Annotated in this window: 111 protein-coding genes and 2 pseudogenes (1 of these 113 only partly in view); 52 read left to right on the forward strand and 61 right to left on the reverse strand. The window is 53.3% G+C overall.

The window, feature by feature from the left end; all coding sequences use genetic code 11:
* The 6 genes from ACT3RR_RS03430 to ACT3RR_RS03455 form a co-directional block, all read right to left on the reverse strand.
* Positions 1-707: the start of a cytochrome ubiquinol oxidase subunit I gene (locus ACT3RR_RS03430; RefSeq protein WP_485903225.1), read on the reverse strand. Its footprint begins 730 nt before the window's first position; the window shows 707 of its 1,437 coding nt (coding positions 1-707); the start codon lies at positions 705-707; its stop codon lies off the left edge, out of view.
* Positions 708-1,000: 293 nt separating this feature from the next.
* The gene (locus tag ACT3RR_RS03435; RefSeq protein ID WP_353501710.1) at positions 1,001-1,321 is read right to left on the reverse strand and encodes a helix-turn-helix domain-containing protein; all 321 of its coding nucleotides are present in this window, start codon (positions 1,319-1,321) and stop codon (positions 1,001-1,003) included.
* A gap of 415 nt (positions 1,322-1,736) precedes the next feature.
* A complete protein-coding gene (locus tag ACT3RR_RS03440; protein ID WP_496199741.1) occupies positions 1,737-2,681 on the reverse strand; it encodes a LysR substrate-binding domain-containing protein in 945 nt (314 codons plus the stop codon).
* A 786-nt stretch (positions 2,682-3,467) separates the two neighbouring features.
* On the reverse strand, positions 3,468-4,886 hold the full coding sequence (gene phoA, locus ACT3RR_RS03445) for an alkaline phosphatase (RefSeq protein WP_496199742.1): 1,419 nt from the start codon (positions 4,884-4,886) through the stop codon (positions 3,468-3,470).
* 169 nt (positions 4,887-5,055) lie between these two features.
* Positions 5,056-5,976, reverse strand: a complete 921-nt coding sequence (locus ACT3RR_RS03450) for a L,D-transpeptidase family protein (RefSeq protein ID WP_353501713.1) — start codon at positions 5,974-5,976, stop codon at positions 5,056-5,058.
* A gap of 268 nt (positions 5,977-6,244) precedes the next feature.
* Positions 6,245-7,807: a DHA2 family efflux MFS transporter permease subunit gene (locus ACT3RR_RS03455; protein ID WP_496199743.1), complete on the reverse strand. Its 1,563-nt coding sequence runs from the start codon at positions 7,805-7,807 to the stop codon at positions 6,245-6,247.
* Between the two features lie 80 nt (positions 7,808-7,887).
* On the opposite strand from ACT3RR_RS03455, the gene ACT3RR_RS03460 reads away from it, so the two are divergent.
* Together ACT3RR_RS03460 and ACT3RR_RS03465 are read left to right on the forward strand one after the other, a co-directional pair.
* On the forward strand, positions 7,888-9,003 hold the full coding sequence (locus tag ACT3RR_RS03460) for an HlyD family secretion protein (protein WP_496199744.1): 1,116 nt from the start codon (positions 7,888-7,890) through the stop codon (positions 9,001-9,003).
* A gap of 62 nt (positions 9,004-9,065) precedes the next feature.
* On the forward strand, positions 9,066-9,656 hold the full coding sequence (locus ACT3RR_RS03465) for a TetR/AcrR family transcriptional regulator (protein ID WP_496199745.1): 591 nt from the start codon (positions 9,066-9,068) through the stop codon (positions 9,654-9,656).
* A 101-nt stretch (positions 9,657-9,757) separates the two neighbouring features.
* Here the strand turns inward: ACT3RR_RS03465 and ACT3RR_RS03470 are convergent, their stop codons facing one another.
* Complete coding sequence (locus ACT3RR_RS03470) at positions 9,758-11,953, reverse strand: TonB-dependent siderophore receptor (protein ID WP_496199746.1); 2,196 nt, start codon at positions 11,951-11,953, stop codon at positions 9,758-9,760.
* A 295-nt stretch (positions 11,954-12,248) separates the two neighbouring features.
* On the opposite strand from ACT3RR_RS03470, the gene ACT3RR_RS03475 reads away from it, so the two are divergent.
* From ACT3RR_RS03475 to ACT3RR_RS03485, 3 genes are all read left to right on the forward strand, one after another.
* A complete protein-coding gene (locus ACT3RR_RS03475; protein ID WP_353501718.1) occupies positions 12,249-12,905 on the forward strand; it encodes an O-methyltransferase in 657 nt (218 codons plus the stop codon).
* Between the two features lie 110 nt (positions 12,906-13,015).
* The gene (locus ACT3RR_RS03480) at positions 13,016-13,303 is read left to right on the forward strand and encodes a Bor family protein (RefSeq protein ID WP_034789579.1); all 288 of its coding nucleotides are present in this window, start codon (positions 13,016-13,018) and stop codon (positions 13,301-13,303) included.
* Between the two features lie 260 nt (positions 13,304-13,563).
* Positions 13,564-13,851: a Bor family protein gene (locus tag ACT3RR_RS03485; RefSeq protein WP_185688001.1), complete on the forward strand. Its 288-nt coding sequence runs from the start codon at positions 13,564-13,566 to the stop codon at positions 13,849-13,851.
* A gap of 64 nt (positions 13,852-13,915) precedes the next feature.
* Here the strand turns inward: ACT3RR_RS03485 and ACT3RR_RS03490 are convergent, their stop codons facing one another.
* Together ACT3RR_RS03490 and ACT3RR_RS03495 are read right to left on the reverse strand one after the other, a co-directional pair.
* Positions 13,916-14,437 carry a chromate transporter gene (locus ACT3RR_RS03490; RefSeq protein WP_353501719.1) on the reverse strand — a complete coding sequence of 174 codons (522 nt, stop codon included), beginning with the start codon at positions 14,435-14,437 and terminating at the stop codon, positions 13,916-13,918.
* Positions 14,434-15,012, reverse strand: coding sequence for a chromate transporter (locus ACT3RR_RS03495; RefSeq protein ID WP_353501720.1), 579 nt, complete (start codon positions 15,010-15,012; stop codon positions 14,434-14,436). Before ACT3RR_RS03495 ends, ACT3RR_RS03490 begins: the two co-directional genes overlap by 4 nt.
* Before the next feature lie 112 nt (positions 15,013-15,124).
* On the opposite strand from ACT3RR_RS03495, the gene ACT3RR_RS03500 reads away from it, so the two are divergent.
* Entirely contained in the window at positions 15,125-16,042 is a 918-nt protein-coding gene (locus ACT3RR_RS03500; protein WP_496199747.1) for a LysR family transcriptional regulator, read from the forward strand.
* Here the strand turns inward: ACT3RR_RS03500 and ACT3RR_RS03505 are convergent.
* Positions 16,039-16,392, reverse strand: a complete 354-nt coding sequence (locus ACT3RR_RS03505; RefSeq protein ID WP_034789596.1) for an ArsR/SmtB family transcription factor — start codon at positions 16,390-16,392, stop codon at positions 16,039-16,041. The genes ACT3RR_RS03500 and ACT3RR_RS03505 overlap by 4 nt on opposite strands.
* Positions 16,393-16,613: 221 nt before the next feature.
* Between ACT3RR_RS03505 and fusA the strand changes: the two genes are divergently transcribed.
* The 3 genes from fusA to ACT3RR_RS03520 all read left to right on the forward strand — a co-directional run bounded on the left by fusA (position 16,614) and on the right by ACT3RR_RS03520 (position 19,433).
* Positions 16,614-18,716, forward strand: a complete 2,103-nt coding sequence (gene fusA / locus ACT3RR_RS03510) for an elongation factor G (RefSeq protein ID WP_496199748.1) — start codon at positions 16,614-16,616, stop codon at positions 18,714-18,716.
* Between the two features lie 97 nt (positions 18,717-18,813).
* Complete coding sequence (locus tag ACT3RR_RS03515; RefSeq protein ID WP_485903215.1) at positions 18,814-19,122, forward strand: type II toxin-antitoxin system CcdA family antitoxin; 309 nt, start codon at positions 18,814-18,816, stop codon at positions 19,120-19,122.
* Entirely contained in the window at positions 19,122-19,433 is a 312-nt protein-coding gene (locus tag ACT3RR_RS03520) for a CcdB family protein (protein ID WP_353501724.1), read from the forward strand. Before ACT3RR_RS03515 ends, ACT3RR_RS03520 begins: the two co-directional genes overlap by 1 nt.
* A 60-nt stretch (positions 19,434-19,493) precedes the next feature.
* Here the strand turns inward: ACT3RR_RS03520 and ACT3RR_RS03525 are convergent, their stop codons facing one another.
* The 3 genes from ACT3RR_RS03525 to ampC all read right to left on the reverse strand — a co-directional run bounded on the left by ACT3RR_RS03525 (position 19,494) and on the right by ampC (position 23,342).
* The gene (locus ACT3RR_RS03525; RefSeq protein WP_353501725.1) at positions 19,494-20,501 is read right to left on the reverse strand and encodes an alpha/beta hydrolase; all 1,008 of its coding nucleotides are present in this window, start codon (positions 20,499-20,501) and stop codon (positions 19,494-19,496) included.
* Positions 20,502-21,068: 567 nt separating this feature from the next.
* Positions 21,069-22,034 carry an N-acetylglucosamine-6-phosphate deacetylase gene (locus tag ACT3RR_RS03530; protein WP_496199749.1) on the reverse strand — a complete coding sequence of 322 codons (966 nt, stop codon included), beginning with the start codon at positions 22,032-22,034 and terminating at the stop codon, positions 21,069-21,071.
* A 168-nt stretch (positions 22,035-22,202) separates the two neighbouring features.
* Positions 22,203-23,342: a class C beta-lactamase gene (gene ampC / locus ACT3RR_RS03535; RefSeq protein WP_353501727.1), complete on the reverse strand. Its 1,140-nt coding sequence runs from the start codon at positions 23,340-23,342 to the stop codon at positions 22,203-22,205.
* Positions 23,343-23,480: 138 nt separating this feature from the next.
* Between ampC and ACT3RR_RS03540 the strand changes: the two genes are divergently transcribed.
* The 7 genes from ACT3RR_RS03540 to ACT3RR_RS03570 all read left to right on the forward strand — a co-directional run bounded on the left by ACT3RR_RS03540 (position 23,481) and on the right by ACT3RR_RS03570 (position 31,278).
* The gene (locus ACT3RR_RS03540; protein WP_353503944.1) at positions 23,481-24,350 is read left to right on the forward strand and encodes a LysR family transcriptional regulator; all 870 of its coding nucleotides are present in this window, start codon (positions 23,481-23,483) and stop codon (positions 24,348-24,350) included.
* Between the two features lie 86 nt (positions 24,351-24,436).
* Complete coding sequence (locus tag ACT3RR_RS03545) at positions 24,437-25,114, forward strand: Rossmann-fold NAD(P)-binding domain-containing protein (protein WP_485903211.1); 678 nt, start codon at positions 24,437-24,439, stop codon at positions 25,112-25,114.
* A 469-nt stretch (positions 25,115-25,583) separates the two neighbouring features.
* Positions 25,584-25,829 carry a hypothetical protein gene (locus tag ACT3RR_RS03550; RefSeq protein ID WP_353501729.1) on the forward strand — a complete coding sequence of 82 codons (246 nt, stop codon included), beginning with the start codon at positions 25,584-25,586 and terminating at the stop codon, positions 25,827-25,829.
* Positions 25,830-26,159: 330 nt separating this feature from the next.
* Positions 26,160-28,865 carry a magnesium-translocating P-type ATPase gene (gene mgtA / locus ACT3RR_RS03555; protein ID WP_485903209.1) on the forward strand — a complete coding sequence of 902 codons (2,706 nt, stop codon included), beginning with the start codon at positions 26,160-26,162 and terminating at the stop codon, positions 28,863-28,865.
* A 97-nt stretch (positions 28,866-28,962) separates the two neighbouring features.
* A complete protein-coding gene (locus ACT3RR_RS03560; RefSeq protein WP_185687983.1) occupies positions 28,963-29,217 on the forward strand; it encodes a hypothetical protein in 255 nt (84 codons plus the stop codon).
* A 17-nt stretch (positions 29,218-29,234) separates the two neighbouring features.
* The gene (locus ACT3RR_RS03565; RefSeq protein ID WP_496199825.1) at positions 29,235-30,887 is read left to right on the forward strand and encodes a Na/Pi cotransporter family protein; all 1,653 of its coding nucleotides are present in this window, start codon (positions 29,235-29,237) and stop codon (positions 30,885-30,887) included.
* Between the two features lie 43 nt (positions 30,888-30,930).
* On the forward strand, positions 30,931-31,278 hold the full coding sequence (locus tag ACT3RR_RS03570; RefSeq protein ID WP_353501731.1) for a DUF2493 domain-containing protein: 348 nt from the start codon (positions 30,931-30,933) through the stop codon (positions 31,276-31,278).
* On the opposite strand, the gene arsC is transcribed toward ACT3RR_RS03570, so the two are convergent.
* From arsC to ACT3RR_RS03585, 3 genes are all read right to left on the reverse strand, one after another.
* The gene (gene arsC, locus ACT3RR_RS03575; RefSeq protein ID WP_496199750.1) at positions 31,253-31,684 is read right to left on the reverse strand and encodes an arsenate reductase (glutaredoxin); all 432 of its coding nucleotides are present in this window, start codon (positions 31,682-31,684) and stop codon (positions 31,253-31,255) included. The genes ACT3RR_RS03570 and arsC overlap by 26 nt on opposite strands.
* A gap of 11 nt (positions 31,685-31,695) precedes the next feature.
* Positions 31,696-32,979 carry an arsenic transporter gene (locus ACT3RR_RS03580; RefSeq protein ID WP_496199751.1) on the reverse strand — a complete coding sequence of 428 codons (1,284 nt, stop codon included), beginning with the start codon at positions 32,977-32,979 and terminating at the stop codon, positions 31,696-31,698.
* A gap of 84 nt (positions 32,980-33,063) precedes the next feature.
* Complete coding sequence (locus ACT3RR_RS03585; RefSeq protein WP_496199752.1) at positions 33,064-33,402, reverse strand: metalloregulator ArsR/SmtB family transcription factor; 339 nt, start codon at positions 33,400-33,402, stop codon at positions 33,064-33,066.
* 190 nt (positions 33,403-33,592) lie between these two features.
* Between ACT3RR_RS03585 and ACT3RR_RS03590 the strand changes: the two genes are divergently transcribed.
* Positions 33,593-34,045 carry an MEKHLA domain-containing protein gene (locus ACT3RR_RS03590; protein WP_496199753.1) on the forward strand — a complete coding sequence of 151 codons (453 nt, stop codon included), beginning with the start codon at positions 33,593-33,595 and terminating at the stop codon, positions 34,043-34,045.
* Positions 34,046-34,651: 606 nt separating this feature from the next.
* Here ACT3RR_RS03590 and ACT3RR_RS03595 read toward each other — a convergent pair.
* The 5 genes from ACT3RR_RS03595 to ACT3RR_RS03615 all read right to left on the reverse strand — a co-directional run bounded on the left by ACT3RR_RS03595 (position 34,652) and on the right by ACT3RR_RS03615 (position 38,662).
* On the reverse strand, positions 34,652-35,359 hold the full coding sequence (locus ACT3RR_RS03595) for a DUF1120 domain-containing protein (RefSeq protein ID WP_496199754.1): 708 nt from the start codon (positions 35,357-35,359) through the stop codon (positions 34,652-34,654).
* A gap of 73 nt (positions 35,360-35,432) precedes the next feature.
* On the reverse strand, positions 35,433-36,089 hold the full coding sequence (locus tag ACT3RR_RS03600) for a DUF1120 domain-containing protein (RefSeq protein WP_353501738.1): 657 nt from the start codon (positions 36,087-36,089) through the stop codon (positions 35,433-35,435).
* A 318-nt stretch (positions 36,090-36,407) separates the two neighbouring features.
* Positions 36,408-37,091: a DUF1120 domain-containing protein gene (locus tag ACT3RR_RS03605; RefSeq protein WP_353501739.1), complete on the reverse strand. Its 684-nt coding sequence runs from the start codon at positions 37,089-37,091 to the stop codon at positions 36,408-36,410.
* Positions 37,092-37,164: 73 nt separating this feature from the next.
* Positions 37,165-37,821, reverse strand: a complete 657-nt coding sequence (locus ACT3RR_RS03610; protein WP_353501738.1) for a DUF1120 domain-containing protein — start codon at positions 37,819-37,821, stop codon at positions 37,165-37,167.
* A gap of 163 nt (positions 37,822-37,984) precedes the next feature.
* On the reverse strand, positions 37,985-38,662 hold the full coding sequence (locus ACT3RR_RS03615; protein WP_496199755.1) for a DUF1120 domain-containing protein: 678 nt from the start codon (positions 38,660-38,662) through the stop codon (positions 37,985-37,987).
* 849 nt (positions 38,663-39,511) lie between these two features.
* Between ACT3RR_RS03615 and fhuE the strand changes: the two genes are divergently transcribed.
* On the forward strand, positions 39,512-41,578 hold the full coding sequence (fhuE, locus tag ACT3RR_RS03620; RefSeq protein WP_496199826.1) for a ferric-rhodotorulic acid/ferric-coprogen receptor FhuE: 2,067 nt from the start codon (positions 39,512-39,514) through the stop codon (positions 41,576-41,578).
* Between the two features lie 317 nt (positions 41,579-41,895).
* Entirely contained in the window at positions 41,896-43,065 is a 1,170-nt protein-coding gene (locus ACT3RR_RS03625) for a cupin domain-containing protein (protein WP_396132543.1), read from the forward strand.
* A gap of 58 nt (positions 43,066-43,123) precedes the next feature.
* Here the strand turns inward: ACT3RR_RS03625 and ACT3RR_RS03630 are convergent, their stop codons facing one another.
* Entirely contained in the window at positions 43,124-44,044 is a 921-nt protein-coding gene (locus ACT3RR_RS03630) for a LysR family transcriptional regulator (protein WP_496199756.1), read from the reverse strand.
* 124 nt (positions 44,045-44,168) lie between these two features.
* Here ACT3RR_RS03630 and ACT3RR_RS03635 point away from each other — a divergent pair, with 124 nt between their 5' ends.
* Positions 44,169-45,098 (forward strand): alpha/beta hydrolase, encoded by a 930-nt coding sequence (locus ACT3RR_RS03635; RefSeq protein ID WP_496199757.1) that lies wholly within the window; start codon positions 44,169-44,171, stop codon positions 45,096-45,098.
* A gap of 36 nt (positions 45,099-45,134) precedes the next feature.
* Here the strand turns inward: ACT3RR_RS03635 and ACT3RR_RS03640 are convergent, their stop codons facing one another.
* Positions 45,135-45,839 carry a DUF2461 domain-containing protein gene (locus ACT3RR_RS03640; protein ID WP_496199827.1) on the reverse strand — a complete coding sequence of 235 codons (705 nt, stop codon included), beginning with the start codon at positions 45,837-45,839 and terminating at the stop codon, positions 45,135-45,137.
* A gap of 221 nt (positions 45,840-46,060) precedes the next feature.
* On the opposite strand from ACT3RR_RS03640, the gene ACT3RR_RS03645 reads away from it, so the two are divergent.
* Positions 46,061-46,978 carry a DMT family transporter gene (locus ACT3RR_RS03645; RefSeq protein WP_496199758.1) on the forward strand — a complete coding sequence of 306 codons (918 nt, stop codon included), beginning with the start codon at positions 46,061-46,063 and terminating at the stop codon, positions 46,976-46,978.
* A 58-nt stretch (positions 46,979-47,036) separates the two neighbouring features.
* On the opposite strand, the gene ACT3RR_RS03650 is transcribed toward ACT3RR_RS03645, so the two are convergent.
* On the reverse strand, positions 47,037-47,420 hold the full coding sequence (locus ACT3RR_RS03650; protein ID WP_353501744.1) for a tautomerase family protein: 384 nt from the start codon (positions 47,418-47,420) through the stop codon (positions 47,037-47,039).
* Between the two features lie 175 nt (positions 47,421-47,595).
* On the opposite strand from ACT3RR_RS03650, the gene ACT3RR_RS03655 reads away from it, so the two are divergent.
* On the forward strand, positions 47,596-48,177 hold the full coding sequence (locus tag ACT3RR_RS03655; protein WP_185687976.1) for a TetR/AcrR family transcriptional regulator: 582 nt from the start codon (positions 47,596-47,598) through the stop codon (positions 48,175-48,177).
* A 66-nt stretch (positions 48,178-48,243) separates the two neighbouring features.
* Here the strand turns inward: ACT3RR_RS03655 and ACT3RR_RS03660 are convergent, their stop codons facing one another.
* Positions 48,244-48,327, reverse strand: a complete 84-nt coding sequence (locus tag ACT3RR_RS03660; protein ID WP_496199828.1) for an ash family protein — start codon at positions 48,325-48,327, stop codon at positions 48,244-48,246.
* Between the two features lie 308 nt (positions 48,328-48,635).
* Here ACT3RR_RS03660 and ACT3RR_RS03665 point away from each other — a divergent pair, with 308 nt between their 5' ends.
* On the forward strand, positions 48,636-49,535 hold the full coding sequence (locus ACT3RR_RS03665; RefSeq protein WP_496199759.1) for a DHH family phosphoesterase: 900 nt from the start codon (positions 48,636-48,638) through the stop codon (positions 49,533-49,535).
* On the opposite strand, the gene ACT3RR_RS03670 is transcribed toward ACT3RR_RS03665, so the two are convergent.
* On the reverse strand, positions 49,532-50,398 hold the full coding sequence (locus ACT3RR_RS03670; RefSeq protein WP_496199760.1) for an aldo/keto reductase family oxidoreductase: 867 nt from the start codon (positions 50,396-50,398) through the stop codon (positions 49,532-49,534). The two genes, ACT3RR_RS03665 and ACT3RR_RS03670, sit on opposite strands and share 4 nt — an antisense overlap.
* A 75-nt stretch (positions 50,399-50,473) precedes the next feature.
* Between ACT3RR_RS03670 and ACT3RR_RS03675 the strand changes: the two genes are divergently transcribed.
* Positions 50,474-51,109, forward strand: coding sequence for a TetR/AcrR family transcriptional regulator (locus ACT3RR_RS03675; RefSeq protein ID WP_278877511.1), 636 nt, complete (start codon positions 50,474-50,476; stop codon positions 51,107-51,109).
* Here ACT3RR_RS03675 and ACT3RR_RS03680 read toward each other — a convergent pair.
* A complete protein-coding gene (locus ACT3RR_RS03680) occupies positions 51,101-52,045 on the reverse strand; it encodes a LysR family transcriptional regulator (RefSeq protein WP_496199761.1) in 945 nt (314 codons plus the stop codon). The two genes, ACT3RR_RS03675 and ACT3RR_RS03680, sit on opposite strands and share 9 nt — an antisense overlap.
* Positions 52,046-52,173: 128 nt before the next feature.
* On the opposite strand from ACT3RR_RS03680, the gene ACT3RR_RS03685 reads away from it, so the two are divergent.
* The 3 genes from ACT3RR_RS03685 to ACT3RR_RS03695 all read left to right on the forward strand — a co-directional run bounded on the left by ACT3RR_RS03685 (position 52,174) and on the right by ACT3RR_RS03695 (position 54,813).
* Positions 52,174-52,920, forward strand: a complete 747-nt coding sequence (locus tag ACT3RR_RS03685) for an SDR family oxidoreductase (RefSeq protein WP_496199762.1) — start codon at positions 52,174-52,176, stop codon at positions 52,918-52,920.
* 153 nt (positions 52,921-53,073) lie between these two features.
* Positions 53,074-54,069 (forward strand): aldo/keto reductase, encoded by a 996-nt coding sequence (locus ACT3RR_RS03690; RefSeq protein WP_353501750.1) that lies wholly within the window; start codon positions 53,074-53,076, stop codon positions 54,067-54,069.
* A 183-nt stretch (positions 54,070-54,252) separates the two neighbouring features.
* Positions 54,253-54,813 carry a hypothetical protein gene (locus ACT3RR_RS03695; protein ID WP_353501751.1) on the forward strand — a complete coding sequence of 187 codons (561 nt, stop codon included), beginning with the start codon at positions 54,253-54,255 and terminating at the stop codon, positions 54,811-54,813.
* Between the two features lie 380 nt (positions 54,814-55,193).
* Here the strand turns inward: ACT3RR_RS03695 and ACT3RR_RS03700 are convergent, their stop codons facing one another.
* Complete coding sequence (locus tag ACT3RR_RS03700) at positions 55,194-56,009, reverse strand: hypothetical protein (protein ID WP_496199763.1); 816 nt, start codon at positions 56,007-56,009, stop codon at positions 55,194-55,196.
* A 312-nt stretch (positions 56,010-56,321) separates the two neighbouring features.
* On the opposite strand from ACT3RR_RS03700, the gene ACT3RR_RS03705 reads away from it, so the two are divergent.
* Positions 56,322-57,019 (forward strand): IS1 family transposase gene (locus ACT3RR_RS03705; RefSeq protein WP_496199764.1). Its coding sequence is split into 2 segments (ribosomal slippage): positions 56,322-56,571 and positions 56,571-57,019, totalling 699 coding nucleotides; the frame shifts between segments, so codons are not numbered across the junction.
* Between the two features lie 10 nt (positions 57,020-57,029).
* On the opposite strand, the gene ACT3RR_RS03710 is transcribed toward ACT3RR_RS03705, so the two are convergent.
* Positions 57,030-57,902, reverse strand: coding sequence for a restriction endonuclease (locus ACT3RR_RS03710; RefSeq protein ID WP_496199765.1), 873 nt, complete (start codon positions 57,900-57,902; stop codon positions 57,030-57,032).
* Between the two features lie 253 nt (positions 57,903-58,155).
* Between ACT3RR_RS03710 and ACT3RR_RS03715 the strand changes: the two genes are divergently transcribed.
* The 3 genes and pseudogenes from ACT3RR_RS03715 to ACT3RR_RS03725 all read left to right on the forward strand — a co-directional run bounded on the left by ACT3RR_RS03715 (position 58,156) and on the right by ACT3RR_RS03725 (position 60,405).
* Positions 58,156-58,758 (forward strand): site-specific integrase, encoded by a 603-nt coding sequence (locus tag ACT3RR_RS03715; RefSeq protein ID WP_496199766.1) that lies wholly within the window; start codon positions 58,156-58,158, stop codon positions 58,756-58,758.
* A 175-nt stretch (positions 58,759-58,933) separates the two neighbouring features.
* Positions 58,934-59,398 (forward strand): hypothetical protein, encoded by a 465-nt coding sequence (locus ACT3RR_RS03720; protein ID WP_496199767.1) that lies wholly within the window; start codon positions 58,934-58,936, stop codon positions 59,396-59,398.
* Between the two features lie 701 nt (positions 59,399-60,099).
* Positions 60,100-60,405, forward strand: a pseudogene (locus tag ACT3RR_RS03725) (DUF1294 domain-containing protein).
* Here the strand turns inward: ACT3RR_RS03725 and ACT3RR_RS03730 are convergent.
* The 5 genes from ACT3RR_RS03730 to ACT3RR_RS03750 form a co-directional block, all read right to left on the reverse strand.
* The gene (locus ACT3RR_RS03730) at positions 60,309-61,253 is read right to left on the reverse strand and encodes a GIY-YIG nuclease family protein (protein ID WP_496199768.1); all 945 of its coding nucleotides are present in this window, start codon (positions 61,251-61,253) and stop codon (positions 60,309-60,311) included. The pseudogene ACT3RR_RS03725 and the gene ACT3RR_RS03730 overlap by 97 nt on opposite strands.
* A gap of 331 nt (positions 61,254-61,584) precedes the next feature.
* Complete coding sequence (locus ACT3RR_RS03735) at positions 61,585-62,004, reverse strand: DoxX family protein (protein WP_154147588.1); 420 nt, start codon at positions 62,002-62,004, stop codon at positions 61,585-61,587.
* A 133-nt stretch (positions 62,005-62,137) separates the two neighbouring features.
* Positions 62,138-62,974, reverse strand: a complete 837-nt coding sequence (locus ACT3RR_RS03740) for an SDR family NAD(P)-dependent oxidoreductase (protein WP_185687965.1) — start codon at positions 62,972-62,974, stop codon at positions 62,138-62,140.
* A gap of 40 nt (positions 62,975-63,014) precedes the next feature.
* Positions 63,015-64,004 (reverse strand): zinc-dependent alcohol dehydrogenase family protein, encoded by a 990-nt coding sequence (locus ACT3RR_RS03745; RefSeq protein WP_485903186.1) that lies wholly within the window; start codon positions 64,002-64,004, stop codon positions 63,015-63,017.
* A gap of 108 nt (positions 64,005-64,112) precedes the next feature.
* Positions 64,113-65,051: an NADP-dependent oxidoreductase gene (locus tag ACT3RR_RS03750; RefSeq protein WP_496199769.1), complete on the reverse strand. Its 939-nt coding sequence runs from the start codon at positions 65,049-65,051 to the stop codon at positions 64,113-64,115.
* Positions 65,052-65,148: 97 nt separating this feature from the next.
* Here ACT3RR_RS03750 and ACT3RR_RS03755 point away from each other — a divergent pair, with 97 nt between their 5' ends.
* Entirely contained in the window at positions 65,149-66,036 is an 888-nt protein-coding gene (locus ACT3RR_RS03755; RefSeq protein ID WP_496199770.1) for a LysR family transcriptional regulator, read from the forward strand.
* A gap of 38 nt (positions 66,037-66,074) precedes the next feature.
* On the opposite strand, the gene umuC is transcribed toward ACT3RR_RS03755, so the two are convergent.
* The 3 genes from umuC to ACT3RR_RS03770 form a co-directional block, all read right to left on the reverse strand.
* Complete coding sequence (gene umuC / locus ACT3RR_RS03760; RefSeq protein WP_353501756.1) at positions 66,075-67,337, reverse strand: translesion error-prone DNA polymerase V subunit UmuC; 1,263 nt, start codon at positions 67,335-67,337, stop codon at positions 66,075-66,077.
* Positions 67,337-67,759 carry a translesion error-prone DNA polymerase V autoproteolytic subunit gene (gene umuD, locus ACT3RR_RS03765; RefSeq protein ID WP_100936762.1) on the reverse strand — a complete coding sequence of 141 codons (423 nt, stop codon included), beginning with the start codon at positions 67,757-67,759 and terminating at the stop codon, positions 67,337-67,339. Before umuD ends, umuC begins: the two co-directional genes overlap by 1 nt.
* 364 nt (positions 67,760-68,123) lie before the next feature.
* On the reverse strand, positions 68,124-69,125 hold the full coding sequence (locus tag ACT3RR_RS03770; protein ID WP_353501758.1) for an AraC family transcriptional regulator: 1,002 nt from the start codon (positions 69,123-69,125) through the stop codon (positions 68,124-68,126).
* Between the two features lie 60 nt (positions 69,126-69,185).
* Here ACT3RR_RS03770 and ACT3RR_RS03775 point away from each other — a divergent pair, with 60 nt between their 5' ends.
* Positions 69,186-70,373: an MFS transporter gene (locus ACT3RR_RS03775; RefSeq protein ID WP_496199771.1), complete on the forward strand. Its 1,188-nt coding sequence runs from the start codon at positions 69,186-69,188 to the stop codon at positions 70,371-70,373.
* Positions 70,374-70,440: 67 nt separating this feature from the next.
* On the opposite strand, the gene ACT3RR_RS03780 is transcribed toward ACT3RR_RS03775, so the two are convergent.
* The 6 genes from ACT3RR_RS03780 to ACT3RR_RS03805 all read right to left on the reverse strand — a co-directional run bounded on the left by ACT3RR_RS03780 (position 70,441) and on the right by ACT3RR_RS03805 (position 78,242).
* A complete protein-coding gene (locus ACT3RR_RS03780) occupies positions 70,441-70,623 on the reverse strand; it encodes a hypothetical protein (protein WP_353501760.1) in 183 nt (60 codons plus the stop codon).
* A 79-nt stretch (positions 70,624-70,702) separates the two neighbouring features.
* Positions 70,703-72,880: a catalase/peroxidase HPI gene (gene katG / locus ACT3RR_RS03785; protein ID WP_437341996.1), complete on the reverse strand. Its 2,178-nt coding sequence runs from the start codon at positions 72,878-72,880 to the stop codon at positions 70,703-70,705.
* Between the two features lie 497 nt (positions 72,881-73,377).
* Positions 73,378-74,028: a DUF1120 domain-containing protein gene (locus tag ACT3RR_RS03790; protein WP_496199772.1), complete on the reverse strand. Its 651-nt coding sequence runs from the start codon at positions 74,026-74,028 to the stop codon at positions 73,378-73,380.
* 138 nt (positions 74,029-74,166) lie between these two features.
* Complete coding sequence (locus ACT3RR_RS03795; protein WP_496199773.1) at positions 74,167-74,790, reverse strand: hypothetical protein; 624 nt, start codon at positions 74,788-74,790, stop codon at positions 74,167-74,169.
* Positions 74,791-74,828: 38 nt separating this feature from the next.
* Positions 74,829-77,492: a fimbrial biogenesis usher protein gene (locus ACT3RR_RS03800; protein ID WP_353501764.1), complete on the reverse strand. Its 2,664-nt coding sequence runs from the start codon at positions 77,490-77,492 to the stop codon at positions 74,829-74,831.
* A 45-nt stretch (positions 77,493-77,537) separates the two neighbouring features.
* Complete coding sequence (locus ACT3RR_RS03805; RefSeq protein WP_353501765.1) at positions 77,538-78,242, reverse strand: fimbria/pilus chaperone family protein; 705 nt, start codon at positions 78,240-78,242, stop codon at positions 77,538-77,540.
* Between the two features lie 667 nt (positions 78,243-78,909).
* Here ACT3RR_RS03805 and ACT3RR_RS03810 point away from each other — a divergent pair.
* Positions 78,910-79,872, forward strand: a complete 963-nt coding sequence (locus ACT3RR_RS03810) for a LysR family transcriptional regulator (protein WP_353501766.1) — start codon at positions 78,910-78,912, stop codon at positions 79,870-79,872.
* A 57-nt stretch (positions 79,873-79,929) separates the two neighbouring features.
* On the forward strand, positions 79,930-80,199 hold the full coding sequence (locus ACT3RR_RS03815; protein ID WP_353501767.1) for a hypothetical protein: 270 nt from the start codon (positions 79,930-79,932) through the stop codon (positions 80,197-80,199).
* 102 nt (positions 80,200-80,301) lie between these two features.
* Here the strand turns inward: ACT3RR_RS03815 and rluF are convergent, their stop codons facing one another.
* The gene (rluF, locus tag ACT3RR_RS03820) at positions 80,302-81,171 is read right to left on the reverse strand and encodes a 23S rRNA pseudouridine(2604) synthase RluF (protein ID WP_353501768.1); all 870 of its coding nucleotides are present in this window, start codon (positions 81,169-81,171) and stop codon (positions 80,302-80,304) included.
* 243 nt (positions 81,172-81,414) lie between these two features.
* Here rluF and ACT3RR_RS03825 point away from each other — a divergent pair, with 243 nt between their 5' ends.
* Positions 81,415-81,993, forward strand: coding sequence for an NADPH-dependent FMN reductase (locus ACT3RR_RS03825; RefSeq protein ID WP_496199774.1), 579 nt, complete (start codon positions 81,415-81,417; stop codon positions 81,991-81,993).
* 3 nt (positions 81,994-81,996) lie between these two features.
* Positions 81,997-82,152, forward strand: coding sequence for a XapX domain-containing protein (locus tag ACT3RR_RS03830; RefSeq protein WP_154147579.1), 156 nt, complete (start codon positions 81,997-81,999; stop codon positions 82,150-82,152).
* Between the two features lie 10 nt (positions 82,153-82,162).
* Here the strand turns inward: ACT3RR_RS03830 and ACT3RR_RS03835 are convergent, their stop codons facing one another.
* The 5 genes from ACT3RR_RS03835 to budA all read right to left on the reverse strand — a co-directional run bounded on the left by ACT3RR_RS03835 (position 82,163) and on the right by budA (position 86,854).
* Positions 82,163-82,954 carry an AraC family transcriptional regulator gene (locus ACT3RR_RS03835; protein ID WP_353501771.1) on the reverse strand — a complete coding sequence of 264 codons (792 nt, stop codon included), beginning with the start codon at positions 82,952-82,954 and terminating at the stop codon, positions 82,163-82,165.
* 139 nt (positions 82,955-83,093) lie between these two features.
* On the reverse strand, positions 83,094-83,561 hold the full coding sequence (locus ACT3RR_RS03840) for a hypothetical protein (RefSeq protein WP_353501772.1): 468 nt from the start codon (positions 83,559-83,561) through the stop codon (positions 83,094-83,096).
* Between the two features lie 189 nt (positions 83,562-83,750).
* Complete coding sequence (locus ACT3RR_RS03845) at positions 83,751-84,149, reverse strand: RidA family protein (protein WP_353501773.1); 399 nt, start codon at positions 84,147-84,149, stop codon at positions 83,751-83,753.
* A 195-nt stretch (positions 84,150-84,344) separates the two neighbouring features.
* The gene (alsS, locus tag ACT3RR_RS03850; protein WP_496199775.1) at positions 84,345-86,021 is read right to left on the reverse strand and encodes an acetolactate synthase AlsS; all 1,677 of its coding nucleotides are present in this window, start codon (positions 86,019-86,021) and stop codon (positions 84,345-84,347) included.
* Between the two features lie 29 nt (positions 86,022-86,050).
* On the reverse strand, positions 86,051-86,854 hold the full coding sequence (gene budA / locus ACT3RR_RS03855; protein ID WP_496199776.1) for an acetolactate decarboxylase: 804 nt from the start codon (positions 86,852-86,854) through the stop codon (positions 86,051-86,053).
* A 104-nt stretch (positions 86,855-86,958) separates the two neighbouring features.
* On the opposite strand from budA, the gene ACT3RR_RS03860 reads away from it, so the two are divergent.
* On the forward strand, positions 86,959-87,840 hold the full coding sequence (locus tag ACT3RR_RS03860) for a LysR family transcriptional regulator (RefSeq protein WP_496199777.1): 882 nt from the start codon (positions 86,959-86,961) through the stop codon (positions 87,838-87,840).
* Between the two features lie 4 nt (positions 87,841-87,844).
* Here the strand turns inward: ACT3RR_RS03860 and ACT3RR_RS03865 are convergent, their stop codons facing one another.
* Positions 87,845-88,741, reverse strand: coding sequence for an oxidoreductase (locus tag ACT3RR_RS03865; RefSeq protein ID WP_496199778.1), 897 nt, complete (start codon positions 88,739-88,741; stop codon positions 87,845-87,847).
* A 211-nt stretch (positions 88,742-88,952) separates the two neighbouring features.
* Between ACT3RR_RS03865 and ACT3RR_RS03870 the strand changes: the two are divergent.
* Positions 88,953-89,638: pseudogene (locus ACT3RR_RS03870) on the forward strand (cysteine hydrolase family protein).
* 81 nt (positions 89,639-89,719) lie between these two features.
* On the opposite strand, the gene ACT3RR_RS03875 reads toward ACT3RR_RS03870, so the two are convergent.
* The 6 genes from ACT3RR_RS03875 to ACT3RR_RS03900 all read right to left on the reverse strand — a co-directional run bounded on the left by ACT3RR_RS03875 (position 89,720) and on the right by ACT3RR_RS03900 (position 92,829).
* On the reverse strand, positions 89,720-90,682 hold the full coding sequence (locus tag ACT3RR_RS03875) for a GlxA family transcriptional regulator (protein ID WP_496199779.1): 963 nt from the start codon (positions 90,680-90,682) through the stop codon (positions 89,720-89,722).
* Positions 90,683-90,822: 140 nt separating this feature from the next.
* Positions 90,823-91,437, reverse strand: a complete 615-nt coding sequence (locus ACT3RR_RS03880) for an ATP-dependent Clp protease proteolytic subunit (protein WP_496199780.1) — start codon at positions 91,435-91,437, stop codon at positions 90,823-90,825.
* Positions 91,438-91,461: 24 nt separating this feature from the next.
* Positions 91,462-91,791 carry an SRPBCC family protein gene (locus ACT3RR_RS03885; RefSeq protein ID WP_496199781.1) on the reverse strand — a complete coding sequence of 110 codons (330 nt, stop codon included), beginning with the start codon at positions 91,789-91,791 and terminating at the stop codon, positions 91,462-91,464.
* Positions 91,791-92,102 carry an ArsR/SmtB family transcription factor gene (locus ACT3RR_RS03890; RefSeq protein WP_496199782.1) on the reverse strand — a complete coding sequence of 104 codons (312 nt, stop codon included), beginning with the start codon at positions 92,100-92,102 and terminating at the stop codon, positions 91,791-91,793. The genes ACT3RR_RS03885 and ACT3RR_RS03890 overlap by 1 nt, the downstream gene beginning before the upstream one ends.
* A 37-nt stretch (positions 92,103-92,139) precedes the next feature.
* Positions 92,140-92,523: a tautomerase family protein gene (locus tag ACT3RR_RS03895; RefSeq protein WP_486029799.1), complete on the reverse strand. Its 384-nt coding sequence runs from the start codon at positions 92,521-92,523 to the stop codon at positions 92,140-92,142.
* A 3-nt stretch (positions 92,524-92,526) separates the two neighbouring features.
* Positions 92,527-92,829, reverse strand: a complete 303-nt coding sequence (locus ACT3RR_RS03900) for a carboxymuconolactone decarboxylase family protein (RefSeq protein WP_496199783.1) — start codon at positions 92,827-92,829, stop codon at positions 92,527-92,529.
* Between the two features lie 101 nt (positions 92,830-92,930).
* Between ACT3RR_RS03900 and ACT3RR_RS03905 the strand changes: the two genes are divergently transcribed.
* Positions 92,931-93,869 carry a LysR substrate-binding domain-containing protein gene (locus ACT3RR_RS03905; RefSeq protein ID WP_496199784.1) on the forward strand — a complete coding sequence of 313 codons (939 nt, stop codon included), beginning with the start codon at positions 92,931-92,933 and terminating at the stop codon, positions 93,867-93,869.
* Here ACT3RR_RS03905 and ACT3RR_RS03910 read toward each other — a convergent pair.
* Entirely contained in the window at positions 93,814-94,485 is a 672-nt protein-coding gene (locus ACT3RR_RS03910; protein ID WP_486029793.1) for a DUF1345 domain-containing protein, read from the reverse strand. The genes ACT3RR_RS03905 and ACT3RR_RS03910 overlap by 56 nt on opposite strands.
* A gap of 32 nt (positions 94,486-94,517) precedes the next feature.
* Complete coding sequence (locus ACT3RR_RS03915) at positions 94,518-94,790, reverse strand: hypothetical protein (RefSeq protein WP_496199785.1); 273 nt, start codon at positions 94,788-94,790, stop codon at positions 94,518-94,520.
* 32 nt (positions 94,791-94,822) lie between these two features.
* Between ACT3RR_RS03915 and ACT3RR_RS03920 the strand changes: the two genes are divergently transcribed.
* The 3 genes from ACT3RR_RS03920 to ACT3RR_RS03930 are packed head-to-tail and all read left to right on the forward strand — an operon-like array spanning position 94,823 to position 98,901.
* Positions 94,823-95,617, forward strand: coding sequence for an IclR family transcriptional regulator (locus tag ACT3RR_RS03920; RefSeq protein ID WP_496199786.1), 795 nt, complete (start codon positions 94,823-94,825; stop codon positions 95,615-95,617).
* On the forward strand, positions 95,610-97,022 hold the full coding sequence (locus tag ACT3RR_RS03925; protein ID WP_353501787.1) for a YfcC family protein: 1,413 nt from the start codon (positions 95,610-95,612) through the stop codon (positions 97,020-97,022). Before ACT3RR_RS03920 ends, ACT3RR_RS03925 begins: the two co-directional genes overlap by 8 nt.
* 19 nt (positions 97,023-97,041) lie before the next feature.
* Positions 97,042-98,901, forward strand: coding sequence for a CocE/NonD family hydrolase (locus tag ACT3RR_RS03930; protein WP_496199787.1), 1,860 nt, complete (start codon positions 97,042-97,044; stop codon positions 98,899-98,901).
* Between the two features lie 57 nt (positions 98,902-98,958).
* On the opposite strand, the gene ACT3RR_RS03935 is transcribed toward ACT3RR_RS03930, so the two are convergent.
* Positions 98,959-100,146: a NupC/NupG family nucleoside CNT transporter gene (locus ACT3RR_RS03935; RefSeq protein WP_496199788.1), complete on the reverse strand. Its 1,188-nt coding sequence runs from the start codon at positions 100,144-100,146 to the stop codon at positions 98,959-98,961.
* A gap of 276 nt (positions 100,147-100,422) precedes the next feature.
* Here ACT3RR_RS03935 and ACT3RR_RS03940 point away from each other — a divergent pair, with 276 nt between their 5' ends.
* Entirely contained in the window at positions 100,423-100,731 is a 309-nt protein-coding gene (locus ACT3RR_RS03940) for a putative quinol monooxygenase (protein ID WP_396132509.1), read from the forward strand.
* Entirely contained in the window at positions 100,728-101,729 is a 1,002-nt protein-coding gene (locus ACT3RR_RS03945; RefSeq protein ID WP_496199789.1) for a Gfo/Idh/MocA family protein, read from the forward strand. The genes ACT3RR_RS03940 and ACT3RR_RS03945 overlap by 4 nt, the downstream gene beginning before the upstream one ends.
* Positions 101,730-101,786: 57 nt before the next feature.
* Here the strand turns inward: ACT3RR_RS03945 and ACT3RR_RS03950 are convergent, their stop codons facing one another.
* On the reverse strand, positions 101,787-102,782 hold the full coding sequence (locus ACT3RR_RS03950) for a helix-turn-helix domain-containing protein (protein WP_353501792.1): 996 nt from the start codon (positions 102,780-102,782) through the stop codon (positions 101,787-101,789).
* A gap of 125 nt (positions 102,783-102,907) precedes the next feature.
* On the opposite strand from ACT3RR_RS03950, the gene ACT3RR_RS03955 reads away from it, so the two are divergent.
* The 7 genes from ACT3RR_RS03955 (at position 102,908) to ACT3RR_RS03985 (ending at position 112,049) form a co-directional block, all read left to right on the forward strand.
* Positions 102,908-104,410 carry an MFS transporter gene (locus ACT3RR_RS03955; RefSeq protein WP_496199790.1) on the forward strand — a complete coding sequence of 501 codons (1,503 nt, stop codon included), beginning with the start codon at positions 102,908-102,910 and terminating at the stop codon, positions 104,408-104,410.
* A 267-nt stretch (positions 104,411-104,677) separates the two neighbouring features.
* The gene (gene bglF, locus ACT3RR_RS03960; RefSeq protein ID WP_496199791.1) at positions 104,678-106,579 is read left to right on the forward strand and encodes a PTS beta-glucoside transporter subunit IIABC; all 1,902 of its coding nucleotides are present in this window, start codon (positions 104,678-104,680) and stop codon (positions 106,577-106,579) included.
* Between the two features lie 15 nt (positions 106,580-106,594).
* Positions 106,595-107,992, forward strand: a complete 1,398-nt coding sequence (locus ACT3RR_RS03965) for a glycoside hydrolase family 1 protein (RefSeq protein ID WP_496199792.1) — start codon at positions 106,595-106,597, stop codon at positions 107,990-107,992.
* 152 nt (positions 107,993-108,144) lie between these two features.
* Entirely contained in the window at positions 108,145-108,996 is an 852-nt protein-coding gene (bglG, locus tag ACT3RR_RS03970; RefSeq protein WP_496199793.1) for a transcriptional antiterminator BglG, read from the forward strand.
* A 394-nt stretch (positions 108,997-109,390) separates the two neighbouring features.
* Positions 109,391-110,872, forward strand: a complete 1,482-nt coding sequence (ansP, locus tag ACT3RR_RS03975) for an L-asparagine permease (protein ID WP_185687915.1) — start codon at positions 109,391-109,393, stop codon at positions 110,870-110,872.
* Between the two features lie 164 nt (positions 110,873-111,036).
* Positions 111,037-111,234 carry a hypothetical protein gene (locus ACT3RR_RS03980; RefSeq protein ID WP_353501797.1) on the forward strand — a complete coding sequence of 66 codons (198 nt, stop codon included), beginning with the start codon at positions 111,037-111,039 and terminating at the stop codon, positions 111,232-111,234.
* Positions 111,234-112,049, forward strand: coding sequence for a hypothetical protein (locus tag ACT3RR_RS03985; RefSeq protein ID WP_486029772.1), 816 nt, complete (start codon positions 111,234-111,236; stop codon positions 112,047-112,049). The genes ACT3RR_RS03980 and ACT3RR_RS03985 overlap by 1 nt, the downstream gene beginning before the upstream one ends.
* A gap of 31 nt (positions 112,050-112,080) precedes the next feature.
* On the opposite strand, the gene ACT3RR_RS03990 is transcribed toward ACT3RR_RS03985, so the two are convergent.
* Positions 112,081-112,770, reverse strand: coding sequence for a fumarylacetoacetate hydrolase family protein (locus ACT3RR_RS03990; RefSeq protein ID WP_353501799.1), 690 nt, complete (start codon positions 112,768-112,770; stop codon positions 112,081-112,083).
* Between the last annotated feature and the right edge of the window lie 99 nt (positions 112,771-112,869).

Raw genomic sequence — 112,869 nt, forward strand, 5'->3', positions numbered from 1 at the left:
AAAGCTTGAATCGGTGCAACGATCAGGGCCATCCACATCGCCATCGACAACATGGTGCGCATCGCCGGGGTATCGCGCCCGCGCAGCAGGTGCCAGGCCGCAGAGGCGCCGACAAAGAAGGCAGAGGAGAGAAAGGCGGCGGTGGTCATGTGCAGCAGCCGGTACGGGAAGGAGGGGTTGAAAATGACTTTCAGCCAATCCACCGGCACCACCTGATTATTGACGATTTCAAAGCCCTGTGGCGTCTGCATCCAACTGTTGGATGCCAAGATCCAGAAGGTAGACATCAGGGTGCCGAGCGCCACCATGCAGGTAGCAAAGAAGTGCAGGCCGGGGCCAACGCGGTTCCAGCCGAACAGCATCACGCCGAGGAAGCCAGCCTCGAGGAAGAAGGCGGTGAGTACTTCGTAGGTCAATAACGGGCCGGTGATGCTGCCCGCGAAGGAGGAGAAGAAGCTCCAGTTGGTGCCAAATTGGTACGCCATGACCAGCCCGGACACCACGCCCATGCCAAAATTCACGGCGAAAATTTTCGACCAGAAGTGATACAGGTCGCGATATTCCTCTTTCTTAGTTTTGAGCCACAGCCCTTCGAGCACGGCCAAGAAGCTGGCCAGACCGATGGTGATAGCGGGGAAAATGATATGAAACGATACGGTGAAAGCAAACTGGATACGGGCCAGTTCTAGCGCGTCTAGACCAAGCATAACAACCTCTTTTTTGCGTGGTAACCCTTTCAGCTTAGGCGTCATAAGCCATTTTGGCGCAACAACATTTGCAAATGAGGTTTCAGTGAAAGGGGCGGTACAACAGTAAAGCTTAGCGAGGAGGGGATTTAACCACAGGGCGGGTGAGATATAACAGTAACAGAAAATTGAAATAGAGCTATAACAGTTCAGATTTACGCGTTGGCGTTAAAATCAAAACTCACTGCGTGAAAAAGCGATGACGTCAAGTTAGAAGCCGAAGCTCCTGCCTTCATCGCTTGGGTTAGCTCAGGTTATTTGGCTTTTTTCCGATTTTTGACAATCAGCGTGCCATCGGGGTGGAAATAGCGCGTTGGCCAAATTTCAGCTGGCGTCATACCCAGCGCATTGGCGATCAGCATCTCTCCCCGAGGCCAGCGGCGGCAAAGCGCGTTTGACAGGGTTGAAGAGCAGAGGCCGGATTGGCGGGATAGGGCAGCCAGAGTAGTCCCTCGTTTGTGCAGCTCGGCAATGATATCTGCCGGATGCCAATTCTGAAAACGATGGGAACCCGCTGTTACCTGAGATGTATTGCGAGGTGGAGCGATATCTTGAGTTTTTTTATTGGTCGTCATTTCGCATGATCCGTTGCAAAGTGATGATTACTAACACCCTAAGAGGTGCAAATCCCTTGGGTGATAGCCCAGACGGAGTTTGCACTACCGGCCACAACGGATCACCGGCCAGCCCGAAGGCTGCCCCGCCTGAGCCACCATAGAGACATTATTTATTACGTGAACGAGTAATAAGCAATAGGTGTGCAAAGGCTGACGTATAAATATTATATATACGTCAACGTTGTGGTATTCAGGGTGCAAATCCCGGCTGCGGATTTTGCCGCAGCGCAAGAACTATACTCTAATCACTTAGTTGATACCAAGTGAGAAAGGGGCGTTTCATTTAGTTATCTAAGTAAAAATTCAAAACTCAATAGAATAGTCGTCTAAAAGAGGGGGAGGTCTGCCAAACGAGATTCTTCATACTTCAAGGCTACGCGCTAAAATGATGATTGATTTTTTCCACGATCATACCTAAAGCTTTATTTTGCAATGAGGTTTTATTGTGCACCATATAGATACTGATGGGCGATAAAGGAAATTCAGTGCTCAAGCTTTTTATATTAAACGCATGTTCGACTTTTATGAAAAGCCAGGTTGGCACAATAGCAATGGTGTCCGAGTTTTCAACGACGGATAGAATTGAAAAGAGTGAACTGCTGCGGAAAGAAAAGACTCTTTCGCCAATATTTTCATTGATACTTTGCTGAGCAAGTTTGATCGCCGGGCCGTCCGATTCAAAAATAGAAAATTGCTCTAATGCCGCCTGCTCTTTGTTGATTGAATGACGTAATCTTGGATGTTCTTTGCGGCAAATAAAGGTTAGTTGTTCATTTAAAATAGGGTAGGTGACAGAAGAAGAACTGTAATGAGGGTCGCAGTCAAAGACTAAGTCTGCTTTACGATATTGCAATGCTTCGCTTGAGAGCATGACCGAACTGCCATTATCGGCATGAACCACTTTGGTATTGGGCATGATTTCTTTGACCAATTCCATCAATACGGGAAGTACGCGCATTGAGATATAAGGCGGGCAGCTAACAATTAATCTATTTCGCGCCGTGGAGTTCATATAAACCGAGACATTTCTGGTTAATGTCTCAAAACTTTCCTGTGTGGCCGAAAACAGATTCACCGCCGTGACGGTTGCTGAAAGGTTACTCCCTTCACGGACAAAGAGGGGGTCTGAAAAGTAACCGCGCAACTTATTTAATGACTGGCTGACAGCAGAAGGGCTGATATTCAACAATACTGAGGCTTTAGTGACGCTTTTCTGCGAGTAGATCGCGTGAAAAGTGGTAAGAAGGTTGTAGTCAAAGCTTTTATCCCTCTTTAAGTCATCTTTCTTAAAATCATCTTTTTGTATGTCAGGGTTCACAATTACCTCCCCGTAAATGTAAATAAACTTTGTTATATATAAATGCTACAAATGATTTAAGTTACAATCAGTTGGTGCATGAATGATTTTTGTATTGCGCCAAAAATACTAAGAAAATAAAGCTCAATAAGATAGAGGGCAACACTTTAATTTTTAATTGTTACTTTGTTAATAGTTTCAAAGTCCTTTTGAAATAGTGGGATGGTTTTACTGTTAATATGCTAATTAATAAAAATAGTATCTAGAAAAAATGAAACTGCATAGATAAAATATATTATAGATTTAGTGAATGCTAGTATCATGACGGCATGGTTTTTAGTATGACTTCAATATTACTTTGCTTTTAGGTAGTGATGAATTTTAGCAGAAAAGGTAAGAATATTCTCGCATTGAAGAGTTGCACGATGCATTAATTATTTTAATAAATAAATTAACTTCGTCAGGAAGCGAATGTTAACGACTAAGGGACTATGATGAAAATGACTTCTTAATTTAAAATGAGGGTATTGGCAGCGGAGACGAAAGGGGCTGGAGGGGATCTTAAAAACGTCAATTGGGATTGTTATGCAGAGAAATGCAGGCAGATGACCGGAACGTAAAGTATCCCGTTAACGGCTGCTTATATGCAGATTGGGGACAAAATCACCCCGGGGGATGCTAACGCTATCGCTAATTTCACCATTACTTACGAGTGATTCAGGTTGAAAAAAAAGGCCGGAAAGTCTGCACTTTCCGGCCTTTTGCTTATTGATTAAATGACTGATTTACATCTTGCGGCATGATGACTTATTTAATCGCCATGGCCTCTTTCATGGTGAAGAACAGGTCAGTTTGATCCGTCAGTCCCACCACGTTGGCCGCAAACGGGCCGTAGGCCGCGACGCGCAGCTGAGTGCCGGTATGGCCTTGCGAATCCTCTTCCGAGTTGCCGTAGCTGATGGTCATTGGCGCACCGTCTTTGGTGGTCAGGGTCTGCGTCAGCCCCGGCGCTTTGGCATCTTTCTCCACAATCTGGCTGGAGTGCGCGTGGTCGGCGGTCACAATAACCAGCGTATTGCCGTCTTTACGAGCAAATTCCAGCGCTTTCTGCACGGCTTCGTCCAAATCAACGGTTTCGCCAAACTGGCCGCACGGGTTTGCCGCGTGGTCTTGTTTATCGATGGACGCCCCTTCAACTTGCAGGAAGAAGCCTTTCTCCTGCGTTTTCAGCAGATCGATGGCTTTCTCGGTCATTGCGGCAAGCGTTGGAATGTCGCTGGTGCGCTGTGGATTGGCTTCGCAGGTGACGGCCGGCTTGTCGATATTGCCGTGATAGCTGGCTTTCGGACCATTCCAGCGCACGGGCATATTGCCCGGCGAGAACAGGCCTAGCAGCGGTTTTTGCTGGTCGGCGAGGGTGATTTTTGTCAGTTCATCGGCGTTTTCCACCCACTGATAGCCCTGTGCGGTCGCCTGATCCTTCAGGGATTTCCCCGCGAAATCACCGCTTTTGGCTAACTGATTGAATGACTTCGCGCCGCCGCCCAGGGTGACGTCAGCTCGTGCTTTGATCAGCTGCTCGGTGATTGAACCTTTGCCGCCGTTTTCCAGCGCATTGGTCGGGCATTTCTCACTGGTTTCTTCCGGGCCGTAGCACTTACGGGAGGTGACGTGGGAGATTTGCGCGGCAGGGGTCGCATCTTGCAATTCTGCAGTGGAAACGTTACCCGTCGCTTTACCCGCGGCTTTCGCCAGTTCCAGAATGGTGACGTGGTCTTTGCCGTTGACATCCACACCCAGCGCGCCGTTATAGGTCTTCACGCCGCTAGACCATGCCGTGGCAGAGGCCGCGGAGTCCGTCACATAGTCGGGTTTGTGGCTCTTCTTATCCAAAGAGTAGTGAGTGTATTGGCCCGTTAACGGCAGGGCATCGATGCCTTTGAAGTAGCCGCCCGCGCCTTCGGCATAGTTACGCGCCGAGGTGATTTCTGAGTCGCCCATGCCATCGCCAATCAGCAGGATGACGTTTTTTACCGTCTTATTGGTCAATGACGCTTTCAGGGCTTCGGTCTGATCGCCGGTCAAACGGCGCGCGCCGCCTTGTTCGGTGATGTCGCCTTTGGCGGCGCGGGAGGTCAGGGCGTCATCAGCGATGGCGGTGCTGGCAGAGGTAAGCAGCAGGGCGGTAACCACAGAACGAGCAACAAAAGAGAGAGGCAGGTGCATAACAAAACTCCGTGTAATGAAGACTAGAAAACAAGAGATACAGTTTGTCTTACTTTGTTACATGGGAGCATAAGTCAGCGGCGTGACGCTTTTATGACATGAAGGATTTTTAGCGAGGAAAATAAAAAAGCCCCTCGAAAGGGGCTTCAGGCAGGTCTACATGAGAGACTTAGTTAACCTGAGTCGGCATACCGGAGCGCAGTTCGATAGCTCGTTGTACGATGTTCTGGTTAACGCTTGGGTCCATGGCTACGGCGCCCACTTTGCCCGTCAGAGAAACAGGCAGTGGCTCTTGCGAGTCAAACTCTTCCTGGTTAGCAGACAGCGGGTTGTGGATCTCAATGTAACGCTTACCGTTTGGTTCAACAGTGGCTTTCAACGGCTCATTGATGAACTGAACGCGAGTGTCCTGCGGCACATTGTCGAACAGCCATTTGATGTCAGCATCGCGCAGACGAACACAGCCGTGGCTCACGCGCAGGCCGATACCAAAGTTGGCATTAGTCCCGTGAATCGCATACAGGCGGCCAACGTACAGCGCGTACAGACCCATTGGGTTGTCCGGGCCAGCAGGGAATACCGCTGGCAGATATTCACCGCGAGACGCGTACTCTTCGTGCATTTTCGCCGTTGGTGTCCAGGTTGGACCGGCTTTCTTACGCTGGATGGTGGTTGTCCAGTTCAGGGGGGTATCTTTGCCTAATTCACCGATACCGATTGGCAATACCACCACGGTGTTGCTGCCCTTCGGATAGTAGTAAAGACGCATTTCAGCACTGTTTACTACGATACCTTCATGCGGGGTATCTGGCAGGATCAGCTGCTGTGGAATAGTCAACACGGTGCCCGGCGTTGGCAGGAACGGGTCCACGCCTGGGTTGGCTTCGAGCATGTTGCTCAGGCCCATTTGATACTGTGCGGCAAAACTCTCAAGAGGTAATTTGCTGTTTTCTGGAACGGTAACGGTGATGTTTTCCCCGACTAACCGCCCGCCATTGGCAGGAAGAGGGTACACCACGGCCGAAGCTGACTGGCTGTACGCAGCAACTGCCAAAACCATAGTAAGGATAGCGCGAATGCTCATTTTCATATTTGTCGTTGGTTCTTAATGCCACACAGGCAGTTGTTGTCGAAGTGTTCCCCCGGTGTTAACAGAAACTACCGGATGACTATTGTAGGTACACACTTGACCTGAACGAGAATCTTTATGTGTAACCAATCACATTTCTGGGCCGCCAATTATAAGGATTTATTTCAAACAGGCCAAAGCTTTTACAGGATGTCGGAAAAGTTCCCTAAACAATCGCATTTTTTGGAAGTAGGATCACAGACGTTTTACATTTCATGACACTAAACCGTTATTTCCGACAAAACGGCACCATCAATAAAGCCGCCAAAAACATCCACGCCATCAGCATAAAGACATCATTGAAAGCCAGCGTGAAGGCTTCATTGGCGACCTTGATGCCAAACAGGTTTTTCGCCATCAGCAAGGCATGAGCCGAATCCGGCGTCAGTTGCCCAATGCGCGTCGCCAGGCCGCCGATCACCGTCTGCGCCTCTTGCCCGTAACGGCCTAATACGTCGCCAAAGTGCGCGGTGTGTTCGCGAGTCCAGTCCTGCAACCAGGTGTTCACCGTGGCGATACCAATAGCGCCGCCAAGATTGCGCATCAGATTGAATAAGCCCGATGCGTAGCGCAGTTCCGGCCCTTGAAAGGCGGTAAGCGCCATGTTTACGCTCGGCACAATGCACAGCATGATAAACAGCCCACGGACGATTTGCGGCCATAAGAACTGATCCGCGCCCCACTCGGGCGTGACTTGCGAGGTCAGCCACATGCTGGTTGAAAAGCCAATCAGCCCGGCGGTGATCAGTATGCGGCGGTCTACTTTACCAATCAGTCTGGCGGCCATAATGGTGCTGAAAAACTGGCCGATCCCGACCACAAATACCGTCGTGCCGATCTGTAAGCTGTTGAAATCACGAATGCGTCCAAGAAAAACCGGCGTCAGGTAGGTCGAGGCGTATAACCCAAAACCAATCACCAGATTAAATACGCAGGCAAAGGTAAAGGTCGGGTCGCGGAAGGGCGTCAGGCGCACAATCGGGTTTTTCGAATAGAAAGAACGCTCCAAAAACAGCACAAACGCCACCAGTGAAAACCAGGCTGAGATCTGAATGTCCGGGTCGCTAAACCAGTTCTGGCGCGGCCCCTCTTCCAGCACGTACTCCAGACAGCCCAGCGCAATTGCCATTGAGAACAGATGCACCCAGTCGATGCGTTTGAGCATCGGGAAATCGGCTTGGTCGACATGAATGAACATCACCGCGCCAATGGCCACCAGCACCCCCGGCACAATATTGATGAAGAATATCCAGCGCCAGTCGAGCCATTCGGTGACTACGCCGCCGACGGTCGGGCCGAGCGTCGGGGCCAGCACGCTGACCATGCCCAAAATCGCCGGGATCAGCGCCTGCTGCTTGCCTTTGAACAGCGCAAAGCCGGTAGAGAACACCGTCGGCACCATCGCCCCCCCGGTAAAGCCTTGCAGCGCGCGGAAGAAGATCATCGACTCGATATTCCACGCCAGCCCGCAGCCAATGCTGCTGAGGGTAAACAGCGCCGCCGAGGCGCTAAAGAGCCAGCGAGTGGAGAGCGCCTGAGTCAAAAAGGCCGAGAAGGGGATCATCACCAATTCTGCAATCAGATAAGAGGTCTGCACCCAGCTGATTTCATCCGGGCCGGCGGAGAGTCCGGCCTGCACGTCATTGAGCGAGGCGGCGACGATCTGAATGTCGATCAGAGCCAAAAACATGCCGAAAGCCATGACGCTGAAGATTAAAAATTTGCGCGCAGTGGGCAGGTCGCTGGGGGCGATCGCCGGGGCGGCAGAAGAGGGAGCGGTCGCTTCTGACATATCAAACACCTTTTTGAACTTGTTTATATGATGCGCATCATATTAATATGATCACCATCATGCAATGAGTGAGAAGAAAAATGAGTGAAGCAACAGTTAACGGGGCGTCGGACATTCAGGGGAAAGAGAAATCGCGCCGTTCGCCGCGCATTTGGGTGGTGAGCGGTATTGCGCTGGCGGTGGCATTGGGCGGTGCTGCGTGGCTACTGGCCGCGCCGTCGTCAGAATCAACCGACGACGCTTACGTCAGTGCTGACGCCACCACCGTCGCGCCGAGGGTCAAAGGCTTTATCTCCAACGTGCTGGTGAAACATAACCAGTGGGTGAAGGCGGGGCAGCCGCTGGTGGTGATCGACAGTGAAGAGTTCAACGCGCGCGTCGCGGCGGCGGAGGGTGACGTGGCCGATGCCAGGGCGCAGGTTGAGGCCCAACAGGCCGCGCTGGTCAGCCAGCAGGCGCAGGAGCAGCTGGCGCAAACGCAAATTCAGGCCGCGCGCACCGCCATCCGTTCTTCCCTCGCCGAGCAGCAACACGCTCAAGACGAGCAGCGGCGTTATCAGTCGCTGGTCAACAGCGGCGCGACTTCACGCAATGACGCCGAACGCTTCAAAACCACCGCCGTGACCGCCGAGCAGAATGCCGCCCATGCCAGCGCGATGCTGGACGTGGCGCAGAATCAGGCGCAGGTGACTCATGCCCAGCGTGCTGAGATCCTGGCATCGCTGGCACTGGCGCAGGCCGCGTTGCAGAAGGCGCAGGCGGCATTAGATTTAGCCCAGCAGGATCAGCGCCATACCACCATCACGGCGGCGATTGACGGCGTGGTCGGCAACCGACAGGTGCAAATTGGTGACTACGTGACGCCGGGACAGCGCCTGATGACGCTGGTGCCGCTCAATGATCTGTACGTGGTGGCGAACTTTAAAGAGACGCAAACCGCGCATATTCAGCCGGGGCAGAAAGTATCCGTTAGCGTCGATGCGCTGCCCGATGTGAAATTACACGGCGTGGTGGACAGTCTGGCGCCGGGGTCGGGTTCCACCTTCGCGCTGTTGCCATTTGAGCCGGGCACGGGGAACTTCACCAAAATCGTTCAGCGCGTGCCGGTGCGCATTCATCTCGATAGTGATCAGCAGGGGCTGGCTGCGCTGCGACCGGGCTTGTCCGTTGATGCCAAGGTTAGTCTGCATGAGTGAATGTCACGGCGCGCTGCGGTAGACTAGCGGGGCGAGAGGTCTCACCAATCAGGGAGTTAATCATGCGTTACGAAAGTGAACATAAGGCGAAAATTCGCGAGCAGATCCTCAATGAGGCGGCTAAGGCAATTCGCATTAATGGTCCGGAAAAGGTCAGCGTAGCCGGAGTAATGAGCCAGGCTGGGTTAACCCATGGCGGATTTTATGCTCACTTCGCTTCGAAAGAGGCTCTGATTGAGGCCGCCATCGGCCAAATGTTTGACCAAAGCATGGCGCGCTGGGATAGAGACAACCAAGATCTGGCCCCGCGCGAACAGTTGGCGGGATATATCGACTTCTACCTATCGCCGTGGCATCGGGACAACCCGTCGCAGGGCTGCCCGGTGGCGGTACTGCTGACCGAAGCCCCGCGCATGACGCCGCCGTGCCGCACCGCCTTCTCCCAAGGTATCGGCAGGCTGCGTGGCATGGTAGTCGGTCAGTTGCGAGATATTGGCGTGGAGGAGTCTGAAGCGGCGGCAGTGGCGCTGAGCGCCGAACTGATGGGCACGCTGTCATTGGCGCGCTGTGAGCCGGACATTGCCAAGTCGGATGCCCTCTTAGCCGCTGCCAAAAAACGCATCATGGCCCGGCTGTCGCTTATTAATCACTGATCCGGCCTGATTCGTAGTAATAAAAAAGCCCTGAACATTCAGGGCTTTGTTTTTTTGTACTCAAGGGCAATGTGTGAAGGTTTTCCCTTTTAAGTCAGCAATTAGAAGTCGTAACCCACGGTAGCGACCACGGTGCGCTCCTGACCCCAATAGCAGTAGCTGGTGCCGTAACAGGCCGCGACATATTTCTTGTCGAACAGGTTGTTAGCATTCAACTGCACGTACGCGCCTTTCAGCTGCGGGTTGAACTGCGCCAGGTTCATACGAACGGAAGCATCAACCAGCGTGGCAGACGGCATGTGCACGGTGTTTTCGTTATCCGCCCACTGAGTGCCGATGTAACGCACGCCCGCGCCCAGATCAACACCGACCGGCGTATTGTACTGGCCCCAGATAGAAGCCATCTGTTTTGGCGTCACGTAAGGGGTGTTGCCGTCGTTAGTGGTTGAATCGTCAAAGCGCACTTTGTTGTAGGTGTAACCTGCCATCACGTTAAAGCGATCGGTAACTTGCTTCTTCGCTTCCAGCTCAAGGCCCTGTGAACGGATTTTACCCGCTGGCTCATAGTAGCTGCCGACCACCACGCGGTTGCCCACGTCGTCCTGCGTCAGATCATAAATCGCCGCGGTATACATGTCGGAAGTGCCGACCGGCTGGTACTTGATACCGGCTTCGTATTGCTCACTCTGCATCGGTTTCAGCAGGGTGTTGTTTGGACCCGGCAGAGCAGAAGGGGTCATCGCCTGACTGTAGCTGACGTATGGAGAGATGCCATTTTCAAACGCGTAAAGCAGGGAAGCGCGGCTGTTGAAGTGGCTGTCAGTACGCTCAGTGGTCACGTCGGTCAGGCCGATGGTGTCCACGGCGGCCGTTTTAGTTTTCAGACGGTCATAGCGGCCGGACAGGGTCAGGTGCCACTGGTTCCACGCCATATCATCCTGAATGTAAGTGCCATTCTGCTCATAACGGTTTTTGCCGGTTTTATCACTGTAGAACGCCAGATTTGGACCACCGGTGTAGCCGGTGTACGGGTTCAATTGGCTGGCCGTTGCGCCCAGAGATTTCAGGTCATTCATAAAGTAGGAGTAGTCGAAACCAACTACCACTTTATGTTCCAGCTCGCCGGTCGCGAAGTCCGCTTCCAACTGGTTATCCACGGCCACGCTGTCCAGGGAGGAGGTTTCGCCACTGTAATAGCGATTCATCAAGGTGCGATCGGCATTCCAGCCAGCCTGATAAACCTGATCCAACTCGGTGTTGGAGTGGGTGTAGCTGGTGTTTTGGCGGAAAGACCATACGTCGTTAAACGCGTGGCGGAATTCGTAGCTGTAAATCTGCTCCCAGCGTTTGAACTGGTTCAGCGAAGATTCGCCGTCGAAGAAGCCACGGCTCAGGCGATCGCCGTACAGGCTGCCGTCGGCTGGCACGGCGGCGTGATAGCCACCGGACGGATCTTTTTGCAGATAAGCGCGCAGTAACAGGGAGGTGTTTTCATCCGGTTGCCACATCAGCTGTGGAGAGATCGCATAACGCTCTTCACGCTGGTGGTCGTACTGAGTGTCGCTGCTGCGGGTCATACCAGTCAGGCGAAAAGCCCACTGATCATTAATGGCGTTGGTGTAATCGAACGCGCCGCCCTTGGTGTTTTGCGTGCCGCCGGACAGGCGGAAGTGGCCCTCTTCAGTAAATTGCGGGCGCTTGGAGGTTTCCATCACGATGCCGCCCGGAATGCTCTGACCGTAGAGAGCAGAAGATGGCCCTTTCAGCACGTCGATGCGCTCGAGGAACCAAGGGTCAACCTGAATGGAGTTGTAGCTGCCGCCGTCGCTCAGAATACGCAGGCCGTCGAGGAAGGTGTTGTTGACGTCACCGCCGTGGAAACCGCGCAGAGAAATGGTGTCGTAACGCGTTGCGCCACCGGCGAAGTTGGTGAACACGCCCGGCGTATAGTTCAGCGCGGCGTTAACGGTGGTGGCGTTCTGGTCGTCCATCTGCTGACGAGTCACTACTGACACAGCCTGACCGGTGGTGATGATCGGCTGATCGGTTTTGGTTGCTGTACGACTGGTTTTCGCGTTGTAACCCTGAGTCGGGGTATCGGCAGTTTGTGGCGGAGCTGCGGTCACGACAACGGTGTCTTCAGCGAACGAGGCAGCAGGTAGCGTCAGCGCCACGGCGCACAATAGCACCGAGCGTTTTAGAGGGAAGCCAACAACATATTCAAAGTCCCTATAGATATCGAGATGAAATATCGAGTTATAAAAAGTGTGTGTAAAAAAAGCCCATGACGGTGTCATCTGAGCTTAAAAGCCGGGCATTCGCGGGGAGTTATTCCCACAACAAAAACACCCGCTCAAAGTGGGTGTTTATTCATAACTTACGTGAATGCTAAACTTAATGATAATTGTTATCATTATTGTTTTTCAATTTCAAGGGAACTTTTAATAAAAATTTAAAATGAGGTTATTTTTTATCCTCATATTTATCATGGAATTGGCCGCATTTTGTTCGGTTACGGCTTAAGTCAATATTGCTTGTTAATAAAATGTTAAGTAAATTTTTGGCAATGATTCAACATGTGCGGAGAAGCTAATGAGTGAAAAATGGCAGCAAGTTGATAGCTATATCGTGGATAAATTGGTGGACAGTGACGATACGCTGAACGCGATTTTGCAAAATAATGCGCGAGCCGGGCTGCCCGCACACGACGTGGCACCTAATCAGGGGAAACTTCTGGCGCTGTTTGCCCAAATGGTCGGAGCAAAACGCATTCTGGAGATCGGCACATTGGGCGCATATAGCACGGTGTGGCTGGCCCGCGCTTTGCCGGAGGGCGGGGAGGTGGTGACGCTGGAGGCCGACCAACACCATGCACAGGTGGCGCGGCAAAATATAGAACTGGCGGGTTTGCAATCGCGCATCAAACTGCACCAAGGCCCGGCGCTGGACACTTTACCGAGGCTAATTGATTCAGGCCCGTTCGATATGATTTTCATCGACGCCGACAAACCGAATAATCCTCATTACCTGCAATGGGCGCTCAAGCTCTCACGGCCCGGTACATTGATCATCGGTGACAACGTGGTGCGCGACGGCGAAGTGGTTAATCCCGCCAGCGACGACGATCGCGTGCAGGGCGTTAGAAGCTTCTTCGACCTGATTGCCGAAGAGCCGCGCTTGAGTGCCACCGCGCTGCAAACCGTCGGCAGTAAAGGCTGGGATGGCTTCTTGCTGGCCCGTGTTTTGTAATAAATTAAGTAATTACTCACCTATCCCTAAACCTTTGCCCTAAATTTCCGATAAGAATTCAGTTCTTGGTCGTTCTATTTTAATTTTTAGGGTTAATAAGGGATTTTTTGATGAAAAAAGTATTACTTACCGCTGCTTTTGCCGTGCTGCTGTCTGGTTGTGCTCAACAGACTTTCAACCTGGGTCAGGGCGTGGCCACTAAGCCGAAAGAAGTGACCACGCATCACTTCTTCGTTAGCGGTATTGGTCAGCATAAAATGGTTGATGCGGCGAAAGTCTGTGGCGGCGCAGATAAAGTTTCTCGCGTAGAAGTTCAGGAAACTTTCCCTAACGTTCTGCTGAGCATCGTGACCTTTGGTATCTACACCCCACGTGAAGCGCGCGTTTATTGCGCATAATAGGAAATTTTTCCTCGCTAAACGGGCGCATCAGGCGCCCGTTTTCACATCTGAACTCAGGCGGAAAAAGGCTTAGAAGCAGTAAGTTTAAAAGCTACATAACTCATTCACGATCCCTACAGGCAAAAGCCGGAACTTCATATTTTCACCAGAGTCTTATTGGCAAGTTTCACATGGATGAAACTGAAGGTCAGTTAAGGGCTGGGAAGGGCAATTTTGCCCTCCTGCAACAATGTTGGAATTTTTAAGGGATTAATGAAATGAAAAAAGTTTTACTTACCGCGTTTTTTGCCGTGCTGCTAACCGGTTGTGCTCAGCAGACTTTTAATATGGATCAGGGCATCTCTTCTGAGCCTAAAAAAGAGGTCACGCACCACTTCTTCCTGAACGGTATCGGCCAGACTAAGACCATTGATGCGGCGAAAGTCTGCGGCGGTGCGGATAAAGTCGTGCGTGTTGAAGTTCAGGAAACCTTCCCTGATGTGGTCTTGCGCGTGCTGACGTTTGGCATTTACGCGCCGCGTGATGCTCGCGTCTTCTGCTCTTAATGAGTCGACGTTAGAAATAAAAACGGGCGCTCATCGGCGCCCGTTTCTTGTTTTAAACTGTGGCTTAACCTAGCGCCAGTCCCAGCACCGCGCCCACCGCCAGCACCCACAGCGGATGAAAACGCTTGCTCACCGCCAGCAGCGTGCAGATAGCAATTACCGCCGCCATGCTCAGATTAGGCGCGGTTGCTTTGGCAATCAACAAGCCGCTGGAGACCACCAAGCCGACGGTCACCGGCACCAGTCCGCGCTGAACGATTTTCCGCCATGGCCGGTCTTTGTAGCGCTTCCAGCCTCCCATTACGATAAGCGTAATGATGGAAGAGGGCCCGAACTTCGCCAGAGACGACACCAGCAGCCCCGCCCAGCCAGCCACCTGCCAGCCAACCAGCGGCACTATCATCATATTCGGGCCGGGGGCCGCCTGCGCCAAGGCGAACAGGGCGCTGAACTCCTGAGCACTCATCCAATGATGCACTTGCACCACTTCGCGCTGCATCTCCGGCAGAATGGTATTACCGCCGCCGAAAGCCAAAACGGAAAGCTGGGTAAAGAGTAAAGCGAGAGAAATCAGCACCGCGCTCATGCTTTGCTCCTTGCACAGATGAAAATACTAATGGGTGCCAGTACCAGCATTACCGGGAGCATCGGCATTCGCAATCCGGCTATCGCAATAACGCCAATCGCCACCAGCGCTAGCTGTAACCATTTGCCCCACAGCGGCGCCAGCATCTTGATGCCGGTGGAGAGCAACAGGCCACCCGCCGCGGCCGCCAGCCCGGCAAACAGATGCTCGATCACCACGTCGTTTTGATAACGGGCATACACCAATCCGAGCAGCACCACGCACATGGTTGGCGCCAGAATCAGCCCCATCAGGGCCGACAGCGCGCCGCGCAGCCCACGAAACTCCATCCCCAGCGCCACGGATAAATTAATAATATTGCCGCCTGGCAGAAATTGGCACAGCCCTAACAATTCGGTGAATTGCTCAGCGCTCAGCCAACGGCGCTTCTCGACCAGCATGTGTCTCGCCATTGGCAGCACGCCGCCAAATCCGGTCAGCCCGAGAATGAAAAAGCCCATAAACAGTTGTCGACAGTCGGGTGAGTGCAGGTCGCTTTCATGGTGAGAACGAGTCTCTATAGAGTGTTGAGTCATAATGGCAATTCCCTGAACAGCGTGCTTTACGCTCTGGTTTTTTTGCCATAATGCGCGGCGGCGTGCCATGATGTCTAATGCATTTAATGACCACAAAGGATACCTAAAAGGTATGTCAAAATTGGATCTGCGAAAACTCCGCGCGTTTGTTACCGTGGTTGAAGAAGGCAGTATTTCCCGCGCAGCCGAGCGTCTTTTTATTCAGCAGCCGCCGTTAAGTCGCTTATTGCAGGGGCTGGAGCAGGATTTTGGCGTTCCACTGCTGGTTCGCCAGCCGCGCGGCGTGGTGGCGACCGATGCCGGAAGCGTGCTGCTGCAAGAGGCGCGGGCGCTGCTTTCACGCGCCGACCAGCTGGAAGCGGCGATGCAGCGCGCGGCGCAGGGCAAGCAGGGAAGTATCACCGTCGGCTTTACCAGCTCTTCCGCGCTGCACTCTTTTGTGCCGGAAGTGCTGCGCCGCTATCGGGAAATTTACCCTACGGTGAGCACCCAGTTGGAGGAAGCGGGAAGCACCGAGCTATTGCAGGGCGTGCTGGCGCAGCGCATTGACCTCGCGTTCGTCAGGATGCCGGTTCACGGTATGCCCGAGTTGAAGGTGGAGCGCGTGTTGCAGGAGCCGATGCTGGTGGCGCTCCCGGCGGGGCATCGGCTGGCAACGCTGCCGCGCGACGAGCCGATTTCACTCAAGCTCTTGGCGAACGAGCCTTTTGTACTTTACCGACGCCCGGCGGGACAGGGGCTGTATGACGCCATTTTAGCAGCCTGTTTCCGTGCCGGGTTTAGCCCGCAAATAGTGCAGGAGGCACCGCGTCTGACCTCATGCCTGAGCCTGGTGGGCGCTGGGCTTGGCGTGTCTATCGTGCCGGAGTCAATCACCCGGCTGGGTGGTGAGGGGATGGTGTTTCTGCCGCTGGTGCCGCAGGCGCAGCTCAGCGCGCCACTCTATTTGGCTCGCCGCGAAGACAGCGACGCCTCGGCGATTATCAATACGTTCTGTGAGTTGCTGCGCACTCAGCTGATTGATAATTAAAGATGTTCTTCGGAGATATGGCGCACCGTGGCTTCCAGCGTGCTGGAGTCGGATTCAATGGCGCTCAGCAGGGAGTCGAGTAAACCGGGGAAGCGGGCGTCGAGATCTTCGCGACGCAAAGATAACAAGTTGGCGCGGCCGTCCGGGCGCTGCCAGATAACGCCGCTGTCGCGCAGCACGCGCCAGTGGTGGGTTAGGGTCGATTTCGACAAGCCCTGCAACAGGGTTCCGCAAGGGTGTTCGCCGCCTTTGGCTAGCGTGCGTACAACGGCTAAACGCAGCGGATTGCCCAGTGCTGTCAGTACATTCTCTAAGCGAATCTGCTCGCGCTCGGGGTGGTTCGCTATCATTGGAATGATCCTCTTTCTTTCACGCCGATATGCGTGGGACGCGCAATATAGCTCATACAGCTACACTCTTTAAAGCACACATCACAACGATTTCACTAATAGAATAAATTTATTGTACGAATATACTCGTACAGTTGTATTATACCTCTCGTTAAATGAAATGACGCAAAACTGCACTAGGCAGTGCGTCAACTTTGCCATCCATCACGTAAGGACGTTATATGGCTCGCCAAACCCCCATTGAGCGCTACCGCAATATTGGTATCTCAGCACACATCGACGCCGGTAAAACCACCACCACCGAGCGCATCCTGTTTTACACCGGCATGAATCATAAGCTGGGTGAAGTGCATGATGGCGGTGCGACGACGGACTGGATGGCGCAAGAACAAGAACGCGGGATCACCATCACTTCTGCGGCAGTGACCTGTTTCTGGCAGGGGATGGATCACTCGTTTGAATCGCACCGCATTAATATCATCGACACCCCAGGGCACGTCGATTTCACCATTGAAGTTGAGCGCTCAATGCGCGTGCTCGACGGCGCGGTGATGGTCTATGACTCGGTCGGCGGCGTGCAGCCACAGTCGGAAACCGTATGGCGTCAGGCCAACAAATATAAAGTGCCGCGCCTGGCGTTCGTGAACAAAATGGACCGCCCTGGCGCTAACTTCTTCCGCGTTCGCCAGATGATGGTTGACCGGCTGAAGGCCAATCCGGTGCCGATTGTCATCCCGATTGGCAGCGAAGAGAACTTCGTCGGCGTGGTCGATTTACGCAAAATGCGCGCCATCCTGTGGGATGACGAAACGCAGGGCATGACCTTCCGCTATGAGCCGATCCCCGCCGAGTTGCAGGCTTTGGCCGAAGAGTGGCGTGAAAAAATGGTTTCTGCGGCGGCCGAGGCCAATGATGCGTTGATGGATAAGTACCTTGAAGAAGGGGACCTGTCCGAAGACGAAATCACCCAAGGTCTGCGTATTCGCACTATTGCCGGTGAAATTCAGCCAATGCTGTGCGGCAGCGCCTTTAAGAACAAAGGCGTGCAGCGCATGCTCGACGCAGTGATCGAACTGATGCCTTCTCCGCTGGACATCCCGCCGGTCGCGGGTACTGACGAGAAGGATCAGGAAGTGTTCCGCCATTCTGACGACAACGAAAAGTTCTCGGCGCTGGCGTTCAAACTGATGACCGACCCCTATGTGGGGCAATTGACCTTCGTGCGCGTCTATTCCGGCGTGCTGAAGAAAGGCGATAGCGTCTACAACCCGGTGCGCGGCAAGAAAGAGCGAATCGGCCGTATTGTGCAGATGCATGCTAACGATCGTATTGAGATTGATGAGATCCGCGCGGGTGATATTGCGGCCTGCGTCGGCCTGAAAGATGTGACCACCGGGGAAACCCTGTGCGACCCATCTGACATTATCACTCTGATGCGCATGGAGTTCCCTGAGCCGGTGATTTCACAGGCCATCGAGCCGAAAACCAAGGCCGATCAGGAGAAAATGGGCATTGCGCTGTCACGGTTGGCGTCGGAGGACCCGTCGTTCCGTATTCGCACTGACGAAGAGTCCGGGCAGACGATCATTTCCGGCATGGGCGAGTTACATCTGGAGATCATCGTTGACCGTATGAAACGCGAGTTTGGCGTCGAAGCCAATATCGGTAAGCCGCAGGTGACTTATCGTGAAACCGTGCGTAAAACGGTGACTGACGTTGACGGCAAATTTGTGCGCCAGTCCGGCGGTAAAGGCCAGTACGGCCACGTGGTATTCACCCTCGAGCCGCAGGAAGCGGGCAAAGGTTTTGCCTTTGTTGATGCCACCAAAGGTGGGGTGGTGCCGCGTGAATTTATTCCGGCGGTGGAAAAAGGCGTAGTAGAAGCGCTGAACAACGGCATTTTGGCGGGATACCCGGTGGTTGATGTCAAAGTGACCCTGACCTTCGGTTCCTCCCACGAGGTGGATTCTTCGGAAATGGCCTTCAAGATGGCGGCTATCTTTGGTTTCAAAGAGGCGGCGCGTCAGGCCAGCCCGGTGATCCTCGAACCGATGATGCGCGTTGAAGTGGAAACGCCGGAAGACTACGCCGGTAGCGTGATGGGCGATTTGTCTTCTCGTCGCGGTACGGTGCAGGGTATGGAAGAGATTGCGGGCGGCGGCGGTAAAATTATTAAAGCCGAAGTGCCGCTCTCCGAGATGTTTGGTTACTCGACTACGCTGCGATCTATGTCGCAAGGCCGTGCAACTTACACCATGGAGTTCAACCATTACGCCGAGGCACCGCGCAACGTCGCAGAAAGTATCATCGCCGCGCGTGGCTAATCAGTAGGAATGGAGTAAAACGAAACGGCCTGAAAGGGCCGTTTTTTATTGGGCGCAGGAAATAGGACTCAGAACACCGCGAAATAAGGAGGTTAAGATGTATTGGCATGAGCGCCTGAAGTGTGTAAGTATTGTGCGCATTGTTGATGCGTACAAGGAGTGTGTAATGCCAGTTAATTCGTCCACGGCGAAGCGAAGAACCAACGTCACGTTAAACGCTGAGCTGCTGGAGCAAGCCAAAGCGTTGGGCATTAATTTATCCGCGACTTTTGATAAAGCGTTGAAAGAAGCCGTCAGGGAACAGCAGAGGAAACAGTTCATGGAAGACAATCAGCAAGCCATCGATTCATGCAATGCCTTCACCGAAGAGGCCGGGTTATTTTCACAAGGAAGGGGCGTGTTGTAATGGCGCAATTCGATATTTATGAAAACCTTGGCGCGGGAAAGAGCAAGTATCCCTTCTTTATGGATATCCAAAATCCGCTATTTGAACGGCTCAACGAGCGCGTGGTTATCCCTTTAACCTCAATTAACAACCTCAAGGCTATCAAGCAATTACATCCTTCCATCGAGGTTTCGGGCCAGTATTACCTCATCATGACCAATCTACTGACCAGTATTCGCTTGCAGGAGTTACGGCATCAGCCGGTGATGAATGCGAGCAGTGCGAGAGATGAGGTGGTGGCTGCCATGGATCTACTGGTGTTGGGGATTTAGCTGCCATAGCGCGAAGGGATTTCCCTCCCCGAGTCAGGGGAGGGGAAGATGCGGCACAGCTTATTTCAAGCTTTCACTCAGGAAGGTCGTCGCCTCGCTGATGGCCGCGCGGGTTGCTGGCGTTTGTGACAGCGCGTTAAGCAGCACGAAGTCGTGGATGGTTCCGGCGTAGCGGGTTGCGGTGACGCGTACTCCGGCCTGAGTCAGTTTGCGGGCGTAGGCTTCGCCTTCATCACGCAGCACGTCATTTTCGTCAGTGATCACCATTGCCTGCGGTAGGCCTTTCAGCTGTTCAATCGTGGCATTCAGCGGCGAATGGTAGATATCTTCGCGTTTAGCGACATTAGGTTCGTATTGGTCCCAGAACCACTTCATGCCATCGCGGGTTAACCACGGCCCTTGGGCGAATTCGTGGTAAGAGCCGTTATCGAAATTGGCTGAGGTCACCGGGTAGAACAGCAGCTGGGACTTAATCGCCGGCGTTTTGCGCTCTTTTGCCAGCAGCGTGACCACGGCCGCCATATTGCCACCGACGCTATCCCCGGCCACGGCCAGCCGCGAGGCATCGACGTTGAACTCATCGGCGTGGTCGGCAATATATTTCGTCACTGCGTAATCTTCTTCAATCGCGACCGGATAGTGGTTTTCCGGCGAGCGGCTGTAATCCACGAACACTAGCGTGGCTTTGCTGCCTACTGCCAATTCGCGAACCAGACGGTCATGGGTATTTTGGTCGCCCATTACCCAACCTGCGCCGTGGAAATAGACAATCACCGGCAGTTTCTGGCTAAAGCCCTGTGGGCGAATAACACGGATATTGGTTTTTCCTTTCGGGCCAATGGGTAGCACTTTGTCTTCGATGTCTATATTCAGCAGATGGTCGGGCTTGGCCTGCGCGCCTTCAAGCACTTTGCGGGCATTGGCCGGTGTCATTTTATAAATCGGGGTAGAACCGGCCAGGGAGTCGAGAAAAGCCTGAGTGGTTGGTTCAAGGACCGGCGCGGCGAAGGCGCTGGCAGATAACATGGATAACGCTAAGGTGCTGGCGGCAGTGATTTTACGTTTCATTATTTTTCTCTCTGATGTTGTGAACGCTATGTTGTGGTGATGGGAAGTTTTATATCTCGCAATTAAATAGTGCACAAGTTAATTGTTCTTGCTTAAGTAGCGCGATAGTTAAATTTTTATTGAAACCTGTGGTTTAACTCTTAAAAATCAATGGGATAACACTTTGTGCTTTTTTTGTAGCAACAATAGCTTTCAGCTGTGGGAGAAAAGTTAGGTGAGTGTGGTGATGAAGCGAGCTATTTAACTGAAAATTAATAAAAATTCGGGGTAATGCATACCAAAGGTAATGTCCTGTAAAGAGCAAAACCAACTTAGCGGAAGACGTGCTAAGCTCCTGCAACATTTTGAAATATCACGCTCAGGATAGACAGGGAATGGACGTGTTTTTGGCTTATATTATTGAAAACCCTTCGCGGGTTTTGGTGTCCATAGCGTCAATTGGCATGGTAATTTTCGCCGCGCTATTACGCGGTGCCCATGCCGTGTTTGCCAGCTTATTGGCGATATTCGGCTCATTTTTGGCGATGTTGTTATAGCGGGTCCGGCAAGGGGCGTGCGGGAAACAGCCTATCGCACTTCCACCAATTTCCCTTCAATGACCACCTGCTGGACCTTCAGCTGTTTGTCCAATATCACGTAGTCAGCCCAGGCTCCCGGCTCGATTCTCCCGCGGTCGTGCAGGCCGAGAAAATCTGCCGGGTAGCCAGACAGGCGAGTAGAAGCCTCTTCCAGCGGTAACCCTAAACTCACCAGATTACGCAGAGCCTGATCCATGGTCAGCGTACTGGCCGCCAGAGTGCCATCTTTCAGCCGTGCTGCACTGGCGCTGGCGGTTTTATAAATGCAGTGTGAACCCAACTTATACACACCTTCTGGCATTCCTACGGCGGAGCAGGAATCCGTGACGCCGTACAGTTTGGGAATATTACGCCGCGCCGCCAAAATTGCCCCTGAATGTACATGCTCCAGATCCGGGATAATTTCCGCAAACTCGCTGTGTGCCAGCGCCGCCGCCAGTGCGCCGGGCGATCGATGATCCAGCCCGCTCATGGCATTATATAAATGCGCGAAACCGCTGGCACCGGCCCGGATGGCGGCACTACTTTGGTGATAACTGGCAAGCGTATGGCCTTGCTGAACGCGAATGCCGTGCGCCACCAGTATCGGGATCATTGCCATATTCTCAGGGATTTCAGCAGCGAGGGTGATAACCCGGACCTTGGTGATTGACAGCAAACGCTCGATTTCCAACAGGCTTGCAGGCCTTGCTTCATCCGGTTGTGCGCCTAACTTGCCTGAATTGATAAACGGCCCTTCAAGATGAACACCCAGCACGCGAGCGGCGTTTTGCGGTCTGGGTGAACTTACATAATGCTCAATATCTTTTAATGCGGATTCCAGCGCCAGTGAGGTAGCGGTCATGGTGGTTGCAAGAAGACTAGTGGTGCCGAAGCGGGCATGGGTTTTAGCCACAACGTCCAGCGCATCACCACCTTGCATGATGTCTTTGCCGCCGCCGCCGTGAATGTGCATTCAGAAGATGTTGATAAAGATAAAAAAAGAGGCTAATGCATATTCAACGCCTTCAGATGCTATTCGGTTTTCCAAGCGAATGCCGGGGAAGCGCCACCCTTAATCGGCAAGGGGCCAACTAAAGAATATCTTATGAGCGCGGCACTTACCGCGCTCTCTCAGTCCAGCTTATTTTTCCAGTGTTTGAATGATGTTGTAAGTCGCGTTGACCCGGTCATCATTCGGGAACCATTTGTTTGCCAGCATCACGACGGCAATTTTGCGCGACGGGATAAACACCGCATAGGTGGAGAACCCGCCGGTGGAGCCGGTTTTGTTATACCAGTTCTCAGGCGTGCCCGGTTTTGGCGGCGTGATGGCGGTGGCTGGCATACCCTCCATAATCATCCCCGCTGCATTGCCGGTCACCAGTTGCTTGAGTTCTGGCGGGTAGGCGTAGCTTTCCCACATCATATCTTGGGTGAATTCGCTCGCTTTGAAATAGCCGGTATGGGTATCGTTAATGGCTTTCTGCCATGAGTCGTCGATTTTCTTCACTTGCATATTGGCATCAAGGAAGCGAATTAAATCCAGCGAGTTGGATTTCAAGCCATAAGACTCGGCATCCAGCGGGCCGGGATTCACCCGAACCGGCTTATCAGCCTTGTTATAACCTTGCGCATAGTCGTGCATCTGATCTTCTGGCACGTTGACATAAGTACGGGTCATGCCCACGGCTGGGAGCAGTTGCTTCTCCATCGCGTCGCTGAATTTCATATTCAGGCTTTGCGCGGTGATCATCCCCAGCATGCCGATACCCAAGTTGGAATAAACCCGATAAGTGCCAATCGCATGCTTTGGCTGCCAGTTTTTGTAGTAAGTCATCAACTGGGTGTTATTGGTCACGTCGTCCGGTACGAATAGCGGCAGACCGGAGGTGTGGGTTGCCAGATTCAGCAGACTGACATGGTCGAAGGCAGAACCTTTCAGCGACGGCAGGTATTTACTGGCCGGATCGTTGAAGTCTATTTTGCCCTGATTATTGGCATAGGCCGCCAGCGTCGCGGTAAAGGTTTTGCTCAGCGAGCCAATTTCAAACAGCGTGGTGTTAGTAATTGGGGCCTTGGTCTGTTTCGAGGCCACGCCGTAGTTGTAGAATGTGTGCTTGCCGTTTTCAGAGACGGCGATGGTCATGCCCGGCACATGGTATTTCTGCATCAAGGGCTGGATTATTTTATCGATCTCGGCTTTGTCGGTGGCCGCGCTGACGGATGCACTTAATAGCGTCAGTGGGAACAGAGCCAGAACTAACATCTGGTTTTTTTTCATGGTGAATTCTCAGGTATTGAAAAAATAAATGGATTTAGATGAATCGTTTGACGTCGCGAATAAGTTTTATCCATTCGCCATCTTCTCACAAGCGACAAGAATTTCAGGGAGCCTAAAGGAAAACTTATGCCACACGCCATGCGCAATCGACTACCATTAAACGCCTTACGAGCCTTCGAGTCTTCTGCCCGTCATTTAAGTTTCACCCGCGCCGGGTTGGAACTGTGCGTGACACAGGCCGCCATCAGCCAGCAGGTCAGAAGTCTCGAGGAGCAGCTGGGTATCGTGCTGTTCCGCCGTCTGCCACGGGGATTAGATTTGACTGAGGAAGGTCAGGCGCTGTTTCCCGTTCTCAGTGACGCCTTTGAGCGCATCAGCGCGGTGCTGCATCAGTTTGAGGACGGCCATTTTCACGAGGTGCTCACCGTGGCGGTGGTCGGCACCTTTGCCGTAGGCTGGCTAATGCCCCGGCTGGCCTCATTCCGCGAAGCTCATCCGTTTATCGATCTGCGCATTCTGACCAACAATAACGTCGTGAATCTGGCCTCTGACGGCATGGATTTAGCCATCCGTTTCGGCAATGGCCAGTGGCCGATGACGCAAAATCTTAAGTTGCTGGACGCGCCTCTGACCGTGCTCTGTACCCCTGAGATTGCCCGCCAATTGCAGACGCCAGAGGACCTGAAACGCCATCCGCTGATGCGCACTTATCGCAAAGATGAGTGGGATCAGTGGCTCAGCGCCGCGCAAATCACGCCGTGGCGCATTGGTGGCCCGGTGTTTGACTCCTCGCGGCTGATGGTGGAAAGCGCCATTCACTGCGGCGGCGCGGTGCTGGTACCAGCCAACATGTTTAGCCGCGAAGTGCAGAGCGGCCAGCTGGTGCAGCCATTCCCGATAGAAGTAGATCTTGGCAGTTATTGGTTGACCCAGCTTAAATCGCGCGCCAAAACCCCGGCGATTAAAAGCTTTGAGAACTGGCTGATACAGCAGGTGGCGGCGGGCTAAGCCACGATTAGCCACTCACAACGCACCTGAGATCTCAGTATGCTGGGTCATCATCGCCATATCGGCGACATTAAGGACATCGCGTAATGAAAATTATCATCTTTGGAGCTTCAGGCATGGTCGGGCAGGGCGTATTGCGCGAATGCCTGCTGGCGGCGGATGTCGAGCAAGTCACCACCGTCGGGCGCAGCCGCTTAAAAGAAACAAACCCCAAGCTGCGCCAGGTGGTGCTGCCAGACCTGCTGCAACCTGAAACGCTGGATGAAAGCGAATGGCAAGGCTTTGATGCCTGCTTCTTCTGCCTCGGGATCTCCGCCTCGGGCCTGAGCGAAGTGCAGTATCGCCGCCAAACTTATGACCTGACGCTGGGTATCGCCAAAAAGCTGGCGCAGCACTCGCCAAATCTGACCTTTACTTATGTCTCGGGCACTGGGACCGACAGCAGCGAGAAGGGCCGTGTAATGTGGGCACGGGTGAAAGGCAAAACCGAGAATGACCTGCAAAAGCTGCCGTTCGCTAGCGTCTATTTATTCCGCCCTGGGGTGATTGTGCCGCTGCACGGTATTGAGTCGAAAACCGCCAGTTATCGGGCGTTTTATCGCTGGACCAAGCCCGTCTTGGCGCTGTTCCGCCAGTTATTCCCCAATCGCTTAGTGACCACGGAGAGCCTCGGGAACGCCATGCTGAACGCGGCGCGGGGAGCTAAAGGCCGCTATGTGATTGAAGCCAAACAGATTAACGCGCTAGCCAAGGCTCCGCGCTGATAGTCTGTTTTCTCTGCCTAACACTCGCGCGGGAACATAAGCGCGCGGGTAAACGCCGGATCGATAGGAAGGGGATGACGCTCGCGACGAGGGAAATAGCCTTGGCTAATAATCTTCTGAGTGAAATGTAATGTAATAACCTTTCTATTTGAGTTTAATGTTTTCCAGCAATGAGGTCGCGAATATCACCAGAATATAAACAAACCTATTTATTATTACTTTGCGGGTTGACAATATTATGGCTCATGGGTAGATTGCACGGGCCGGAAGTTGAGGCCTTTCCTAACTTAACATAAGAGAATAATGGACACTGTATCTAGTCACTTGCCGAATGACGCTTTCTTAGCGGTTCGGAATAATAAACATGAAATTGATTGTGATCATTTCATCGTTCGGGTGTGCCTCGCCAGAGCTTAGTCTCTTGTGTCTTAGCACCTCAACCTGAAGTATCACGGTCCCGAGGTGTGTTATGAACTTCAAAATGACCCTTTTCCCTGATGTCAAAGCACTGACATCCACTTTGCGCGTTCGCCCGTCCCGCGATCGGACTTTGGCTGCGCGTAAAAAACATTCCAATTCGATTTTTTCAACTAAAATCAATGAATTGAATCAGCGTGTTACTAACTGGCGTGTCAGTCCTGTCACCGGGCAGCTGGAGCAACGCTGCACCTTTTCTGATACCGAAGACCCACAAAGTCGGACCTTCTCTGCCTGATATCACCCCTGGCGGTGTTGCGGCGTCGTGGCGTTAATCCCTGAGTGGATTAAGGCTTAACATGTCACGCAATCTGTCATCGAGGTGCCATCAGTTATTATTTGCGTATTTTTTGATTGCCTGAATTTATTTAAATATTCAGGACGGCGAAGCTATGCGTAAATAAATAAAACCAAAATGTTTTACTCCGTTCATTAATTGAATGGCGGGAACGCTTGCGCAAAATTAATTAAAAACCGATCGCATAAACGATACGGACTATTTCCGGCTGCCTGCAACTCTGCTTATGCCGTGAAGAGTTCCCTATTGTCTGGCGACAGGAGCACTACCATGACTGTAGAACACAAAACCCGGGATAAAAAAAATCCGAAGGCCAACGCGCTGTCAATGCGTGCCGCCCAGGAAGCCAAAAATGGCGTGGCGACCACGCTGATTAACATGGGAGCCACCAAAGAGGGGCTGCTGCACGCCAACGCGGCGTCGCGACTGGAAAAAGATGGCTATAACGAAGTGGCGCACGATAAGCCGCCTCACGCGCTAGTGCAGTTGATCAAGGCGTTTAACAACCCGTTTATTTACATCCTGTTAGCCCTTGCCAGCATCAGCTTCTTTACCGACTACTGGCTGCCAACCCACAGCGGCGATGAGGGGGATTTGACTACCGTTATCATCATCGGCGCGATGGTTAGCCTTAGCGGATTACTGCGTTTTTGGCAGGAGCATCGCTCGGCAAAATCCGCCGAAGCGTTGAAAGCGATGGTCAGAACCACCGCCACCGTGTTGCGCCGCGACAGCGTGAGCAAGCCTGGCAAGCTGTGTGAAATCCCAATGCGCGAGCTGGTGGTCGGAGACATCGTGCAGCTCTATGCCGGGGACATGATCCCAGCCGACGTGCGGCTAATTGAGTCTCGCGACCTGTTTATCAGCCAGGCGGTGTTAACCGGCGAAGCCTTGCCGGTTGAGAAATACGACACGCTGGGCGACGTGGCGCAGAAGTCAGCCAGCGAAGTGGCAATGGACAATGACAACCTGCTGGATATGCCGAACATCTGCTTTATGGGCACCAACGTGGTCAGCGGCACGGCGCAGGCGGTGGTGGTAGCGACCGGGCCGCGAACCTACTTTGGTTCACTGGCGAAAGCCATCGTCGGCACCCGCGTGCAAACCGCCTTTGACCGTGGCGTGAACAGCGTGAGCTGGCTGCTGATCCGCTTCATGCTGGTGATGGTGCCAGTGGTGTTCATGATTAACGGCGTGATGAAGGGAGAGTGGTGGGACGCGCTGCTGTTCGCGCTGGCGGTGGCGGTCGGCCTGACGCCAGAAATGCTGCCGATGATTGTCAGTGCCAACCTCGCCAAAGGCGCGGTGGCGATGGCGAAACGCAAAGTGGTGGTTAAGCGTCTGAATTCCATTCAGAACTTAGGCGCAATGGACGTGCTTTGCACCGACAAAACCGGCACGCTGACTCAGGATAAAATCATTCTCGAGCACCACATTGATACCGCCGGGCAGAAGAATGAGTCAGTGCTGTCACTGGCGTGGCTGAACAGCCATCACCAGAGCGGCATTAAGAACCTGATGGATCAGGCGGTGATCTACTTCTCCGAAAACGAGGCGAACTTCGTCAAGCCGGAGGGATATAGCAAGGTTGACGAGATGCCGTTCGACTTTATCCGCCGCCGCCTGTCGATCGTGGTGAAGGATAAACAGGCTAATCACCTGCTGGTGTGCAAAGGCGCGGTGGAAGAGATGTTGAGCATTTCGACCCACATGCATGAAAACGGCAAAGTCGTGGAGCTGGATCAGACGCGTCGCGATGAGCTGCTGGCGATGGCCAACGACTACAACAAAGACGGTTTCCGCGTGCTGGTGGTAGCCACTCGCGACATTAAAAAGGGTGATACCAAGCCTCAGTACAGCACGGCAGATGAGCACGACCTGATTATTCGCGGGTTCCTGACCTTCCTGGATCCGCCGAAAGAGACCGCAGGCCCGGCCATTGCCGCACTGCAAAATATCGGCGTGGCGGTGAAAGTGCTAACCGGGGATAACGCAATTGTCACTACGCGCATCTGCCGTCAGGTGGGGCTGGAGCCGGGCGAGCCGGTGCTCGGTCCGCAGTTGGAGCATCTGGATGACGCCACGCTGCAAATTTTAGTGGAAGAGCGCACGGTGTTCGCCAAACTGACGCCGCTGCAAAAATCACGGGTACTCAAAGCCTTGCAAGCTAACGGCCACACCGTCGGCTTCCTCGGCGATGGGATTAACGATGCCCCGGCGTTGCGCGACGCCGACGTGGGGATTTCCGTCGACAGCGGCACGGATATCGCCAAAGAGTCTGCCGATATCATCCTGTTGGAAAAGAGCCTGATGGTGCTGGAGGAGGGGGTACTCAAGGGGCGCGAGACCTTCGGCAACATCATGAAGTACCTGAACATGACCGCCAGCTCCAACTTCGGCAACGTGTTTTCGGTGCTGGTGGCCAGTGCGTTTATTCCGTTCCTGCCGATGATGGCGATTCAGTTGCTGCTGCAAAACCTTATGTACGATATTTCACAACTTGCTCTGCCTTGGGACAAAATTGATAAGGAGTTCCTGAAAAAACCCCGTAAGTGGGACGCGAAAAACATCGGCCGCTTTATGGTGTGGATTGGTCCAACCTCGTCGATTTTCGACATGACCACCTTCGCGCTGATGTGGTTTGTGTTTAGCGCCAATAGTGAACATATGCAGACGCTGTTCCAGTCCGGCTGGTTTGTCGAAGGGCTGCTGTCACAGACCCTGGTGGTGCATATGCTGCGTACCCAGAAGATCCCGTTCATTCAGAGCACGGCGGCGCTGCCGGTACTGTTAATGACCGGCATGGTGATGGCGATTGGTATCTATGTGCCGTTCTCGCCGCTGGGGCCATTGGTCGGGCTGCAGGCACTGCCGTGGCAGTACTTCCCATGGCTGGCAGGCACCTTACTGGCCTACTGCTGCGTGGCGCAGGGCATGAAAACCATTTATATCCGTCGCTTCAAACAGTGGCATTAAGATTGAACAGAAATAATCTTTATTGATGTGACCTCAAACGGGTGTCGTCTAATCGCGGCACTCGTTTGAATAAAGGAAAGAGTTATAGGAAGTCACCATGAAACACGCTTATTTAATTAGACCTAAGCGTGGCGTTATTTTGCTGATTAAAAATAAGATCATCATTTTGGTGGTGTTATTTTTAATGAAAATAACCCGCATCCTGCGCGTTAATTCTCTGAAGTGGTACAGCAAGGAGAAAATAAGTTATACCCAAACTAAAACTGTTTTAGATTTCGCCAGCGCTATTAATCGAATTTCGATCAGGTTACTGCGTTTTACCAAAGCACCATCCCTGAATAAGGGGGAATAATTATGTTCGGAACTACTCTGTCTGGAACCACCCTGTTAATTAACCTGGCTGGCGCCATTGCCCTACTGTTGTGGGGCAGCCATATGATTTCCACCGCGCTACAGCGCGGATTCGGCACCCAGCTGCGTCACTGGATGGGCCGCCATTTGAGCAACCGCTGGATGGCGCTGCTGTCCGGCATCGGCATCACCGGCATTCTGCAAAGCAGCACCGCCGTGAGCCTGATGGCAACCTCCTTTACCGCCGCCGGGACGCTCAGCCTTTCCCCCGCGCTGGCGGTGATGCTTGGTGCCAATATTGGCTCCACGCTGGTGGTGCAACTAATGAGTTTCAACACCGCGATTGCTATCCCGCTGCTGATGCTGGGGGGCTTTGTGGTGTTCAAAATGCGCGACCACTCCAGCTTTGAAAGTGCGGGCTGCGCCATGATCGGGCTGGGTTTGATGCTGCTGGCGCTCAGCCTGTTGGGCAGCACGCTTGAGCATATTGAGTCGACTCCGGTGTTTCACGCCGTGATGCAAGGGCTACAGGGCGACACCCTGATTGCCCTGATGGTCGCCATCATTTTGACTCTGATTTGCCACTCCAGCGTGGCGGTGATTTTGCTGATTGCCTCGCTAGCCACTACCGGAGTGATGAATCAAGAAACCGCGCTGGTGCTGGTGTTGGGCGCAAATATTGGCGGTGCGCTGCCGCCGGTATTCAGTGCCGGTACGCCAGTGGCGCGCCGCCTGCCGATTGGCAATCTGCTGGTTCGGGTATTGGGCAGTCTGGTGGCGTTACTGCTGTTGCCGCTGCTGGCCGACGGCGCGAGAAGTCTGGCGCTCACCACGCCGCAGCTGGTGGTGTGGTTCCACACGGCGTTTAGCGTGGTGCTGGCGCTGGTGTTTATCGGGCTGATTTCCCCACTGGCGCAGGTACTGGAGGCGCTGTTCCCGGAAGAAGAGCGCGTTGGCGATCCGGGCATGCCGATGTATCTCGACGAAGCCGGGCTGGACGTCGCCTACCTCGGGCTGTCTAACTCGGTGCGGGAATCACTGCGGGTGGCGGACATGCTGACCATTATGCTCGACCGGCTGTTCGTGCTGTTCCAGCATCTTGAGCAGGGCGTCGCCGACGAAATTCGTCAAGTCGATCAGTCGCTTGATCTGCTCAGCGCGGCGGTTCGCGCCTATCTGGCGGATCTCGGGCAGGACGGTTTGAGTGACTCGGATGCCGACCGCGCGCAGGAGATCCTGATGTTCGTGATCAACTTCGAGCACGCTGGAGACATTCTTTCCAGCAATCTGACCCAGCTGGCGACCCGCCGTTCGCGCCGTGGCGAGCAGTTCAGTGAGTTCGAGCTGAACAACATTCGGCTGCTGCACTGGGAAGTGCTCACCAGTTTACGGCTGGCGGTGACGGCGTTTCTGGGGGAAGACCTCTCGGCGGCGCATCAGTTGGTGGCGCGCAAAGAGTCGATTCGCCAGTTGGAGGCATCGGCCAGCCGTGAGCATTTTAAAAAATTGCGGGAGGATAAAAATGCCTGGGCGGAATCTGGAGATATATTCCAGCGCGTATTACGTGATTATCGTCGCGTGCATCATCATATCGCCGCAATTGCTTATCCCGTTATTGAACGTTTAGGCAATGACAATATTCTGATCAGTGAAAACAGACCTGAAATTTAACCAAGATAATAACAACAACCTATTTATACAAAGGTGAAGAAGGATGAGAGTATTAATTTGCGCCGGTCGGTTTTATGCCGATATGCATTCTGTCACGCGGGTGCTGGATTTATATCATCAGTCGATAGCGATTTCGGTGGTTATTCACGGCGGCCACCAATCGCTGGGCGGGGTAATAGAGGGCTGGGCGAGGGAAAACAGTGCTCACGTGGTGCGTTACCCGGCCAACTGGTCACTGTATGGAAAATATGCTGAAATCCGCCGCAACCTGTTTATGCTCGAGGATAGCCAGCCGGAGTTGCTGCTGGCTTTCCCCGGCGGAGAGGACACGGCGGAGTGCATCAAACTGGCGAGGAACGCCGGAATTAAAGTGATTGAGGTGGAGATTTAGGGGCGACCACTTCGCCATCTTCTTTAATAAATGGCTCCGGCAGCGGGTGGGGCAAAATAGCCAGCACCTGCTCCGACGGCCTGCAAAGCCGCGTGCCCAGCGGCGTCACTACTATTGGGCGATTAATTAAAATCGGCGCGGCCAGCATGAAATCAACCAACTGGTCGTCGCTGAATTTATCCTCGGCCAGCCCTAACTCTGCGTAAGGCTCAACATTCTTACGCAGCAGCGCGCGGGGAGTAATGCCCATCGCGGCGATCAGCTGTACCAGTTCATTGCGCGACGGCGGCGTATCGAGATACAAAATTACCTCGGGTTCAGTGCCGGTAGCGCGGATCATCGCCAGCGTGTTGCGCGAGGTGCCGCAGGCCGGGTTGTGATAAATCTTTACAGTCGATTTCGTCATAACATTTTTCCTTAGAAAGAGAGGCGTAAGGCCAATGCGGAGAGTGTCACCAGTAATACCGGCAGGGTCATAACGATGCCGACGCGGAAGTAGTATCCCCAGCCGATCTTGATGCCTTTTTGACTCAAAACGTGCAGCCAGAGCAGAGTTGCCAGGCTGCCAATCGGGGTGATTTTCGGCCCTAAATCGCTGCCAATCACGTTGGCGTAAATCATGGCCTGTTTGATCACGCCGCTGGCGGTGCTGGCGTCAATGGACAGCGCGCCGACCAGCACCGTCGGCATGTTATTCATTACCGAAGAGAGCAAGGCGGTGAGGAAACCGGTGCCCAACGTGGCGGCCCACAGACCGTGTTCGGCAAAGCGATTGAGCAGGGCAGAAAGCATGTCGGTCAGCCCCGCGTTGCGCAGCCCATAGACCACCAGATACATGCCGAGCGAAAACACCACTATCTGCCACGGCGCGCCGCGCAGCACTTTGCCGGTATCAATAATGCGTTGGTGTCTCGCCACCGCCCATAAAAGCAGTGCGCCAACCGCCGCCACGGCGCTGACCGGCACGCCCAGCGGCTCAAGCCCAAAGAAGCCGACTAACAGCAGAACCAGCACCAGCCAGCCAGTTTTGAAGGTCCTCGGGTCGCGAATGGCCAAGCGCGGTTGTTGCAGTTTGCCAAGGTCATAAACAGCTGGGAGCTCGCGGCGAAAGAACAGGTGCAGCACCAGCAGCGTGGCGGCAATCGAGGCGATATTCACCGGCACCATCACCGCCGCATATTCATTAAAGCCGAGCTTGAAGAAGTCGGCGGAGACGATATTCACCAGATTGGAGACAATCAGCGGCAGGCTGGCGGTATCGGCAATAAAGCCCGCCGCCATCACAAAGGCCAGCGTGGCTCCCCGGCTGAAGCCCAGCGCCAGCAGCATGGCAATCACGATGGGGGTTAAGATCAGCGCCGCGCCGTCGTTGGCAAACAGCGCCGCCACCACCGCGCCGAGCAGCAGAATATAGGTGAACAACCAGCGGCCTTTGCCGCCTCCCCAGCGCGCCACGTGTAGCGCCGCCCATTCAAAAAAGCCCGACTCATCAAGCAGCAGGCTGATGATGATCACCGCGATAAACGTGGCGGTGGCGTTCCACACGATATTCCACACCACCGGCACATCGCTGAGATGCACCGCCCCGGACGCCAGCGCCAACACCGCGCCGAGCAGGGCGCTCCAGCCGATACCCAAGCCTTTGGGTTGCCAAATCACCAAGACTAGGGTGAATACAAAAATTGCCACCGCCAAAATCATACTGCCTCCATCATGCTTAATATATGGAAATTCATATGTGTTTAGATGAGATTTTCCTAATCACTCTTAGGGCAAAAAAATCAGTTATTCCGTCGTGACGGCGCAGTTCTGCGCGGCGCGCAGGGCCAGTTGGGCAATGTGCTGCTGTTGGCTCATCAGGGCCTGATCGATAATGGCGGCGGCCCACACCGGGATGTGTGGCGACAGGCGATAATGCACCCATTTCCCACTGCGCCGGTCTTGCAACAGGCCGCTTTCACGCAGCATAGCCAGATGTCGAGAGATTTTGGGTTGCGAGAGTTCAAGGGCGGCAGTCAGTTCACATACGCAGAGTTCGCCCGCCTGTTTCAATAACAAAATAATGGTCAAACGGGTGTCATCTGACATATTTTTAAACAGTTGCAGTGCGGTAAGTGATGACATGCTCATGCCTTTAGTTGTAAACCATAACGGCAGCATAGCGCTGAAAACACATTCAGTAAAGCATATGTGTTTATGGCTGAGGAGGTTCACCCCCAACGGGAACTTTTTTCCTTTTGCCGTCACAAAGCTTAATTAGACTCTATTTCGAGCTTAACTCACATTTCGACAGGTTGAATTTCAGGGGGTGAACATGGTGTTGTCCGACGATTTAGAAAATCTAAAAAAAATCGATACATGCTACAAACAGCTGACGGGGCAGGGATTGTTCTGTCCGGAAGAGGTGGAAGATCGCTACCAGTGGCTGCATAACGAAGCGCCTTACAGCATTCTGGCCCACGGCCGCGGGCCGGACCCGGTGTTCTTCTATGCCAACCAGTGCGCGCTGAACTGCTTCAAATACAGCCCCGAAGAGATGGTGCAACTGCCGTCTCGCCTGAGCGCGGGGCCAACGGACCGCGCCGAGCGTCAGGTGCTGTTGGACACAGTAACCCGCGACGGTATCGCCAAAAATTATACCGGTCCGCGAGTGGATAAATTCGGCGAGACGTTCATCATTTATGACGGAGAAGTGTGGCAGTTAGGCTTCAACACGGACGATGTGTGGGGGCAGGCCGCGCTGTTTTGGCCATTTCCCCGCCAGTAATATCGTCAAAGTGGCCCCATTTTTGCGCCAAGGCTGAGTTTAAGCCGCAATGATTAAAGCTTCGTAATGGTTTAGCGGGGCTTTTTTTATGGCTCATTAAACACGTCACCATCGGGCTTGATGTTAGGCGCATAACCAATTGTTATTTTATAAATAATCAATAGACAATGTTGCATTGCCGTCGATGTTTTCCACATCGGTAATGCTGGATGCTGCAGATGACAGGCCCACCCGTGTCATGATGTTCATAGATAAACTTGTGATAGCTTTTGGCGATAAAGAGCCTACATCTGAAACCGTTACATAATTTCTATCCCATCAATGCCTGCAGGCATTATAGCGATGGCGTAATTCATATGAATCCAGTTTGATTTATCTTCGCTTTGCCGCATATTCAGATCGCCCTCTGGTACGCCCTCACCTGCTTACCGGTATTCGAAGTTAATGGTGGCGTTGCAGAGCAGAGGTACCGGCCCGCTTCCGGGCCAGTACCTAATAAAAATATTAAGCAAGCGTAAGTTCTCTTGGCGAAAAGATACCTCGGATGGCGCTTCACCAACCTGATCTACGCTTTTTTATATTGTGTAACTTCTAGGAAAATAAAATTTAAAGATAGTTAACTACCAGAGAGATATTTCCATCAAGATTATTCACGCCTGCATAGGTTACAGGGCCAACAAGAGCAGCGTTAATCCTGAGTGGCAATGTGAGATTTTTAAATGCCTTTGGAGTGATAGTTCCCGGCTCGGCAAGCGTAAATTCCCTCATGGACGCAGCAGTAATACCATTAGAATTTCTTTGCCATGCCTGACCGTTGTCTCGCTGAATGAAATCGGCGCTTTCGTCTGTAACCATATCAGGATGTTCAATCGTTAGAACAATAGAACCCAACTGACTATTATATCCGCCTGGATATTGTGCAAAACCGAAACCATAGGCCTCTGCATAACCACGGTGATTTGTGACATCCTCATTAATACCTGTACCTTCCACAGTGAAATTCGTCGTTGTATTAATTTCAGTGCCAGGACGATTATCAATCGTAGACAGAGAAATTAATGTGTTAGCCGCACAATTAATTGACAGCTGGGTTCTTTTAATGGGTAGTTGCATGTTTCCCTGAGATAATAGCGCGGAAGATATACTCCCATAATCAATAACATTATTACTCAACGTAGGCGTACAGGCCCCCTGCGTCACCGTGCCTTTAACCTGCAAATTCGCACTCGGGCCAGCTACTGCATTTGACGCCGCCGCCATCAGGCAGGCCAGCGCGGTGACTTTAAAGATATTTTTCATCATTTTGTTTTCCATTTCAGTGATTTCCTTTTTTGTCGTTTCGCTTTGTCGCATATTCAGGGCGCCCGCTGGGACGCCCTCGTCCTGCTTACAGATATTCGAAGTTAATGGTGGCGTTGCCGTCCAGGTTTGCCGTTTCGGTAATTCCGGTTAGCGCCGAACTCAGGGCAGGCGTCGCTTTCAGGTCGAAAGTGAACACCGTCGCTTCTTTTGGCGTGGTGGTGCCGGTAGCCGCAAAGGTCAGGTACTGCTGCGCGGTATTGTTGTTAGCGAAGGTGTCCAGCGTCATTTTGCTCCACGCGGTTTTGTCGCTGCTCATCAACAGGTCACCGGCGGTGCCGTCGCCGTTGATGCTGACAATGCTCAGGCCGTAAGAACCAATTTTGATATCGCCTGACTTGCCCAGGCCAAATGCGCTGGAAGCCGTGGTGGCCTCATTGCTGTGCGCTGGCACGGAGTCTGCGCGGTTATCGACAAAGCTCATGGCCACTTTGGTCGCACCGGTACAGGTCACGGTGGCGGTCACCGATTTGCCGGCCAGTGCCAGGGTGCCGGTAGAGGGCAGAGAGTCGACTGACGTTGCGCCGAAGTCGATAATGCCGCCGTTGGCCAGCACCGGGGTACAGGCACCCGGGGTGATGGTGCCGGTGATGCGCAGGGTGGCGGTCGGGCCCGCAAAGGCGGAGGTCGCGGACGCCAGCAGGGCGGCGATAGCGGTGGCTTTAAACAGTGATTTCATTTCCATTGTGTATTTCTCCATGTATTTCTTACATTATTGAGTTCATTAATCTTTATTGCTCCATGAACCCACTTCAACTGCCGACTTAATAACTTCTGATGCTATTTAGAATATTTTATAGGCCCAAAAAAAGCCGCAATGCTATTTTATGAGCAGGCGTACAGGTGCATAACCAAGCCTGTGCGTAATAGAAAATAAAAAACGTGAGTTTGTAGGGCAGGTGAACTCTTACCATCCGCCAAAACACAAATCATTGGAATCTCAAAAAGAATACGGCGGATGGCGCTGCGATTATCCGCCCTACGCTTGCTTTCTTTTAAGGAATTATAAATAATTAATATTAAAGGTTAAATTGCCATCGATATTCAGAGCTTCCACAACATTCTTTATTTCTGGAGATAAATAAGGTAATACACCAAATTTAAAAGTTGCATTCTGAATAGGTGTTGGTACCACACTACCGGATTCGGCTATAGAAAGAGTAAAACTGCTAGCCGCAAGAGTTGACCATCCACCAGCCGGTACATTAGACCAATTTGACGGCCCTCCTTGATTATAAATTAGTGGTTTATTTTCGCCGTCAGCAACAAGCGTGCCATCGGTTTTATAAAATGCAAGTGTATACGCTCCAATTTTCACACCATCAGCTGTTTTACCTAATCCATTATTAACAGCCCCCCCTGCTATATTAGGATATGCTCGTCGATCAGCCGTATCCGCACGGTTATCTATGGTTGAAATTTGAACTTTAGTTGCAGAGCTGCAATTTATATTTAAATCGAAGCTCTGTCGTGAAAAACCAAAACCTGAGGAAGTTATCTGATTAACTCCAATTTCCCCTAAATCAATACTCCCACCATTACTTAATGTTGGCGTACAGGCCCCCTGTGTCACCGTGCCTTTAACCTGCAAATTCGCACTCGGGCCAGCTACTGCATTTGACGCCGCCGCCATCAGGCAGGCCAGCGCGGTGACTTTAAAGATATTTTTCATCATTTTGTTTTCCATTTCAGTGATTTCCTTTTTTGTCGTTTCGCTTTGTCGCATATTCAGGGCGCCCGCTGGGACGCCCTCGTCCTGCTTACAGATATTCGAAGTTAATGGTGGCGTTGCCGTCCAGGTTTGCCGTTTCGGTAATTCCGGTTAGCGCCGAACTCAGGGCAGGCGTCGCTTTCAGGTCGAAAGTGAACACCGTCGCTTCTTTTGGCGTGGTGGTGCCGGTAGCCGCAAAGGTCAGGTACTGCTGCGCGGTATTGTTGTTAGCGAAGGTGTCCAGCGTCATTTTGCTCCACGCGGTTTTGTCGCTGCTCATCAACAGGTCACCGGCGGTGCCGTCGCCGTTGATGCTGACAATGCTCAGGCCGTAAGAACCAATTTTGATATCGCCTGACTTGCCCAGGCCAAATGCGCTGGAAGCCGTGGTGGCCTCATTGCTGTGCGCTGGCACGGAGTCTGCGCGGTTATCGACAAAGCTCATGGCCACTTTGGTCGCACCGGTACAGGTCACGGTGGCGGTCACCGATTTGCCGGCCAGTGCCAGGGTGCCGGTAGAGGGCAGAGAGTCGACTGACGTTGCGCCGAAGTCGATAATGCCGCCGTTGGCCAGCACCGGCGTACAGGCACCCGGGGTGATGGTACCAGTGATGCGCAGGGTGGCGGTCGGGCCCGCAAAGGCGGAGGTCGCGGACGCCAGCAGGGCGGCGATAGCGGTGGCTTTAAACAGTGATTTCATTTCCATTGTGTGTTTCTCCATGTATTTCTTACATTATTGAGTTCATTTTTTTTAATGACTCGTTCTTAATCACGATATTTATAATTTAAATATCATTTAAAAATTTTCAGCCAAAAACTCGTCGTAACGCTACTTTATAAGCAGACGTACAGGCCGATTGTCAGGCCCTTTATAAATAATCAATAGACAATGTTGCATTGCCGTCAATGTTTTCCACATCGTTAATGCTGGATACTGCAGATGATAGGCCCACCCGTGTATAGATATTCATAGATAAACTTGTGATAGCTTTTGGCGTTAAAGAGCCTACATCAGAAACCGTTAGATGATCAGGACTCCCCTCCGTGACAGTCATTATAGCGTAGCCGTAATCAAATTTTTCCCAGTTTGATTTATCTTCGCTTTCAAGGACATCATAGGGGCCGCTGGCTCTTAAACTGTTCAAATCCCATTTTGGGTACCACTTACCAATATTTTTGCCCGATGAGGTTTTTCCTAACCCCAACATCATCCCTGGATAATTTTCTGAATCAAATAATTCATTCGATACGGAATCAGAACGGTTATCTGATAAACTCATGGCGACCTTTGTTGGGCTAGAACATACAATTCGGAATACGTTTGTTTTTACCGGGGCTTCAAACATATTTTGTCCAGCGGGCTTTAATTGATCAACGCTGATATTTCCCACGTCGTAAACACCGTTATTAGTTAATGTTGGCGTACAGGCCCCCTGTGTCACCGTGCCTTTAACCTGCACATTGGCACTCGGCCCAGCTACCGCATTTGCAGCCGCCGCCATCAGGCAGGCCAGCGCGGTGACTTTAAGCAGTGATTTCATTTCCATATTGCAAAACTCCCTTTGTTAAACGTCTAAAAATCAGATTATAAGGACGTAATAGACTATGAGGCGCTGTCCTGCTTCCGTGCAATTAATGAAAGCATGTTCGATGTAGATAATATTTTTATTATTTCAGGTTCCTTTTGTTCTAATAATTATCTTATAAGTCGAGAGGGAAGTGAAGACGGGTTTTACTATAAAACTTATTAGGTAAATTGTAATAAGTTGGGGTTTTATATGGGAATTATAATTTTAAGGGTATTTAATCATTTAAAAACATAAGGTTAAAAATGTTATCTCATTAACATAAGCATAACAAACCAAGGGGAGAGAAAGATCTGAAGGCTATAGTAACATAATGTGTGTGGCATTTATGTTCATATTATCGGTATTATTTGTAGAGCTAAGATGAATCCTGCATTAGTATCATCCTTTGAATTATTGAAGATCGTATTTTTTATATCTAATGATTTCATAATCTCCTACCCGCTGTTTGTCTGCAACGGTATGATATTGATGGCGTCAACCAGGGCGGATGCCATCCCCATCCCCATCCCCAACATTAACGGTTATGGTTCTTGGCATCAAACCCCCTGTAAGATTATGTCTTACATAAGTCTAGGTCTTTTTAAAGCCTGTCGCTAGTGGATATTCAGGTCCTTGTTGGGCTTAGGATTTTTAGTATGTTTAAATGATTTACTGATCAAAACGCAATGCGTATGATTCTCATTCTTTTTATTGTTTGGGGTTTGCGCAGTGAAAATAAAAAATACAAAGGTAGGAATAAAGACCTCTGGCGGACGCTTTTCTCTCTCCGTGATGGCGGTTTTTGTGGCTTCATCATACCAAGGGGTGATGGCAAAACAGGTAGCGCCGACGAAGGCGGCGGATGACACTGTGGTGGTTAGCGCCACCGCCCCCGCGCAGGGTGAGGCGGGCGTGCAGGATTACAGCGTGCCGGTGACTACCGCAGGCACCAAGATGCTACTGGTGCCGCGCGATATTCCTCAGTCGGTGAGCATTATCAGCAAGCAGCGCATGGCGGATCAGAACCTGCAAACCGTGGGTGACGTGCTCAACAACACCGTCGGCATTACCGCCAGCAACATCGACTCAGACCGTTCGACCTACTACTCGCGCGGCTTCTTCATTAATAACTTCCTGTTTGACGATATCCCAACCACCCTCAGCCCGGTGTGGAACTTCGGCGACGGCGGCTCAGATACGGCAATCTATGACCGAATCGAAGTGGTGCGCGGCGCAACCGGCCTGCTGACTGGCGCGGGCAATCCGTCGGCGGCGGTGAACATGGTGCGTAAGCATGCCGACAGCAAAGAGTTCCAAGGCTCCGTGACCGGCAGCTACGGCAGCTGGGACAAGCAGCGCATCGTTGGCGATTTCTCCGCGCCACTGACTGAATCGGGCAGGGTTCGCGGCCGCGTCATTGCTGGCTATCAGGATAACGACACCTGGCTGGACCGATATCACTACCGAAAAAAATTCCTTTACGCCGTAGTGGATGCCGACCTGACGGACTCCACCCAGCTCTCTCTCGGCTACGACTACCAGCAAAACGACACCACCAACCCAACCTGGGGCGGTATTCCAACCTGGTATAGCGACGGCAGCCGCACCCATTTTGACCGCAGCTTTAACGCCGCGCCGGACTGGGCTTATTCCGATATCGAGTCAAAAAAGGTCTTCGCCAACCTGACGCAAAAGTTTGATAACGGCTGGCAGGCGCGCCTCAACGGTACTCATGCTGAAACCGATTTCGATACCAAAATGATGTACGGCTCAGGCTACCCAGATAAGCAGACAGGCGCGGGCGTGATGGGCTACGGCGGCTGGAACATCGGTACCCGTAAAGTGGATTCGGTGGATGCCTTCGCCAACGGGCCGTTCGAGCTGCTGGGGCGTGAGCACCAGCTGATGGTCGGCACCAGTTACAGCCGCCAGCGCAATCAGTATCGCAATACTCAGGCGACGCTGAGTGAAGCAGATATTGGAAATTATAATAACTGGAATGGCCACACCGGCGATCCGCAGTGGAGTGACTGGGCCGATCTTTCCAATGATACTATTCGCCAGAAGTCGGCCTATACCGCCGCGCGCTTCTCGCTGGCTGACCCGCTGTCGCTGATCGTTGGCGCACGTTACACCGACTGGCGCGCCGACGGCACCACGGCCACCAGCTATAAAACCGACGTCACTCCATACGCGGGCGTGGTATATGACATTGACGATACCTGGTCGGCCTACGCCAGCTACACCTCGATTTTCCAGCCGCAGACCCAGCGCGATAGCAACAAAAACTACCTCGATCCGATTCAAGGCAAAAACTACGAAGCAGGCGTGAAAGGTGACTGGAACAACAGCCGGCTGACGGCGTCCATCGCGGTGTTCCGCATCGAGCAGGATAATCTGGCGCAGGAAGACGGTACTTATATTCCGGGCACCACCGAATCGGCTTATCACTCGGTTAACGGTACGGTGAGTAAAGGCGTGGAGTTTGAGGTCAACGGCGCAATGACCGACAACCTGCAAATGACCTTCGGCGGCTCGCGCTTTGTTGCCAGCGATAACAATGGTAATGCGATTAACTCAGACTTGCCGCGCACCACCCTTAAGCTATTTACCCGCTATCAACTGCCGATGCTGCCGGACCTGAGCGTCGGCGGTGGCGTGAACTGGCAAAACACCACCTTCCAGTATGCTGATGGCCCGCAGGGCAATATGCGCGCCGAGCAGGGGAGTTATGCGCTGGTCAACCTGTTTAGCCGTTATCAGGTAACGCGCCAGCTCTCCGTGCAGGCCAACGTCAATAACCTGTTCGACAAAGAGTATTACGACTACCTCTCGTCTTACGCGGTTTACGGCGCGCCGCGCAGTGTCTCCGTTACGCTCGGATATACTTTCTAACCTATTAATATTGAGAATTAATCTCAGTGAGTAAACTAGCGATATATAATTTAATATATATCGCTAGGTTTTAATTCTCATTCTCATGTTTAGTCTGGTAAATATGAAGGCGGGCTTAGGTGATTGCCTACTTTTTTAATGTGATATAAATCCAAAAAAATAGTTGCCCCCTGAAACTGACAGTTATTATTTGATCGCTATTTATCAACGGTTTAGCGTTGTAACTTTTTAGTCATAAAACAACAAAATGTAATAAACAAAATACCAATAAATAATTAAATTCTGTTTATGCTTTGTATTCTTTAAGGAGAATATAAATGCTTACACGTCGTGATATGTTGAAGATGTCTGCCGCTGGCGCGGCGACAGTCAGCTTGGCCAGTGCCATGATGAATACTGCCTCTGCGGATGAAAACCGTAATATCGTTCCGCCAACCTCTTTTGTACCGAAAAAAGATGCCAAAGGACTTTATAAATATAAATTTTCCGACAGTGAAAAACGCTCTCTGCCCGGCGGCTGGGCGCGGGAAGCGACGGTAAAACAATTCCCTATTTCCGAAGGTATTGCCGGGGTGGATATGACCCTCGAAGCAGGCGCAGTGCGTGAATTACACTGGCACGCCATTGCCGCTGAATGGGCGTATATGATCTCCGGCAAAGCGCGGATCACTATTATTGACCCGGAAGGCACGTCAGAAGTGGCTGACTTCGGCGAAGGCGATGTATGGTATTTCCCGAAAGGCTACGGCCATTCCATTCAGGCATTGGAAGGCGGCGCGCACTTTATTCTGACTTTCGATAATGGCCATTTCTCCGAATTCGGTACTTTCAGTATTACCGACTGGATTGCCCACATGCCGAAAGAAGTCTTGGCGAAAAGCACTAACATGCCGTCGTCTATTTTCTCTAAAGCCAAGCAGGGCGAGGCCTATATTGTCGCTGGCCGCGTACCGCCGGCACTGCCACTGCCGCACGACAACGGCGGCAGAGATGACTCCAAGCTGAAGCACCACTACCCGTTGTTGAGTGAGCCACCGTTCTTTGAAAGTGAGGACGGCAGCGTTCACATCGTCTCTTCCAAAGAATTCCCAGTTTCGACCACCATGACCGGCGTGATTGAAATCATGAAGCCGGGCGCGGTGCGCGAACTGCACTGGCACCCGAACGCCAACGAGTGGCAATACTACATTTCAGGCAAGGGCCGCATGACCGTCTTCGGCTCACACGGTCACGCGCAAACCGAAGAGTTTGTCGCCACCGACGTCGGCTATGTGCCACAGGGCTTTGGTCACTATATCGAGAACACCGGTGACGAAGACCTGAAAGTGCTGGTGGTGCTGGATAACGGCATCTATCAGGATATTTCACTGTCCGACTGGCTGGCGAAAACCCCGTCTTACGTGCTGGCGCAGAACTTCGATACCACCGAAGAAGAGTGGAATTCTCGCCCGGCGGAGAAGTTGGTTATCTCCAAAGGCGCGAAATAACCTGCCTGACTTGCCATACCAAACTGCCGCTCCGTGCGGCAGTTTTCTTATACACAGTTTATGAACTCGGAAGATGCCAAGGCACGCCGTCGGCCCAGCGTTCCACCAGTAAATCAATAAATCCGCGAATGCGCGGCGAGAGGTGCTGTTTGCTCGGGTAAAGCAGGCGGATAGGCTCCGGCTCCATGTTGAAGGCCGTCAGCAGCGGCACCAGTCGGCCCGCTTTAATATCTTCAGCAGTCAGATAAGTCGGCAGATTAATAATGCCGAATCCCGCCAGCGCCGACTCGCGCATCGCCTTCGAGCTATCAATATTCAACCTTCCGGGGCAGTCAAAACTGTAAATTCCCTCTGACGTTTTAAACTTCCAGTCGCGGCGACGCATCACGCCCGACAGAAACAGATTGTCGTGGTTGAACAGGTCTTCCGGGCGCTGTGGAATGCCTTTGCGTTGCAGGTACTCCGGCGAGGCGCAGGTCACCACCTGCAGCCAGCCGATGGTGCGCGACAGCAGCCGCGAGTCGTCGCGCTCATCGCCAATGCGAATGGCAATGTCGTAACCTTCCTCAATGATATCGACATAGCGGTCGGAGAAGGAGACATCAGCCTGCAGCTCGGGCCACTGGCGCAGGTATTCGCCGACCAACGGCAAAATGTGGCGCTGACCAAACGACAGCGATGAGGTGAGCTTCAACCTGCCGGTCGGCACCACCCGGCGCAGCGCCATGGTGCTGTCCACTTCCTCCAGATCTTCTAAAATCTGCCGGCAGCGCTCATACATAATCCGGCCTTCGTCGGTTAGGCTCAGGCTACGCGTGGTGCGATTCAACAGCCGCACGCCGAGCCGGGTTTCTAAACGCACGATACTCTTGCCAACGGCCGAACGGGTCAGCCCCAGAGTGACCGCCGCGCGGGTATAACTTCCTGCTCTGACCGCGGCCACAAAGGCGGCGATATCATTGATACTGTTCAGCTCCACGCCATTCTCCCAGCCGCAGTTTGTGGCTAATTGCTTCCCTAAGTGGGGAAACACATTCCCCAATGTTTTCTATAGCATTCCTTTCTGTCGTGAATCAACGCTAATCACATTAAGAGGAAAGATCATGCTGAATCAAAAAACGCAGGCCGCGCTGGCGGAAAGTAACCAGATTTTATCGGCGCTGGGGCCAGTGCTTAGGGGCGACAACTCGGCGTCGGATATCCATCAGGTGCGCGCGGCTTATAATGCTATGCAGGCCAAACAGCCGCACCCCGAGGATGTCAGCCTGACGCCGGTAAATATGGGCGGCGTGCCGGGCTTGCTCGTCACGCCGGACGAACTGAAAACCGACGCGGTGGTGATGTATATCCACGGCGGCGGATATCTGGTCGGTTCCCCAGAAGGCTATGTGGGAATTGGTGGCAACTATGCCAAGCTGGTGGGGGCGAGGGTTTATCTGCCGGACTATCGGCTGGCGCCTGAACACCCATTCCCTGCGCCGATTGATGACGTGCTCCGCGCCTATGAATGGCTGCTAGAGCAGGGCATTGAGGGGGAAAGCATCGTGCTGGCCGGGGAGTCAGCGGGCGGCGCGATGGTGGTCAGCGTGATGGTGGCAGCGCGCAACAAGGGGCTGCCATTGCCCGCCGGGGGCGTGGCCATCTCCCCGTGGGCCAACCTTGAGCATACCGGCGCGTCAATGTTCAACCGCGATGGCTATGACCCAGCCTGTAGCCGTGAAAGCCTGAACCTGCTGGCCCGCAGCTTCTTAGGAGACGCTTTGCCAAACCATCCGATGGCGTCGCCGGTTTTTGCCGACGTCACCGAGTTACCGCCGATCATGATTCAGATTGGTGAAAACGAAGTGATGCTCAGTGACGCCATGCGTCTGGCGACGCACCTTGGCGACCATCGGGTGCGCGTCACGCTGGAGGTGTGGCCCGGCATGTTCCACGCCTGGCATTTTTACGCCACCATTTTGCCGGAAGCGATGCAGGCGATGACCAACTCCGCGCGCTTTATTGAGCAAGTGTTGCAAGACGCCGCGCACTAAATCGCCCGCCTAACCAGTCAGCTTCGCTGGCTGGTTTTACTCATCAAACTGCATCTGATTCTTCTTCATACCTTCAATCTTCATCAACATGTCGTACAGCGGCGCCAGCTTGTGGAAGTCCTGACTGAGCTGACTCGCCAGCTTGCCGGAGAACAGCGGCTCCATATCCAGATGATGGCTGATCAGCGCGAAGGACTTTTTATTGTACCAAGTGGCGATTTCGGCTGGCTGATCCTTCACTAGCGGGCGCTTGTAGCTGTCACCTTCCACCGTGAAATGCGACGGAATGCGGCGCGCCAGCTTGAGGAACTCCTCGGGTTTTTGATTCAACTGCTGGCGGAACAGGTCCATGGTGACGCGCGTCGCGCTGTAGTAGCCCAGCCCGTAACGCCACCAGTCTGGCCCCAGTTCGAAGAAGTAAGTCGGGGCGTCGGTCCAGTTTTTGCGCGAACGCTTAAACGACAGCCACATATTACTGCGGTAAATCGACTTATCGTTGGAGAAGCGCGTGTCGCGGTGCATTCTCGACAGGGTTTTACCAATGGACGGACGCACCTCGAACAGTTCGTCAATCACCAGCATGTCTTGGCTCAGGTCAGACACCAGATGGCGAAACGGGCTGAGCAGGTTCTCCTGATAAACCTCGCGATGCTCTTCGAACCACTCTTTATTGTTGTTCTGGCTGAGTTGCAGCAGGAAGGTCAAACCCTGCTGATTAAAACCGGAAAACGCGCCCATGATCGTCCCTCGTGGTTAACTGTCGCCGCCTGTGGGTTTACACAGGCTGTTCATGCACACAGTATTGCCGAAGATGGCGGCGGATTAAAGCAGCAATCAAAAGTGTCTCCCTATTAATTGTGCAAAGTGTGTCTATATTTGTGTCGCGCGGCGTGGAAAATGGTGGCCGGAGCATTTCAATCACCTTTTAAAATTTTAATAAAAATCAGCGGGGCAGTCTGGGAATGGGTAGTCAAACGGCAGGGGGAGAGCATCGCGGCGGGGCCGAGGGCGCAGAGGGAAAACGCGCAACGCAGGGTTGGATTAACGGTTTCTTGGGCATGGTGATTTTTAGCGGATCGCTGCCCGCCACGCGGGTGGCGGTGCTGGAGTTCGATCCGCTGTTTTTAACCGCCGTGCGCGCCTTAATCGCTGGGCTGTTAGGGGCCGCCATGCTGCTGATGACGGCGCAAAAGCGCCCGCAGAAGCAAGACATTATTCCATTGATTCTGGTGGCACTCGGCGTGGTGATTGGCTTCCCGCTGCTCACCGCGCTCGCCTTGCAACACACCACCTCGGCGCACTCGCTGGTGTATATCGGCCTGCTGCCTCTGGCGACCGCCTGCTTTGGCGTGTTGCGCGGCGGCGAGCGTCCGCGCCCGGCATTTTGGGCTTTTTCAGTGTTGGGAAGCCTGCTGGTGGCGGCTTTCGCCCTCAGCCAAGGCTCGGGCAGTTCGTGGCTGGGTGACCTGTTTATGCTGGCCGCCGTGGTGTTGTGTGGGCTGGGCTATGCCGAAGGTGCTGTCCTGACGCGCAAGCTGGGCGGCTGGCAAGTGATCTGCTGGGCGCTGGTGATTTCTCTGCCGGTAGCTTTGGCGCTGGCGTGGTACGCCGCACCCGCAAGCTGGCCGGTCGCCAGCCCGCAGGCGTGGGCTTCCCTCGGCTATGTATCGATTTTCAGCATGCTGATTGGCTTTATCTTCTGGTATCGCGGCCTGTCGATGGGCGGGATCGCCGCCGTCGGCCAGCTCCAGCTGCTCCAGCCTTTCTTCGGGCTAGCGCTGGCAGGGTGGTTGCTGCAAGAGACCATCCAACCCTCAATGATCGCCGTCATGGCCGGGGTTCTGGCCTGCGTGTTTGGCGCGAAGCGCTTCTCACGTTAAGCCTTTCACACGCCATGACACAGCTGTCGTCATGGCGTTTTCACTATTTCTTCCTCTGTTACTCGGCGTACTGTGCGATGCCGTTGCCGAACGACCAGTTCTCTTTCTTCACTTCAACCAGACTGATAAACACATCGCCTTTCGGGATGCTTAACTGCTGCGCAAGCTGGTCGGCAATGGTCTTATACAGCCCCTTTTTCTGATCGACAGTTCGGCCTTCATTGAGGGTGATTTGAATGATCACCGTCTGGTCCGTGCGCTGAATGCCAAGATATTCCGGGTCATAGACGAAGTGATCCCGCGCGTGCTCGTTCAAGATTTGGAAGTTGTCCTTGTCCGGCACATTAATGGCGGTGCGCATCGCCTGATAGATTATCTTGCCAATTTTCCCGATATAGCTGCTATCGGCGTTTTTGATGATATCAACGCGTACGATCGGCATGGTCAGTCTCCAGTTTTATAGGGAAGAGTTAAGTGCTCTACTGCTTAAAAAATAAATTACGACTATAATTTATTTTTGGCAAGGGATATTTAATCCGCCATCAGCCGTAGAGCAATGGCCTAAATTGTAATATGATACATATCATCTATTGCCAAGTTTAGCAGGAGTCTGTCCTATGCCACGGGTATCTAAAGCCGAAACCGAGCGCAACCGCGCCCTGATCGAGGAAGTCTCCTCAAAGCTGTTTCGCGAGCAGGGGCTGAAAGTCAGCGTTGCCGACGTGATGTCCGCCGCCGGGCTGACCCACGGCGGCTTTTACGGCCATTTCAAATCCAAAGATGAGCTGATCGCCATTGCCTGTGCCAACGCTTTCGACACGGCGGTACACAACTGGCAAGAAGAAGCGGCGTCCGGCGAGACGTTAGCCGAAAAACAAAAAGCGCTGGTGGAGCACTATCTCTCATCTTCCAATATCAAGAACATGGGCGACGGCTGCCCGCTGGCTTCGCTGGCGAGCGACGTGGCGCGGGAAGATGAAGATAAGCCGGTGCGCGAGGCGTTTCATCAGGGCACTGAGAAGCTAGTGGAGATCTTTGCCGCCGGGGAGAGCAACCACGCGAAGGCGCTGGCGGCGGTATCGACCATGGTCGGCGCGCTGATCCTGGCCCGTGCTAACAGCGGCTACTCGGTGGCGGATGATTTTATCTCGGTGGCGAAAGCGCAGCTGTTGGCGGAGATTAAAAACGCCGAGTCCTAGAATTTAGCTTCCACCTAAGCTGCGAAACTTTTTGGTGGTAGCCCAGACAGGGTTCGCAGTACCGGCCTACAAGGATACCGGCCAACCCGAAGGTTGCCCTGCCTGAGCCACCATAGTTATTGTCGCAACATGGCGTGTTGCGAGAACAATAGGCGAACAAAAGCATTAACACTCAGTGTTATACCACTAAGTGATCCTCATAAGTTAACCGGGCTGCGAAACCCGACTGCGGATTTTGCCGCAACGGGGCAACTATAGTTAAGTCAGAAGCCTTAACCAAGCGGCTAAATTCTATTCTGCGGCATGCTTTCTAAGAAAATTGTCTATATTGCAAAGGGTTACATTGAGCGGATGAATGATTAGGGCGGCGAGCCTCTACCCGTGGGGGATTATTGCCTGCGCCAGCTCAGGGTCTGCTACTCTTTCGCCATTGCCTCCGCACACTCAAAGGACGATTTATGATTTCGGTTTTTGGTCATCTCAATCCCGACAGCGATACGATTTGCAGCGCCCTGGTGACGGCGGACTGGCTCAACGCCTTGGGGAAACCCGCGCAGGCTTTTCGCCTTGGCGAGCTAACACCGGAAACCCTCTATATCCTGAAGCAGGCGAATAGGGCTGCGCCGTCGCTGTTAGTCGATGATTTAACAGACAAACCCGTGTGGCTGGTGGACTTTACCGAGTTCGAGCAGGGGCCAGTGTCGCTGCCCGCCAGCAACATTCTTGGCATTATTGATCACCATCGCCTTGGCACGGTAATGACCAAGAACCCGCCAGATATCTGGGTTCGCGCGGTGGGCTGCTGTGGCACCATCATCTGGCAGATTATGACTCGAGAGTGTGAAATGGCCGTGAGCTCGAGCCAGGCGACGCTACTGTTGGGGGCGATTTTGAGTGATACCGTGGGGCTGACGTCGCCAACCACCACGGCGCAGGATAAGCAGGCGGTGAAAGCCCTGCTGGCAATTAACGGGTTGAATTATCAGGATTTCCTCGACGGCTTGCTGGCGGCGAAAACCGATATCAGCGGCAAAACGGCTGCGGAATTACTGCAAAAAGACGCCAAAAATTACACCATCAACGGCGTGTCACTGCTGTTGGCGCAAATTGAAGTGAGCGCCTTCGCCGCCGTGACGCCGCTCGTGCCGCAGCTGCTCGAAGAGATAGAGCGCGAGCGGCAGGCCAGGGGATTGGACATCGTGGTACTGATCCTGACCGATATTTCCCTGCGCAACTCGACGCTCTACTTCTCTCACAACGCCATTTTGCCGCAGGGCGCGTGCTCGCTGCCGGGAGCAATTAGCCGCAAAAAAGAGATCCTGCCTTATATCACTGACTTACTGACTAAGGCCCATTAGCCCGCCAGCTGGTTCAGTTTATCCATCGCATCCTGCGGAATATCCAGCTCGGCGGCGGCGAGGTTGTGCTGCAAATGGCTCACCGACGAGGTGCCGGGGATCAGCAGAATGTTTGGCGAACGGCGCAACAGCCACGCCAGCGCCACTTGGATGGTTGAGGCATTCAGCTCATCCGCCACCTGCTGCAAACCCGCTGACTGCAAGGGGTTGAAGCCGCCGAGCGGGAAGAAGGGCACGTAGGCGATGCCTTGCTCTGCCAGCTGGTCAATCAGCGCGTCGTCCTTGCGATAAGCCAAATTGTACATATTCTGTACACAGACAATCGGCGCGATACTGCGCGCTTCGGCGACCTGTTTCGCGGTGACATTACTCACCCCAATGTGGCGTATCAGCCCCTGATGCTGCAGCTCGGCCAGCGCGTTAAGCTGTTCTTCTATCGATCCTTCCGTCGGTTTATGGGTATCAAACATGATGCGCAGGTTAACCACGTCGAGCACGTCCAGTTGCAGATTGCGTAAATTATCATGCACCGCCGAGGTCAACTCCTGCGCCGAATAGGCCTTCAGCCATGAGCCGTCATTGCCACGCTTCGCGCCCACTTTAGTGACAATCGTCAGGTCATTGGAATAAGGATGCAGCGCCTCGCGCACCAGCTGATTGGTGATGTGCGGGCCATAAAAATCACTGGTATCAAGGTGATTTACCCCAGATGCCACCGCCTCGCGCAGCACGGCCAGCGCCGCCTGTTTATCTTTTGGTGGGCCGAACACGCCCGGACCGGCGAGCTGCATGGTGCCGTAGCCCAGACGTTTTACACTGCGCGTGCCGAGGGTGAATGTGCCGCTGTTATCGATGCTCGTCATAGTTGTCTTCTTGCTTTCGCTGAGTAGGGGAAGTACAAGTATATGAATCATCCTTCAGGTTTAGAATTCGCATTTATGAACACACCTCCTAAGACGCTCAAGCCCCGTAAATCGCCAGTACAGGCCCGATCGGCGGCCACCGTTGCGGCTTTACACACGGCAACCATTCAGGTTTTAACTCAAGAGGGTTTAGCGCGCTGCAACACCACGCGGGTTGCCGAGCGCGCGGGCATCTCGGTGGGCAGCGTCTACCAGTATTACCCCAACCGTGATGCGCTTTTGGCGACGGTGTTGGCTCATCATCTGGAGAGGGTGGCGACGGCGGTTGAAGAGGTGTGCGCCGCCTGTCAGGGGCAGCCGGTGGATGTCATGGCGGCAAGGCTGGTGAAGGAGTTTTTGGCGGCAAAACTGCACGACACCGAGGAATCAAAGGCGCTGTATCGCGTGGCGGCCGAGCGCGACGGCGCGCGCGTGGTGGCTATTGTGCATCGGCGGATGTCGGCGGCGGTTTCAACCATGCTGGTGAGTGCGCCCGACGCCCAGTTTAAAGACCCGGATGTCACGGCTGCCATTGCCCTCGGCGCGCTGGCAGGCCCGGTGCGCGCCTTGTTGGAGGGGCTTTCCTCTCCCGAGTTCGACCAGCATCTGCCCGAGCAGCTGACTTTGCTGCTACAGGGGTATTTTCGGCGCGGCGGGGGCGATTCAGCCTGACTTTTCCGCCAGCTCCTGAGGGCTGAGCACGTAGTCCGGCGCATCCAACAGCCTTTCAATAGTCAGGTCGATAAAGGCGCGAACCCTTGATGGCTGGGCCGCGCGGCTGCCGTAATAGACGTGAACACTCATATGGTCGGTGATGTGCTGGGTGAGCAGCGGCACCAGCCGTCCGGCGCGGATTGGCGCTGCCGCCGACAGGCCGGAGAGCAGGCCAATCACGTGGCCTGAGAGCACTGCCTGAGTCTCGAGCTGCGCGTCGTTGCTCGACAGCGCCGGGCGCACGTCAACTGAAGTCACTTCGCCATCCACTTTTAGCAGCCAAGGCAGCACGCGCCCCGAGCCGGGGTGGCGGAAGGTGCTGCAACGGTGCGCGGCCAATTGCTCGATATTCTGCGGCGCGCCGTGGCGGGCGAGATAAGCCGGAGAGGCGCAGACAATCAGCTGCATGGCGAACAGGCGGCGAACCGAGACACCGTCTTCCGGCGGCTGACCAATACGAAAGCCGACGTCGGTGCGATCTTCCACCCAACTGCCAATGCGATCGTCGAGTTTGATGTCCGGCTCGACGTCGGGATGGCGTCCGCAGAACTCATCAAGCAGCGGCCAAAGCACCGGCAAAAACGAATACTTTGGCGCGACGATGCGCAGCGGGCCCGCAATCGCGTCTTTCACATTACGCACCCGATCTCCGGCTCGCTCCAATGCCGCCAACGCGGGCTGGGCGGCGTCAAGAAACTGCTGGCCTTCGGTAGTCAGCGCCAGACTGCGGGTGGTGCGATGCAGCAGGCGCACACCGAGCCGCTGCTCAAGGCCCGCGAGCGCCTGACTCGCCGCCTGTGGGCTGACTCCCTGAGCCGCCGCGGCTCGGCGAATACTGCCCAGTTCAATGGCTTTGATAAAGGTGTCGATGGCGCGCAGGTCGCTAACAGGCATGGCTATTCCTCTCCTAATAGAATGTCGAGTATCAACCTCTACTTGTTACTGAGTCAATAACTGGCCTACTAGTGGCTTGCTACTCTTTTACCTACCATCGGCTCTGACATCATTTTTCGGAGCTTGCTATGAACAACAACATCAAAGACAAAGTCATTGTGATCACCGGCGCGAGCAGTGGTCTTGGGCTGGCCGCCGCACGCCGACTGGCACAGCAGGGGGCTTGTCTGGTACTGGGCGCGCGGCGTATCGAACGCCTGCAACAGCTGGCGGACGAGTTGAATGGCGAAGGGCATCGGGCGATTGCCGTTGAGGCTGACGTCACGCGTCTTGATGATGTAAAACGGCTGGTGGACAGCGCGGTGCAGGCCTTCGGGCGAGTTGACGTGATGGTTAACAATGCCGGGCTGATGCCCATTTCGGCACTGGAAAGGCTAAAAGTTGAAGACTGGGAGCGCACGATCGATGTGAACATCAAGGGCGTGCTTTATGGCATCGCGGCTGCGTTGCCGCACATGCAGCGCCAGATGTCCGGCCATTTTGTTAACGTGGCATCGGTTGCTGGGCACAAGATCATGCCCAACGGCACGGTCTATTCTGCCTCCAAATTTGCCGTGCGCGCCCTGTCGGAAGGGCTGCGGCAGGAGGTAAAACCTTGGAATATCCGCACCACTATTTTGTCGCCGGGGGCGGTGGACACTGAGCTTCCCGCTAGCATTACCGAGGCTGACGTCGCCAAGGGGATGCTGGGGTTCTACCAGTCTACGGCTATTTCGGCTGACTCATTCGCCCGCGCCATTATCTTCGCCATCGAGCAGCCCGAGGATATGGATGTGAATGAAATCGTCTTCCGGCCAACTCGCCAGCAGGCTTAACGCAGCCTCCCGTGTCGGCACTCTGCTTGCCGACACGTCTTCCTTCTTCATTGTTTTTCACGTATTTCAAAATAAATGTCATATAACATCTATTGTATAAATGCTAGGTGACATCTATTATAGCTGCGACTGAAACATACATTGGAGAAAATTATGAGTTTAAAAGACAAGATCATCGGCCGCCTTGGCTTCGGCACCGCCCCTCTGGGGAATATGTTCCGCGCGCTGTCTGACGAAGAGGCCGCAGAAACGGTGGAAGCCGCTTGGCAGCAGGGGATCCGCTTCTATGATACTGCGCCGCTGTATGGCGCTGGCCTGTCTGAAACCCGACTCGGCGAGGCGCTGGCGAAGTATAAGCGCAGTGAATACACCTTAAGTACCAAGGTCGGGCGACCCATTTCTGACGAGCTGCACGCTGCTCCTCGCGCCGGGGCTTTTGGGCTGGGTAACCAGAACAAGATGCTGACCGACTATTCGGCAGATGCCACCATGCGTTCTATCGAGGGGAGTCTGGAGCGGCTGAAAACCGACCGTCTTGACTTAGTATTTGTGCACGATGTGGCTCAGGACGCGCACGGCGACGAGTGGATCGAGCATTTCAATATCGCTCGCAAAGGAGCTTTTAAAGCACTTTCCCGGTTGAAAGAAGAGGGGGTTATCAAGGGTTGGGGGCTGGGCGTGAACCGCGTCGAGCCTTGCGAACTGCTGCTGGATCTCGATGACGTCCGCCCAGACGGCTTCCTGCTGGCGGGCCGCTATACGCTGCTCGATCACCAACAACCTCTGCAACGACTGCTGGCCAAGGCGAGAGCCAACAACGCCGAGTTTATCGCCGGAGGCCCTTACAGCTCGGGCGTGCTGGTGGGCGGCAAGCATTTTGAGTACAGCGAGGCGTCTCCGGAGATCCTCGAGAAGGTCAAAGTCATTCACGACATCGCCCGCCAGTACGGAGTAGATGTTAAAGCCGCGGCGCTGCAATTCCCGCTGGCCGAGCCGCTATTCGCTGCGGTGATCCCCGGCGCCAGCCGACCTTCGCGCCTTATCGAAGACAGCAAAGCAATGGCAGAAGTCATCCCTCAGGGCTTCTGGCAAGCTTTAAGAAATAAAGGCTTAATTGCTCCACAGGCCGAAACGCCGAATATTGGTTAATGCTGTTTACACAGCGGGGTGGGGACATCCCGCTGGATTAGGCTTTGTCTTTTATTAATTAAGGCCGTGGTGATTGGGCTGGTCAACACAATATGCAACATGGGCAGAAGCAACAACGGTGCTGTCGTGACATCAGCTTGTAAAGTAGTATGAGTTCTTCTCCTGTCCAACTCTGGATGCTCAATGACATTACAAGCGACCTATCATGAACAGCCAACGCCCGGTGATGAAACGGAAGGTGTTTCAATCATAGACGTCAATCCTTTTGGCACTAATGGAGAAAAGGATCGGCGACTACTAATCAGTAAGGACGCTGAGCCCATTCTTATTTTACAGTTGTATGTTCGTGCGGATGAAGATGGCTGGCTAATTTCCAGCGCCTTTTCTGAATTTCTCCTGAATGACTCTCACATAGCAATCATTTGTGGCGATCACTTTCATGTTATTGACATGACCACTCACTCGTTCAGAAGCCATTCACTAGGTGATTACGTTGCTCATATTTATTCAATTCCTGACGTCCATTCTGACAGGCTACATGATCGGGTTATGGTCACCACTTACTGTCACGTTTTTCTGATTGAAATTGCAGGGGGCATTCTCTGGAAATCCATTCAATGCGCCATTGATGGCGTGATCATTACATCAATAGAGAATGATACGGTGCTTGGCCTTGGAGAGTGGGATCCGCCAGGAGGATGGGAGCCGTTTAAGCTTGATCTCAAAACGGGTATCCCGATTTGAAGAAGGAATTTCCCTCACAGTAATTGCTAGAAAGGGATTTTGCTAACTTTTTATGTTATCTGCTGACGCGGCCTCGATCACATCAGCATTAGATCCTGCTTCATCCATAACTGTGCTACTCGTTAACCTGCCCGGGAGTTCTCTTTTAACCAATAGTAATAAGAATCGTGAACTTCCGCTCCTCGCTCAAAGCGGACATTTTGTCCCGTTAGCAATGTCTGCTTCATGCCAATAACAGATTGTTAATATACAGGTGTATTAATCAATCGGAGCAGGTTAGAAGCGCTGAAACTTTTATTTGTCAGACTGCTGCAGAATGGGCGTATTTTTGACAAAAAACCGACAGCATCAATACTGCCGGCTTCTTTGTCAGGATGAGCTTATTGCCGCGTCAATTCAAAAACGCTCTTATCACCATCAATCTCGATAGTCATAAGCATCTTATCATTGGGCAACAGACGGATTTGAGTTGGGGTTTGTGATTTGTGGAACGGGTGATCAAACAGCTCTGGCTTTTCGGAATAGGCATAGCTGTTAAAATTCAACTCGTCGCCGACCCAGTGCACATTATTAAACAGGTAATGCCAATTATTATCTGCCGCATTGAACAGTCTGAATTGACCCTGTTTATCCTTAATGATCTCTAACTGAGTAATCTTTTTCGACTGCCATTTGCCAACGAATTTCTGGAGACCATTATGTTCAGGGATCGATGAAGCCTCAATAAAATCGCCGGGCTTAAAGGCCGTCTTTTGACTTTTGTCCTCTGGTTTATACATCCCACACAAGGGCATGACTTGCGTCACTTTCAGATAGAAAAAAGTCAGGCTTTCATTCTCAAAATCAATAGGTTGTTTCAGCTTCATCACCCGCCCAATGATACCAAGAATCTTCAGTTGGGAGGCATGGTTTGACGATGTCAAACGAATAGTCTGGCTGCTTTTGTCAACCACATAGTGAGATTGCTCAACCCCCATTTTTACCTGTGGGTTTTCACAGTTAAATGAATGCAGCAGCACCTGATCATCGGCGCGGAACTCAACAACATTAGCGATACCGTTTTTTAATGGCAGCATCGCCCAGATTCCGATGAGAGCCTTTTTATCAACAGCAGGAGGTGAGGTAGGCTGAGCAGTTGGATGGGCACAGCTACTGAGTAGGGTCACAAGCAATACAACAATCATGTGTTTAAACATGGTACATCCTGTAAGGAAATAGCGAAAAAAGATGAATATAAACCAGTCTGCGTAAAGAGATAATAAATATAACAAAGTTTTCTTCAGCCCTGCTGACAGTAGCTTAGCCAAAATTTATTATGATTTTCATATCGTTTTAAATACTGCTTTAAACCTATGCTATGTACCTCAGGTCACTGGCTGCATGATCATTACTAATGTCCGCTATGTGCCAAAAACGGACCTTGACGCTATAAATTTATATACCTGATTTTTTCGGTAATGGTGCCAACTTACTGATTTAGTGTATGATGGTGTTTTTGAGGTGCTCCCGTGGCTTCCATCTCCATCAGTTGTCCCTCCTGCTCAGCTACTGAAGGCGTGGTGCGTAACGGTAAAAGTACTGCCGGACATCAGCGCTATCTCTGCTCTCACTGCCGTAAAACATGGCATCTGCAGTTCACTTACACCGCTTCTCAACCCGGTACACACCAGAAAATCATTGATATGGCCATGAATGGTGTTGGATGCCGGGCAACCGCCCGCATTATGGGCGTTGGCCTCAACACGATTTTACGTCACTTAAAAAACTCAGGCCGCAGTCGGTAACCTCGCGCATACAGCCGGGCAGTGACGTCATCGTCTGCGCGGAAATGGACGAACAGTGGGGCTATGTCGGGGCTAAATCGCGCCAGCGCTGGCTGTTTTACGCGTATGACAGGCTCCGGAAGACGGTTGTTGCGCACGTATTCGGTGAACGCACTATGGCGACGCTGGGGCGTCTTATGAGCCTGCTGTCACCCTTTGACGTGGTGATATGGATGACGGATGGCTGGCCGCTGTATGAATCCCGCCTGAAGGGAAAGCTGCACGTAATCAGCAAGCGTTACACTCAGCGCATTGAGCGACATAACCTGAATCTGAGACAACATCTGGCAAGGCTGGGACGGAAGTCACTGTCGTTCTCAAAATCGGTGGAGCTGCATGACAAAGTCATCGGGCATTATCTGAACATAAAACACTATCAGTAAGTTGGAGTCATTACCATTTTTTCTTGAAAATTAAACGGTACCCGGGCGCGGTATTTGGCTCCTTTGGTAAATCAACGCCTTCGTGAAAATTGCTGATCAAGTCTTTTCTCCGTATTTCATCGAACAAGAACTGATTTTTTGGCACGCCAGCAGCATAGCCAGGCCGAGCAATGACATATCTTGCGTTAAACGCATCACAGGTTAGGATAAAGCACGAAAGATGTCTCTGAGCCATTCCCCTAACCTGCCACTTAGTACCTAAGCGCTGGTCCTTTAGAAAACGCTGGGCATGAGCTCTGGAGAGGAATAAGAAAGCTGTCATGACTTCGTTCTTCGCGTCGATGTGTCCGAATGGTGAATATTCCTCAGTATCAAAAATAGTCCAGAAAGGCTGACCTATTGTGTCCTCATCAGGAATAACCACATTTATCAGTCTTCGAGAAAGAAGATTGCCAATGGAGGGCAGCTCTGAGTAATCCATGAGCGTAACGTTATTTTGTTTAGCAAACTCGCGCGCTCCTTTCTGAAAACCACCTGAGGATACGACAATGCCATGACTCAGGCAGCATTGGTGTATCTTGTTATGAAAGGCTAATACGCTATCTCGCTCTAGGGGCCGCGAGCGGTTCTTGCACTCTACAGCAACGCGATGACGTATTCCGGCCATCTCAAATTCGTAATAAACGTCTATCTGATAGCTGCTGCCTTCTCTACCTGAAATCTGCACGTTACGGGCTACCATGGCCTTATTACCTTGAATATCGAGCAGTTGCTGATAGACGCCCTGAACATGCGATTCCAGATTCTGCCATTTTTCCGGTGGTGGTGAGGTGGGAGACTTACTTAGCAAATCTACGAAGGCTTTCATGGAGGGGCGAGTCATGTTGATTCCTTAAGGGATTGTTAAGGATTTCAGATATAACCATAGATTGCACGCAGTGCCAAGGCGGAACCCCGGCCAAGGCTTGTCCTTACATATTCAGTCCCCCTTAAAACCTTGAGTCCTTTATGCGACTGTGACCTTCTCCCCGTTTAATAATACTAGTAATACTCAGGGCTATTCATTTACCAATGTCCGCTCTTCGCCCATAAGGGACAATCATACTTAAATCTCCCACATCGCAGGAGGTTTGAGCATGAAAACGTCACCGTGGAACAAAGACCGTATCATCGGACAAAAAAGGCCGCTTCAGATATCTCATATTTGGGGGATTAGAATCAGACTTGAACAGGAGGGCAAAATGCGCGATCTAGCCTTATTCAACATGGCTTTAGACAGTAAACCTCGGGGCTGTGACCTGGTAAAACTCAAAGTATCAGATGTTGCATATGGCAGTTCTGTTTCGAGCAGAGCAACGGTGTTACAACAAAAAACCGGTAGCCCCGTCCAATTTGAGATAACCAAAGGGATAAGAGAAGCAGTTGCAGCGCTAATAAAGCTTGGCAATTTACGCAGTAAAGACTACTTGTTCCGATCTCGGGTCGGTACTAACCAACACATATCAACCCGGCAATACAACCGTATTTTTCATGGATGGGTAGAAAAGCTTGGTCTCGAAGATTCGCTGTACAGCACACATTCCATGAGAAGAACAAAACCTTACCTGATATACAAGAAGACTAAGAATCTCCGGGTGATCCAACTTCTGTTGGGTCATAAGAAACTAGAAAGCACGGTGCGTTATCTGGGCATTGAAGTCGATGATGCGTTAGAGATCTCTGAGTCGATTGAAGTCTAAGGTTGTCAGGGCTGCAACAGCAGCCCTGTGGCAAGAGTTGACATCGTAAAAAGATAAACATATTGATAATTTGGCAACTATTCAGAATCACGAAAAGCACTTTAAAGATTGGCGCGGGGTATAAGTTGAGTTTACTGTTGATATCATGATTTCTGCTAGGTAATCGAGGAAGGCAATGGCACGTAGAGTTGAGCTGAGAGGCATAGCCAATGCTCTTAATGAGAGTTTTGTAAGCCGTAACAACGATTTCAAAGGGTTCTGGACTATTGGCCAGCTAAAGTCATTAGCTATTAATAACAACCTCAGCACTATGGTTTTTCCCCTTACTCCTCCTAAGAGTGACCCCCACTGTAATCTGAGACATTATGTTGTACTCCACTATGCAGCCATGCTCACATATCTGTTAAGAAAACAATTAATCCCTGATTTTTGGATAAGTAAAGCTAGCATTACGATCGATTTTAACGTTAATGCTGAACACGAACATTTGAATGAATGCTCAACATCAGGTGAGCCTTTTAAGTGCCATTGTCAGATAATTGATGACAATGGTCGCAGTTACTCTTCCGTCGTTTATGGTAGATGCCATGTTCACTCATCAGTGAAAGAATTAAAGTCAACACGAAAACTAGCTGTGTAAAAAAATCGGCTGAACTTCCGCTTTTCGCTCAAAGCGGACATTAATATAATTTGAATTAATTCAAACCCCGCAATGTTTTTCTACTTTGATATCAGTGCTGTTTTATTGCCCCAGCCGAGTTGCATGTTGAATTTCTCTGCGCGACTACTTTTATCGCAAGATCCCCCCAAGTGCTGTAAATAAAGGTTTAGCTGCTCTAAAAATCACATATATATGGGCTCGATTTTAATCGATCGCGTCATTATCCAAACTAAAAGTGATGCATTAGACCAATGTGCCCACTGCTCACCCGGGGGGATGGTGACATCTCGCTGCATTAAACCCCACCTCCTATTAATGAAAGTCGTTGTGATGACAGGAACTGGCCTGCCGTTGGAACTGAGTAAATTGGGCTATGTGCCATGAGCAGACACCGCTGATATGACTACTTATTATTCAAGGAGAAATTGGGTTCATGCTAACTATGAAATAGCCGAATTAATTAGTTCCTCTTTTCCGCTAATAACGATTTTGATGAAATACGATTGCTGGGCAGAATTATTATGGATGAGGAGAATTTTAATCTTTCATTTTTCACCCATTGATTGTAGGTCAATAACCTATTTACTTAGGATTCCGTTCCGGACTTTTGGCATCAGTTTCCCCCCAACTTCTACCTTGTGTAATGCAGCACCGCCTAAAAACTACTGTGTCAAAAAACTATGAATATCAATCGCTTTTGTTATTTGCTTCTGATCATCTCAGATATCGGAAGTATCTTTACCTCACATCCCGTTATCATTTGTTAGCTACTCACCAACGCACTGACGCTGGTAATTTATGGCGTGGATAAAATGGCGACGCGTGAGGCTTGGCGTAGAATGCCGGAATCCACTCTGCTGGTGTTTGGTGTCACGGGAGGATGGTCGAGTCACAGCCATCCGACGCTCTCTCGCCACTTATTATTAGTAATTTTATCATTTTCGCTTATTTTTTTAGAAATAGAGCGAGGTTCTCTTCCAAGGTAATCAGATATTTCTGTAGGGGACAGATCAAAATCTACTAGCATGACTCTTAGTTTTTCCATTTCTTTTAAAGTCCAAGGTCTACCATGGTTTTTATAAAGAGAAACTTTATGCTCCCTAATTTCTTGCTTTCTCAGAATTTCGTTTTCCCTCTGAGAAATTTCATTTTTAAATTGTGAACGAAACTCTTTTCTGAAGTTGCTATCAATTTCTTTAGTATATAGATTACTAAAAATAAGTTGGGATGCAGTGTCTAAATTAGGAGAGTCAATAATGAAACTCTTGATTTTTTCTAAATAGGGGTGTTCAATTTTACCCAAAATACTCAGGTGTTGAACATTAAAGAAACCTCTTAAGTCAAAAGCTTTAATAAGCTTTGATTGGATTACACTTTCAATTCTAGTTGCATTTGAATAACAGTAATTGGCCATTGGAAGGGCCCACACTACCAGTTGAGGGATATATTTTTCAAAAGCGATACTTTCCCATGTGCCATCAAAAATCTGTTTTTTTGCTAAAATATTCTTTGGTGTATCAAAATGAAGGGTAGTTGAACCCCATATTTCATTATTCTTTGCCAAGGATTGATAGTGTTTTATATGGTTTCGAATTTTGTAAGTTGACATAAGACGATATACGTCATCATTGTGACCTGCGTTATAAATTGTTCGATTTCCTCTACGGTAACCTTCATAATGTTCATTTATCCTTCTCCCTACATTACAACTTACTCCAACATAAACAACACGATTTAAAATCCCTTGATGAACGATAAGATAAACCCCACTACAGCCAGACTTTCTGGCATCTGATATAGAACCTAAAAATCTCCATTCCATTTTAAAATCCATCTTTGAGATAATGTTATTTATTTACCATTCTCCAATGAAAATATCAATGGTCTAAATTAAGGCATGATAAATTTTTTAGCCACGTACAAATTTATTCACTATTGTAAGTGATTCTACAGCGCAGTGGAGATGTTAATGCAGAGGTGGTGAATGTCGCTGGCAGGCAGGAAAGTAAATTGAATACCCCGGATTATCCCTCTACTACTCGGGGCATCGGCATGTCTCAAGGGGGCTAAAGGCATTGATAAATTGCATTCGGGGAGAGTAAATGCAGATGGCAGTTTTTATGTGCTGCCAACTGTTTTTCATTTCAAATTTGTTCTTTCTACTGCTAGCGAGCGTTTCTGTTATCCACGCTAAAGCCGCCAGCGCCGAGGAGGAACAGGGCGATAAAGCCGCCGGACATGGTGACGTTCTTCATCAGCATCAGCTGGCTTTGCATGTCGGGGCCGCTATGGAAAATCAGTCCTGAGATGATGCAGAACCCAAAGTACAGAATGGCGACAATTCTGGTCTGGTAGCCCACTAAAAGAGCCAGACCGCCGCCTAGCTCGGTTAAGATAACTAATGGCAGCAGCGCGGCGGGGACGCCCATAGAGGCCATATATTCGCCGGTCGCGTTATATGCTGAAATTTTACCTATACCGGCAATAATAAAAACGGATGAAAGCACCACTCGCATAAAGACAGACACTAAACCGTAAAAGACTTTATTAGCGATCAAGTCGTTAAACTTTGCGTTTATAGACATTACTGTTTCCTCACTACATTTTGGAATAAAGGCATTAAAATGCACGGCCCGTGGTTAAATAACTTTTCGGCCGAGCAATTAATGCATTAATGATATTTTTAGTTAATTAGTTCTTACTGTGCTGCGCCCACGACTATTTATTCAAAGCATCGTGATTAGCGGGAGGGCTACCATATAAATGACGCAAGGAGTTGGGTAAGTAACCATTGTTATCGGTAATATTATAATGTTTAGCCACTTCAGCCGTCAGTAGGGTACTCCCCGACAAGGTTTTTAGGTTCGGGTCATTAAACAGTCCCCACACGACGCGGCCGCAAAACTCAGGGCTTTCAAAGCCTAATGTGTCACGGAGGTGGCGGGTTTTTGGGTCTGAATCGGCAAGCTCAACCATGGTCTCTGTCGCCACGAAACCGGGCCAAAGGGAGACGGCGGAAACGTTGAAAGGCGCAAAATGCTCGGCGTAGGACGCCGCCAATTTATCCAAGCCCGCCTTTGAAGCGTAATAGGCTGGGTCATGGACTTTCGCATCGGCATAGAAAGAGATATTAACGATCAATCCGCGTTCACCGGCAAGTAATAAGCGTGCCGCATGCCAAGTCGCAATATGGTGAGAGCGCAAACCCACATCCAATATATTGGCAAGGTCGATGGTGGCTTCCCAGAAGGGTTTTACGCCCATTTGGCTATTCAGCGACGTAGCGTTATTGACCAGAATATTGAGATAGCCGTGTTTCTTCTCCACCTGTTTAAACAGGCGTTCTATCTGCTTATCTTTAGACATGTCGCAAACCACACCAATGCCTTGACCACCGGCTTGGGTTATTTCACTGACGACATTGTCGATGGACTCTCGGTCGCGGCCAGTAACATAGACAATCGCGCCCTTGCGGCCCAGTTCTTTGGCGATCCCCTTACCGATGCCCTTGCTTGAGCCGGTAATTACGGCAACGATCTCTTTTTCTTTTTTCATTATTGACTCCTGATGGCAGGGGCTCGGCCCTCATCTTCACTTAAAGAGTGACAACAATTTTGCCGAGTTGAGCATTAGCTTCGAGGTAATGATGTGCCATAACGATCTGTTCAAACTTGAAGGATTTTGCGATAACCGGCTTTAATTCGCCGCGACTCAGCGCCGCCAAAATAAACAGTTTCGCTTTGTCGAGGCGTGCCGGATTGCCGACAATCTCGCTATAAACATATCCCCGGATGGTGAGACCTTTTGGGATAGCCAAACTGGCCGGGAAGGGCGTGATTTCGCCGCTAAGGTTCCCGTACTCAATCAGCGTGCCGCCGGGTGCCAGCATCTCGGCAAGCCTGATCACGCCTTCGCCGCCAACGCAGTCGAAGATAACTCGCGGTGGCTTATCTCCGGTGATCTCTCTCACTTCGGCCACGCTTTCTTCACCCTGAGAGGTGACAACCCAGGATGCACCGACACCCAGTAATGCCTGGCGTTTAGACTCGGTTCTTGAGGTGGCAATCACTTCAGCACCCAGCATGTTGGCGATTTGAATTGCGGCGATACCCACGCTGCTGGAGGCTGCCGTTACCACCACATAATCGCCAGCGGTGATTTTTGCCACATCCACCAGTGCGCCATAGGCCGTGATGTATTGCATCCATGCCGAGGCCGCCTGCTCCCAAGATAAATTTTCCGGAAGTTTCACCACATTGCTGGCCGGGAAATGAATGGTTTCACCATAGGTGGGCCATTTGCCCATATCCAGTGACGGAATAACACTCACGGCATCGCCCGGAATAAAACCTTTTACTTCTGCGCCAATGGCATCGATAACGCCAGCCGCTTCATAACCCATTCGCTGGGGAAATACCGGAGGAAAGCCATATTGGCCGCGACGCAGTAGCGCCTCCGCCCGATTCAAGCCGATAGCCTTGACCTTAATGCTGATTTCATCGGCGGCGAGGGGAGGAAGCTCTACATCTGCAATTTCCAGTACATCTGGCTCACCGACACGATTAAATTGAATGACCCGGGTCATTTTTCTCGCCTCTATAGATAATGCTGCATTTTTAATAAAACGTTTAAGCCAACAATGATTTACTGTTGGCTTTTTTGACATGAAAATAAGTGTGATTTTATATAAGGCTTATTCTTTCATGCGTAATACAGTTTTACCTCGATAGACTCCGCTCTTAACGGAATCCAATGCTAATGAGGCATCATTTAAAGAAAACTCCCTGGGTGGCGTGTAGGGGATTTCACCCTTAGCAATATCTCTTGCAATAGTACTCAATACGGCAGCGTTATATTTCATTTGGAAAAAAGTCCCTTTGCCCGGTTGGCCGTCTGGTTTTTTTCCGGCGATATCAACCGCAACCGCACTTGCAATACGGCCGTTCGGTGACAGAGCGCTCCAGAGAGCTGTCAGGGGTTTCCCACCCACCAAATCAAGAATAAGGTCGACGTCTTTTATCTGCGCTAAAGCCTCTGGGTCGCTATAGTCAATGACCTCCGCGGCTCCCAATGACTTGACATAACTCTTGTTCTTTTTCGATGCCGTGGCGATGACCTTTGCCCCGGCGCGCTGCGCCAATGGAACGGCCAAAGAACCTACGCCACCGGCCGCGCCTTGAATCAACACTGTTTCCCCGGACTTCAAGGCGCCGATATCAAATAATCCGGTCCACGCCGTCAGGCCAGCCACCGGCAGGGTTGCCGCGATGCTGTCGTCTAAATTATCGGGAGTAGGGATTAACAAGTCCGGCGTAGTTTCTATGATTTCAGCAAATGCACCATAGTTAAGCGACTTCCCAATGACGCGATCGCCTACCTTGAAGCTCGTGACGCCTTCGCCCACTTCAATCACATTTCCGGCAAATTCCACACCCAGAACGCAGGGCAGGACTAATGGAAATATATTCTTAAATGTTCCGTCACGCAGTTTCCAATCAAGGGGGTTAATCCCTGCGGCCTTGATTTCTACAATGACTTTGCCGGAAGAGACTTTAGGCCGTGTGATTGGCTCAATTTTAATTGTGTCCTGGGCACCATAACGGTACATAACGGCTGCAAGTGGTTTATTCATGTTTTATCTCCTCAGTTATTTTCAAACTGTACCCGTATCAAAAATAATTAATAAGATGCTAAATTATGAACACCGCGTACCGAAAATGAGACAGTATATGAATATGGATGCCTTGCAGGACTTTATCAGCGTGATCACCCACGGCAGCTTCAGCGCGGCAAGTCGCGCAACGGTGACGCCTAAAGCCTCTATTTCTCGGCGGATCCGCCAGTTGGAAGATGAACTGCAAACACGCTTGTTTGAGCGCACCAACACCGGTTTTGCCTTGACCTCAGAAGGGGCCATGCTATTCGAGCGGGTAAAGCCGCTGGTCAACGAGCTTAACGACATCAAAACGGACATGATGGAACAGACCGCCAGCCCGTCGGGAAAACTGCGCGTTAGCGTTCCTCCCGTTATCGCCTTTGATATTTTGGGCAAAGCGGCTGCGCGTTATAGAGAACTTTATCCATTGGTTGAGCTGGAACTCGTGGCTGACAGCAGACTGGTGGATCCGATTCGCGAGGGTTTTGACGCCGTTCTTCGGGTAAATCCCAAGGTGGATGAAGAGATGATCGGCGTAAAAATATTCCGCGAGACGTTAGTCTTTGTCGCGTCACCACAATACAAAGAGAGGCTGGCTGCGGCAGAGCCCGTCACCGGGCTGCCATTCATCAGTATTGGAACCCACTGGCAACCCACTCAGGTCAGCACGGTTTGGGAAGGGGAGCCAAGAGAGTTTAATGTGAACACCGAGCTGTATATCTCGTCTCCGTTTATCACCCGTTCGACCATTATTTCGGGATTCGGCTCCGCGCTGCTGCCAGAAGCCTTAGTCGCCGATGACATCAAAGCAAACCGGCTAATTTCTCTGGGCGTGAGTGAAGACCCTGAGCTGGCTTTATGGTGTCTCTATCCCAGCAGGCGCTATGTCACCGGGAGGTTAAGAGCTTTTATTGATTTATTGGCGGAAACCTTCGCACAGAGCAAAAGCATTGACCATTAACGGCTCGAAAGGATAACCCGGCACCAAGCTCGGGTTAGCTATTTCGCCACCGGCAGGTCCGCGTATCGGGTGGTGTAAGCAGGGGAAAGCATGTCACGTTTCATTGCCCAGCTTTTCTGGATGCCTTGTCCTGCGAACCATAATTTACCTTTGCCACTCTGGTTCAGGCCATCGACGACGCGCATTAGTGCTTCGCTGTTGGCCTGCGGCTTGAATTCGTCAAATAGGTTCAGTTGCGAGATGCCCTGACTGAAGAAGTCGCCCAGCATCACGCCGGCTTTCATATATCGCGGCCCGTCCAACCAGATGCTATCAAGGGCATTCATGGCAACGCGGACAATATCGCGCGTATCGTTTGATGGCGTTAACAGCTTGCCCATTGCCTGATTCCCGTAAAAGGTTTCGCCAACGGCATGCGGGCTGCTGCGGACAAATACGGCGATCTGCCGGCAGTACTGTTTTTCGCTACGCAGCTTTTCGGCGGCCCGTTCGGCATAGGAGCAGACCGCCTGGCGCATATCGGCATACTCTGTGACGCGATAACCAAAGGAGCGAGAACAGACGATCTGCTGTTTGGTGGGCGCGAACTCTTCCATCTCGAGGCAAGGCTCTCCGCGCAGTTCCCGCACTGTGCGCTCCAGCACCACGTTGAAGTGTTTGCGAATGACGTAGGTGCTTTGCTCCGACAGGTCTTTAGCCGTCAGGATACCCATGGCATTCAGCTTCTTGCTGATGCGTCGGCCCACGCCCCATACGTCCTCTACCAGCGTTAGCGCCAGCAGTTTTCGCTGGCGTTCGACGTTCGACAGGTCCACCACGCCGCCCGTTTGCGGCCACTTCTTCGCCGCGTGGTTGGCCAGCTTTGCCAAGGTCTTGGTGGGAGCAATGCCGACACCCACGTTCAGATGCGTGTCGCGCTTGACGCGATCCCGGATCTCCCGCCCGAACTCTTCCAAACTCCGGCTGTTGCGAAACCCGGTCAGGTCAAGAAAAGCTTCATCAATGCTGTATATCTCAACCGACGGCGCTAGCTCCTCCAGCGTGGTCATCACTCTGCTGCTCATGTCCGCGTACAGCGCATAATTAGAGCTAAATACGTGGATTTTATGCTTCTTTATCTCATCTTTTATTTTGAAATAAGGCGCGCCGGTACGGATCTCTAAGACTTTAACTTCGGCTGAACGGGCAATCACACAGCCATCATTATTGCTGAGGACCAGCACTGGTTTGCCGCGCAAATCAGGTCTGAATACCGTCTCGCAGCTGGCATAAAATGAGTTCACATCAACGAGCGCGAACATTAGCGCCTCAAGGTCATGATGGAGTGCTTCACGACGCCAAAGATTTCAAACTGATCCGGCTCGGTGATCGGGATGATGGCGTGGGCTGCATTCATCGGCTTCAGGTGCAGAAAGGGTCTTACCATCAACTGCTTAACGGTGAATTCCCCCGACAGTGCAGCCACAATAATGTCGCCATGCTCGGCTTTGATGGAGCTGTCGACAATCAGCATGTCGCCATCCTTAATGCCCGCATCAACCATGGAGTCGCCGCTCACCTTAATGAAATAGGTCGAGCTAGGGTGGCTCACCAGCAGATTGTTCAGGTCAAGGCGCTGCTCAACATAGTCCTGCGCGGGGGAAGGAAACCCGCAGGGAACGCGATCAATGAACAGCGGCAACTCTGACACGGCGCGGATGTCCGCAGGCTTGAAAAACTCCATGGTTCTACTCTCAACGGTAACTGTGTTTATATACAGTATTATTGATCTGCGTGATGGATCAAGTCGATTTAGAGCCGTTTGGATAAAGGCCTTGTCAGCAAAGGGAATTTAGTTGGGAGCCTAATGGCGAGCCTCTGAAACAAGATCCTGCTGTCGGTGAGTTACTGTCAATTTGACCGTGGTGAGATTAATTATTCTAAAAATCAATGAAATAACTATTTCTACACTGGTTGCTTTCCCTATACCAACAAGTCCCTTAATGATTGAAAGGTAAGAAGATGGCGATACTGGGAAATACGCGATTTTCACGGACAGAGTACAAAACCCTGCGAGGCAGCAGAGGGTGGGAACAAACCTTCTCGCGTCACTCGCTGAAAAGCTGCCGACTGGCACCGGGGGATTGCCCGGTAATGCGTTTGAACGCCCGGCTGAACGCCGCCTGCGAGGTATAACCCAGACGCTGAGCCACGGTTTCTATCGACAACCTTTCTTGAGTCAGTAGCTGATTAGCCAGCCGCATTCTTAATTCTGCCACATAGCGCAGCGGCGGCACGCCGATAGTGTCGCTAAAGCGTCCGGCGAACACCGAGCGCGAAGTATGGGATTCCGCCGCCAGTTCGGCCACGGTCCAGTCTCGGCCCGGTTGCCGATGCAGCGCCAATATAGCGCGTGCCAGCCGGGGATCGCGCAGTGCCGCCACCAACCCCGACGCGTTATCACACCCGCACTCGACCCAGCCGCGCACCATCATCGCCGCGACCACGTCTGCCAGCCTCGCCAGAATGCCCGCAAAGCCAATGCGTCCGGCACAAATCTCGCGCTTCATCGCGTCAAGCATCGGCACTAAGTCGGAATAACGCGCCCCCGTGACGTCAGCCACCATGATGTCCGGCATCAGTTTGCCCAGACTCTGCATGCCGCCAAGGTCAAACTCCATGCAGCCATAGAACAGTACGGCGCTTGGGATAGGATGGGTGCTCGGGCAGGTGTTCACGCCGCTGACATTATCGCCGAGCGGAGCCGCGGCGAGGGTGTCGATGCCCTGCACCGGCAGGTCAGGGGCGGAGAGCAACTGATGAGCACTGCCCTGCGGCAGCAATACCGCATTACCCGCAGACAGCCGGTGCAGGGTGCCGTCGTGAGTGCGCAGGAAGGCCGATCCCACGGCCAAAAAGTGGAAATAGGCGTGGCCCGGCCGGCTTTCAAACGCCAGACCAAAATCAGGCCCGGTTTGAATGCGGCGATATCGCACGCCGCGCAGGCGCATGCCGGTCAGCAGCTCGCTTATCAGATCCGACGACAGCGCAAATTGTTCGTGTTCCGTCATTTCAGGTGTTTTGGTCAAAGATTCAGGAGTGACCATCATAGATCATCCTAAGCCTTCTTCCTAGAATTTCGCTCTACGATTCTTTAAGGGAAGTTTTCCATGAGTAATAACCGTTGTGATGCCGTAGCGGCAGGCCAGATTGAACCCGCCTCCGCCGCGTGGGTGGCCGTGTTTTCACTGGCGATGGGGGTGTTTGGGCTATTAACGGCGGAGTACCTTCCCGCCAGCTTGTTGACGCCGATGGCCGCTGACCTTGGCGTTTCTGAGGCGCTGGCCGGGCAGGCCGTCACCGTGACCGCCGTCGTGGCGCTGTTTGCCGGGCTGTTGGTGCCACGGCTGACGCGCACCTTAGATCGCCGCCTGGTACTGCTGAGTTTCACCCTGCTGATGATTGTCTCCAACCTGCTGGTGGCCTTATCGTCCAGCCTGACAATTGTTTTAATCATGCGCATCCTGCTGGGGATTGCGCTCGGAGGGTTCTGGAGTATGGCGGCGGCGGTTGCCATGCGTCTGGTCCCGGAAAAAAGGGTGCCGCGCGCGCTGTCGATTATCTTCAGCGGCATTGCGGTGGGCACGGTCGTCGCCGTCCCACTCGGAAGTTACCTCGGCGGGCTGTATGGTTGGCGCAGTGCGTTTGTGGCCGCCGCCGCCGTGGGCGCAATCACGCTGGTTTTCCAGTGGTGCACCTTGCCACAGATGGCGGCGCGAAAACTGCTGAAAACCGCGTCAGTGCTGGCGTTGCTTCGCCGGCCCGGTATCAGCATTGGCATGTTTGGCTGCGTGCTGGCCCACACCGGGCAGTACGCGTTGTTTACCTATATTCGACCTGCCTTAGAAAGCGTGGTGCAAATAGATGTCGACGGTTTGGCACTGATGCTGCTCGGCTTCGGTATTGCCAACTTTGCCGGCACGCTGTTGGCCGGGTGGGTGATGGAACGCAGCCTGCGGGCCACCTTGGTCATCATGCCGTCGCTGGTGGGCATTGCCGCGCTGGCGATGGTTTCTCTGCCGGTTCAGGCCACGGGCCTGATGCTGCTAGTGGCACTGTGGGGGCTGGCTTTCGGCGGCATCCCCGTCGCCTGGTCAAACTGGGTGGCGCGATCCTTACCCGATCAGGCCGAAAGTGCAGGGGGCATGGTGGTTGCGGCAGTGCAATCCTCCATCGCTGCAGGCGCGGCTTTGGGCGGGCTGGTGTTTGGATTTAGCGGCGTCAGCGGGGTCTTTGTGGTTTCTGGACTAGTGATGTTGCTAGCCGCGCTGGTGATTGCATTACGGGTAAAAGGCTAGGGGGAGAAGTGCGCAAAGGGGGCAATAGGGAGTGGCGTGGCCGGGCAGCACGGTGTCACGCAGAGACTTAATCCCTCACCAAATGCTGAAATTCGGCCTTCTTCAGCCCGGTGATGGCTTCAATATCTTGTAAGGAGAGGCCCAGCTGAGAAAGGCTGGTGATCCTCTGATGATCCAGCGAGTGGGAACAGATAACGCGAAGCTCGCCATGGTTGCCTTGGGGATTGAAGTCCAGTTGTTCTGCGGGCATGGTCACTCCTTCTCTATCGTTGTAGCATCGTTATGGTCGTAAAAAAAGGGGGATGGCGACATCCCCCGATTAACAACAACTAGATATCGAATCTGTCCAGATGCATCACTTTGCTCCAGGCGGCAACAAAGTCTTTCACAAACTTCTCTTTGGCGTCGGCGCTGGCGTAAACCTCGGCAATTGCACGCAAAACGGAGTTAGAGCCGAAAACAAGATCCGCGCGGCTGGCGGTAAATTTCACCTCGCCGGTCACGCGATCGCGGCCTTCAAACAGCTGTTTCGCGCCATCAATGGCTTTCCACTCATTACGCATGTCGAGCAGATGAGTAAAGAAGTCAGCATTAAGTTCCCCCACGTTATGGGTGAAAATCCCGTGACGGCTGCCGTCGAAGTTGGCACCCAAGGCTCTTAACCCACCCACTAACACGGTGAGTTCAGTGACGGTCAGGGTCAGCTGCTGGGCTTTATCAATCAGCAGGTTTTCCGTCGCGCCGTGCAGGGTGTTTTTCAGGTAGTTGCGGAAGCCGTCTGCCTTAGGTTCGAGCAGGTTGAAAGATTCCACATCCGTTTGCTCCTGACGCGCATCGACGCGGCCTGCGACAAACGGCACTTCGATGGTCACGCCTGCGGCTTTCGCAGCTTGCTCCACGCCCACAATACCCGCCAGCACGATGATGTCGGCCAGAGAGGCTTTGTGGAACTGCTGCTGAATGCCTTCCAGCGTTGGTAACACGCGAGCCGCCGTGGCGTTAACTTCCCACTCGCGCTGTGGCAGCAGCGCGAGGCGCGCGCCGTTGGCTCCACCGCGTTTATCACCACCACGGAAGGTAGAAGCAGAAGCCCATGCCACCGAGGTCAGTTCGCTAACGGTCAGACCAGAATCAGCAATCTTCTCTTTCAGGAAGGCGATATCGCCGCTGGTTGGCTGATAGGTGGCTTCCGGCAGTGGATCTTGCCAAATCAGGTTTTCAGCCGGGACTTCAGGCCCGATGTAGCGCGCCTTTGGCCCCATATCGCGGTGAGTCAGCTTGTACCAAGCGCGGGCAAAGGCTTCGTTGAAGGTCTGCGGATCGTTGAGGAAGCGACGAGAGATCTTCTCGAACTCAGGGTCGAAGCGCAGCGTCAGGTCGGTAACGAGCATGGTCGGCTTGTGTTTTTTCGACGTATCAAAGGCGTTAGGAATGATGTCTGGGGCATCCACGGCTTCGAACTGGATCGCGCCCGCAGGGCTGCGGGTCTGCACCCATTCGTATTTGAACAGGTTCTCGAAGAAGTAGTTGCTCCACTGGGTCGGGGTCTGGGTCCAGGTCACTTCCAGACCTGAGGAGATAGCATCCGCGCCGGAACCTGAGCCGTAGCTGCTGTTCCAGCCAAAGCCTTGGGCTTCGATCGGGGCGGATTCCGGGTCAACGCCAACATGGTCGGCGGAGCTGGCACCGTGAGTTTTACCCAGCGTGTGACCACCGGCAATCAGGGCCACGGTCTCTTCGTCGTCCATACCCATGTTGCCGAAGGTAGCGCGAATAGCCGAAGCAGCGGAAGCCGGGTCGCCGCTGTGCTCTGGGCCTTCCGGGTTAACATAAATCAGGCCCATTTCGGTGGCGCCTAGTGCGCCCTGAGCCAGTGATTCCGGGTGACGATGCTCAAGCCAGGTCTTCTCGCCGCCCCAGTTGATATCCTGATCTGGCTCCCAAACGTCTTCACGCCCGGCACCAAAACCAAAGGTGCGAAAACCTGAATTTTCCAGCGCGACGTTACCCGCCAGAATATACAGGTCGGCCCAAGAGATTTTCTGGCCATACTTCTGTTTTACCGGCCACAGCAGGCGGCGTGCTTTGTCGAGGCTTACGTTGTCTGGCCAAGAGTTGAGGGGAGCGAAACGTTGCTGACCGCGACCCGAGCCGCCGCGACCGTCAACAGAACGGTAGGTACCTGCGCTGTGCCAAGCCATACGAATGAACAGCCCGATATAGCTACCCCAGTCGGCTGGCCACCAAACCTGAGAGTCGGTTAATAGGGTTTTGATATCGGCTTTAAGCGCGTAGTAGTCGAGCTTTTGGAACTCTTTACGGTAATCAAAATCTTCACCTAAAGGATTAGAACGGTCGGAGTGCTGATTTAAAATGTCGACTCTTAACTGGCTTGGCCACCAGTCTCTATTATTTGTCCCGCCGCCAGCAGTTTCATTAGGCTTCGCTTGATGAAACGGACATTTACCGGGAGATGACTCGCTCTTGTTATCAATTAATTCGCTCACTTGCATACCCTCTTTATGGATGTTTCATCATTAAGATAGCCAAGCGAATGATTAAGCGATAGCCGCCTTATTCTATGGATTTGATAGTTGTTTCCAACCATTAGGAATAGTGACTCACAAGGTATTAGCGAAAAAAACTACACATAAATTTAATAATTAAAATATTTTTTTGAAAAAGAAAAAACTTTATGCGCTTTAAAGCTGAACTGTTACATATGGCGTTAGGAATTTAGGTATGGTCAACGCCACCATTACCAGCGTAGGTATCTATGCTCCCTGAGTCACCGCCTCTTTAACCTGCAAATTAGCACTCGGGCCGGCAAAGACGGAGGAGGCAGTGGTCATCAGGCAGGCGATGGAGGTCATTTTCAGGACTGATTTCATGTTAATACTCTCCATATTTGGTTTTCCATATTAGTTGTTTTCCTTTTATCGCGTCTTTAATCCGGCCCGCTTATTTCGGCGAGCCGAATTAACCATATTAACCTTTAAGGCTTTTACAGATATTCAAAATTAATGGTGGCGTTGCCGTCCAGATTAGCCGTCTCGGTAATGCCGCGCAGGTCAGCGCTGAGGGCCGGCGTGGCCTTCAGATCGAAGGTGAACACGGTGGCCTCTTTCGGCGCGGTGGTGCCGGTTGTTGCGTAGGTCAGGTACTGACGCGCGGTGTTGTTGTTGAGCAGGGTGTCGAGGGTCATTTTGCTCCACGCGGTTTTATCCGAGCTCATCAGCAGGTCGCCGGCGGTGGCGTCGCCGTTGATGGCGGAGATGCTCAGGCCGTAGGAGCCGATGTTGACATCGCCCGCTTTGCCCAGGCCAAACGCCGTGGTCGCCGACGTTGGCTCATTGCTGTGCGCCCCCACGGAGTCCGCGCGGTTGTCAACAAAGCTCATCGCCACTTTGGTGGCGCCGGTGCAGGTGACGGTGGCGGTAACGGAGCGCGCCGCCAGCGCCAGAGTGCCGGTATTTGGCAGTTGGTCGACAGAGGTTGCGCCAAAGTCGATAATGCCGCCGTTACCCAGAACCGGCGTACAGGCACCCGGGGTGATGGTGCCGGTGATGCGCAGGGTCGCGGTCGGGCCAGCGAAGGCGGAGGTGGCGGCTGCCATCAGGCAGGCGATAGCGGTCATTTTCAGGGCTGATTTCATGTTAATACTCTCCATTTGTTTAACTTTCCATTTAAGACAGCAATAAAAACCATGGTTTTTATTTAACTGTTAATAAGTGCTCTGCGTTTAACGCAGGGTACTCACTGCTTCTTTTACAACGCTTTTCACTACTTCGGCTTAATTCACGGGTACTAATTCAATATTGAGCAACTCTTCTTGCACATAAGCGTCCGGTACCACAAAAGCTGACTCCATTAGGTAAGGAGTGATGGTGAGTACGGCATTCAAATTCGTTCCTTGCAGGCTGCTAGTGTCACCAATGGTGATCTCATCATCTGAACTTAAGGTTTGGCTGTCTGCGATAGCAGGAGCAATAGCCACGCCTTTATGCTTGGTTTTTGTCAGTTGCACGGCATTACCGTCGAGCACTGCTGAACTCAAGATGGCGCTGACTTTGCCTTTTTGACCAAATGAGAAGTCACCATCATTTAGACGGTTGCCAGTGAAGCGCAAATGCATCTTTTCTGCCTGTGGACAGATGATCGTAAGGTTGCTACTACGCGGAGTCAGCGCTGTGGCATTTCCTTGCGCAGTGCTAACAAAAGTTTGGCGGCTTTTGAGCAACTCACCGTAGCTTTGCCCGCTAGGGGAGAGCGTTATCGTGCAGTTATTGATATCAGCCTGGGCTGGCTCGCTGACCAGCATGGTGCAGGCCAGCGCCAGTAGCATGATGATCACATAACCGGCGTCTCCCTTAAGTTTGGGGGCTTTGGTTTTCAATATATTTCTAAATTTTTGCATGTCTTTATCTCCTGTGGGCGATAGCAGTTAGCTGGCCTTTATTCGGCCAGGCAGGTTGCGCCTACGTTTTCATAGAATTCATTCAGATCGGGCGTGTCGCTAAGCGAGAATTTAAGTTTGCACTTATGGCCGGCATCATCCGTCAGGGCGAACAGATCACCTGCGTTGGCTACGTCAGTCACAAACACCACGCCGTCTTCCACCGCAGTGGTGACGTACTGGTTGTTCCTGTCGAAAATTACCGCGCCTTTCTGGACGAGTTTGCCGTCTGGCATCGTCAGCTTCAGCATGACCCTTCTGACAGTCAGCACGCCAAAATGCAGTTTGCTCACCGAGCCGTGCCCGGCACTCAGAGATTTCATCCCGTTGTTCACATCAACGTTTTTCGGCAATGTTTCGGTATTGACCATCACGTTAGAGTTTTTATATGGACTGAGGGAAGGCACGACAGCCTGACCCCACTTATCTGTCCATACCGTGCCTTGTGGCGTGCTGATTTCTACTCCAGACACATTATTGCCAAGTGAGGCAATGCCGAAGGTATCCTGCACAGCATAAGGAGAGAAGGTTACGCCGCCGCTGTGGGCTACAATTGCACCATCAAGCGTCGCAGATCTATTACGACTATTGTCCGAGTCTCCACCCGCATTCACGCTAAGTCGCGTGTAATGCAGGTTGGCGTTCAGGCCGCCATTAACGCTGTTTTTGCTACCCGGATTGGCATTTTCAGCCGACACGGTGTAACCCAGATCGCGCGTAATATTGCCCGCTGTCTGCATGCCGTAGCTGGTGTCTTGACCATCGTTACGTGCATAGCTGTTGAGGCTTTGTTTACCAAACGGAATGCTAACGTTGATGTAAAAAGTGTCGCCCCGGTCGTCATTGTAATTCTGGTAATTATTGGTATTGCTGCTACTCCGGTTGTTGTTACTGTCAATTTCGTGCTGCCAGTTAGCGCTCACCGAAGCGTACTTAAAGGTCTTACTCCATGAAGCAATGACGCGTTTGGAGTCGCTGCTGCTGTCAAAACCCACTGATCGGGAATAGCCCAGAGAGAAGCTACCCATGATGTCGTTTGACCAACCGGTGGAGAGCGAGTAGTCGTTTTTGGTATGGCTGCTCTTATCGTCCTGAACATAGGTGTCTTGTAGGTCACGATAGCCCTGGCTGTTCTGCGTGCCGGACACATTGAAACTCAGTTGATAAGGCGCGGCATAGCTGGCAGAGAGGGTGAGCTGCTCGCCTCTATTGTTGTTACGTTTATCAGCGGCGCTTAGCACTTTGGCGCTCAGCATGAGGTCTTTGATTGGCAAAAGGTCAACGCCGCCCGCCACGGCCTGATATTGATTAGCCCCCATCAGACCTGCGTTGAGGTTCATATACTTGGTGGCTTTCCAGCCATTGGAAACAGTGGCAAGCCACGGATCGCCAAAATTGGTATCAACGTCACGTACTTTACCTACCGCCATGGACATCCCTTGAGGGCGGCCAAGATTGGTCCCTGAAAGGCTGGCTGCGGGGACGGTAAAATGGCTAGTGGAGCCGGAGGACTCAGTGATGGTGACATTCAGATCGGTGTTAGCACTAATAACAGGGACGTTGTCCAACGTGAACGGGCCTGCCGGAACCAGCGTCGAATAAATCAGTGCACCGGACTGTTTGATATCTACACGTGCCTGCGATGTTTGTGCCAAACCTGTGACGGTCACGCCACTGCCGCCGTCTCCATCAAGGGCGGTTTCCGGTATCAGTTGCGCACCGTTAATGGCGCTCCCAGAGAACAGCGTGCTGCTGACGTTAATCTGCCCGATCTGGGCAATTTTTTTGATGCCAGTGAAGGAGTGCTGGGCATAGGTGTAGAGGGAATCCCTGGTTACCTTGCCGTCACTATCGCTGACCATCTGCTTACTGCGCAGTAACCAATCGGAGATATTGAAACCCGCTTCGAACATCCCTTGGTTGTACTTGCTGCTACCACCGTCAAAACTATTGTTACTGGTAAACAGTGAGTAGTTAAGAAGAGCTGCCGTGCCGCCAGTATTGTAGTTACCGGTCTGCATGGACAGGGGCTGAAGTGCTTCTGGCGGAGTCACCAGCTCAATGCGGTCTTCACTCGGATAGAGGCTAAATGCGGTACCGGGAAAAGCGTTCGCATAGTCGTAGCACACCCCAGCATCATCTTTTGCAGGGATGCCTTCAGGTAACAGAATATCAACGGGAGCTGCATCGGCAGTTGGCTGACCTTTCTGCTCAGGGAGTGGCTCGGTGGGTTGAACCGGCGTGGAATGCACGTCTTTGGGTATTTTCAGACCAGCAGCTTCTAAAAAGGCGCGATCAACGCAGGGTTGCCCCTGAGAATCAAAGGTGACCGAAATATTGCCTTTCGGATTACCGTTTAATGAAAATGACACTAACTTACGACCGGGCGAAAAGCGTGCAGCTCGGGCAAAGTATTTAGCGATAGAGGGGTCGACGCCGCGAGAGCGTAGCGTTTCCATATCAAAATTTAATGCCAAATCACTGCCCGAGTCTGAGGGGGTGATGGCTGCGGTCTCTATAGGTGCAGGGCTTGGTGTCACTGCGGCCATCGCGACTGGGTCTTTGCTGGCTTGAATCTCTCTTGCCATTTCACCAGCCCGGACATCGTACGAGCCGCCGGCTAATGCCGCCGCAATGAGCAACGACAGGTGCGTCTTTTTCATTTTGCTTTCATCCATCCTTGAGAACTGATATCCCTGATATGAAAATCATTTCAGCGTGGCGATGTAGCTTCCTGCATCAAAGCCGAAACGTGATGATGGGAAAATTTTCACTTGTTTGTCAGAAGTGGCGGAAGCCAGGTTGATGCTGAGCGTCTCGCCCGGGAGGATGAAGGTCTTGCCAAGAGTGCCTGCGATATTGGATGGCTGAGTCAGCACCTGCGGTGACATACGCACGACATAGGCGCTCGGATTGGTAACTTTCAGAACTTTACCTTCAGCCTTCCACTCCAGTTTTTCCCACGGTGTAGTGAATTCCGGCAGGCCTTTCGGATGAATGATGACCGGCAGATTCTGGCGAATGGTGGTGGTGATTTGCTTTTTACCCACGGCCTTGGCCTGCGGGATCCCTTCGAAGATAACGCGTTTGTATTGTTCAACTTGCAGCGGAGCCGTGGTGTTCAAGACAAAGCGCACACGCTGGGTCTGGCCCGCTTCGAGGCGCACAATTGGCTGTGTCGCAACCAGCATGACCCCTTTGTTGCTGCTGCCATCAGTTTCCTGAATGGTGGTGTAGAGCAGGGCAGCCTTGTCGTCAGTATTTTTGACGTTCATGCTGCCGCCGCCATCAGCTTCATCAATAAGCAAAACTGAGGTTTCTGGAACCATGCCGGTGGCGTGAGTCAGCGCAGGGGTTAATGCTAACAAAGCGCCAGTAATCATGAGGCTGCAACAAGTCATTTTACTTTTCATGAATGCCTTTCTCTTAATAATGGAGTCGCGTAACACAACGTAATAGCCCAGCTTTCATCAATGTGATCGAGCGATTTGTTATTAAGTTGGCTGCGTAAACTAAAGGTAAAAGATGATTAATAGTTACTTCTTAAATAGAATCACCCAATAAGATCTTTAGTGCATATTTATATCTGCACTGAGTTAATTTGCATGATCATCCACCAAAATACAAATATTGTGAACCCGCAATAATACGAAAAGCGTTTTCGTAATTTATGAATTAGCCATAAAAAAACAAACCTTGATAATCTCGAAAAATCATTTTGGTATAGCTATCATGCGGTTGTATTTGTTAAATGAATAACATGTCATTTACATTTATTAAGTTGTGGTATAGCAAATTGAGATGCAGTTTTTTATTAAATTACTCATTCTTTTAATGTGGGAATAATTGTAGTTAGAATAGATGGATAACCTCTGTACTGAGCCTAGAATAAAACATTAATTTTTTTTCGATTCCACTAAAGAAGACTATGAAAAGGGTCGCTTTTACCTATGGCAAAACCAGGTGCAGCGATCTTAATCATGAAGGTTAGGTTTAAGAATTTATGACTCAGAGTGCTAACCGCCAAATCTATATTTTGTGAATATATAATTTTTAACAATATTTTCCTGGAGAACAGAATTGCAAAAGAAACAAAAGAGCGCGGTTAGCCAGTTCGATCTGAATCTAATGAGCGTGTTTGATACAGTTTATCGGCTGAATAGCGTGACCAAGGCTGCTGAAGCAATGGGGCATGCACCATCTTCAGTCAGTCAGTCATTACACAAACTGCGTGAATTTTTTTCTGATCCATTATTTGTGCGCGCGGGTTCTGGACTGGCTCCAACGGCTACGGCAACGGATGTTCATCGCAAGCTGTCCGAAAAATATGACAGTTTGATCGCAAGCCTTGAGGATCTGTCGCAGACAAGTAGTAAAAATCTTCTTATTATTCAATGTCATCCTTATGTTGGATTGCGTATGATGCCGGCCATTGCCTGGTGGATGGAGCAGAATGCGCCCTGTTGTAAGATTGTCCATCGCGAATTGGTTCGTTGCCAGAATACTCCCGAAGATCTGCTCTTACAGCGTGGGGTCAATTTGGTGCTGGATGTTCTCCCTGCCTACAATTTATCTCTTGAAACTCATCGAGTGCTGGAAGAGCAGGCCGTATTTGTTTGTCGGGAGAGGCATCCAAGGCTTGGAAGTTGCATTACTCGGGAGGAGGCGGCATTAGAACGCTTCAGCATGCTGGACTCTTCAGGCATAGATATACAGCGTTTTCAGGTTCACATTAACAAGTCTATTGGTGAACGCAATTTCGCGATAAAAAGTAGTTCACTGATGACTATTCTTTCCGTCATTGAAGCGACGGATATTGTCGGCGTTATTCCCGTTTGGCTCTATGAGCGCCTGAAAGGTAACTTTAAAGTACGAACCCTCACTCAAGCATTCAGTTCCATTCCTATTCCTATTTACATGATGTTTAATAAATCTTCATTAAAAAATGAAATGTTCACCTCATTAACCAAGTGGCTTGAACAACATTTTCATGAGGGGGGCGACACCTTAGGATTTACTCAAGACGCGGTAATAAATAATTAAAACATATAGCCCTATTATCATTAACTTTTAATCATCATCACTAAGAATGGTAGCTGCATGAAATTAATCAATGATGTGACTGAGTTCAGAACATGGCTGATTGAGGAGTTTTATTATTCATCAGAAACTGCGTTGCGCGACATTTCCTCGCCAATTTCGTATGAATTTGATTTCCTGCCGGAAGCAGAGCGACTGTGCCCTAAATTTTTCCCTTGTTTGGTTTATTTAACGACGTCGGATAATCCGAAAGAACCTACTCAGATTAAAGTGATCTCTAAAGAGCAACTTACCGCCTGGGCCAATGAGATGGGACAGCATGTTGCCTGACTGATTTTTCTCCGGCAGGAGAAGAAGGCTTATTGCTTCGCCCGCCTGAGCGGCGGGCAGAGAGTGGGAAAGTGAGCAGTGAGAAATGAAAATGAAAAGGGCTTAACGGCCCTTTTTCTTGCGCCCCGGTTGGGCAAATCGCTTGCGGGAGGCCGCGTTGCCGTCGGGTTTTTCGGCCACTTTAGGTTTGCTGATAGTCGGTTTTTTGGCCGCTGGCTTGGACTGAGGTTTCTTCGCCGGTTTATCTTCTGAAGAAGAGTTTTCAATAAGCTTGAACAGCTCGATCAGCTCGTCGTCGGTCAGGTCACGCCATTCACCCAGCGGAATTCCCTTCAGATTGACGTTCATGATGCGCGTGCGCTCAAGCTTGGTGACTTCATAACCAAAGTGTTTACACATGCGACGGATCTGGCGGTTAAGCCCCTGAACCAGCGTAATGCGGAAGACAAAAGGGGCTTCCTGCTTCACTTTGCATTTCTTGGTCACGGTGCCGAGCATCGGCACACCGGCGCTCATGCCCTGAATGAATTCGTCGGTCACCGGCTTATTCACGGTCACCACGTACTCTTTCTCGTGATTGTTGCCAGCACGCAGAATTTTGTTGACCAGATCCCCGTGGTTAGTCAGGAAAATCAGCCCCTGCGAGTCTTTATCCAGACGGCCAATCGGGAAGACGCGCTTGCTGTGATTGACGAAATCACTGATGTTGTCGCGCTCGCCTTCTTCCATGGTAGTGATAATGCCCACCGGCTTATTCAGTGCGATCAGCACTAAATCTTCTTCATCGCGCGGCTCGATAAGCTGACCGTTAACCTTCACGACGTCACCGGCAAATACCTGAGCGCCAACGGCGGCGCGTTTACCGTTGATAAAAACGTTGCCTTGCTCAATGTAGCGATCGGCGTCACGGCGAGAACAGATGCCGCTCTCGCTAATGTATTTGTTAAGACGAATAGATGAGTTAGTCAGCATGGTTTCTCCGTAAAACGCGGACTATACATTATGCGAGTTAGCTTGCGAAGCCTGTTTGCGGCGAATCGTGCAGGGGATCAACGGGTTGAAATGGCGCGCAAAGCTGCCTTGATGAGGCAATAGGCAGACGATTGGCAATCAGGAAAAACACATTGGCGGATTGGCGAAAGAAACTAATATTTATTGCTTATAAACTTCAGTCATCAACTTACCATCTGGGTAGATGCCTTGACCGGAGTGAACATGAACACAACTTTGAAAGTGGCGGGGATTGCCGGAAGTCTGCGCGCAGGCTCTTTTTCTCACATGATTATGAATACGCTGGCGGAACAACTGCCCGCAGGCGGCTCGCTGCACAATATCGATATCGGCGCACTGCCGCATTACAACGAAGATCTTGAGCGCCACGCCTTGCCGGAATCCGTGGTGACTGCCCGCGCGACGGTCAGTGAGTCCAACGCGGTATTTATCGTCACGCCGGAGTTTAACCACGGTATGCCGGGCGTGCTGAAAAACACGCTGGACTGGCTCTCACGACCGGCTTTTAACAGCCCGATGCTACACAAATATGTGTTCTTTATGACTCATTCGCCGGGGGCGCTGGGCGGCGTGCGTGCGCAATATCAGCTGCGCGAAACCTTGGCATCCATGCACTGTAACTTTGTGCCGATGGGTGAAATTGCCATCCCGCACATCGGGGAGAAGGTCGAAGATAATCGCCTGATTGACCCGCGCAGCGTCGAGTTTATCCGCCAGCAAATGGCGCGGTTTATCGACAAGGCGCAGGCCGCGTCGGCCCAGTTAAATCAGGCTGGGGGCTAAGTGATGCAGATGCTGCTGGCGCTCGGCGCGGGCCTGTTTGTCGGCCTGCTGTTCTCATGGCTGCGCGTGCCTTTGCCTGCACCGCCCACGCTAACCGGCATTATCGGCGCGTTCGGGGTGTTTATGGGCAGCGTGCTATTTCGGCTAATCGTAAGGTAAAAGGTTAACTCTAGGCCTCTTCCGACTGTTCGCGCATTAAAGACATATAGCGTCGCGGCGGCACGCCCAGCACGCGGGTGAACAGGGTGGTGAAGCTGCTGGCGCTGGAATAGCCCAGCTCCAGCGCGGTGGCGGTGATGGTATGACCGCGAGCCAGCTTATCGATAGAGGTCACCAGGCGCATATGCTCGCGCCAGCGGCGGAAAGTCATCCCCGTCTCGGCGACAAACAGCCGGGAGAGGGTGCGTTCACTGCTGTTCACCCGTGCGGCCAGCGCCTCAATGCTCAAATCCGCCCCCGGTTCCTGATGCAAAATAGCAATCGCCTTGCGCAAGCGTCGGTCCTGCCCGTGAGGCACAAACAGGCCGGGCGTGGCGACGGGACGCACCAGCTGTAATACCATCAGTTCGGCAATCAGCCCCAACGATTGCGCCACGCGCTCCGCATTTTTCTCCTGCTCATCCTCCAGCCTTACCGCCTCGCGGGCCAGTTCACGCAGCAAATCAGAGACCGCCAAAGCCCGACACTCGGCGGGCAGGCGCTGGGCAATCTGCGGCGGGAAGTTAACATTTATCAGCGAGGACGTTTCACTGTAAGACGCGGCGTGCGGCGTCTGTGGTGGCACCCATACGGCAAGTCCCGGCGGGGCCAGCCACCAACCTTTATCCGCCGTGACGCGCATTGTCCCGCCCAGCACCACCGTCAATTGCCCGCTATGGTGTTGATGCGTCGGCACACCGCCACCGGCAGGATGGACAATTAAACGGGCACTAAGAGGTAATGAGGATGGGGTGGTGGGCATAGTGGATTCGGTGGGCTAATGAGTTAGCCAGTAATAATAGCGCGATCAGCAACAAAAACTACCTTGTCCATAAAGGGCACATAGAAGAGGGGAAGTGCCTGCGCCTGATACCTTAATATCAGGCGCGAGGAAGGGCGGGTTAAGCCTGCGGGTCCTGCGTGATGTCGGTGATTTTAGGGCCTTGCGGGTCCTGAGGTTGTGGCTCGGCCACGGCCTGTTTGGTCGGCGGGGTGCTTAGCTCGGAGAAGGCTGGCTTGGAGGTGGCAACCGAGTAACCGACATACTTCTCATCATCCGGCGACGTGGTGACTTCTACCGATGGAATGGTCACGCGGCCAATCAGCGAACGGGCATAGCCGCCCACTTGGTGCTTACCGGCTGGCAGGTGGACTTCCATGCTTTCACCAATCGCCAGTGCACCGGCATCGCTGCCGTCTACGGTGACAAATACTTTGGTGCCATCGTCAGTTTTAGCCGGAACGTGGGTCACGGTGACGCGCGTCGGGCCTGAGGTAAAGTCAGGTGCTGGCTCGGCTGGGGCGTGTTTTGCACAACCGGTAAGCGCAAAAGCAGCCGCAACGGCGGCGAGGGTGAAACGATGAATCATAGCGCGGCATTTTCCTCTAAGGATTTTGTGATCTAAGTAGCAATATACCCGATCGGGAGAAAGAGATGAATGCAGCGACGGGGAACTCGGAGGATTCTATTGTCAGCAATAATAAATGGCGACTTACTGATTTAAGGGGAAAGCCCAACGTTTCAGCCAGACTCCCCTAAGGCTAATTTTCTAAAGCGCTCAGGCCGGGCGCTTCACCGCGATACATTTCACTTCAACCAGTAAGCCCGGATGAGCCAACTCGGTGACGCCGATGCAGGTCCATGCGCATTTCCCGCGAGGGAAAAGACGGTCTTTGACCCGGCGGAAAACGTCCATATGTTGTTTCATATCAACGTGATAAGTTGTCATCTCCACCACGTCGTCGAAGGTGCATCCCGCCTGTTCCAGCACGGTACGCAGGTTCTCCCAGCAGGCAGTGAACTGTGTTTCAGGATCGCTGATCACTTGCAAATCTGCCGTACGGCCAACCTGACCAGCGCAATAAAGGGTATTGCCGACCAGCACCGCTGGGGCGTAACCGGCTCTCTCTGCTAACGCTTGCATCGCCGGGGGCGTGATGATTTGTCTGTCTGACACGACGGAAATCTCCTAATTAGGATAGAAATTTACATGGGCAAATGCCCATCGCCTGAGGATTATCATACCTTTAGCAGAAGGAGATAGGGAGAGAGGCGGATTGTCATAAAGAGCTAAAGTAGCCTGCTAACGAATACCGAAAAGGGGGAAATAACGCCCTTGTTGAAAAGGGCGTTCGGGGCAGTGCACGCTTCGCTAGAACATTTCACCCATATTTAATTGCCCCATCAGCAGGGCGTTGTCGCTGTAATCCACCGGCACGGCGACCACCGCCGGGCCTTGCACGTCCATGGCGGCGCGCAAGGTGCTTTCCAGCGTGTCGGACGACGTGACGGCAAAACCCTTAGCGCCGAAGGCTTCGGCATAGGCTTTAAAGTCTATCGGGCCGAATTTTACGCCGGAAGTGCGCTGGTATTTCTTCTCTTCCTGAATCGCCACCATGTTGTAGCAATCATCCACCCAGATGATGTGCAGCAGATTCACGCCGAGCCGCACCGCGGTTTCCAGCTCCATGCTCGACTGCATAAAGCCGCCATCGCCGGACACCGACACCACTTTGCGGCCGGGTTCTACCAGCGCCGCGCCAATCGCCCACGGCAGCGCCACGCCCATGGTCTGTTGGCCGTTGGAAATCAACACCTGCCGCGCCCGGAAGCTATACAGATAGCGGGCGATCCAGATGTGGAAACTGCCCATATCCACGCACAGGGTGACGTCGCTGTTGACGATGTCCTGCATTGCCCGCACCAAACGAAGAGGATGAATGGCGAACTGGTTCAGGCTGCGGCCTTTCTGCGCCAGCAGTTCGCGCTGCTGGCGGCGGTCATCGAGGATCGAAAGTGTCTCGGTACTGAGGGTAAACTGCTGGTGGACCTGCTCGGTCAGCAAGTCCAGCGTGTCGGCGATGTCGCCCACCAGTTCAACATCCGGCGTGTAGTCGCTGTCCGTCTCGGCAGGCACCACGTCAACATGCACCAGCTCCGCCGTGCCGTTGCTCCACTGCGCCGGTTCATACTCCACCGGGCTGTAGCCGACGGTGATCACCAGATCAGCATTGCGCAGCAGGCGGTCACCGGCCTGATTGTTGAACAAGCCGACGCGTCCGGCAAAACGATGGAAGTGCGCCTGTTCAATCACGCCCGCCGCCTGGTAGGTGCTGGTGACCGGCAGGTCGCTTTTGTTGAGGAAGCGGCGAATGGCTTGTGCATTGCGCGGCTGGCTAGCCATCAGGCCGAGCAGCAGCACCGGCCTTTTGGCTTTCTTCAGGCAGGCGGAGACTTGGCGGATCGCGTCGTGCGGCGCGCTGCCGAGGGTTGGCGAGTGTGCACTCAGCAAGCGGCCCTGCGCCGGTTCATTGATAATGTCCATCGGCAGGCTGATAAAAGAGGCTCCGGGGCGGCCAAATTCGGCGGCGCGAAAGCCGTTCGCCAGCACTTCGGACAGGGCAGATGACGAGGTTACCTCGGCGGCGAACTTGGTCACCGGGCGGAACATCGACACCGTGTCCATGGTCTGGTGGACCTGTTTCACATGGTCGGCACGTTTTACCGCGCCGCCAATGGCCACCAGCGGATCGCCTTCTGAAGTGGCGGTCGCCACGCCGGTGATCAGGTTTGAGCAGCCGGGCCCCGAGGTGACCAGCGCCACGCCTGCTTTGCTGGTCAGGCGGCCGACGGCCCCGGCCATAAAGGCGGCGTTAGCCTCGTGGCGTACCGGAATGGTCACAATAGAGGAGTCGACCAGCGAGTCAAATACCCGGTCAATCTTGGCGCCGGGAATGCCAAACACGTGCTTCACGCCCTGTTGTTCGAGCTGGGCTACCACTAAGTCCGCGCCACATTTCCACGCATTTTTGCTGTCTGAATTTTTCATGATTACTGCTCCTGAGTGGATGTTGTGGATTAGCTTTCAACGGTGCGAATGGCGTCATCGAGGTTTTCGGGGCTGAGATCGGCCTGCATAAAGTCACTGTCCGTTGGGAAGTCGATCAGCAATTTGTCTACCGTGCCGAAGGTTAAAACGCCGCTTTCCAACTGATAATCCAGCACGTGGCCGCCGCTGCTGCGCTCGCGATTAATAAAGTGTTCGTGGTAACCGGCGACGTTAATGCCTTGCATATATTCCGGCGTGAGGAAGCCAATCAGCACCCCTTCGGAATTCTCAATATGGAAGGTCGGCTGGGCCTCAATGGCTTCCAGCATCGGCTTGTACGGACGGTGCTGTTCCGGCACGGTGCGGGTGTCAACGCGGCTAAACACGCCGTCAATGCGCAGGGCGCAGAAGGTGTTATTGCTGGCAATCACTTCATCGATGATCTGGTGAATTTCATCGCGGCTATGGGGCTTGTCGAGGTGATATTCATTAGTCGGGTTGAAGAATGTCATCACGGCAAACGGGGTTTTCTGATCAGGCTGCGCCCGTCGCGCCGTACCGTCGCCGCGCAGCTGGAAGATGTTGCTGTTGAAGGCGATCAGCTCGCCGTCAAGATGGTTGAAAGTGCCGAGGCCGAAATCGCCATGTTTCAGCAGGTCAGCCATGGTGGTGTTGCCTTCATAAACCCCGCTCAGCAGGGCGCTCATCATTGAGGACTGGTAGATAACGCGCTCAGGGTGCTGCTGCTGAAGTTGCAGGGCACTGCGCGTGATATCCGCCACGCAAGAGCAGTCGCTGTGGTCATCGTGGCGGTGAAGTTTGTGGGCTGTCATGGTGTCGCTCCGGTTGAAAATGGTTAGCGTTGTTAACTAAAGGTTGACTCCATTCAGCAGGGAGTTCCAATATGATGGAATGTTCACTTTGAGACGTTTTTGATATGGAACTTCGTCATCTGCGTTATTTCGTGACGGTGGCCGAAGCCGGGAACTTCACCCGCGCGGCCGAGCAACTTGGGATCTCACAGCCGCCGCTTAGCCAGCAAATTCAACGGCTTGAGCATGAAATTGGCGCGCCGCTGTTGCGGCGATTAACACGCAGTATTGAGCTGACCGAGGCGGGGAAGACCCTGTATGACGACGCGGTAAACATCCTCAAGCTGACCGATGTGGCGCTGGAAAGGGCGCGCAGCGTGGCGCGAGGTGTTAGTGGAACGTTACGCATTGGTTTTGCCAGCTCCACGGCGTTTAACCCGCAGGTGTTTGCGCTGCTGCATCGTTTCCGCGACAGCTATCCGGCAATGGAACTGTTGCCGCAGGAGAAGGAGATGTCGGCGCTGATGACCGCGCTGGCCGACGGCGCCATTGACGTGGCCTTTATTCGCCTGCCGTGTGAGCGCAGCAAAGATTTTGCCACGCGGGTGATTGATTTCGAGCAGATGGTGGTGGCCTTGCCGCACGCCCATCCGCTGGCGCAGGGGGGCAATATCAGCCTTGAATCGCTGAAAGATGAAACCCTGATCACCTTCCCACGCGACATCTCGCCGAGCCTGTATGACTCAGTGATTGCCGCCTGCAATGAAGCCGGGTTCACGCCGAAGCTGGGCCAGCAGTCACCTCAGGTGACGTCGGCAATCAGCATGGTTGCGACCGGTTTTGGCTACGCGGTGGTGCCCGCGTCGCTGGGGAAAATCGACGACGAGAATGTCAGCTTCCTGCCGCTGACCGGCCCGTCGCTGACCACGCAGGTGGCGCTGGCGTGGCGACGCAATGACAACGGCAAGGCGGTGCTGCGCTTTCTTAAACTGTTGGAAAACAGATAGTTTATCAGCCCGGCCCGTCGCTGCCGGCGGCGAGCAGCGGCACCACTAAGTCGCTGATTGGCGTGGCAATGCCGTGTTTGCGGCCATAGCGCTGCACCACGCCGTTGCGGATATCCCATTCAAGCTGCCGTCCCGCTTGTCGGTCGGCAAGAATCGACGTGCCCAAGTCGGCAGGGGATTGATGGAATCCCGCGATGATCTGCTGCGGGACGTCATCCCCCAAGTTTGCTCCTTCGGCCCGCGCCACGCTCAGGCATTCGCGCAGGTAAGCCAGCGCCAGCTCGGTAATGTCGCTACGAGAGAACATCCCCGCGCGGCGGCCCGTCAGCACCATCAGCCCGGCGACGGCATTCTGCAACAGCTTGCGCCACGCCACCGAAATGAAATCGGCCTCGACTTCAACTGAACACCTCGTCCCCTCGAGTGCCTGAATAACACGCTGAGCGGCGGGCATGTCGGGCAGGGTGAGGCGCGGCTTGCTGCGCAGCCATACTGACGCGTCGACTTCGCGCTGGGCGGGGAACCACACTACTGAAGGCAGCACTGGCCCTCCGGCAAGATAAGGTGCCAGCAAGTTCTGCTGCTCAACGCCGTTTTGCAGGGCGCAGACCACGGTTTGCGGGCCGCAGAGGGCGGACAACCAGGGGGCTATGGCGTCAATCTGGGTGGTTTTCACCGCCACAAAAACCAGATCGTAAGGCTGACTCAACTGTGGAACATCCACCTTTACCGGCCCCGGCACGCGGATCTCGCCTCCGTCGAAGCGCAGCTCAAGGTGCGGATGGGGCGTGCGGCCATAAATCGCCGGAGTACGCCCGACTTCGTGCATCACGGCGGCGATAGTGGTGCCAATTGCCCCGGGGCCAATCAGCGCAACGCGTGGGGAATCAAAGCTGTTCATGATTATCTTCCTGCCTGTTAGGTGACTGCGGTTTAACGCCTGCCAACATAATAAACATCTTATATGACACTTTCCCATGCCTATTTTGGCCCAATATGACTGCTTTTGGTGACCCCGGTGACTGTCTGAAAAGTGCGGCGAGTCGCACAATGCATCCCACAAATTGCGACGGAAAATGTCTTCTGTCGACCAATGATTAGGATGAAATTTAATGAAAAAGTTATTTGCATGCAGCGCACTGGCGTTATCTATGTCAGCTTCTAGTTTGGCGTTTGCCACCACGGCGGCACAGGCTCCGACTATTCGCACCATGTCCGGCGCGCAGGCGACGACTTCTCTTGAAGCCAACGCCACGGCGCTGATTGTGATCGACTTCCAAAACGAATATTTCAGCGGAAAATGCCGATTCCTGATGGTATGAAAGCCCTAAAAAACACCCAGCGTCTGGTGAAATTCGCCCATGACCACAAAATGCCAGTGTTCTTCGTCCGCCACCTTGGCCCAGCCAATGGCCCGCTGTTCGCCGAAGGCAGTAAATTTGCTGAGTTCCACAAAGACCTGCAACCGACCAGCGTTGACCACGTAATCACCAAAGCCACGCCAAGCTCCTTCGTCGGGACTGACTTGGATAAACAGCTGAAAAAGCTGGGGATCAAGAAGCTGCTGGTCACAGGTTTGATGACCCACATGTGTGTCTCTTCCACGGCGCGCGACGCCGTGCCATTGGACTATGAAGTGATTATTCCAGAAGACGCCACTGCAACCCGTGACCTGGCGACGTGGGATAACAAGGTGGTAGATCACGCAACGCTGCAACGCGCAGCACTGGCGGGCGTAGCTGACGTGTTTGCCGAAATCAAAACTACCGACGCCGTGCTGGAACTGCCGGTTCACTAATTCACACTAAGCCTGCATCCACTATTCCCGCCCGGTGATATCAGCCGTGGCGGGATTTTTATTGGCGACATTCCAACCGCGTTATTCTCCCAGCGTTTTAAATTCCCGGCGATAGAGTGAAGGCGAGGTTTTAAATTGCTGCTGGAAGTGGCGACGCATGGAAAGAGCAGAGCCGAAACCTGATTCTTGCGCGATGCGTTCAACCGGCTGGTCCGTTTTTTCCAGAAAGCGTTGGGCGACGGAAAGGCGCTGGTTTAACAGCCATTGGGTGAAAGTGGTGCCAGTGACCTGCTGAAAACGGCGGGTGAAGCTGCGGCGGCTCATCAAGGCTTTGTCTGCCAGTTGCTCTACGGTCAATGCCTGTTGCAGGTGGGAAGAGGCCCAGTTCAAAGCCTGCATAAAGCGGTCGCCGCCCGCCGTGTTATACACCGGCTGCTCAACAAACTGCGCCTGTCCGCCCTGACGGTGGGGCGGAACCACCAACTGGCGTGCCACCGAGTTGGCAATGTCCGCGCCACACTGCTGGCGAACCAGATGCAGACAGCAGTCAATGCTGGCCGAGGTGCCTGCGGAGGTCACAATGTCGCCGTCATCTACATAAAGTACGTTTTGGTCCACCTTCAGCGACGGGTAGAGACGCATAAAATCGTTCATCCAGTTCCAGTGGGTGGTGGCCGGGCGGCCATCGAGTAACCCCGCCGCTGCCAGAACAAAAGCCCCCATGCATAAGCCGACCACTTTGGCACCGCGCTGGTGGGCGCGAAGCAGGGCATCAATCAGCTCTTGTGGCGGCAAAACCTCCGGCTGACTCCAGCTCGGCACAATCACCATATCCGCCTCTTCCAGCTTATGTAGCCGGTGATCCGCTACGATGGAAAAGCCGGTGTTGGTGCGCAACGGGCCGGACTCTATGCCACAAACAAACAGTTGATACAAAGGCTTACCCTTGGCATCCACTGCCTTTTCAAACACGGCGCAAGGCACGGAGAGGTGGAAAGGGATGATGTCGTTAAATACTACAATTCCGATTTTAATCGCGGACATAAGTCCTCCTGTGCCTGCTGAATCGGCACCAAGCTCGACAGCTAATCAGGTTTTAGGAGGTTCGAGAAAGGTTGTCAACGCCTTTAGGCCCTCGCTGACAATTATCATTTTTGTCCTACACAGAACCCGGCAAAGAGCACTTAAAGCAGATTCTCCGCGGGCTGGCGATGGTGCAGCACGCGGTCAATCAATCCCCATTCGGCCGCCTGCTCGGCGGTCATAAAGTTATCGCGATCCAGCGCTCGCTCGACCTCTTCGGTGGTGCGCCCGCAGTGCTCGGCATAGAGCTTAATCATCAAGCTTTTGGTTCGCTGCATGTTCTGCGCGTGGATGAAAATATCCGTGGCTTGCCCCTGAAATCCGCCCGACGGCTGATGTACCACCACGGAGGCATTAGGCAAGGCAAGGCGATGCCCCGACTCTCCGGCCATCAGCAAGAATGACCCCATCGACCCCGCCGTGCCCATGCACAGCGTGTGAACCGGTGCCTGAATAAAGCGCATGGTGTCGTAAATCGCCAATCCGCTGGTCACTGACCCGCCGGGGGAGTTGATGTAGAGATTAATCGGCCGCTGAGGGTTTTCTGCCTCTAAAAACAGCATTTGCGCGCAGATTAAAATCGCCATGCCGTCATTCACTTCGCCATTGAGAAAGATGATCCTTTCACGCAGCAGACGCGAATAGATGTCGAAAGAGCGCTCGCCGGTGCTGGATTGCTCCACCACCATCGGGATAAGTTGCATCGCGTCTGGCATAAAACCTCCAAAGTTTACATGTGGTTAGGCGGCGCACATCAGCAGGGCGTCGGCATCGTTGGCGGCAATTCTGACATCATCTAGGGTGTGAACAATCTTCAGCACGCTGCCGTCGCCGTGGTCGGGCCGAATCTGAAACAGCACCGTGCTTTCGAGGTACGGCGGCTGGTCGTCGCGCATGCGCAAACGTAGCTCTTGGTTGGGCGTGGCGCTCAGTGGTTCGGCGCTAGCGATCAGGCTATTCGGCAGCCACTGCTGGCGCAAATTGGGGGTGCTGATGGCCCGCCAGACCTTCTCCGGCGGGGCGTCGAGCCGGTATTCCAGCTCAAGCCGTGGGGGCGATTTTTGCGTCATTATTCCATGTCCTTCAACAAGGTTTTAAGACTGCCGATACGCTCAGGCCAGAAGGCGCGGTACTTCGCCAGCCATTGCGCGATAAGGGCGACGCCATCCGGGTCGACGTCGTAATTCACAAATCTACCCTGTTTTTCTTCGCGGATCAGATGGGCGTTACGCAGCACCGCCAGATGCTGCGACATGGCGGACTGGCTGATGGGCAAACCTTCGCGCAGGGCGCTGGCATTCATGCTGCCCGCCACCAGTTTGTCGAAGATGGCGCGGCGGGTGGGGTCCGCCAGCGCTTTAAAGATGTCATTTTCATTCATACAAACACATTAGTAGGTACTTATGTGTTGTGCAAGTTTAGGCCGAGGCTATTTTTCCTTCAGCAAAACACCAGTCATCGAGGCTGTTGAATTGCACCGTCACCATCACGTCTGACGGGCTGATTGCCAGGGCCGCAACTAGCCTGTCGGTCAGCAGCTGGTAGAATTCGGCTTTCTGCGCGCTGCTGCGCGGCTTGCCGCCAAGAATTGAAAACAGCAGAAAACGCGGGGTCCGGCCCTGCGCCAGATAGTGCGGGTCATACACCAGTTCCCCCGGCGCTTTGGGGTCTAGCACCTGAAAACGGTCATTGGCGGGGACGGAAAAGGCATCCACCAGTGTCTGATGCAAAATCGCGGAAACCTGTGTTATTTGTTCCGCGTCGTAGCTGGCTTGGTGAAAGGTAATGCGCGAAATCGGCATAGATTACTCCTGCGGCAGACATTCAAGGGCGGCCACGGCGGCGGGCCATCCGGCGTAGAAAGCCAGATGGGTGAACAGTTCGACAAGCTCTTGGCGCTCGACGCCGTTACTCAACGCGAAATTGATGTGCCAAGGGATCTGCCCGGTGCGGCCAAGGGCGGTGAGCGTCGCCAGCGTGATCAAACTCCGGTCGCGGGGTGTTAAATCCGGGCGTTGCCAGATATCACCAAACAGCACGTCGCGAGTGAGTTCGGACAGTTTTGGGGCAACCCGTTGCAGGGTTTCTCGATTTAAAGGCTGGGACATGGGTAACTCCTGATAAGTGGTGACAGGAGGATTGTTGCTCGGGTATAAGGTTTATAAAATCGAAATATTCGCAATAAAATGTCCATAAAATCGGGAGTGTTATGACGCCTATTACCTCAACGCTGGACCTCGACGCGCTGCGCAGTTTTGTGGTGGGAATTGAGTGCGGCAGCTTTGCTCAGGCCGCCGCGCGCCTGCACCGATCTACCTCGGCGGTGAGCGTACACGTCAAAAAGCTTGAGCAGCAGTGTCAGGCGCAACTGGTGAAAAAGCAGGGGCGTCACTTGGTGCTGACACCCTGCGGTGAGCGGCTGATGGGCTACGCCAAACGACTTTTGGCGGTCAATGATGAAGCCCTGATGTCGCTGCGCGGTGCGTTATTGCAGGGCAGCGTGCAGCTCGGCTTGCAGGAGGATTTTGGTGAAAGCTTAATTCCGCCGGTGCTCGGGCAGTTTGCCAAAGCCCACGACGGCGTGCAGGTGACGGCGCATATCGCCCGCAATCAGGTGCTGATAGAAGCGACGGAAAGCGGCGAGATGGATTTGGCGCTGATCTGGTGCCAGCAGCCGCCGCACAATGCGTTTATGCCGTTGAAAAGATTGCCGCTGCGCTGGATCTCCACCCCGGATTTCCCCCTCAGCGACTTTATCCAGCGCGGCGATCCGGTGCCGCTGGTGATGTTCGACTCACCGTGCCTGTTTCGCAAATGCACCACCGACGCGCTGGACGCCGCAGGCATTGCCTGGCGGGTGGCCTTTGTCAGCCAGAGCCTGGGCGGGATATGGGCGGCGGTGAATGCGGGATTAGGGATCACCGTGCGCTCGGCCATTGGCGTGCCGCACTCGCTGACGTCAAACCTCAGCGCCCAGCTGCCCGCGCTGCCTTCCATGGGCATCGGCCTGATCCAACGCCAGCCGAAGCCCCCGGCAGTGGTGGAACAACTAAAGCAATTGCTATTACTGGAGCTGGAGCGGCAGCTGTGGGCTAGCTCATTAACCCCGCCGCAACGTTTACCGACAGCCCCAGCACCGCCAGATTAAACACAAATGCCAGCACCGATTGGATCAGCGTAATGCGCCGGACTTCAGTATTACCGGTGGCGACATCGGCAGTCTGGCAGGCCACCGCCAGCGTGAAAGAGAAGTAGAGGAAGTCCCAATATTCCGGCTTGTCGATTTTATCCGGAAATAGCAGCGCCTTGTGGGACTCCGCGCCGCGCCGGTAATAGAGATGGGCGTAATGCATCGAAAAGGCGGTCGGCAGCAGCGACCAGGAGACAATTAGCGTGGTCACGGTAAGAATTAAATGGAAGGATTTCGCCGTGCCGGAGAGCTGTTTCACCGTGCTCAGCTCCATAAAAATCACCAGCATACTCACCAGACAGGTGATGCTGACCAGCGTCAGCACCTGCGTGGCGCTCTCATCCTGCGACTGCGCCACCTCGCGAATTCGCTCGGGCTTAGCGGTCATCATCTGTACCCAAATCAAAATCAGGTAGAGCCACGCCAGCACATTCCAGCTGACCATTAACCGTTCAAAAACAGACAGATGTACCGCAAATAGTGGCAATAAAAAGTAGCATGCCACTCCCGCGATAATGGCGCAGAGCAGGCGCGGGCGGTTATGAACATAGTGCTTGAGGGGGAAGAGGGACATGGCGCGGCAAAACCTCAGGTTAATCAGTTAAGTTAACTGTAGCCGTGAAATGGTTTTCTCACCTTAGGCCCACTCTGGATCGCAAAGATCGAAAAAGATAACAAATTGTTAAAAATCTTCGCGTAGAACAAAATCCAGTCATCTCGCCTGTCATTACCTCTCTCCGCCAAAGTAAAAACTGTCCATTTTTTATCTGCTGCTATTAAACACCATCCCCAATCGCTTTGCGCCAAATGCCCCTGCCTTGTCAGCGCATAAGAAACATGCAAGTCTGCATTTCCTCCTAAAATGAAACGTTGGTTCATCTAGTGAACCGATTGATAATAAAGGAAATTTAATGACGGAATTCAATGTGGCTAGCGTGGATAGCGCGCTGCGTTTGCTTAACCTGCTGGCGGAAAACCCGGGGCTAGGGCTGAGTGCGATCGCCCGCAAAAGCGGCCTCACCAAGTCGCGCACCTATCGCCTATTGTGCACGCTGGAAAACCAGTTTTTTGTCCAACGCTCCGGGGAGCCGGTGACTTACCGGCTGGGGCATCAGCTGCTGGTGCTGGGCGTCAATGCCCGTCGGCAGATTAACCTGACGGAAATCGCCGAGCCGGTGCTCGACCAGCTCAGCCAGCAGTTGAATGAAAACCTGCAAATTCGTCTGCGCGAAGGGAGTGAAATCGTGCAGATCGCCGTGCGCACCTCGCGGCAAGTGCTGCAAGTGCGCAGCGCGGTGGGCAACCGCCGCAAGCTGGGGGCCGGGGCCTCCGGTAAGTTGCTGCTGGCCTATGCGCCGGAAGAGCTGCGGGATGAATTTTTGCAGCAGTCACCGCAGTCGGAGGCTCTCCGCGCCTTATTAGCCGACATTCGTCAGCGGCAGCTCTGCTGTTCACAGGGCGAATTAACCACGGGCGTCTGGGCATTCGCCGTGCCGGTTTTTGATAATCACAATCGCTGCGCGGCCTCCCTCAGTCTTAGCGCCCCCGCCGGTCGGGCGGAACAATATCAGCAGCCGATGATTGAGGCGCTGCATCGCGCCGCGGCGCAGATCTCTCACCAGTTGGGCAGTCCGGCCTATGGCTCGCTGCCGCTGGCCCCACTCCTCGCTTCCTATCATGACAATAAGGCGGAAATTGATGGCTGATCTCTCAAAAGAGGCTGCACCGGCGAACTCGCCAATGCGCCAGATGAATCCAACTTTGGTACTGCTGTTTATCGTGCTGCTGGCAGTGGTGATGACCTGGGTGCTGGACTCCGGGCAGTTTCAGCATGAAGGCAAAAAAGTGCTGCCCGGCACCTATCAGGTGATCGACAAAAGCTTCTCGCTGGGGCAAGTGGTGGGGCTTGGCGCAGCGGACAGCAGCGCGCAGGCCCAGCCCGCCAGCCTGATTGACGGCTTTCTGGCGATCCCGGCTGGCATCATCAAGCAGGCCAGCCTGATTGTCATGGTGCTGTTCATCGGCGGCATGTTTGGCATTTTGAACGAGGCGGGGGCGATCTCGGCGTCGCTCGAAAGGCTGCTCAGCGTCACTAAAGGCAATATCTACCTGCTGGTGCCTTTCCTGATGATTGCCTTCTCGGCGGGTAGCACCTTTATGGGGCTAGCCAAGGAGTATCTGCTGGTGATCCCCATTGTGGTGGCGCTGATGAATCGCCTCGGGCTGCCGAATATTCTGGGGCTGGCTATTGTGGCGATCGCAGTAAAAGTCGGCTATTTGGCGTCGATCACCAACCCTTACGCACTCTCCATCGCCCAGCCGCTGGTCGGCCTGCAAATTTTTAGCGGCCTGAGCATGCGCGTCTTCTCTTACTGCGTGTTTATGTTTTTTGGCGTGCTGTACGTGCTGTGGGCCATTCGCAAACACGGCAAGCTGAAGGACGCCACGGTGGCGTTTTCCGCCACGCGCCTCTCTTCGCGCCACACCCTGATGATGCTGACCCTGACGGTGGGCATCGCTTTCATGGTGTACGCCGCCAACCAGTGGCAGTGGAAAAACGCCCAGTTGGCCTCTTACTATCTGTTTATGAGCATGATTTTCGCTGCGATGAGTGGCTTAGGGGCCAGCGCCTCGGCCGACGCCTTTGTCAGCGGCATGAAGAAAGTGCTGATTGCCGGATTGCTGATTGGGCTGGCGACGGCGGTGGAAATCGTCCTTAGCCAAGGCAAGGTGATGGACACGCTGATTAACGATCTGGTGCAGCTGGTGGGGCAGCACGGCGCCTATGTCTCGGCCTACGGCATGTTTATCTGCCAGCTGCTGCTCGACATCGTGATCCCTTCAACCTCGGGGCAGGCCGCCGTGACCATGCCGATCCTCGGGCCGCTCGGCCAGCTCTCCGGCGTCGCGCCGCAAACGACCGTGCTGGCGTTCTTATTCGGTAATGGGCTGACCAATATGATCACCCCAACTTCCAGCGGGCTGCTGATTTTCCTTGCGTCGGCGCAGGTGGGCTGGACCCAGTGGGCGAAATTTATCCTGCCGCTATTTATCTTTTTCATGCTGTTGAGTATCGCCATGCTGACCTTTGCCGTTTCGATTGGCTATTAATGAAAACAAGGAGCGTTTTGTGAACAGAAGTCAGTCTGAAGTGGTCAGGCAGGGGATGGTGCGTTTGGCCGATTGCCGGGTGGCGATGCGCGACGGCGTGCATCTGTCGACCGATGTCTATCTGCCGGATGCGCCGATTGCGCGCCTGCCAGTGGTTATCGAGCGCACGCCCTATGACAAGCGCGGGCAATCGCGCTCGGAGGTGAATCGCGACGGTACGCAGATATCGCGCGAAGCCATGGCGCTGGCGCTGGTCCGGCGTGGCTACGCGGTGGTGTTTCAGGATTGTCGCGGTCGCTACGGCTCGGAGGGAATATTTACCAAATACACTTCGGAAGGGCCGGACGGCGTCGACACGCTGGCGTGGATCCTCCAGCAGTCTTGGTGTAATGGGCAGATTGGCAGCATGGGGTTATCTTATGCCGCCCACACCCAGATGGCGATGGCCTGCCTCAACCCGCCGGGGCTGAAAACCATGGTGCTGGACTCCGGCGGGTTCAGCAATGCCTATCGCTGTGGTATTCGTCAGGGCGGTGCGTTCGAGCTAAAACAGGCCACTTGGGCCTATAAGCAGGCGAAAGAGAGCCCGGAAGCACAGCAAAATCCACTGATCCTTCAGGCTCTTGAGCAGGAAAATATCCGCGACTGGTTTGCCGCCATGCCGTGGACGCCGGGCCATTCGCCGCTGCGCCACGTGCCGGAGTATGAGGCTTATCTGTTCGAGCAGTGGTCGCAGGGCACCTTCGGGCCATACTGGCAGCAAAACGGTATTTATGCCGAGGGGAGCTATGAGCACATCCCGGATATGCCGGTGCTGTTTATGTCGAGCTGGTATGACGCCTACGTCAGCTCCACGCTGGATAACTTTAATGCATTTTGCCGTGGGAAAACCGCGCCGCAGCGCCTGATCATGGGGCCGTGGCTGCACGGCGATCGAAATGTGACTTATAGCGGCAACGTGGAGTTTGGCGAGGCGGCGGCCTTTGACGCCAATGTGGAGACTGACTGGCTGAGTTGCCGAATCGACTGGTTCGACCGCTGGCTCAAACCGGCTGAAGCCCAGCCGCAGGGCCATCAGGTTACTGTTTTCGCCATGGGCGGCGGCAGTGGCAAGCAAGATGACAATGGGCGACTCATTCACGGCGGCCAGTGGATGCACGATGTGCAATGGCCGCTGGCGGAGAGTCAAAAACAGGTGCTGTATCTGCATGCCGACCACAGCCTGCTGTCGCAGCCGCCGGAGAGCGCGCAGGGCGAATTGCGCTATCAGGCCGACCCACGCCAGCCGGTGCCGACCCTCGGCGGGGCGCTGACCTCCGGCCTGCCGGTGTTTGCGGGGGGCGCTTTCGACCAGCGGGAAACGCCGGAGTTCTTCGGCAGCCGGGGAGACAATCTGCCGCTCAGCGCCCGCTCTGACATTCTGGTGTTTGAAACTGGGCCGCTGACTGAAGACCTGCTGGTGGCGGGGGAGATCCGCGTCCACCTGTGGGTAGCCAGTGACGCGCCAGACACCGATTTCACCGCCAAACTGGTGGATATCTACCCGCCCTCGGAGGACTACCCGCAGGGCTATGCGATGAATATCACCGACGGAATCATTCGCTGCCGTTATCGCAACGGCTGGGAGCAGGAGCAGATGCTGACGCCGGGCGAGGCGGTGGAAGTGGTCATCGAGCCTTTCGCCACTTGTAACCTGTTCCGCGCTGGACATCGCCTGCGACTGGATATCGCCAGCAGCAACTTCCCGCATTTTGACTGCAACCCCAATAGCGGCGAGCCGGAGGGGCAGGCGCGATTAAAACGGGTGGCGACCAATAGCGTATTTGTTGGCGCGGGGAGAGCCTCAAGGCTGGAGCTGACGGTGAAGAAAGTGAATTAAAGCGGGAGGAGAAGCAGGGTGCAGCCGTGGCGGCTGCACCCTGAGAGTTCGCGGGGATTAACGGTAAACCAGACCCACGATTGAAGCAGACAGCAGGCTCACCAGCGTTGCGCCAACCAGCAGGCGGAAGGCGGCGCGAGCTACCATGTTACCCTGAACCTCTTCGATACTTTTTACGGCACCGGCGATGATGCCGACGGTAGAAATGTTAGCGAAGGAGACCAGGAACACCGACAGAATCGCCACGGTGCGGGGTTCCAAATGGGCAATCAGGTCTTTCATCTGCAGCATGGCAACGAATTCGTTAGCCACGATTTTGGTGCCCATAATGCTACCAGCGGTCAGTGAGTCTTGGCTCACAATGCCGGTCAACCACGCCACAGGGTAGAACAGATAGCCAATGATGTCCTGGAAGCTCTTACCGAAGCCGCCGAGGAAGATGGCGTTGACCATCGCCAGCAGGGCGTTAAAGCCAACCAGCATCGCGGCAACGATCATCGCCATTTTGAAACCGGCCATGATGTACTCGCCCAGCATTTCTACGAAGCTGTGTTTCGGCACGTTCAGTTTCGGCATTTGATTATCGGCTTCGTCAGAATACGGGTTAACCACCTGCAACACGGCGAAGGTCGAAAGCATATTCAGGATAAGCGACAGCATCACGTAACGCGGTTCCAACAGGGTCATATAAGAACCCACAATAGACATGGAAACGGTAGAGATAGCGGTTGCCGATAATGTATACATGCGGCGTTCATTAAGGTGCGGAACAATATCTTTAATAGCGATGAAGTTTTCTGATTGCCCGACCAATAAAGAACTCACGGCATTAAAGGATTCCAGACGCGGCATTCCATTAATTTTGGATAAGAGATAGCCGATGCCTTTAATCATTAATGGCAGAATACGTAAATGCTGGAGAATACCAATCAGCGCGGAAATAAAGATGATTGGGCATAATACGAATAAGAAGAAGCTGAACTGGTTGTCATTCACCAGACCGCCAAATACAAAGTCTGTACCGACGCGAGCGTAGCTCATCAAGTTAGTAAACACGCCAGATAGCCCAGAGATCAAGTACACACCGGCCTGGCTGTATAACAGCACCCATGCCAGTGCGATTTCAATCACCAGAATTTGCACTACAAACCGCAATTTAACACCGCGTTTGTTGTAGCTTATCAGCCAGCCGATACCGAATATCATTATAAGGCTCAGAAGGAAATGCAATATATTTGACGCCATAAAGGCTCCAATGAGTGTGAGTGGTGTTTTAAAGCGCGCACTATAGCAGCAACGTCACAAAACTCACCTGATTTTTTCATAATGTTTGTCATGAGCAATCGATTGCGTTCAAAAAAGGAACAAACAGACTCTGTTACTTTAAATAATGCCCTGAAGTGGTGAGAATTTTATTAATTCGCACTATTTTGGTGAGCTGATTTTTATTATAAAGAGCCGCGTTACCCGTATCTCGCTCTTTGCATTACCTGCCAATCTTTATCAAACCCCGGGGAAAATATGTTTACACAAGGACATTTTGTTAACGCTGAGATCCGCATCAAAGAAGAGGTGGATATTAACCTGGCCCTTGCCGCTATTGAGCAATTTTGCGCCGACATGAATAGCGAGGCCGGCTGTTCATTCGCCATGGCATTGCAGGATAAACAGGACTCGCGGCGCATCATTCTCTGGGAACGCTATGAAGATGAAGCCGCGTCGCAGCGCCATTTCGACGAGGCCCATACACAGCGCTTTATCCATTCCGGTCTGACTGAGTTTGTACAGGCCACCCTGTGCCAATTGCCGGTCAAGGAGCCAGTCGCATGAGCCACACGAAAACGTTGAACTGGGGCCTGCTGGGCACCAGCTTTATCTCCGGCATTATGGCCGAAGCCATTGAAAAGCATGACGGCTCGACCCTTTACGCCGTAGCGGGGCGTTCACCCACAGGGCTGGAGGAGTTTTTAAAACAGCACCCGACGCCAACTCAGTATGACAATTACGACGCACTGATTAACGACCCCGCCGTGGACGTGGTGTATATCGGCCTGCCAAACCATATTCACCATGAATATGTGATTAAAGCCGCCAACGCCGGTAAAGCCATTCTGTGTGAAAAATCGCTGTCAGTGACCATGGCGGACACCGACGCCGCCCTTGCCGCTGTGGAAAGCAACGGGGTGTTCTTCCTCGAAGGCTTGATGTACTTAACCCATCCTTTTGCCAGCAAAATTGCCGAAGTGATTGCCAGCGGCGAGCTGGGCGAGGTGCGTTCCATTAACGCCAGCTACTGCGCATCCATTGCCCAGTTTGTCAATCCGGGCAGCAAAGGGGCTATCTACAACCTCGGCTGCTACCCGGCGTCGCTGATTCATCTAGTGATGCAGAGCGCCAGCGCGGATGGCACCTGCCCGACGTGGGAGCTGACGGCCCACGGCCGCCGCAATCTGGGTGACGGCAACATCGGCGAGACGGCGGCAACCATTCAGTTCGCCAACGGCGCGCTGGCGCAGCTGCACTGTGCGGAAGATTACGGTATGTTCTGGGCGTTTTCGGTCGCAGGTAGCAAAGGGCGGATGGAAATCATCTCCAACCCGTGGCTGCCAGAGGCGCAGGCCAACGTGATCAGCGTTTTGCCGTATGAAGGGGAAGAGCAGCGCCATGAGGTGAGCGCCGACGGCGACGCCTTCCACTATCAGGTGCGCGCGGTGTGGCAGGCGCTGCAAAACGGCGAGAAAGCCTTGGCTCGCCCGGCGGTTCGCCCGCAGGACTCCCGCCAAATCATGCAGTTGCTGACCGAGTGGGAAAACAAAACCGTCTGCTGATCGGCAAGAAGAATTATGATTCAGGCGCACTCCGGTGCGCCTTTTTTATGGCTGAAGCTAAATAGCTGTCCGATCGCTGAATTGCTGGCGAAAGCGCGTCGGCGTGGTGCCCAGGCGCTGGCGAAAATGGTGGCGCAGCGTCTCCACCGAGCCAAACCCGGCTTCTTCAGCCACCCGTTCAATGCTGACCGTGCTGCTCTCCAGCAGGGCGCAGGCGTTTTCAATTTTTACGCTGAGCATCCATTCCCCCGGCGTGGTGCCGGTAGCGTCGTGAAAACGGCGCAGGAAAGTGCGGCGGCTCATTCCCGCCTCGGCGGCCAGTTGTTCAATCACCAGCGGCGTGTTCAGTCGGGTGCGCAGGCTGTCTAACAGCGGCGAGAGGGTTTTGCCCGGCAGAATCGACACCGGCTGGCGCAGATATTGGGCCTGATTGCCTTCGCGATGGGTTGAAGTGACCATGCGCTGGGCCGTGCGATTCGCCACCTGCGCGCCATAATCACGGCGAATCAGATACAGACAGAGATCCACGCACGCCGCGCCGCCGGACGAGGTGATCAATCTGCCTTCATCGACATAAATGACGCCGTGCTGTACCTGAACTTGTGGAAACTGCCGCGCCAGCTCCTCGGTGCTGTTCCAGTGGGCGGTGGCTTTTTTACCATCCAGCAGGCCAGTGGCGGCAAGGATAAAGCTCCCCGCACAGATAGAAACAATCCGCGAACCCTGCTGGTAGGCGCGTTGCAGCGCGGCAACCAGCTGCGGGGACGGCGCTTCATGCACGCTGCGCCAGCCGGGGATCACAATGGTTCCGGCGTCTTCCAGCAGCTCCAGCCCGCCGTCTACCGTCAGGCGCACGCCACCCTGCGCGCCAATGGTGGTGTCTTCCACCGAGGCGACGTCCAAATCATAGAGAGGCGTGCCGAGTTGGTCGTCGACGCGGCCAAAGGCCTCTATCGCCGTGCCAAACTCAAAGGTGCACAGGCACTCATAGGCCAGCAGCACCAGTCGGCGGTTAAAGGGAGCATGCGAATTGGAGGGTGTGAAAGCAGTCATGGCGGGCCTTAGATGAATAGTGGCTAAAGTTGGCACAATATTGACGATACATGGCATCCGTGCCAATTACCACCACGCCTACAATCTTCCATACTGGGCCAACTTAACGTTTGGGTAGGAAGAGTATGAGCACGCCAACAAACACTAAAAATACGCTAGCGCTGGTGGCGGTCTGCCTCGCGGCACTGATGTCGGGGCTGGAGATCTCCAGCGTGCCGGTGATTTTACCGGTGCTGGAGCAGCAGATGCACGCCAGCTTTAAAGACCTACAGTGGATCATGAATGCCTACACGCTGGCCTGTACTTCGGTCTTAATGGCGGTGGGCACGCTGGCTGACCGTTTCGGCCGTAAGCGCGTCTTTTTGGTAAGCATCGCGGCCTTTGGAATCACCTCGCTGATGTGCGGGCTGGCGGCCACCGCGCCCTGGCTTATTTTCGGCCGCTTCTTACAAGGGCTGAGCGGCGGGGCGATGCTGACCTGCCTGATTGCCATTCTCTCCACCCAGTTCCCACAGGGCAGAGCGCGCAGCACGGCCTTCGCCGCGTGGGGCGTGGTGTTTGGCTTTGGGCTAGGGTTCGGGCCGATTATCGGCGGCGGGTTGGTGGCACTCTTTAGCTGGCAATGGGTATTTCTGGTACACGTGTTTATCGCCGTTGTGACACTGTTTTTAGCCTTGAACAATGTGGTGGATTCACGGGATCCGCAGGCCAAAAAGCTGGATATTGGCGGGCTTGTGACGTTGTCACTTGCGGTGTTAGGCAGTACCTGGTTGATAACACAGGGAAGTACCCTCGACTGGCAAGGCAGTTTGGCCTATGGGCTGGTGGCGCTGACCCTGCTGAGCGCGCTGCTGTTTGTCTGGATTGAGCAACGCCATCCTCACCCGATGTTTGATTTTTCGGTGTTCCGCATTCGGCCATTTTCCGGCGCACTGATGGGCTCTATTGGCATGAACTTTAGCTTCTGGCCGCTGATGATTTACCTGCCGGTCTACTATCAGGTCGGGCTGGGTTATAGCAGTCTGGCCACCGGCGTGGCGCTGCTGGCCTACACGTTGCCGACGCTGATTATGCCGCCGCTGGCCGAGCGATTAGTGGCGAAGTTCGGCGCGGCGCGCTTTATCCCGCTGGGGTTGTTCACCCTCGGGGCGAGTTTTATGTTGATGAAAATCGCTGCCGCCAACGGCTGGACGCTGCTGCCCGGCGCACTGCTGGCGGGGGCTACGCTGGGGCTGATTAATACGCCGGTGACCAATACCACTACGGGATCGGTACCGGGCAACCGGGCGGGGATGGCCTCGGGGATTGATATCAGCGCGCGGCTTATCACGTTGGCAATAAATATCGCGCTGATGGGCAGCCTGCTGGTGGCGGGGATTGCCGCCAGCCTGCGGGAGAATAGTGCGGTGAATATGGCGTCGGGGGAACTCTACGCGCTGGCCGAGCGAGTGGCGGCGGGGGCGGAATCCGCGACGCTCAACGCGGGCATTCAGCAGGCGCTGATTGACGGCTTCGGCAACCTGCTGCTCTACGGCGCGCTGGGCGTCTGGCTGCTGGCGCTGGCAAGTTATCTGCTGTTCAACGGGCGCAAGGGCTGCCCGCGCGAACTGCCGCAGTCGGTGCCTTAATTCGCCCCTGCCGGAGTGGGTGAAATATGAACCCGATCACAATTACCCGCTCCGGTTATTTTTCCCCCTTGTAACTTTGGATAGTTCGCTAGAGACTCAGGGCTAGAAAACAGGATTGTTACTGTTCATCAGGCAAAACCTAAACTTTCTGCTTCTTCACCCCCGCCGGTGCAAGAGACAGCAAGTTTAGGTTTTTTTTTGGCCTTTACTCAGGTGCTTAGCGATTCGCCTCTGCACGGCGCAACCACATCAGAACGAGATAAGATAATGGAATATAAGGTTTTAGCGGATGAAATCCTCTCAGGAGTGGGTGGACGGGAAAATGTAAAAAGCGTGGTGCACTGCGCCACTCGCTTGCGGTTCAAGCTTAAGGACAGCGGCAAGGCCTGTGCCGAAACCCTGAAACGCAACCCCGGCGTGATTATGGTGGTGGAGAGCGGCGGGCAGTTTCAGGTAGTCATTGGCAATCATGTCGGCGAGGTGTTCGACGCGCTGGCGATGAAAGGGGAAGAGTCTGGCGACGTCGCCAGCAATAACGGCGTGAAAGAGAACATCTTTGCGCGCTTTATTGATGTGATTTCCGGCATTTTCACCCCGTTTATCGGCATTTTGGCCGCATCCGGTATTTTGAAAGGCTTCTTGTCGCTGGCGCTGGCCCTCGGATGGATGAGCAGCGACAGCGGCGGCTACAAGGTGTTGTTCGCCGCCAGTGACGCCTTGTTCTATTTCTTCCCTATTATTCTGGGTTATACCGCCGGGAAGAAGTTTGGCGGCAACCCCTTTATCACGATGGCAATTGGCGGCGCCATGACTCACCCGCTGATGATTGCCGCTTTTGACTCATCGCTGGCGGCCAACAGCGTGGCGCTGGATTTCTTCGGTATCCCACTGACTTTTATCAATTATAGCTCCTCGGTTATCCCAATTATTTTCGCCGCGTGGGCCTCCTGCTGGCTGGAAAAACGCATTAACCCAAGGTTGCCGAGCGCGATTCGCAACTTCTTCACGCCGCTGGTTTGTCTGGTGGTGATCGTGCCGCTGACGTTCCTGTTGATTGGGCCGACGGCCACCTGGGCGAGCCAGCAACTGGCTAACGGATATCAATATATTCATGGCGTTAGCCCGCTGGTTGCCGGTCTTTTCGTCGGCGCGTTCTGGCAGGTTTGCGTGATTTTCGGCCTGCACTGGGGGCTGGTGCCGATGATGATCAACAATCTCAGCGTACTGGGCCAAGACACCCTGATGCCGCTGGTGCTGCCCGCCGTGATGGGGCAAGCCGGGGCCACGCTGGGTGTGCTGCTGCGCACCAAAGATCTTAAACTCAGGGGCATCGCGGGTTCGGCATTTAGCGCCAGTTTGTTCGGGATCACCGAACCGGCGGTGTATGGCGTGACCCTGCCGCTGCGCCGTCCCTTTATCTTTGGCTGCATCGGCGGCGCAATCGGTGCCGCCGTGCTGGGCTTCTACCACAGCACCACATACTCCTTCGGCATGCCCAGCGTGTTCACCTTCGCGCAGATGATCCCCCCGACGGGCTTTGACAGTTCAGTGACGGCGGCACTGGTCGGTGCCGGTTTCGCTTTCGCCTTCGCCGCCGTGGCAACCTGGCTGTTTGGGCTGTCCGCCAAGGCCGCGCCGCCAGCCAAAGAGAGCCGCGAAGCCGCGACTCCGGCTTCACCGGCAACCTCCGTCACATCTTCCCCGGTGCGCAGCAAAGAAGCACTTTTTAGCCCGCTGGCGGGCCACTGTATTGCGCTCAGCGAGGTGAAGGATGCCACTTTTGCCAGCGGCATGTTGGGCAAGGGGACGGCGGTTATTCCACAGACTGGGCGAGTCGTTGCACCCTGCGACGGCACGCTGGTGTCGCTGTTCCGCACGCATCACGCCTTAGGGATTCAGAGCCGCGATGGCGCCGAAATACTCATTCACGTCGGCATTGATACGGTGAAACTCGATGGCCGTTTCTTCACCCCGCGCGTGCAGGTGAATGACGAGGTGAAGCAGGGAGACTTGCTGCTCGAGTTCGATTTACAGGCCATCGCCGACGCGGGATATGACCTGACGACGCCGATAATTATCAGCAACAGCGATGATTATCTGGACGTTATTGCTTCAGCCATCGGCCAGCCGGTGGCGGAGCAAAGCCCACTATTGTCACTTTTACGCTAATCAAAGGAGAGACCAATGACTCAACGTTTTCCAGACGGGTTTTTATGGGGCGGGGCCGTAGCCGCAAATCAGGTGGAAGGAGCCTATTTGGCGGATGGCAAAGGGCTGTCCACCTCGGACCTCCAGCCGCAGGGGATCTTCGGCGAGATAAAGCAGCGCGTGCCGGGTGATTTTGGCATCAAAGACAAGGCCATTGATTTTTACCATCGCTTCCCCGAAGACATCAAAATGTTCGCCGAAATGGGCTTCACCGTGCTGCGCACTTCGATTGCCTGGACGCGTATCTTCCCGCAGGGAGATGAAACGCAGCCCAATGAAGCCGGATTGGCGTTCTACGATCGGCTGTTTGATGAGATGAAAAAGTACGGTATCACGCCGCTTGTGACGTTGTCACACTACGAAATGCCCTATGGTTTGGTGGAAAACTACGGCGGCTGGGGCAACCGTAAGACCATAGATTTCTTCGAAAATTATGCCCGTACGGTGTTCGACCGTTATCAACATAAAGTGAAGCACTGGCTGACATTCAACGAAATTAATATGTCACTGCACGCGCCATTTACCGGCGTCGGGCTGGCGGCGGACAGTAGCAAACAGGCGATCTATCAGGCAATCCACCATCAGCTGGTGGCCAGCGCCCGCGCGGTAAAAGCCTGCCATGAGATTGTTGCAGGCGGCCAAGTCGGCAATATGCTGCTGGGCGGCATGCTGTATCCCCTGAGCTGCAAGCCTGCCGACGTGCTGGAAACCCAGCAGCAGAACCGCGACTGGCTGTTCTTTGGCGATGTGCAGGTGCGCGGTTATTACCCGGCTTACATGAAACGTTTCTTCAAACAGCATCAGATTGAGCTGGACATCACCCCTGAGGATATCGCGACGCTGAAGCATACGGTGGATTTTATCTCCTTCAGTTATTACATGACCGGCTGTGTCACCACCGACCCGCAGCAGAATCAGGCGGCGCGCGCCAATATTCTCAATATGGTGCCCAATCCGCACCTCGCTAGCTCTGAGTGGGGCTGGCAGATTGACCCGGTCGGTCTGCGCTACTTGATGAATGAGTTGTACGATCGTTACCAAAAACCGCTGTTTATCGTCGAAAACGGGCTGGGCGCGCGCGATCAAGTTGAAGCCGACGGCAGCATCAACGACGACTATCGTATTCAATACATCAATGACCATCTGGTGCAGGTGCGCGAAGCCATCGCCGACGGCGTAGAAGTGATGGGCTACACCAGCTGGGGACCTATCGATCTGGTGAGCGCTTCTAAGGCGGAATTCTCCAAACGCTACGGTTTTATTTACGTGGATTGCGACGATCAGGGCAAGGGGACGCTGGAACGCCGCCGCAAGAAAAGCTTCTACTGGTATGCCGATATTATTAAAAACCACGGTGCCACGCTAAAAGCCTAACCCGCGATCCTTATCACATTTGCGCCGCGCTCAGATTGAGAGGATGGCGAAAACTGGTAAAGTTCGGTTCTGGATTGTTACTGCTTTGGCAGGCAAAACCTGATCACTTCTCTGCGGAAGGGGTCAGGTTTTTTGTTTTTCAGGGGAAGGCAATGGAAATCACCAAAATACTCAATAATAACGTGGTGTTAGTGCTCGACCCACAGCATCGGGAACAGGTCGTGATGGGCCGGGGATTGGCGTTTCAGAAGCAGGTTGGCGATCGGGTTGACGATAGCAAAGTGGAAAAAGTCTTTGCGCTGCAAAGCGATCAACTGGTGGCGCGGCTCTCGGAATTGCTGAGCCACATTCCCATGGAGGTGATGACCACCTGCGACCAGATCATCCAGCTTGCCAGCCAGCGATTGGGGAAATTGCAGGAGAATCTCTATGTTGCGCTGACCGATCACTGCTATTTCGCGCTGGAACGGCAGAGGCAGGGCGTGCCTCTGAGCAACGCGCTGCTGTGGGAAACCCGGCGGCTCTACCCGAAGGAGTACGCGCTGGGCGTCGAGGCGTTAGCGATTATTTCCAGTCGGCTGGGCGTCAGGCTGCCGGACGACGAGGCGGGATTTATCGCGCTGCACCTGGTCAACGGGCAGCTGGATGGCGATATGTCGCAGGTGAAACAGATCACCAAGGTGATGCAGGAGATCCTACATCTGGTGAAATATCAGCTAAGGCTGGAGTATGACCAGGAGGCGCTGAGCTACCACCGTTTTGTCACTCACCTGAAGTTTTTCGCCCAGCGAATGTTCAGCCACGCGCAGGTGCCCGACGACGATGTCGCGCTCTATGTCGCGGTTAAAGAGAGCTATCCGCAGGCCTGGGGCTGTGCTGAGAAGATCAGTCTCTTCCTCGCCGCCACCTATCAGCGCGCATTGAGCAAGGAAGAGATGATGTACCTTTCCATCAACATCGAAAGGGTGCGCAAAGAAAGTTGTGGAACCAAAACCGCCGAGTGACAACTCATAAAGCATAAAGGCCCGCCAGCGCGGGCTTTTTTGTCTGGTGACACCAGTAGCGGCCAGAATAAGCCATTATCAATCGGCTATTTTTGCGGCATTTATACCTAGGACTCTTCTTAATAATCCATCCATAAGGCGATTTTCCTCACACTTAGAGATAGGTTTTTTTTGCCTCAAATGCACAATACAGGTAGCATCCACCGCCGTTAATACTCTCAATCCAGCACTCCACAGCAGGGTTGGCTGCTGCTTTCACGTAAGTCAGTTCACCGAGTATTTTCAGTTAGGCTAAAAATAATAGAGCGGAACACACCGCGTAAGCGTCAACATCTGCAACCGTTTGCCTGTTGGGAGAATTCAGGCTGCGGGCATTTTTGGAGAACAGGAAAGAATGCGATTACATAGAAAGTCCGCTGAGGCGAAACAGGCCGCTAAGCGACGTTGGTTGGATTCACACGAAGACGGATATCACAAGAGTATGGGCAATCGTCAGGTTCAGATGATTGCCATTGGTGGTTCTATCGGTACCGGTTTATTCCTAGGTGCAGGTGCGCGCTTACAAATGGCGGGTCCGGCACTGGCAATTGTCTACGCGGTCTGCGGTATTTTCTCTTTCTTCATCCTGCGCGCACTGGGCGAATTGGTTTTACACCGTCCAACCAGCGGCAGCTTCGTTTCCTACGCCCGCGAGTTCTTAGGCGAAAAAGCCTCCTACGTGGCGGGCTGGATGTACTTCCTCAACTGGGCAATGACCGGCATCGTGGATATCACCGCCGTGGCGCTCTATATGCACTATTGGGGCACCTTCGGTGATGTACCTCAGTGGATGTTCGCCCTTGGCGCACTGGCCATCGTTGGCACCATGAACATGATTGGCGTGAAATGGTTCGCCGAAATGGAATTCTGGTTTGCGCTGATCAAAGTGGCGGCCATCGCGCTGTTCCTGATTGTCGGCGTGGTGGTGCTGGGCACCGGCAAAGAAGTGGCGGGCGGCTCAACCGGCCTGCACCTGATCACCGAAAACGGCGGCATCTTCCCGCACGGCTTGCTGCCTGCCTTAGTGCTGGTGCAGGGCGTGGTCTTCGCCTTCGCCGCCATCGAACTGGTCGGCACGGCGGCGGGTGAAACTAAAGATCCTGAAACCATTCTGCCGAAAGCCATTAACAGCGTTATCTGGCGTATCGCGCTGTTCTACGTTGGGTCCGTGGTGCTGTTGGTGCTGCTGCTGCCGTGGAATGCGTATCAGGCAGGCCAAAGCCCGTTCGTGACCTTCTTCAGCAAGCTGGGCGTGCCTTACATCGGCACCATTATGAATATCGTGGTTCTGACCGCAGCGCTGTCGAGCCTCAACTCTGGCCTGTACTCTACTGGTCGTATCCTGCGTTCCCTGTCGATGGGCGGCTCCGCGCCGAAGTTCATGTCTAAAATGAACGCCCAGCAGGTGCCTTACGCTGGGATCCTGGTGACCGTGGCAATCTACATCATCGGCGTGGTGCTTAACTACTACGTGCCGTCGCAGGTGTTTGAAATCGTGCTGAACGTCGCGTCGCTGGGTATTCTTAGCTCTTGGGCATTCATCATCGTTTGCCAGATGAAGCTGCGTAAAGCCATCAAAGAGGGCAAGGCGAAAGAGGTGTCTTTCAGAATGCCTTGGGCGCCGGTGACCTCTTGGCTGACCTTAGCCTTCCTGGCGGGCGTACTGGTGCTGATGGCCTTCGACTACCCGAACGGTACTTACACCGTCGCCACTATTCCGGTACTGATTCTTCTGCTGGTGCTGGGCTGGTTTGGTCTGCGTAACCGCGCCAAAGAAGTCAAAGCCGAGCAGGCCGCGCATGAAGAAGCGCACCATGCCGGCGAAGCGAAAAGCTAATTCCTTTTCCCACTGACCGAGCAAACTCAGGAGCACAGCATCGCGCTGTGCTCTTTTTTTACCTGTAAGTTCAACCAGTAACTAATCCGAAAACCCCCGCCATACCGTGCTTTGCCGTCTTTCTTGACTACACTCTATCTTTCTTAAACCAAAATGGAGGCAATATGCTGAAAATCGTCATGCGAATATTTTCCAGTCCTGAGCAATTTTTAGGGCTGTTTAGTGCGAATGACATTCAGGAAACTATCGAGGAGGGTGAGCGTATTCTGATTGATGAAAACGGCATCGCGTCTGTGAATCCTGCCAACGAGCAGGTGCAGCAGGACTTCACCCGTCACGTCAAAAAGATGAGCGTACTTTAATGGCAACAGCAGTATTTATGGTTTTAATGGTGTGCGGCTACTGGTACACCACGCGCAACGTTTCCACGCGCTTTAAACTCAAACGCACCTTTGGCTGGGATGTCTATTTCCTGGTCGCACTGTACGGCTGCATTTTCGTTTTGCAGGGCGTAATAGTGATTGCGTTGGTTTATCTGCTGCTGTGGGGCATTTCCATTGGTATTAACCATTTGCCGGAGATGCGGGCGATTCCCGAGCACGTGCATTACCACCGCGACTTCATTAACTGGAGTTTCCTGGGTATTCAGGCACCCGTGGTGATTATGCTTTGCGTGTCAGTGATGCTCTGTCTGATCCGCACCACCTGGTCGCCGGGGCTGAGGCTGAACACTGCCGGGCGCAGGCAGCTTTATAAGCAGTTGACCAGCGCCAACGGCGTCGAAGGGATTTTGTATCAGTGCATGGAACAGGGCGACATGGTGTATATCACCCTGAACTCGCATCGGGTATATATCGGCATGGTGCATACCGCGCGCTGTGAAACCTCGTCATCAGATAACGTAGTGGTTATCCCGATGATCAGTGGTTTTCGCGATCGCGACACCCAGCAGTTGGTGGTGGAGCATAACTATGCGGCTTACTACCAGAAGCACTGGATAACCCCGGTGTCTGAGCCGAATAACGCGTTGAATTTCCGCAAGGTGATTTTGCTCAATCAAATTGAGTCACTTTCACTGTTCGACCCGGCGACGGCCTGTGGTTTTGAGAAGTTGGCACCCATCGTGGAGCGCACTTTAGAGGAGAAAGCGCCCGGTGACCGGACGCCAATAATTTAACACCTTTGATTTAACAACAAGCCAGCCTTTATCAGACGAGGGTGAAGCTGAACGTCCCGATGTTTTTGATACCGCCAGTCACCACATCGCCGCGTTTGATTTCACCTACGCCTGCCGGGGTCCCTGTGAAAATCAGGTCGCCGGGTTGCAGTTCAACCGCCTCAGACAGCAGGCTGATCACTTCCGGCACTTTCCAAATCAACTCACTTAGATGGCCGTTCTGGCGCTCTTCGCCGTTCACGCTCAACCAGATAATTCCTTTCACCGGATGCCCCACCTTACTGACCGGCAGCAGCGGGTTAGTCGGCGCAGAGGCGTCAAAGCCTTTGGCTAAATCCCAAGGACGTCCCGCCTTTTTCGCTACGGATTGCAGGTCGCGACGGGTTAAATCGACACCCACCGTGTAGCCCCACACGTGGTCTAGCGCGTTGTCCACGGCGATATTTTTGCCGCCAACGCCAATCGCCACGACTAACTCCACTTCATAATGCAGCAGCTCAGTCTGTGACGGATAAGGCACGTTGCCGCTGGCTGGGATCACCGCATCCGCCGGTTTACTGAAGAAGAAAGGCAGTTCACGATCAGGATCGTGGCCCATTTCGCGGGTGTGCGCGGCATAGTTCTGGCCGACGCAGTAAACGCGGCGTAATGGGAAGCGTGCCTCTTCACCTTCAATCGCCAGAGACGGCGTGGTGGCAGGGGGAAATACGTAATCAGTCATATTGTCTTCCTTCGGTTTATGGCGATGTCTGAGTTGCAGTGTCGCGTAAAACCGCCGGGTTTAAACTGGACAGATCCATGCTGTTTTTGGACAAAAAGA

It is taken from the genome of Ewingella sp. AOP8-B2-18 (assembly GCF_052376015.1).
Taxonomy (GTDB): Bacteria; Pseudomonadota; Gammaproteobacteria; order Enterobacterales; family Enterobacteriaceae; genus Ewingella; species Ewingella allii.

Coding starts and splice junctions, on each gene's coding strand:
- ACT3RR_RS03435 (WP_353501710.1), bottom strand. CDS start 1,321: ATGACGACCAATAAAAAAACTCAAGATATCGCTCCACCTCGCAATACA.
- phoA (WP_496199742.1), bottom strand. CDS start 4,886: ATGCACCTGCCTCTCTCTTTTGTTGCTCGTTCTGTGGTTACCGCCCTG.
- ACT3RR_RS03450 (WP_353501713.1), bottom strand. CDS start 5,976: ATGAAAATGAGCATTCGCGCTATCCTTACTATGGTTTTGGCAGTTGCT.
- ACT3RR_RS03455 (WP_496199743.1), bottom strand. CDS start 7,807: ATGTCAGAAGCGACCGCTCCCTCTTCTGCCGCCCCGGCGATCGCCCCC.
- ACT3RR_RS03460 (WP_496199744.1), top strand. CDS start 7,888: ATGAGTGAAGCAACAGTTAACGGGGCGTCGGACATTCAGGGGAAAGAG.
- ACT3RR_RS03465 (WP_496199745.1), top strand. CDS start 9,066: ATGCGTTACGAAAGTGAACATAAGGCGAAAATTCGCGAGCAGATCCTC.
- ACT3RR_RS03470 (WP_496199746.1), bottom strand. CDS start 11,953: ATGACACCGTCATGGGCTTTTTTTACACACACTTTTTATAACTCGATA.
- ACT3RR_RS03475 (WP_353501718.1), top strand. CDS start 12,249: ATGAGTGAAAAATGGCAGCAAGTTGATAGCTATATCGTGGATAAATTG.
- ACT3RR_RS03480 (WP_034789579.1), top strand. CDS start 13,016: ATGAAAAAAGTATTACTTACCGCTGCTTTTGCCGTGCTGCTGTCTGGT.
- ACT3RR_RS03485 (WP_185688001.1), top strand. CDS start 13,564: ATGAAAAAAGTTTTACTTACCGCGTTTTTTGCCGTGCTGCTAACCGGT.
- ACT3RR_RS03490 (WP_353501719.1), bottom strand. CDS start 14,437: ATGAGCGCGGTGCTGATTTCTCTCGCTTTACTCTTTACCCAGCTTTCC.
- ACT3RR_RS03495 (WP_353501720.1), bottom strand. CDS start 15,012: ATGACTCAACACTCTATAGAGACTCGTTCTCACCATGAAAGCGACCTG.
- ACT3RR_RS03500 (WP_496199747.1), top strand. CDS start 15,125: ATGTCAAAATTGGATCTGCGAAAACTCCGCGCGTTTGTTACCGTGGTT.
- ACT3RR_RS03505 (WP_034789596.1), bottom strand. CDS start 16,392: ATGATAGCGAACCACCCCGAGCGCGAGCAGATTCGCTTAGAGAATGTA.
- fusA (WP_496199748.1), top strand. CDS start 16,614: ATGGCTCGCCAAACCCCCATTGAGCGCTACCGCAATATTGGTATCTCA.
- ACT3RR_RS03515 (WP_485903215.1), top strand. CDS start 18,814: ATGTATTGGCATGAGCGCCTGAAGTGTGTAAGTATTGTGCGCATTGTT.
- ACT3RR_RS03520 (WP_353501724.1), top strand. CDS start 19,122: ATGGCGCAATTCGATATTTATGAAAACCTTGGCGCGGGAAAGAGCAAG.
- ACT3RR_RS03525 (WP_353501725.1), bottom strand. CDS start 20,501: ATGAAACGTAAAATCACTGCCGCCAGCACCTTAGCGTTATCCATGTTA.
- ACT3RR_RS03530 (WP_496199749.1), bottom strand. CDS start 22,034: ATGCACATTCACGGCGGCGGCGGCAAAGACATCATGCAAGGTGGTGAT.
- ampC (WP_353501727.1), bottom strand. CDS start 23,342: ATGAAAAAAAACCAGATGTTAGTTCTGGCTCTGTTCCCACTGACGCTA.
- ACT3RR_RS03540 (WP_353503944.1), top strand. CDS start 23,481: ATGCGCAATCGACTACCATTAAACGCCTTACGAGCCTTCGAGTCTTCT.
- ACT3RR_RS03545 (WP_485903211.1), top strand. CDS start 24,437: ATGAAAATTATCATCTTTGGAGCTTCAGGCATGGTCGGGCAGGGCGTA.
- ACT3RR_RS03550 (WP_353501729.1), top strand. CDS start 25,584: ATGAACTTCAAAATGACCCTTTTCCCTGATGTCAAAGCACTGACATCC.
- mgtA (WP_485903209.1), top strand. CDS start 26,160: ATGACTGTAGAACACAAAACCCGGGATAAAAAAAATCCGAAGGCCAAC.
- ACT3RR_RS03560 (WP_185687983.1), top strand. CDS start 28,963: ATGAAACACGCTTATTTAATTAGACCTAAGCGTGGCGTTATTTTGCTG.
- ACT3RR_RS03570 (WP_353501731.1), top strand. CDS start 30,931: ATGAGAGTATTAATTTGCGCCGGTCGGTTTTATGCCGATATGCATTCT.
- arsC (WP_496199750.1), bottom strand. CDS start 31,684: ATGACGAAATCGACTGTAAAGATTTATCACAACCCGGCCTGCGGCACC.
- ACT3RR_RS03580 (WP_496199751.1), bottom strand. CDS start 32,979: ATGATTTTGGCGGTGGCAATTTTTGTATTCACCCTAGTCTTGGTGATT.
- ACT3RR_RS03585 (WP_496199752.1), bottom strand. CDS start 33,402: ATGTCATCACTTACCGCACTGCAACTGTTTAAAAATATGTCAGATGAC.
- ACT3RR_RS03590 (WP_496199753.1), top strand. CDS start 33,593: ATGGTGTTGTCCGACGATTTAGAAAATCTAAAAAAAATCGATACATGC.
- ACT3RR_RS03595 (WP_496199754.1), bottom strand. CDS start 35,359: ATGGAAAACAAAATGATGAAAAATATCTTTAAAGTCACCGCGCTGGCC.
- ACT3RR_RS03600 (WP_353501738.1), bottom strand. CDS start 36,089: ATGGAAATGAAATCACTGTTTAAAGCCACCGCTATCGCCGCCCTGCTG.
- ACT3RR_RS03605 (WP_353501739.1), bottom strand. CDS start 37,091: ATGGAAAACAAAATGATGAAAAATATCTTTAAAGTCACCGCGCTGGCC.
- ACT3RR_RS03610 (WP_353501738.1), bottom strand. CDS start 37,821: ATGGAAATGAAATCACTGTTTAAAGCCACCGCTATCGCCGCCCTGCTG.
- ACT3RR_RS03615 (WP_496199755.1), bottom strand. CDS start 38,662: ATGGAAATGAAATCACTGCTTAAAGTCACCGCGCTGGCCTGCCTGATG.
- fhuE (WP_496199826.1), top strand. CDS start 39,512: ATGGCAAAACAGGTAGCGCCGACGAAGGCGGCGGATGACACTGTGGTG.
- ACT3RR_RS03625 (WP_396132543.1), top strand. CDS start 41,896: ATGCTTACACGTCGTGATATGTTGAAGATGTCTGCCGCTGGCGCGGCG.
- ACT3RR_RS03635 (WP_496199757.1), top strand. CDS start 44,169: ATGCTGAATCAAAAAACGCAGGCCGCGCTGGCGGAAAGTAACCAGATT.
- ACT3RR_RS03645 (WP_496199758.1), top strand. CDS start 46,061: ATGGGTAGTCAAACGGCAGGGGGAGAGCATCGCGGCGGGGCCGAGGGC.
- ACT3RR_RS03650 (WP_353501744.1), bottom strand. CDS start 47,420: ATGCCGATCGTACGCGTTGATATCATCAAAAACGCCGATAGCAGCTAT.
- ACT3RR_RS03655 (WP_185687976.1), top strand. CDS start 47,596: ATGCCACGGGTATCTAAAGCCGAAACCGAGCGCAACCGCGCCCTGATC.
- ACT3RR_RS03665 (WP_496199759.1), top strand. CDS start 48,636: ATGATTTCGGTTTTTGGTCATCTCAATCCCGACAGCGATACGATTTGC.
- ACT3RR_RS03670 (WP_496199760.1), bottom strand. CDS start 50,398: ATGACGAGCATCGATAACAGCGGCACATTCACCCTCGGCACGCGCAGT.
- ACT3RR_RS03675 (WP_278877511.1), top strand. CDS start 50,474: ATGAACACACCTCCTAAGACGCTCAAGCCCCGTAAATCGCCAGTACAG.
- ACT3RR_RS03680 (WP_496199761.1), bottom strand. CDS start 52,045: ATGCCTGTTAGCGACCTGCGCGCCATCGACACCTTTATCAAAGCCATT.
- ACT3RR_RS03685 (WP_496199762.1), top strand. CDS start 52,174: ATGAACAACAACATCAAAGACAAAGTCATTGTGATCACCGGCGCGAGC.
- ACT3RR_RS03690 (WP_353501750.1), top strand. CDS start 53,074: ATGAGTTTAAAAGACAAGATCATCGGCCGCCTTGGCTTCGGCACCGCC.
- ACT3RR_RS03695 (WP_353501751.1), top strand. CDS start 54,253: ATGACATTACAAGCGACCTATCATGAACAGCCAACGCCCGGTGATGAA.
- ACT3RR_RS03700 (WP_496199763.1), bottom strand. CDS start 56,009: ATGTTTAAACACATGATTGTTGTATTGCTTGTGACCCTACTCAGTAGC.
- ACT3RR_RS03710 (WP_496199765.1), bottom strand. CDS start 57,902: ATGACTCGCCCCTCCATGAAAGCCTTCGTAGATTTGCTAAGTAAGTCT.
- ACT3RR_RS03715 (WP_496199766.1), top strand. CDS start 58,156: ATGAAAACGTCACCGTGGAACAAAGACCGTATCATCGGACAAAAAAGG.
- ACT3RR_RS03720 (WP_496199767.1), top strand. CDS start 58,934: ATGGCACGTAGAGTTGAGCTGAGAGGCATAGCCAATGCTCTTAATGAG.
- ACT3RR_RS03730 (WP_496199768.1), bottom strand. CDS start 61,253: ATGGATTTTAAAATGGAATGGAGATTTTTAGGTTCTATATCAGATGCC.
- ACT3RR_RS03735 (WP_154147588.1), bottom strand. CDS start 62,004: ATGTCTATAAACGCAAAGTTTAACGACTTGATCGCTAATAAAGTCTTT.
- ACT3RR_RS03740 (WP_185687965.1), bottom strand. CDS start 62,974: ATGAAAAAAGAAAAAGAGATCGTTGCCGTAATTACCGGCTCAAGCAAG.
- ACT3RR_RS03745 (WP_485903186.1), bottom strand. CDS start 64,004: ATGACCCGGGTCATTCAATTTAATCGTGTCGGTGAGCCAGATGTACTG.
- ACT3RR_RS03750 (WP_496199769.1), bottom strand. CDS start 65,051: ATGAATAAACCACTTGCAGCCGTTATGTACCGTTATGGTGCCCAGGAC.
- ACT3RR_RS03755 (WP_496199770.1), top strand. CDS start 65,149: ATGAATATGGATGCCTTGCAGGACTTTATCAGCGTGATCACCCACGGC.
- umuC (WP_353501756.1), bottom strand. CDS start 67,337: ATGTTCGCGCTCGTTGATGTGAACTCATTTTATGCCAGCTGCGAGACG.
- umuD (WP_100936762.1), bottom strand. CDS start 67,759: ATGGAGTTTTTCAAGCCTGCGGACATCCGCGCCGTGTCAGAGTTGCCG.
- ACT3RR_RS03770 (WP_353501758.1), bottom strand. CDS start 69,125: ATGATGGTCACTCCTGAATCTTTGACCAAAACACCTGAAATGACGGAA.
- ACT3RR_RS03775 (WP_496199771.1), top strand. CDS start 69,186: ATGAGTAATAACCGTTGTGATGCCGTAGCGGCAGGCCAGATTGAACCC.
- ACT3RR_RS03780 (WP_353501760.1), bottom strand. CDS start 70,623: ATGCCCGCAGAACAACTGGACTTCAATCCCCAAGGCAACCATGGCGAG.
- ACT3RR_RS03790 (WP_496199772.1), bottom strand. CDS start 74,028: ATGAAATCAGCCCTGAAAATGACCGCTATCGCCTGCCTGATGGCAGCC.
- ACT3RR_RS03795 (WP_496199773.1), bottom strand. CDS start 74,790: ATGCAAAAATTTAGAAATATATTGAAAACCAAAGCCCCCAAACTTAAG.
- ACT3RR_RS03800 (WP_353501764.1), bottom strand. CDS start 77,492: ATGAAAAAGACGCACCTGTCGTTGCTCATTGCGGCGGCATTAGCCGGC.
- ACT3RR_RS03805 (WP_353501765.1), bottom strand. CDS start 78,242: ATGAAAAGTAAAATGACTTGTTGCAGCCTCATGATTACTGGCGCTTTG.
- ACT3RR_RS03815 (WP_353501767.1), top strand. CDS start 79,930: ATGAAATTAATCAATGATGTGACTGAGTTCAGAACATGGCTGATTGAG.
- rluF (WP_353501768.1), bottom strand. CDS start 81,171: ATGCTGACTAACTCATCTATTCGTCTTAACAAATACATTAGCGAGAGC.
- ACT3RR_RS03825 (WP_496199774.1), top strand. CDS start 81,415: ATGAACACAACTTTGAAAGTGGCGGGGATTGCCGGAAGTCTGCGCGCA.
- ACT3RR_RS03830 (WP_154147579.1), top strand. CDS start 81,997: ATGCAGATGCTGCTGGCGCTCGGCGCGGGCCTGTTTGTCGGCCTGCTG.
- ACT3RR_RS03835 (WP_353501771.1), bottom strand. CDS start 82,954: ATGCCCACCACCCCATCCTCATTACCTCTTAGTGCCCGTTTAATTGTC.
- ACT3RR_RS03840 (WP_353501772.1), bottom strand. CDS start 83,561: ATGATTCATCGTTTCACCCTCGCCGCCGTTGCGGCTGCTTTTGCGCTT.
- alsS (WP_496199775.1), bottom strand. CDS start 86,021: ATGAAAAATTCAGACAGCAAAAATGCGTGGAAATGTGGCGCGGACTTA.
- budA (WP_496199776.1), bottom strand. CDS start 86,854: ATGACAGCCCACAAACTTCACCGCCACGATGACCACAGCGACTGCTCT.
- ACT3RR_RS03860 (WP_496199777.1), top strand. CDS start 86,959: ATGGAACTTCGTCATCTGCGTTATTTCGTGACGGTGGCCGAAGCCGGG.
- ACT3RR_RS03865 (WP_496199778.1), bottom strand. CDS start 88,741: ATGAACAGCTTTGATTCCCCACGCGTTGCGCTGATTGGCCCCGGGGCA.
- ACT3RR_RS03875 (WP_496199779.1), bottom strand. CDS start 90,682: ATGTCCGCGATTAAAATCGGAATTGTAGTATTTAACGACATCATCCCT.
- ACT3RR_RS03880 (WP_496199780.1), bottom strand. CDS start 91,437: ATGCCAGACGCGATGCAACTTATCCCGATGGTGGTGGAGCAATCCAGC.
- ACT3RR_RS03885 (WP_496199781.1), bottom strand. CDS start 91,791: ATGACGCAAAAATCGCCCCCACGGCTTGAGCTGGAATACCGGCTCGAC.
- ACT3RR_RS03890 (WP_496199782.1), bottom strand. CDS start 92,102: ATGAATGAAAATGACATCTTTAAAGCGCTGGCGGACCCCACCCGCCGC.
- ACT3RR_RS03895 (WP_486029799.1), bottom strand. CDS start 92,523: ATGCCGATTTCGCGCATTACCTTTCACCAAGCCAGCTACGACGCGGAA.
- ACT3RR_RS03900 (WP_496199783.1), bottom strand. CDS start 92,829: ATGTCCCAGCCTTTAAATCGAGAAACCCTGCAACGGGTTGCCCCAAAA.
- ACT3RR_RS03905 (WP_496199784.1), top strand. CDS start 92,931: ATGACGCCTATTACCTCAACGCTGGACCTCGACGCGCTGCGCAGTTTT.
- ACT3RR_RS03910 (WP_486029793.1), bottom strand. CDS start 94,485: ATGTCCCTCTTCCCCCTCAAGCACTATGTTCATAACCGCCCGCGCCTG.
- ACT3RR_RS03915 (WP_496199785.1), bottom strand. CDS start 94,790: ATGAACCAACGTTTCATTTTAGGAGGAAATGCAGACTTGCATGTTTCT.
- ACT3RR_RS03920 (WP_496199786.1), top strand. CDS start 94,823: ATGACGGAATTCAATGTGGCTAGCGTGGATAGCGCGCTGCGTTTGCTT.
- ACT3RR_RS03925 (WP_353501787.1), top strand. CDS start 95,610: ATGGCTGATCTCTCAAAAGAGGCTGCACCGGCGAACTCGCCAATGCGC.
- ACT3RR_RS03935 (WP_496199788.1), bottom strand. CDS start 100,146: ATGGCGTCAAATATATTGCATTTCCTTCTGAGCCTTATAATGATATTC.
- ACT3RR_RS03940 (WP_396132509.1), top strand. CDS start 100,423: ATGTTTACACAAGGACATTTTGTTAACGCTGAGATCCGCATCAAAGAA.
- ACT3RR_RS03945 (WP_496199789.1), top strand. CDS start 100,728: ATGAGCCACACGAAAACGTTGAACTGGGGCCTGCTGGGCACCAGCTTT.
- ACT3RR_RS03950 (WP_353501792.1), bottom strand. CDS start 102,782: ATGACTGCTTTCACACCCTCCAATTCGCATGCTCCCTTTAACCGCCGA.
- ACT3RR_RS03955 (WP_496199790.1), top strand. CDS start 102,908: ATGAGCACGCCAACAAACACTAAAAATACGCTAGCGCTGGTGGCGGTC.
- bglF (WP_496199791.1), top strand. CDS start 104,678: ATGGAATATAAGGTTTTAGCGGATGAAATCCTCTCAGGAGTGGGTGGA.
- ACT3RR_RS03965 (WP_496199792.1), top strand. CDS start 106,595: ATGACTCAACGTTTTCCAGACGGGTTTTTATGGGGCGGGGCCGTAGCC.
- bglG (WP_496199793.1), top strand. CDS start 108,145: ATGGAAATCACCAAAATACTCAATAATAACGTGGTGTTAGTGCTCGAC.
- ansP (WP_185687915.1), top strand. CDS start 109,391: ATGCGATTACATAGAAAGTCCGCTGAGGCGAAACAGGCCGCTAAGCGA.
- ACT3RR_RS03980 (WP_353501797.1), top strand. CDS start 111,037: ATGCTGAAAATCGTCATGCGAATATTTTCCAGTCCTGAGCAATTTTTA.
- ACT3RR_RS03985 (WP_486029772.1), top strand. CDS start 111,234: ATGGCAACAGCAGTATTTATGGTTTTAATGGTGTGCGGCTACTGGTAC.
- ACT3RR_RS03990 (WP_353501799.1), bottom strand. CDS start 112,770: ATGACTGATTACGTATTTCCCCCTGCCACCACGCCGTCTCTGGCGATT.